Origin of the sequence: Actinoplanes sichuanensis, assembly GCF_033097365.1 — a bacterium.
GTDB classification, from domain to species: Bacteria; Actinomycetota; Actinomycetes; order Mycobacteriales; family Micromonosporaceae; genus Actinoplanes; species Actinoplanes sichuanensis.
This window is the reverse complement of record NZ_AP028461.1, coordinates 115343-230685: the sequence shown is the minus strand read 5'-3', so window position 1 is coordinate 230685 and position 115343 is coordinate 115343. Positions and strand designations below refer to the sequence as shown.

82 protein-coding genes and 3 pseudogenes (2 of these 85 running past the window's edge) are annotated in these 115343 nt (G+C 70.1%); 41 read left to right on the top strand and 44 right to left on the bottom strand.

All coding sequences use genetic code 11. The features are described from left to right. A protein-coding gene (locus tag Q0Z83_RS00920) for a TetR/AcrR family transcriptional regulator (RefSeq protein ID WP_317791831.1) crosses the window boundary here: on the bottom strand, window positions 1-360 show its 5' portion. Its footprint begins 276 nt before the window's first position; 360 of the gene's 636 nt are visible here — the first part of the coding sequence; its start codon is at window positions 358-360; its stop codon lies off the left edge, out of view. Window positions 361-455: 95 nt separating this feature from the next. On the opposite strand from Q0Z83_RS00920, the gene Q0Z83_RS00915 reads away from it, so the two are divergent. Then, window positions 456-1466, top strand: coding sequence for an arabinan endo-1,5-alpha-L-arabinosidase (locus Q0Z83_RS00915; RefSeq protein WP_317791830.1), 1011 nt, complete (start codon window positions 456-458; stop codon window positions 1464-1466). A gap of 13 nt (window positions 1467-1479) precedes the next feature. Here Q0Z83_RS00915 and Q0Z83_RS00910 read toward each other — a convergent pair whose 3' ends face one another. The 7 genes from Q0Z83_RS00910 to Q0Z83_RS00880 form a co-directional block, all read right to left on the bottom strand. Next, window positions 1480-1641, bottom strand: a complete 162-nt coding sequence (locus Q0Z83_RS00910; protein WP_317791829.1) for a hypothetical protein — start codon at window positions 1639-1641, stop codon at window positions 1480-1482. Window positions 1642-1687: 46 nt separating this feature from the next. Beyond that, entirely contained in the window at window positions 1688-2026 is a 339-nt protein-coding gene (locus tag Q0Z83_RS00905) for a hypothetical protein (RefSeq protein ID WP_317791828.1), read from the bottom strand. A 61-nt stretch (window positions 2027-2087) separates the two neighbouring features. Further along, the gene (locus Q0Z83_RS00900) at window positions 2088-3302 is read right to left on the bottom strand and encodes an alkaline phosphatase (RefSeq protein ID WP_317791827.1); all 1215 of its coding nucleotides are present in this window, start codon (window positions 3300-3302) and stop codon (window positions 2088-2090) included. Between the two features lie 137 nt (window positions 3303-3439). Beyond that, entirely contained in the window at window positions 3440-5299 is a 1860-nt protein-coding gene (locus tag Q0Z83_RS00895; protein WP_317791826.1) for a hypothetical protein, read from the bottom strand. A 357-nt stretch (window positions 5300-5656) separates the two neighbouring features. Next, a complete protein-coding gene (locus Q0Z83_RS00890; protein ID WP_317791825.1) occupies window positions 5657-6799 on the bottom strand; it encodes a hypothetical protein in 1143 nt (380 codons plus the stop codon). A 95-nt stretch (window positions 6800-6894) separates the two neighbouring features. Continuing rightward, a complete protein-coding gene (locus Q0Z83_RS00885) occupies window positions 6895-7422 on the bottom strand; it encodes a hypothetical protein (protein ID WP_317791824.1) in 528 nt (175 codons plus the stop codon). A gap of 35 nt (window positions 7423-7457) precedes the next feature. Then, the gene (locus Q0Z83_RS00880; RefSeq protein WP_317791823.1) at window positions 7458-9737 is read right to left on the bottom strand and encodes an ATP-binding protein; all 2280 of its coding nucleotides are present in this window, start codon (window positions 9735-9737) and stop codon (window positions 7458-7460) included. 196 nt (window positions 9738-9933) lie between these two features. Here Q0Z83_RS00880 and Q0Z83_RS00875 point away from each other — a divergent pair, with 196 nt between their 5' ends. From Q0Z83_RS00875 to Q0Z83_RS00865, 3 genes are read left to right on the top strand one after another with little or no spacing between them, the layout of a single operon-like run. Continuing rightward, window positions 9934-10338 carry an iron chaperone gene (locus tag Q0Z83_RS00875; RefSeq protein WP_317791822.1) on the top strand — a complete coding sequence of 135 codons (405 nt, stop codon included), beginning with the start codon at window positions 9934-9936 and terminating at the stop codon, window positions 10336-10338. A 21-nt stretch (window positions 10339-10359) separates the two neighbouring features. Further along, complete coding sequence (locus Q0Z83_RS00870) at window positions 10360-11694, top strand: DUF6880 family protein (protein ID WP_317791821.1); 1335 nt, start codon at window positions 10360-10362, stop codon at window positions 11692-11694. Window positions 11695-11735: 41 nt separating this feature from the next. After that, window positions 11736-12218: a hypothetical protein gene (locus Q0Z83_RS00865; protein WP_317791820.1), complete on the top strand. Its 483-nt coding sequence runs from the start codon at window positions 11736-11738 to the stop codon at window positions 12216-12218. Between the two features lie 27 nt (window positions 12219-12245). Here Q0Z83_RS00865 and Q0Z83_RS00860 read toward each other — a convergent pair whose 3' ends face one another. Further along, on the bottom strand, window positions 12246-13313 hold the full coding sequence (locus tag Q0Z83_RS00860) for an LCP family protein (protein ID WP_317791819.1): 1068 nt from the start codon (window positions 13311-13313) through the stop codon (window positions 12246-12248). Between the two features lie 389 nt (window positions 13314-13702). Continuing rightward, a complete protein-coding gene (eccCb, locus tag Q0Z83_RS00855) occupies window positions 13703-17140 on the bottom strand; it encodes a type VII secretion protein EccCb (RefSeq protein ID WP_317791818.1) in 3438 nt (1145 codons plus the stop codon). Window positions 17141-17363: 223 nt separating this feature from the next. Between eccCb and Q0Z83_RS00850 the strand changes: the two genes are divergently transcribed. Then, entirely contained in the window at window positions 17364-17741 is a 378-nt protein-coding gene (locus Q0Z83_RS00850) for a hypothetical protein (protein ID WP_317791817.1), read from the top strand. 2 nt (window positions 17742-17743) lie between these two features. Then, window positions 17744-18394 carry a nucleotidyl transferase AbiEii/AbiGii toxin family protein gene (locus tag Q0Z83_RS00845; protein WP_317791816.1) on the top strand — a complete coding sequence of 217 codons (651 nt, stop codon included), beginning with the start codon at window positions 17744-17746 and terminating at the stop codon, window positions 18392-18394. 44 nt (window positions 18395-18438) lie between these two features. On the opposite strand, the gene Q0Z83_RS00840 is transcribed toward Q0Z83_RS00845, so the two are convergent. From Q0Z83_RS00840 to Q0Z83_RS00810, 7 genes are all read right to left on the bottom strand, one after another. Continuing rightward, window positions 18439-19446 (bottom strand): serine hydrolase, encoded by a 1008-nt coding sequence (locus Q0Z83_RS00840; RefSeq protein WP_317791815.1) that lies wholly within the window; start codon window positions 19444-19446, stop codon window positions 18439-18441. 62 nt (window positions 19447-19508) lie between these two features. Continuing rightward, window positions 19509-20216 carry a cutinase family protein gene (locus Q0Z83_RS00835; RefSeq protein WP_317791814.1) on the bottom strand — a complete coding sequence of 236 codons (708 nt, stop codon included), beginning with the start codon at window positions 20214-20216 and terminating at the stop codon, window positions 19509-19511. Between the two features lie 138 nt (window positions 20217-20354). Then, window positions 20355-21131, bottom strand: a complete 777-nt coding sequence (locus Q0Z83_RS00830) for an amino acid ABC transporter ATP-binding protein (protein ID WP_317791813.1) — start codon at window positions 21129-21131, stop codon at window positions 20355-20357. Further along, a complete protein-coding gene (locus tag Q0Z83_RS00825; protein WP_317791812.1) occupies window positions 21131-21919 on the bottom strand; it encodes an amino acid ABC transporter permease in 789 nt (262 codons plus the stop codon). Before Q0Z83_RS00825 ends, Q0Z83_RS00830 begins: the two co-directional genes overlap by 1 nt. A gap of 2 nt (window positions 21920-21921) precedes the next feature. Beyond that, window positions 21922-22734: a transporter substrate-binding domain-containing protein gene (locus Q0Z83_RS00820; RefSeq protein ID WP_317791811.1), complete on the bottom strand. Its 813-nt coding sequence runs from the start codon at window positions 22732-22734 to the stop codon at window positions 21922-21924. Window positions 22735-22796: 62 nt separating this feature from the next. Beyond that, window positions 22797-23741 (bottom strand): NAD(P)-dependent alcohol dehydrogenase, encoded by a 945-nt coding sequence (locus Q0Z83_RS00815; RefSeq protein WP_317791810.1) that lies wholly within the window; start codon window positions 23739-23741, stop codon window positions 22797-22799. An 86-nt stretch (window positions 23742-23827) separates the two neighbouring features. Beyond that, window positions 23828-24934 carry a neprosin family prolyl endopeptidase gene (locus Q0Z83_RS00810; RefSeq protein ID WP_317791809.1) on the bottom strand — a complete coding sequence of 369 codons (1107 nt, stop codon included), beginning with the start codon at window positions 24932-24934 and terminating at the stop codon, window positions 23828-23830. Between the two features lie 336 nt (window positions 24935-25270). Between Q0Z83_RS00810 and Q0Z83_RS00805 the strand changes: the two genes are divergently transcribed. Continuing rightward, entirely contained in the window at window positions 25271-25483 is a 213-nt protein-coding gene (locus Q0Z83_RS00805) for a hypothetical protein (protein WP_317791808.1), read from the top strand. A gap of 71 nt (window positions 25484-25554) precedes the next feature. Beyond that, window positions 25555-26574, top strand: coding sequence for an SGNH/GDSL hydrolase family protein (locus Q0Z83_RS00800; RefSeq protein ID WP_317791807.1), 1020 nt, complete (start codon window positions 25555-25557; stop codon window positions 26572-26574). Between the two features lie 9 nt (window positions 26575-26583). Here Q0Z83_RS00800 and Q0Z83_RS00795 read toward each other — a convergent pair whose 3' ends face one another. The 4 genes from Q0Z83_RS00795 to Q0Z83_RS00780 form a co-directional block, all read right to left on the bottom strand. Further along, the gene (locus Q0Z83_RS00795) at window positions 26584-28143 is read right to left on the bottom strand and encodes a GGDEF domain-containing protein (protein WP_317791806.1); all 1560 of its coding nucleotides are present in this window, start codon (window positions 28141-28143) and stop codon (window positions 26584-26586) included. 63 nt (window positions 28144-28206) lie between these two features. Then, window positions 28207-29652, bottom strand: a complete 1446-nt coding sequence (locus Q0Z83_RS00790; RefSeq protein WP_317791805.1) for a serine/threonine-protein kinase — start codon at window positions 29650-29652, stop codon at window positions 28207-28209. Next, window positions 29649-32789 (bottom strand): protein kinase domain-containing protein, encoded by a 3141-nt coding sequence (locus Q0Z83_RS00785; protein ID WP_317791804.1) that lies wholly within the window; start codon window positions 32787-32789, stop codon window positions 29649-29651. The genes Q0Z83_RS00790 and Q0Z83_RS00785 overlap by 4 nt, the downstream gene beginning before the upstream one ends. Window positions 32790-32815: 26 nt before the next feature. Beyond that, complete coding sequence (locus tag Q0Z83_RS00780; RefSeq protein WP_317791803.1) at window positions 32816-34600, bottom strand: N-6 DNA methylase; 1785 nt, start codon at window positions 34598-34600, stop codon at window positions 32816-32818. A 262-nt stretch (window positions 34601-34862) separates the two neighbouring features. Here Q0Z83_RS00780 and Q0Z83_RS55690 point away from each other — a divergent pair. The 9 genes and pseudogenes from Q0Z83_RS55690 to Q0Z83_RS00745 all read left to right on the top strand — a co-directional run. Beyond that, window positions 34863-35246 (top strand): annotated as a pseudogene (locus Q0Z83_RS55690) (sacsin N-terminal ATP-binding-like domain-containing protein); the annotation flags it as partial. A 108-nt stretch (window positions 35247-35354) separates the two neighbouring features. After that, window positions 35355-38825, top strand: a pseudogene (locus tag Q0Z83_RS00775) (DEAD/DEAH box helicase family protein); the annotation flags it as partial. Between the two features lie 198 nt (window positions 38826-39023). Next, entirely contained in the window at window positions 39024-39524 is a 501-nt protein-coding gene (locus Q0Z83_RS55685; RefSeq protein ID WP_396349893.1) for a DEAD/DEAH box helicase, read from the top strand. Next, complete coding sequence (locus Q0Z83_RS00770) at window positions 39521-41329, top strand: UvrD-helicase domain-containing protein (protein ID WP_317791801.1); 1809 nt, start codon at window positions 39521-39523, stop codon at window positions 41327-41329. Before Q0Z83_RS55685 ends, Q0Z83_RS00770 begins: the two co-directional genes overlap by 4 nt. Then, window positions 41322-44504 (top strand): helicase-related protein, encoded by a 3183-nt coding sequence (locus Q0Z83_RS00765; protein ID WP_317791800.1) that lies wholly within the window; start codon window positions 41322-41324, stop codon window positions 44502-44504. Before Q0Z83_RS00770 ends, Q0Z83_RS00765 begins: the two co-directional genes overlap by 8 nt. Continuing rightward, on the top strand, window positions 44501-46297 hold the full coding sequence (locus tag Q0Z83_RS00760) for a DUF1998 domain-containing protein (protein ID WP_317791799.1): 1797 nt from the start codon (window positions 44501-44503) through the stop codon (window positions 46295-46297). Before Q0Z83_RS00765 ends, Q0Z83_RS00760 begins: the two co-directional genes overlap by 4 nt. 232 nt (window positions 46298-46529) lie before the next feature. Continuing rightward, window positions 46530-48467 carry a hypothetical protein gene (locus Q0Z83_RS00755; RefSeq protein WP_317791798.1) on the top strand — a complete coding sequence of 646 codons (1938 nt, stop codon included), beginning with the start codon at window positions 46530-46532 and terminating at the stop codon, window positions 48465-48467. Next, window positions 48467-49417 (top strand): hypothetical protein, encoded by a 951-nt coding sequence (locus Q0Z83_RS00750; protein WP_317791797.1) that lies wholly within the window; start codon window positions 48467-48469, stop codon window positions 49415-49417. The genes Q0Z83_RS00755 and Q0Z83_RS00750 overlap by 1 nt, the downstream gene beginning before the upstream one ends. Further along, window positions 49410-50246: a DUF6339 family protein gene (locus tag Q0Z83_RS00745; protein WP_317791796.1), complete on the top strand. Its 837-nt coding sequence runs from the start codon at window positions 49410-49412 to the stop codon at window positions 50244-50246. Before Q0Z83_RS00750 ends, Q0Z83_RS00745 begins: the two co-directional genes overlap by 8 nt. Before the next feature lie 6 nt (window positions 50247-50252). Here Q0Z83_RS00745 and Q0Z83_RS00740 read toward each other — a convergent pair whose 3' ends face one another. Further along, complete coding sequence (locus Q0Z83_RS00740; protein ID WP_317791795.1) at window positions 50253-50702, bottom strand: very short patch repair endonuclease; 450 nt, start codon at window positions 50700-50702, stop codon at window positions 50253-50255. Between the two features lie 53 nt (window positions 50703-50755). Here Q0Z83_RS00740 and Q0Z83_RS00735 point away from each other — a divergent pair, with 53 nt between their 5' ends. Together Q0Z83_RS00735 and Q0Z83_RS00730 are read left to right on the top strand one after the other, a co-directional pair. Then, complete coding sequence (locus Q0Z83_RS00735; RefSeq protein ID WP_317791794.1) at window positions 50756-51862, top strand: DNA cytosine methyltransferase; 1107 nt, start codon at window positions 50756-50758, stop codon at window positions 51860-51862. Between the two features lie 42 nt (window positions 51863-51904). Beyond that, window positions 51905-52990: a NaeI family type II restriction endonuclease gene (locus tag Q0Z83_RS00730; protein ID WP_317797399.1), complete on the top strand. Its 1086-nt coding sequence runs from the start codon at window positions 51905-51907 to the stop codon at window positions 52988-52990. A 10-nt stretch (window positions 52991-53000) separates the two neighbouring features. On the opposite strand, the gene Q0Z83_RS00725 is transcribed toward Q0Z83_RS00730, so the two are convergent. The 5 genes from Q0Z83_RS00725 to Q0Z83_RS00705 form a co-directional block, all read right to left on the bottom strand. Next, window positions 53001-57644 (bottom strand): DEAD/DEAH box helicase family protein, encoded by a 4644-nt coding sequence (locus tag Q0Z83_RS00725; RefSeq protein ID WP_317791793.1) that lies wholly within the window; start codon window positions 57642-57644, stop codon window positions 53001-53003. A 4-nt stretch (window positions 57645-57648) separates the two neighbouring features. Continuing rightward, the gene (locus Q0Z83_RS00720; protein WP_317791792.1) at window positions 57649-58290 is read right to left on the bottom strand and encodes a hypothetical protein; all 642 of its coding nucleotides are present in this window, start codon (window positions 58288-58290) and stop codon (window positions 57649-57651) included. A 94-nt stretch (window positions 58291-58384) separates the two neighbouring features. Continuing rightward, on the bottom strand, window positions 58385-59281 hold the full coding sequence (locus tag Q0Z83_RS00715) for a hypothetical protein (protein WP_317791791.1): 897 nt from the start codon (window positions 59279-59281) through the stop codon (window positions 58385-58387). Then, window positions 59281-59766, bottom strand: coding sequence for a DUF7144 family membrane protein (locus tag Q0Z83_RS00710; protein WP_317791790.1), 486 nt, complete (start codon window positions 59764-59766; stop codon window positions 59281-59283). Before Q0Z83_RS00710 ends, Q0Z83_RS00715 begins: the two co-directional genes overlap by 1 nt. Window positions 59767-59878: 112 nt before the next feature. Next, the gene (locus Q0Z83_RS00705; RefSeq protein ID WP_317791789.1) at window positions 59879-61171 is read right to left on the bottom strand and encodes a cellulose binding domain-containing protein; all 1293 of its coding nucleotides are present in this window, start codon (window positions 61169-61171) and stop codon (window positions 59879-59881) included. 286 nt (window positions 61172-61457) lie between these two features. On the opposite strand from Q0Z83_RS00705, the gene Q0Z83_RS00700 reads away from it, so the two are divergent. The 3 genes from Q0Z83_RS00700 to Q0Z83_RS00690 all read left to right on the top strand — a co-directional run bounded on the left by Q0Z83_RS00700 (window position 61458) and on the right by Q0Z83_RS00690 (window position 65929). Beyond that, window positions 61458-62933, top strand: coding sequence for an endo-1,4-beta-xylanase (locus Q0Z83_RS00700; protein WP_317791788.1), 1476 nt, complete (start codon window positions 61458-61460; stop codon window positions 62931-62933). 111 nt (window positions 62934-63044) lie between these two features. Next, the gene (locus tag Q0Z83_RS00695; protein WP_317791787.1) at window positions 63045-63848 is read left to right on the top strand and encodes an alpha/beta fold hydrolase; all 804 of its coding nucleotides are present in this window, start codon (window positions 63045-63047) and stop codon (window positions 63846-63848) included. Then, window positions 63845-65929 (top strand): BTAD domain-containing putative transcriptional regulator, encoded by a 2085-nt coding sequence (locus Q0Z83_RS00690; protein WP_317791786.1) that lies wholly within the window; start codon window positions 63845-63847, stop codon window positions 65927-65929. Before Q0Z83_RS00695 ends, Q0Z83_RS00690 begins: the two co-directional genes overlap by 4 nt. On the opposite strand, the gene Q0Z83_RS00685 is transcribed toward Q0Z83_RS00690, so the two are convergent. After that, a complete protein-coding gene (locus Q0Z83_RS00685; protein ID WP_317791785.1) occupies window positions 65860-67407 on the bottom strand; it encodes an alpha/beta fold hydrolase in 1548 nt (515 codons plus the stop codon). The genes Q0Z83_RS00690 and Q0Z83_RS00685 overlap by 70 nt on opposite strands. Window positions 67408-67556: 149 nt before the next feature. Between Q0Z83_RS00685 and Q0Z83_RS00680 the strand changes: the two genes are divergently transcribed. Together Q0Z83_RS00680 and Q0Z83_RS00675 are read left to right on the top strand one after the other, a co-directional pair. Next, the gene (locus tag Q0Z83_RS00680; protein WP_317791784.1) at window positions 67557-68390 is read left to right on the top strand and encodes an RNA polymerase sigma factor; all 834 of its coding nucleotides are present in this window, start codon (window positions 67557-67559) and stop codon (window positions 68388-68390) included. Between the two features lie 14 nt (window positions 68391-68404). After that, entirely contained in the window at window positions 68405-68977 is a 573-nt protein-coding gene (locus Q0Z83_RS00675; RefSeq protein ID WP_317791783.1) for a ferredoxin reductase domain-containing protein, read from the top strand. A 41-nt stretch (window positions 68978-69018) separates the two neighbouring features. Here Q0Z83_RS00675 and Q0Z83_RS00670 read toward each other — a convergent pair whose 3' ends face one another. Further along, window positions 69019-75327 carry a ricin-type beta-trefoil lectin domain protein gene (locus Q0Z83_RS00670; protein WP_317791782.1) on the bottom strand — a complete coding sequence of 2103 codons (6309 nt, stop codon included), beginning with the start codon at window positions 75325-75327 and terminating at the stop codon, window positions 69019-69021. 218 nt (window positions 75328-75545) lie between these two features. Between Q0Z83_RS00670 and Q0Z83_RS00665 the strand changes: the two genes are divergently transcribed. Genes Q0Z83_RS00665 through Q0Z83_RS00640 form a run of 6 tightly spaced genes read left to right on the top strand, consistent with a single transcriptional unit; the run spans window position 75546 to window position 84742 of the window. Beyond that, window positions 75546-77048 carry a TIGR02677 family protein gene (locus tag Q0Z83_RS00665; protein ID WP_317791781.1) on the top strand — a complete coding sequence of 501 codons (1503 nt, stop codon included), beginning with the start codon at window positions 75546-75548 and terminating at the stop codon, window positions 77046-77048. Window positions 77049-77101: 53 nt separating this feature from the next. Beyond that, window positions 77102-78328: a TIGR02678 family protein gene (locus Q0Z83_RS00660; RefSeq protein WP_317791780.1), complete on the top strand. Its 1227-nt coding sequence runs from the start codon at window positions 77102-77104 to the stop codon at window positions 78326-78328. Next, on the top strand, window positions 78328-82383 hold the full coding sequence (locus Q0Z83_RS00655; protein WP_317791779.1) for a TIGR02680 family protein: 4056 nt from the start codon (window positions 78328-78330) through the stop codon (window positions 82381-82383). Before Q0Z83_RS00660 ends, Q0Z83_RS00655 begins: the two co-directional genes overlap by 1 nt. Beyond that, window positions 82380-83636, top strand: a complete 1257-nt coding sequence (locus tag Q0Z83_RS00650) for a TIGR02679 family protein (protein WP_317791778.1) — start codon at window positions 82380-82382, stop codon at window positions 83634-83636. Before Q0Z83_RS00655 ends, Q0Z83_RS00650 begins: the two co-directional genes overlap by 4 nt. Window positions 83637-83696: 60 nt before the next feature. Next, window positions 83697-84203, top strand: a complete 507-nt coding sequence (locus tag Q0Z83_RS00645; RefSeq protein ID WP_317791777.1) for a helix-turn-helix domain-containing protein — start codon at window positions 83697-83699, stop codon at window positions 84201-84203. Further along, a complete protein-coding gene (locus tag Q0Z83_RS00640) occupies window positions 84200-84742 on the top strand; it encodes a DUF6036 family nucleotidyltransferase (protein ID WP_317791776.1) in 543 nt (180 codons plus the stop codon). The genes Q0Z83_RS00645 and Q0Z83_RS00640 overlap by 4 nt, the downstream gene beginning before the upstream one ends. A 54-nt stretch (window positions 84743-84796) precedes the next feature. Here the strand turns inward: Q0Z83_RS00640 and Q0Z83_RS00635 are convergent, their stop codons facing one another. Then, window positions 84797-85681 carry a replication-relaxation family protein gene (locus Q0Z83_RS00635; protein WP_317791775.1) on the bottom strand — a complete coding sequence of 295 codons (885 nt, stop codon included), beginning with the start codon at window positions 85679-85681 and terminating at the stop codon, window positions 84797-84799. A 246-nt stretch (window positions 85682-85927) separates the two neighbouring features. Next, window positions 85928-86824: a DUF2637 domain-containing protein gene (locus tag Q0Z83_RS00630; RefSeq protein ID WP_317797398.1), complete on the bottom strand. Its 897-nt coding sequence runs from the start codon at window positions 86822-86824 to the stop codon at window positions 85928-85930. A 321-nt stretch (window positions 86825-87145) separates the two neighbouring features. Here Q0Z83_RS00630 and Q0Z83_RS00625 point away from each other — a divergent pair, with 321 nt between their 5' ends. Continuing rightward, entirely contained in the window at window positions 87146-87928 is a 783-nt protein-coding gene (locus tag Q0Z83_RS00625) for an ECF-type sigma factor (protein ID WP_317791774.1), read from the top strand. Here Q0Z83_RS00625 and Q0Z83_RS00620 read toward each other — a convergent pair. The 3 genes from Q0Z83_RS00620 to Q0Z83_RS00610 form a co-directional block, all read right to left on the bottom strand. Then, entirely contained in the window at window positions 87925-88323 is a 399-nt protein-coding gene (locus tag Q0Z83_RS00620) for a hypothetical protein (protein WP_317791773.1), read from the bottom strand. The genes Q0Z83_RS00625 and Q0Z83_RS00620 overlap by 4 nt on opposite strands. A 201-nt stretch (window positions 88324-88524) precedes the next feature. Beyond that, window positions 88525-88953, bottom strand: a complete 429-nt coding sequence (locus Q0Z83_RS00615) for a hypothetical protein (RefSeq protein WP_317791772.1) — start codon at window positions 88951-88953, stop codon at window positions 88525-88527. Window positions 88954-89047: 94 nt separating this feature from the next. Next, window positions 89048-89245 (bottom strand): helix-turn-helix transcriptional regulator, encoded by a 198-nt coding sequence (locus Q0Z83_RS00610; RefSeq protein ID WP_317791771.1) that lies wholly within the window; start codon window positions 89243-89245, stop codon window positions 89048-89050. A gap of 161 nt (window positions 89246-89406) precedes the next feature. On the opposite strand from Q0Z83_RS00610, the gene Q0Z83_RS00605 reads away from it, so the two are divergent. The 3 genes from Q0Z83_RS00605 to Q0Z83_RS00595 all read left to right on the top strand — a co-directional run bounded on the left by Q0Z83_RS00605 (window position 89407) and on the right by Q0Z83_RS00595 (window position 91431). Further along, window positions 89407-89604 carry a hypothetical protein gene (locus Q0Z83_RS00605; protein ID WP_317791770.1) on the top strand — a complete coding sequence of 66 codons (198 nt, stop codon included), beginning with the start codon at window positions 89407-89409 and terminating at the stop codon, window positions 89602-89604. A 42-nt stretch (window positions 89605-89646) separates the two neighbouring features. Next, window positions 89647-89883, top strand: coding sequence for a hypothetical protein (locus tag Q0Z83_RS00600; RefSeq protein WP_317791769.1), 237 nt, complete (start codon window positions 89647-89649; stop codon window positions 89881-89883). A 408-nt stretch (window positions 89884-90291) separates the two neighbouring features. Further along, window positions 90292-91431 (top strand): NHL domain-containing protein, encoded by a 1140-nt coding sequence (locus Q0Z83_RS00595; RefSeq protein WP_449701854.1) that lies wholly within the window; start codon window positions 90292-90294, stop codon window positions 91429-91431. Here the strand turns inward: Q0Z83_RS00595 and Q0Z83_RS00590 are convergent. Both Q0Z83_RS00590 and Q0Z83_RS00585 read right to left on the bottom strand, forming a co-directional pair. Then, window positions 91407-92735 carry a helicase-associated domain-containing protein gene (locus Q0Z83_RS00590; RefSeq protein ID WP_317791767.1) on the bottom strand — a complete coding sequence of 443 codons (1329 nt, stop codon included), beginning with the start codon at window positions 92733-92735 and terminating at the stop codon, window positions 91407-91409. The two genes, Q0Z83_RS00595 and Q0Z83_RS00590, sit on opposite strands and share 25 nt — an antisense overlap. Before the next feature lie 74 nt (window positions 92736-92809). Then, complete coding sequence (locus Q0Z83_RS00585) at window positions 92810-95020, bottom strand: ricin-type beta-trefoil lectin domain protein (protein ID WP_317791766.1); 2211 nt, start codon at window positions 95018-95020, stop codon at window positions 92810-92812. 191 nt (window positions 95021-95211) lie between these two features. Between Q0Z83_RS00585 and Q0Z83_RS00580 the strand changes: the two genes are divergently transcribed. Together Q0Z83_RS00580 and Q0Z83_RS00575 are read left to right on the top strand one after the other, a co-directional pair. After that, window positions 95212-96219 (top strand): LacI family DNA-binding transcriptional regulator, encoded by a 1008-nt coding sequence (locus Q0Z83_RS00580; RefSeq protein WP_317791765.1) that lies wholly within the window; start codon window positions 95212-95214, stop codon window positions 96217-96219. Then, window positions 96149-97714 (top strand): AAA family ATPase, encoded by a 1566-nt coding sequence (locus Q0Z83_RS00575; RefSeq protein WP_317791764.1) that lies wholly within the window; start codon window positions 96149-96151, stop codon window positions 97712-97714. Before Q0Z83_RS00580 ends, Q0Z83_RS00575 begins: the two co-directional genes overlap by 71 nt. A 34-nt stretch (window positions 97715-97748) precedes the next feature. Here Q0Z83_RS00575 and Q0Z83_RS00570 read toward each other — a convergent pair whose 3' ends face one another. Continuing rightward, window positions 97749-98207, bottom strand: a complete 459-nt coding sequence (locus tag Q0Z83_RS00570) for a hypothetical protein (RefSeq protein WP_317791763.1) — start codon at window positions 98205-98207, stop codon at window positions 97749-97751. Between the two features lie 109 nt (window positions 98208-98316). Between Q0Z83_RS00570 and Q0Z83_RS00565 the strand changes: the two genes are divergently transcribed. The 3 genes and pseudogenes from Q0Z83_RS00565 to Q0Z83_RS00560 all read left to right on the top strand — a co-directional run bounded on the left by Q0Z83_RS00565 (window position 98317) and on the right by Q0Z83_RS00560 (window position 101479). After that, entirely contained in the window at window positions 98317-101157 is a 2841-nt protein-coding gene (locus Q0Z83_RS00565) for a DEAD/DEAH box helicase (RefSeq protein ID WP_317791762.1), read from the top strand. Next, a pseudogene (locus tag Q0Z83_RS55680) lies at window positions 101117-101251 on the top strand (helicase-related protein); the annotation flags it as partial. The gene Q0Z83_RS00565 and the pseudogene Q0Z83_RS55680, both read left to right, overlap by 41 nt. A gap of 72 nt (window positions 101252-101323) precedes the next feature. After that, window positions 101324-101479, top strand: a complete 156-nt coding sequence (locus Q0Z83_RS00560) for a hypothetical protein (RefSeq protein WP_317791761.1) — start codon at window positions 101324-101326, stop codon at window positions 101477-101479. A gap of 97 nt (window positions 101480-101576) precedes the next feature. On the opposite strand, the gene Q0Z83_RS00555 is transcribed toward Q0Z83_RS00560, so the two are convergent. From Q0Z83_RS00555 to Q0Z83_RS00540, 4 genes are all read right to left on the bottom strand, one after another. Further along, complete coding sequence (locus tag Q0Z83_RS00555; RefSeq protein ID WP_317791760.1) at window positions 101577-107684, bottom strand: S8 family serine peptidase; 6108 nt, start codon at window positions 107682-107684, stop codon at window positions 101577-101579. Window positions 107685-107698: 14 nt separating this feature from the next. Further along, entirely contained in the window at window positions 107699-107827 is a 129-nt protein-coding gene (locus tag Q0Z83_RS00550) for a hypothetical protein (RefSeq protein ID WP_317791759.1), read from the bottom strand. Between the two features lie 58 nt (window positions 107828-107885). Continuing rightward, on the bottom strand, window positions 107886-110798 hold the full coding sequence (locus tag Q0Z83_RS00545; RefSeq protein ID WP_317791758.1) for a helix-turn-helix transcriptional regulator: 2913 nt from the start codon (window positions 110796-110798) through the stop codon (window positions 107886-107888). Window positions 110799-110884: 86 nt separating this feature from the next. Then, window positions 110885-112309, bottom strand: a complete 1425-nt coding sequence (locus Q0Z83_RS00540) for an ATP-binding protein (protein ID WP_317791757.1) — start codon at window positions 112307-112309, stop codon at window positions 110885-110887. Between the two features lie 97 nt (window positions 112310-112406). On the opposite strand from Q0Z83_RS00540, the gene Q0Z83_RS00535 reads away from it, so the two are divergent. Together Q0Z83_RS00535 and Q0Z83_RS00530 are read left to right on the top strand one after the other, a co-directional pair. Beyond that, window positions 112407-112943: a hypothetical protein gene (locus tag Q0Z83_RS00535; protein ID WP_317791756.1), complete on the top strand. Its 537-nt coding sequence runs from the start codon at window positions 112407-112409 to the stop codon at window positions 112941-112943. 55 nt (window positions 112944-112998) lie between these two features. Then, window positions 112999-113547 carry a Uma2 family endonuclease gene (locus Q0Z83_RS00530; protein ID WP_317791755.1) on the top strand — a complete coding sequence of 183 codons (549 nt, stop codon included), beginning with the start codon at window positions 112999-113001 and terminating at the stop codon, window positions 113545-113547. A gap of 32 nt (window positions 113548-113579) precedes the next feature. On the opposite strand, the gene Q0Z83_RS00525 is transcribed toward Q0Z83_RS00530, so the two are convergent. The 3 genes in view from Q0Z83_RS00525 to Q0Z83_RS00515 are tightly spaced (at most 7 nt apart) and all read right to left on the bottom strand, a layout consistent with a single transcriptional unit that may run on beyond the window. Further along, the gene (locus Q0Z83_RS00525; protein ID WP_317791754.1) at window positions 113580-114728 is read right to left on the bottom strand and encodes an MFS transporter; all 1149 of its coding nucleotides are present in this window, start codon (window positions 114726-114728) and stop codon (window positions 113580-113582) included. A 7-nt stretch (window positions 114729-114735) separates the two neighbouring features. Continuing rightward, on the bottom strand, window positions 114736-115263 hold the full coding sequence (locus tag Q0Z83_RS00520) for a GNAT family N-acetyltransferase (protein ID WP_317791753.1): 528 nt from the start codon (window positions 115261-115263) through the stop codon (window positions 114736-114738). Beyond that, window positions 115256-115343 carry the final stretch of a DUF6271 family protein gene (locus Q0Z83_RS00515; protein ID WP_317791752.1) on the bottom strand. The gene runs 1139 nt beyond the window's last position, so only the last 88 of its 1227 coding nucleotides appear in the window; its start codon lies beyond the right edge, outside the window; its stop codon occupies window positions 115256-115258. Before Q0Z83_RS00515 ends, Q0Z83_RS00520 begins: the two co-directional genes overlap by 8 nt.

The window sequence follows — 115343 nt, the reverse complement described above, 5'->3', positions numbered from 1 at the left end:
GGCGTTGAACTCGAAGTGGGCGTTGGCGAAGAAGCAGCCGCCGGGCAGCACCCCGGCCTCGTAGAAGGCGAGCCGGCTGTCGTGCACGGCCCACAGCCGGCGCACCCCGGGCGGGGCGGTCATGGCCGGGCGGATGACCCGCTCGGTCCACTGGGCGCGGGCCTGGTCGACGACGGCGAGCTGCAGCGCCTCCTTGGACCGCCAGTGCGCGAAGAGGCCGGATTTGCTGACCCCGAGCGCGTCGGCGACCTGGCTGAGCGAGAGCCCGTCCAGCCCGGAGACGGTGGCGAGCAGCAGTGCCTGCTCGAGCACCGCGCTGCGGGTGCGTTCGCCCCGGACCAGCCGACCGTCCTGTGTCATGCCGCCACCATACAAAACGACCGACCGTTCGTAAATATTGAACCGGTCACAGCCGACGTCTTGACGTACTCGATGTGATCGTTAACATCTTGGCAATGTCCGTGACTTCGCGGCCCCGCCGCATCGCCCTGGTCGCCGCCCTGGTGGTCGCCGCCTCGGCAGCGGGCATCGTGGTGCTGCGGGCGCGCGACGGGGGTGCGCCCGCAGCCGGTTCCACGCCGATGACGGCGCCGAGCGCATACCCGGAACCGGCTTTCCTGCTCGGCGACGCCGGGGTGCACGACCCGACGATGGTCCGCCGACCGGACGGCGGCTACCTGCTCGCGCACACCGGCGACAACCTGCGGCTACGGACGTCGACCGACCTGAGCACCTTCACCGACGCGGGCGCGGTCTTCCCCGACGGCGCGGCGTGGACCACCCCCTACACCAAGGGCAGCACGGCGCTGTGGGCGCCGGACATCTCATTCCACGACGGCCGCTACCACCTGTACTACTCGGCCTCCACGTTCGGCTCCAACACGTCGGCGATCTTCCTGGCCACCAGCACCACCGGCGAGTCCGGAAGCTGGACGAACGACGGCCTGGTGATCGAGAGCGGCGCCGGCTCGGACTTCAACGCGATCGACCCGAACCTGTTCGTCGACGACACCGGCCACTGGTGGCTGACGTTCGGATCGTTCTGGACCGGCATCAAGCAGATCGCCCTGGACCCGGCGACCGGCCGCGCCTCGAACCCGGCCCCGACCGCCCTGGCCACCCGCGGCGACACCGCGATCGAGGCGCCCTACCTGGTCAAGCACGGCGACCACTACTACCTGTGGGTGTCGTTCGACGCGTGCTGCAAGGGCGCGGCCAGCACCTACCGCACCATGGTGGGCCGCTCGACCAGCCCGAACGGCCCGTTCACCGACCGTGCCGGCACACCGATGACCGCGGGCGGCGGCACCGAGATCCTCGCCGGCCACGGCGCCGTCCACGGCCCGGGCCACCCGGCGGTCCTCGACGACCTGCTGCTCTACCACTACTACGCGGACAGCGGCTCGTCCCACCTGGGCCTCAACCGGATCGGCTACGACTCCGACGGCTGGCCCTTCGCGTACTGACCGGCAACCGATCTCAGTCCGGTGCCTCGTCCTCGTCGGAGCCCGCGCTGTCCGGTTCGACCTGGTCGTCGGCGGGCACCTCGATGTCGGGGGCCTCGACCTGCGGGCCGGGCGGGTCGGGCCGCTCGGCGTTCAACGGCGGTCGCGGGGCGGTGTCGCTGCTGTCGGACGTCATGGCTCCCGGATTCCCGGTCCGCAGCGTTCCACGCCTGCGGCCCCGATCACCAGTCGGTGAAGCTCTGCGGGGCGACGATCCACTGGCAGGCCAACTGGCCCGCGATGACGACACCGATCGCGACCTGGATACCGCCGATGCGGGCCAGCTTGTCCCGCCGAACGGTGTCATCGGCGCGGCGGGCCCGGGTGGTGTTCCAGACGGCCTGACCGAACGCGATGGCCGGGATGATCAGATAGGCGCCGTTGGTCGGCGAGAGGGTCGCCCGGCCGGTCGCCACGGCGACGGCCAGGGCGACCGCACCCAGCAGATAGACGCCGAGCAGGGCCTGCGAGACGCGCAGCGCGATCTCCTGCCATAGGGGTACGGCCTCCGCCTGTTCCATCGACGTGTCCCTTCTCGTGGGGTTCCGGCATCGCGGTGTACCCCGGGCGGGACGGCCCGGTTCAGCGGGTCAGGATCGGGGCGAGGACCTCGTGGACGTACGTGTTCGGATGCTTGCCGGTGAACTTCTCGGCGAGCGGGCCGTAGGCGGAGACCGGCACGTCCTGTGCGGTGTGGCCCTTGGTGGTCCACTTCATCGCGAAGCTGAGTTTCGTACCCTTGACCGGGAACGAGGGGCTCACCCCGGCCCCGTCCACCAGCGCCAGTCCGCCGGTCTCGTGGTCGCCGGTGACGACGACCAGGGTGTCCGGGTGGGCGGCGGCGAAGGACTGCGCGACCGAGACCGTCCGGTCCAGCTGTCCCATCGCCTGGAGCACGCGGCGGGCGTTGTTGGCGTGCGCGAACTCGTCGACCGCCTCCTCCTCGACGAACAGGAAGAACCCGTCGGGGTCGGTGGACAGCGCGCCCAGTGCCTTCTGGGTCATGGTGGCCAGGTCGACCGGCGGGGCGTAGACGTCGCCGTCCTGCTGGAACATCTCCTCGTTGGCGAACAGGCCGAGCAGTGGGCCGGGGCCGGCCGCGGCCAGCTGGGCGGCGGTGGAGACGTACTGGTAGCCGTTCTTCCGGGCCTTGGCGATCAGATCGCCCTTGGTGCCGACGCTGAACTCGGTGGGATCGACGGCCGGCCGGTCCGGATGGGCGCCGACCTTGCCCTTCGGCAGCCACCAGTCCTCACCACCGCCGAGGATCACATCGGGTTTGGACACGTCGAGGAACTGGCGGGCGATGTCGTCCTGCGCCTTCCGGTCGACGGCGTTGGCGAAGAACGCGGCCGGACTCGCGTCGGTGACCTGTGCGGTGGTGACCAGGCCGGTCGCCTTGCCGGCCCGCTTGGCCAGCGTGCCGAGAGTGGGCACCGCTCGACCGCCGGTGTCGACGCTGATCGCGCCGTTGTAGGTCCGCCGCCCGATGGCCCAGGCGCTGGCCCCGGCGGCCGAGTCGGTGACGATCGACGCCGGGTCGGCCGGGCTGGTGCTGAGCTGCCCCGAATAGGGGAACCGATCCATGGTGAGGGCGCCACCGGGTCCGGCGAGAAACAGGCGACCGGCCTCGCGGTGGGCGGCCGCCATACCGTCGCCGTTGATGAAGATGACATTGCGGACGGCCGGGGCGTCCGCCCGGAACGCGACGTAGGCGTCGGCCGGCGTCCTCTTCAGCAGATACAGACCGCCGAGGGCCAGCAGACAAACGATCAGCGGTACGGCCAGTTTGCGCACGATAAGTACGGTACGCGCCGTCCCGGCACTGAGGGCCCGACCGCACCGCGCGTCGTGGCGGACTGGGGTCAAGCACCGCGCCTCGTGGAGGACTGCGGTCAAGCACCCCGCCGATGACCCCTCGACAGGCCGGCGCCTCACCGCGCCGTGTCGCCGAGGAGCGTGCCGAGCAGCGCGGTGCCCGCGGCCGGGCGTTGCGCGCGAAGGAACTCCGGCAGGACGGGGTCGTCCTCGTCGAGCAGGACCGCCAGGGCGGCGAAGACACGCAGGTCATCCAGGCCGACCGCGGTGATCGTGCCGCCGAGGTCGAGGAACTCGCGCCGAACCCGGTCGCCGACCGGGCCACCCGGCCACTCATCGTCGCGCAGCACGATGACCCGTCGCCTCCGCACCGCCGGGTCGAGGGCGGCGACCGAACGCAGCCGCGCCAACCGCGCCTGGACCGCCCGCGCGCCGGGGTGCGCGAGACCGCGGAGATACCAGTGGGCCTCGTCCCCGGTCGCCGGGTCCAGGCTCTCGCACAGCCACGCGTGCGCCGCCGGATGACCGGGTTCGACGGGCGGCACGGTGAACCGGCCACCGCCCCGCTCGATCACCCACGCCCGCAGTCCCGCCGCCAGCAGTCTCGGCATCACGGCGTCCTCGGTCGCCGGATCGAGCGCCGCCGTCACGTCGGCCTCGGCGGCGAGCCGGGTGAGACGTTCACCGAGGCGAGCGAGGCGTTCCACGTCGACCGGCGGCGCCTCACGGTCCCGGTGCGCGCCGAGATCCGCCGGCGAGAGGATCTCGTTGCGGGCCAGGCAGCGGCGGATGTGCCGGCCCGCGTGGTCGATCAACTGCCGCGGCGTGTGGCCGGGTGTCCCGTCGAAGGCCTCCGGCCGGATCGGCCAGGTGGGATACGGCGGTTTGAACTCGGCCGCCTCGAAGAACGGCGTGAACCGGGCCGCGATCAGCCGCTCCGCGACCGCCCTCGACGGCAGCGGCTCCAGACGAATCTCCGGCCGAAAATGATCACCGGGAGCGCCGTCGCGGATCAGCCGCCAGGAAGCCGGGCGGCAGGCGACCACGGTCACCGTCCGGAACAGCTTCTCCCGCAGGTCCGACAATCCCCGGGAAAGATCGACCACCATCGCGGCGGTACGGCCGGAGCCGCTCTGCCCGAGGCCGGCGGCAATGTGCTCGGAGCCGCCCGGTGCCGAGTCGGCAGCGGGCGAGGTAGCGGCGACGGTGTGGGCCGGGGCGCTCTGGGCCAGGATCACGTCGATTCGGTGGACGGCCAGCAGGCTCGGGCCGGTCAGGGCCAGCAGGCGGGAGATCTCGACGGCCACGTCCTGTTCGGATTTGCCGACCCGGGGCAGGCCCCACCGCTCGGCGTCGGCGGGGGCCGGCTCGGCCAGCGACAGCAGCCAGGACTCGCCCAGGTCGGCGACGTCGGGGTCGGTGGCGGCCAGCAGGACCAGGGCACGCAGGGTGAAACGGCAGTCCCGGCCGGCCTCCGGGTCGGCGGTCCGGACGCCGGTCACGAACGCGTCGAGGGCGGCCGGGGTGAGCGGTGCCTGCCCGCGGATCTGCCGGCGCAGCGTGCTGGGGATCTCGGCGCGTTCGCTGAGCCGCTCCAGGAACATCGCGAGTTGGCTGTGCCGATAGTGGCCGGAGCGCCGCAGCCCGCGCAGCAGGGTGTGCACGACCGCGGCCCAGAACGCGTGGCCGTCGGTGAGGCCCATCGCGAAGAAGTAGCCCTCGCGCTGTTGCACCCGCTCCCGGGCCCAACGCAGCAGGTGGGTGCGCCCGGAACCGGGGCCGCCTTCGACGACCACACCCGGTGGGCTTCCGGTGCGGCGGGCCTCGGCCTCCTCGAACGCCTGCAGCACCGCCGCCGCGGCCGCCTCGTTCAGGTCGTCGAGGTGCGTCTCCAGGTCGGTCCACACGTCGTCGGTGGCCGCCCGGTCCAGCCGGCGTAGGTCGGTCAGCACCAGGCGCTGGTCGGGCTCGATCATCCGGGGCCGATCGTGATCAGGTGCTCGGCCCCGGTGGGGTTCGCCGCGCCGTGGGCGGTGCTGAGGTGAGCGGCCATGAATGCGATCTCCGAATGATCATCTGATGCGCGTGCTTCGCTCTGCATCATTACCGGATTCGATGGAATCGCCATCATTCATCGGATGTCCGCTATCCGATTCATACGCTCGCCGGTAAGTCCATTGACACTCGGCGAACGATCGGGCGCCCCCGTCGATCGAGGGCGCCCGTGTCGTTTCCCACCGCATCAGCCCGGCGGTCGCGTTTCGATCTGGTGGATCGCCCGCGTCGCGGTGTGGCTCACGGTGCTTCTTCTGGCCGTACCGAATGAATGTTCGTCAGCACCAGGTGAGGGTGGAATTAGTCCGGGTGACGTTGCTGATGGTGTTGTTGCTGCCGGTGCAGGGGTTCCAGCGGATGTTGGTATTGCTGACCGTCAGGTTCTGGAAGCGGATGCCGGACGAGGGCGCGAATTCGGTGCGCGCCGCGATGCGAATCTCGCCGCCGCCGCTGACCGTGCCGGAGACACCGGCGACGATGACGTTGTAGCAGTTCTCGACCAGGATCGAATTGTTGCCGGTGTTGGCGATGTCGACGCGGTCGATGGTCGCGCCGCCGCTCTCCGAGACGCAGAAGATGCCACGGCCGCCGCCGCGCGCCTTGACCGTGCCGACCTTGATGTTGTTGGGGTAGGAACTGCCGACCCGGCCGTTGCGGTTGGCCATCCGGAACGCCGCGTAACCGGTGCCGGCACCCGCGTTGTCGGCGTCGACGGTGCCGACGGTCGCGTTGATCGTCTGGTTGAGCAGCAGACCGGATTCGCCGACGCTACGGGCGGTGACGGTGCCGATGGTGATGCCGTCGACGCCGTAGGTCTCCATCGCGTGGGAACTCGCGCCCTGCACGTAGACGTTGTCGACCCGGACGTTGCGGGTCCACTGGCTGGTGTCGCCACGGTTGTCGATGCGTACGCCGAGACCGGCGCTGAGGCGCATGTCGATCTGGCCGAGCCACACGTTCGTCACGTTGCGCATGAAGATGCCGTAGATCGGCGCGCCCGTCACGTTGAGGTACGGGACCTCGATGTTGCTGACACCGCGGGCGTAGATCGGTGCGTAGTCGCCGCTGCCGGAGCCGGTCACGTTGATCGTGCCGCACACCGACAGTGACGTGTAGCTGGCCAGCGAGATGCGGCTGCCGGCCGCCATGGTGCCGTTGCCGCGGACGACGACCCGCTGGATCGAGGTACGCCCGGCGGTCAGACTGCCGATGCCGGCCTGGACGGCGGCCCGGAAATCGGTGCCGGTGTAGACGGCCGAGCCCGCGGCGTTGCGGGCGGTCCAGGTGCTGCCGCTGACCGTGACCTGGGACTGGAAGGTGCCGTCGCCGCAGGCCGCGGCCGACGCTCGGGGGAGGCCGATAGCGGTGCCGGCCACGGTGAGGAACGCGACGAACGCGATCTTCAGGGAACGGGTTCTCATGGGGATTCCTTCGTTCACATCGGGGCATGTGAGCGCTAACTGGGGATCCCAGGAGTGTCCGCACCTTCCTTAAGGCTGTCAAGTTTGTCGATGTCTCAGGGCAGGTAGATCTGCTCCGCCTCGGTGATCCGACCGCCCTCGATCTCGAAGCGGAGCAGCATCCCGCCCTCCAGTCGACCGAGTTCGGCCTTCTTCAGTTCGCCCAGGTCGACCACCTTGATCTCGGCACCCGGGGCGAATTCCGCGGTCCGCAGCTTCGTGTTCTTGTTGCGGATGTAGTAGCCGACGCACCAGTCGTTCTCGCCCGGTTTCTCGCCGTCGTCGGCGCACGCCTGCACCGCCGCCTTGCCGACGAAATAGTCGACCAGGTCGTAGGTCAACTCCCGGGTGGCCGGTTTGATCTCCTTGATGAACGCGTACTGCGGACCGGAAACGGTCGGACTCGGCGCGGCGGTCGTCGCGGTCGCGGCCGGGGTCGAGGCGGTGGTGGGTTCGGCCAGTGTGCTCGGCGGTGCCGTGGCGGGTGCGGCCGGCCCGGTGGGCGTGGTGGTGGCCTTGTCACCCTGGCCGGTGCAGGCGGTCAGCAGGAGAAGGAACGGGACGAGGGCGAGGTGCCGGCGCATGCCGGTAAGGTAACGGACCGCGACCGTCCGGTACCTCACCCTTCCAGGCCACTCTCCCCGATCTTCGCCGCGGTCCGGGACGCCTCCGCCGCCAGCCGGGCCGTCTCGTCGTGGTCGCGGCGGCACTCGATCTCCAGTTGCGCCTCGGCGAGCGTCTCCAGCAACGCCAGCGCCCGCCGGTGATGATCAAGGGCGGCCGGGAAGTCGCCGGACTCCCGTGACGCGACGCCGATCTGGTTGTGGCACCAGGCCTGCTGATGGGGCAGCCGGTTCTCCTCGGCGAGCCGCAGCGCCTCCGCCAAGATGGCCGGAGAGGTTGTCGCACGTCCGAGAGTGATCAGTCCGGTGATCCGCGCCGGGCCTTCAGCGAGGTCGAGGGCCGCCCGCGCGAGATCGGCGGCTCCGTCGCGGTCGCCGCGCTGCAGGGTCACCCACCCGTCGAAGGCGAGCGCCTGCGACTCCCCGGCCCGGTTGCCGGTCCGCGCGAACTGTTCCCGCGCCCGCCGGAACCGCTCCCCCGCCTCGGCGAACCTGCCCAGATCCCGGAGCACGAACCCGGTCCGCAACGCGAGCGCCGCGGCAGGCTCCACGTCACCGTCTTCCGGGGCGGTGAGCGCGCCGGCCGCGTCGTATGCGGCGAGCGCGTCGGTCAGGCGGCCGGCGGCGGCGTGGGCGAAGCCCAGGTCGGCGAGCAGCGACGCCCGCTGCCGGTCCCGGCCGAGACGCCCGGCGGCGTCGGCGGCCTTCGCCAGCAGGCGTACGTGATCCGCGGTACCCCGATGCCGGAAGAACCAGACCCGCATGGCCGGCGGAAGATCGGCCACCACCTCGTCGTCCCCGAGGCGCACCGCGACGTCGAAGGCCGCGACCAGATTGGCGTATTCCCGATCGAACCACTCCGGCGACGCCTCCCCCGCCGCGACGAGACTGTGCCGCAGCACCCGCCGCAGCGCGGCCTCCGCCTCCGGTTCGTCCTCGGCGGCCAGGTCGGCGGCGTACTGCCGGATCAGATCGTGCATCCGGTACCGCCCCGGCGACGTCTCCTGCACCAGGTGCGCGTCGACCAGCTCGTCGACGATCTCCGCGCATCGCCCACCCGGCAGCCCGGTCAGAGCGGCCGCCGCCGGGGTGCCGAAGTCACCGCCCGGCAGCACTCCGAGCAGCCGGAACACCCGCCGCTGGGAATCGTCGAGCTGCCGCAGCGACATCCCGAACGCCGCGTCGAACCGGTTGGCTCCGTCCCGCAGCCGCTCGGCGAGCACCGCGACCGTCCAGCCGGGACGATGCCGCAGCCGCGCCCCGGCCATCCGCAGCGCGAGCGGCAGCCCACCGCACTGCGCGAGGACCTGCCGCACCCCGTCGTCACCGCTGGATCCGGCAGCGGAATCGGACCCGACACCGATCCCGGCGACGGAATCGGATCCGGCGCCGATCCCAGCGGCGGAAACGGATCCGGCGGCAATCCCGGCAGCGGAATCGGATCCGGCGGCGACTCCAGCGGCGATCCCGGCGGAGATCCCGGCGGCTCGGGCGAACAGGCGGGCCGCGTCGGCATCGGACAGCGGCGCGAGCGACACCGGCGGGACCGCGTCCAGGCTGATCAGGCGGTTTCGGCTGGTCAGCAGGACCGCGGAGCGACCGGCGCCGGGCAGCAACTGCCGCACCTGGTCGGCGTCCGCCGCGTTGTCGAGGACGACGAGCACGCGACGGCGGGACAGTTCGGATCGCCACCGGGCGGCCCGGTCGTCGGCGGCGGGCGGCAGGTGGGTGACGTCGAGGGCGCCGAGCAGCCGTTCCAACGCGACCGCGGGCGCCAGCGGCTCGTGACCCGGGGTGAAACCGTGCAGGTCGAGGTAGAGACCGCCGTCCGGATAGGCCCCGGCGACCCGATGCGCGACGTGCACGGCGAGGCTGGTCTTGCCCACCCCGGCCATCCCGTCGACGGCGGCCGCCCCGACCGTACGCAGCAACTCCTCGGCGTGGGCGACCTCGCTCTCCCGGCCGGTGAAGTCGAACAGGTCGGCCGGCAGGTCGTTGCGGCGCGGCGGCGGGGCGGCCCCGGTCTTGTCCGCTTCGGCCCAGATCGGGCGCAGCGGCCGCGGGTCACGGCCGACGGCCCGGCAGAGGGCGACGACGGCGTCCCACGGCGGGACGAGCCGGCCGGTCAGGTAACGCGACAGCGACGAACTGCTCAGGCCCGCCTTGGTGGCCAGGGCGCGCAGGCTGAGACCGCTCACGTCCTTGATCTGGGCGAGCTGGGACACCAGTCGCTCGTGCGGGCCGGCCACGAGCAACACCGTACCGTCCCGTCCCACGGTGCTCGTTCGCCCGTACATCCGTGCTGGTCAAGGGGATGATCTTTGTCCCACGGTGTCCCACGGGCGGCGCGGGACCGAACCGCCGGGTGCTCCGATGGGCGCAGCAAAGGGAGGGACGGCGGCTCTGCTCCCGACCGTCGCCGTTGCCGGCGCCCGGCACCGGCTCAGCATTCCGACCCGGAGGGAAAAGATCATGACCACGACGTACGAGGGGTTCACCGCAGCCGAGCGCGGCGCGATGAAGGAGCGCGCGAAGGAGCTGAAGAACGGTGCCAAGGAGTCCGAGGTCCTCGCGAAGATCGCCGAGATGACCGGGACCGATCGGGAAGTGGGCGAGCGGGTGCACACCCTGATCCGCGAGGCGGCGCCCGGGCTGACCGCCAAACTGTGGTACGGGATGCCCGCGTACGCCCGCGACGGAAAGGTGGTCTGTTTCTTCCAGCCCGCCGCCAAGTTCAAGTCCCGCTACGCGATGCTCGGCTTCAGCGACGAGGCCCGCCTCGACGACGGCGACATGTGGGCGACGTACTTCGCGATCACCGAACTCACCGACGAGGTGGCGTCGCGGATCAGCACCCTGGTCGCCCGGGCCGCCTGACCGGCCTGATCAGATAGGGGCATGGCCTCGTCGAAGAACGCCGACCTGCGCTCCTATCTGGAGTCCGTCGACCGGTCCGCGCTGGTGGATCTGGTGCTGGAGCTGTCCGCCGACGACCCCGCGCTGCATCGGCGGTTGTCGTTGCGTGCGGCCACGCACGGCAAACCGGATGTGAAGGAGCTGCGACGTCTGGTCGGCGGCCTGCGAGCCCGGGGGTTCCTGCCGTACGGACGCGGTTTCGAGTACGCACGCAAGGCCGCCGAGGTGCTCGACGGCCTGGATTCGGTGGTGGGTTCACATCCGGCCGAGATCGGCCCGCTGTTCCTGGCGGCGATCCAGAACATCACCCGGACCACCGAGCACGCCGACGACTCGTCCGGCAGCATCGGCGACGTGCTGCGCCGGGCGGTGTCCGGTTACGCGGCCGTCTGCCGGGCGGCGCCACCCGATCCGGTGAGATTGGCGACCTGGCTGATCGACTTCCAGGTCGCCGGGCCGGGCTGGCCGGATCTGCCGATCGGTGCCTTCGCCGACGCTCTCGGCGCGCGGGGGCTGGAGGCCTATCGCGACAGGCTGGCTCAGCTCACCGGCGAGGACGGCCGGACGGCCCGACACCTGCGCGAGGAGTACCTCAAGGAGATCGCGAAGGACCCCGACGCGCTGGTCGCCCTGTACGCGGAGGAACTGCCGCTGGCGTACCGGTATGTGCAGATCGGCGCGACGCTGCGGGCCGCCGGCCGGGCCGAGGAGGCGATCGTCTGGCTGCGGCGTGGGCTGGCCGAGGCCGACCGCCCGGACCGGCGCATCGACGAGTTGCTCGCCGACGTTCTCACCGAGACCGCGGAGTTCGGCGAGGCGGCCGACCTCCGGTGGAAGCTGTTCACCGGTTGGCCCCGGCCGGAGAGCCATCGGGCGTTGCTGGACGCCGCCGAGCGCGCCGGGACACTCGCCGAGACCTCCGACCGCGCCGACGTGTTCCTGCGCGAGCGGGCGAAGGCGGGCGGTCATGCGGCTGACCCGCTGGTGGAGATCCTTCACGCCGCCGGCGACGCGGACGGCGCGTGGGCTGCCGGGACCGGTCATCGGTGCAGCGCGGGCATCATGTGGCGGCTGGCGGTGGAGCGTGCGGAAACCCATCCGGCGGAGGCGATTCCGGTCTTCGAACGGCAGGTGGAAGCAGAGATCGACAACAAGACCAAAAAGGGGTACGCGGCCGCAGCGCGCCTGGCGACCGAGCTGAAGGTCCTGCACGACCGGGCGGGCAGCGCCGGCTTCCCCGACTACCTGGCCGAGTTGCGGCACACCCACCGCAACAAGCCGACCCTGATCGCGACGCTCAACAGCGCGAACCTGTGACCGGGCCGGTCCTGTTGCCCGGCGCGGCTACGGTTTTCGCCATGGCTTCTGTCTCCTACGGGCGCGCTGTGGCGCTCGCCGCCCTGCAAGCAGCGCTCAGCAGCACCTGGATCGCCGCGCGGGAACTGTCCCCGGCCAAGCGCCGCCTGGCCCGGCTCGGGACGGTCGCCGCCGTGGGCGCGGTCGGCTGGGTCGTCACACCGAAAGAGAAGGAGAAGGAGGACGAGTTCGAACTCGTCGTCGCGGATCGGCCGTTCCCGGTGTCCGAGCCGCAGCCGATCGCCGAGGACGAGCCGGCACCGTTCGACAAGCGGAAGGCGGCGCTCGGGCTGGCCATGCTGGGGTTGACCGTGGCGGCCGTGGTGGGGCGCCGCCAGCTGGAGAAACGCTGGCTGGCCCGACTCACCCGCAACGGCCATCCGCATCCGACCCGGGCGCTGGCGGTCCGGATCGGTGCGGTGGAGTTCGCCGGGCAGCTCGCCCTTCAGGTGGCCGACGCGCGCCGGACCGCCGCCCGCTCCTGATCTTTCTCTCTGCGGAGGGCCGCCGGCTCACTCGCCGGCGGCCCGCAGGATCCCCTCGACGTCATCGCTCTTGACCGCGCCGTACAGCTCCTGGCCGGTCTGCTCGTCGGGGAAGACGACGCTCTCGTTGCCGACCTTGCCGGTGCCGATCGTGGGGTCGGTCAGGAAGCTGAGGTCGCCGCTGCGCAGGCCGCTCATCTCGGTGGCCGTGTCGAAGATCGACAGGGTCTTGTCGACCGAGACGGCGTCGGCGGTGGCCTCCAGCAGGTCGGTGAGTTTCGCCGGGTTGGTGAGGGTGCCGGCGGTGACCGCCTTGTTCAGGACCGCCTTGATCACCTGCTGCTGGTGGCGGATGCGGGTGAAGTCACCGTCGGCGAACTGCTTACGCTGGCGGGCGTAGTCGAGGGCCATCGCGCCGTCCATGTGTCGCACACCCGGCAGGAACTTACGGTACGGCTCGTGGATCGAGGTGAACTCCTCCTGCACCACGATGTCGACACCGCCGACCGCGTCGACGATCTGCTCGAAACCGGCGAAGTCGATGATCGCCACGTTGTCGACGCGGACACCGGTGTACTTCTCCACGGTCTGCACGACGAGCGGGACGCCGCCCCACGCGTACGCCGCGTTGATCTTCGCTTCGGTGCCGCCGTGCTTGCCGTCCCTGCTCTTCGGCACGGTCACCCAGGTGTCCCGGGGGATCGAGATGAGCTGCGCGCTGGACCGGTCGGCGGGCAGGTGGGCGAGGATGATCGTGTCGCTGCGGGAGCCGCCGGTGTTCTCCGGGTCGCGGGAGTCACTGCCGAGCAGCAGGATGTTGCGGGCCTCGGTGACCGCCTTCTGCGGGCGCTCCTGCTCCGGGACGCCGTCGAAGGCGTCGACGCGCTCGATGCCCTTCTCCACCGACCGGAGGTAGAAGCCTCCGGCGACGGTGCCGCCAGCGCCGATCAGCACGAGCACCAGCAGGCCGATCAGCACATATCGGATGCGCTTGCTCGGCTTCTTGTGCTTGGCCGGGGCCTGCTCGGGCGCCTGCTCCGGCTCCGGTAGCTGGATCTTCTCGGTCTCCGCGTCGAAGGGCGGCGGGTTTGACATGGCGAGGACTATACGAGTGACCCTCACCTGCATCCAGCCGCTGATCCGGATACGGCCGGGCTTGGTGACGGTTTGTGACGAACAAGACCGGTAGGTGGCCGGAGAAACGGACGGCGGCACCGGTGAGCGAGGCGCTGCAGAAGATCCGGGACCGGGCGGTCGATCTTGACCCGGCGACCCGGACGACGCGTTGAGCCTGGAGCCGGCCGACACGCTGGGCGGCTACCGCCACGGCGGGGTGCGTTTCCCGTCGAAGCGGGTCGTGTCTCCGGGCAATGCGAAGGCCGGGCATCCACGGGGGAAGATGCCCGGCCTTTCACTGCAAATCGAACCACATGCATCGCGGTTTGCGCTACCGGAGCGCGCTTCTTTGATCGATTCCAGTCGCGCTATGCCATGACGTCCGGGTCGCTCCAGGCCGTCTGAACCAGGGTGACGTCGTCGCCACCGCGCACCAGATAGCCCCGGCCGGGTGGTTGCGGCCCGGGCCGTACGCTGCCGAAGAGCCTGCCCTCGTCGCGGTCGCCGGACATGATCAGCGCGGGTACGGCGAGCTCGCGGAGCCGGTGCAGCAGCGGCTCGTACATGGCCCGCCCGGCACCACCGGCCCGCCGCGCGATGATCAGATGCAGTCCGATGTCGTGCGCGTAAGGCAGCAGCTCGGCCAGCCGGCCCAGCGGGTTGACGCCACCGGCCGCGACCAGGTCGTAGTCGTCGACCAGGATGTACAGCTCGGGGCCACTCCACCAGCTGCGGTTGCGCAGTTGTTCGGCGGTGACGTCGGGGCCGGGCAGCCGCCGGGACATGGCGGCGTGGATCGACTCGATGTTGTCGGCCAGGTGCTGGCTGGTGGTGGCGTGCACGAGCAGGTGCTCGCCGTCGATGGCGCCGCGCAGGCCACGGCGGTAGTCGACGAGCACCAGCCGGGCCTCGGCCAGCGAGTGGGTGGCGACGACGGCGCGGGCGATCAGGCGCAGCAGGTTCGTCTTGCCGCACTCCCCGTCGCCGAAGATCACCAGGTGCCGGTCGGTGATCGGGTCGAGCGCGATCGGGGCCAGGTTCGCCTCGTTCAGGCCGATCGGCAGGCCCGGCACGCCGGCCAGGTCACCGGCCGGGATCAGGGCCGGCAGCAGCCGTACCGGGGGTGCCGGTTCGTCGGGCCAGGCGGCCTTGATCCGGCCGGTGAGGTCGGTGACGCCGTCGGTGATGTCGTCGACGTCAGCGGGTCCGTCGATACGCGGGAGCGCGGTGAGGAAGTGCTGCCGGTCGGGCGTCACACCGCGGCCGGGCGACCAGGGCGGGACCTCGGCGGCGGTACGCCGGTCGATCACCGATTCGCCCGCGTCGTCGAGGCGCAGCTCCAGCCGGGTACCGAACAGCGGTTGCATGGCCGGGTGCAACTCACTCCACCGGTTGGCGGCGACGACCACGTGCACGCCGACGCCGGGGCCGCGCAGGGCCACCTCGACGATGGTCTGTTCCAGCTCGTCGAACTCCCGGCGCAGCGTCGCCCAGCCGTCGACGATCAGGAACACGTCGCCGTACTCGTCGTCGGGGTCCGCCGCGGACCGTTCGTCGACCAGTGCCGTGACCTCGAGGACCACCCGGCGCACGGTGTCGCGGTCGGCGCGGGCGGCGACCCCGGACAGGTGCGGCAGCCCCTCGAAGGAGCGCAGTCCCCCGCCGCCGAAGTCGAGGCAGAAGAACCGCACCTCACGTGGGGTGTGGGTGAGCGCGAGCGCGCCGACCAGGGTGCGCAGCAGGGTGCTCTTGCCGGATTGCGGGCCACCGGCGACGGCCAGGTTGCCGACCTCCAGGACGAACGGGTCGCGGCGCTGCTCGAACGGCAGGTCGACGACGCCGAGCGGCACGGTCAGCCGGGGGCCGGCGGTCCAGTCGGTGGCGGCCAGGCCGTGGCCGTCGACGACCCGCAGGTCACCGAGCAGGTCGCCGAGGGCCGGCGGGTCGGTCAGCGGCGGCAGCCACACCTGGTGGGCCGGTTCGCCGTCACCGGCGAGCCGGTCGACGACCACGTCGACGACGAGCGGCAGCCGGTAGCCGTCGCTGTCCTCCTCGACGGCCGGGCCGGAGACGTAGGTGGCGCGGAACGGCGTCGGCGGGCCGTCACCGGCCTTCAGCAGGCCGGTTCCCGGCAGATTCGGCAGCTCGTAGGCGTCCGGGACGCCGAGCGCGATGCGGCTCTCGACGGCCGAGAAGGTGCGCAGGGCGATCCGGTACGACAGGTGGGCGTCGAGGCCGCGCAGGCTGCCCTCCTCCAGGCGCTGGGTGGCCAGCAGCAGATGTACGCCGAGCGCCGCCCCGGTCCGGCCGATCCGGGCGAACAGGTCGAGGATGTCGGGTTTGTGGGAGATCAGTTCGGTGAACTCGTCGCAGATCACCAGGAGCCGGGGCAGGGTCACACCGTCGTCCACGGCCCTCTGCCGGCGGGCCAGCTCACCGTCGAGGGCGTCACGCAGCCGGGCGACCGCGGACGGCTCCTCGTCGTCCCCCACCAGGGCGCCGACGTGCGGCAGCCGTTCGAAGGAGGTGAAGGCGGCACCGCCGCGGTAGTCGACCAGGACCAGGTTGACATCGTCCGGCCGGTGGGTGACGGCCAGGGTGGTGACGATGGTGCGCAGCAGTTCGGTCTTGCCGGAGCCGGTGGCGCCGACGATCAGGCCATGCGGGCCCATCGTGTCCAGGTCGAGTTCGACGATGTCGCCGTCCGGGCCGGCCCCGAACGGGATCCGGGTTCCGGAGTGGTTCTTCCGGGCCGCGGACGGGTCGAGGGTGGTCAGGTCGTCGAAGCCGAGGAGGTCGGACAGTTCGTTGCGGAGCACCCGGCGGGGTGGCGCGGGGATCGGCTCGACCGGTGGGTCGGGCACCGGGTCCGAAAGCGGGACCGGCTCCGGAAGCGGGACCGGCTCCGGGAGCGTGTCGCGCGGCGGATCGTCGAAGAACGTGGGCGGGTCGGCGCGGAAGGTCGGCGGCTCGTCGTCGGCGAGCAGGTCCGGGGCCGCCGGCGGCCGGTCGGCGGCCGACTCGGCGGACGGTGCCAGCCGGTTCAGGGCGATCTGCTGGGCCGTCTGCTCGGCCTGCATCGTGGTCAGGGTGTCCGGGCGGCCCAGCGCGGTGACCCAGAGACCGGTGTCGACAGTGAGCGACGACCGGGTCACGTCGAGTCGCAGCAGTGCGCGCGAGTCCTCGTACCACCTCGGATTCTGATCCTCCGTCGGCGGACCGGAGAGCTCGACCACCGTCATGGTCGCCGGGATCTCGGCGGGCCGTTCGGCGCCGTCGAGGACCACCACCAGGGGCGCGGCCTCGGCCGCGAGGGCCTGATCGAGTTCGGTCATGGTGTCGAAGACGAGACGTCCGCCGGCCGGACCGGTGTGGGTGTGCGGGAGCCACAGCACCCAGTCCCAGCCGGCCCGGCGCTCGGGCGCGGCGACCACCGCGATCCGCAGCTCGTCCGGAGCGTGCAGGGTGGCGAGCTGACCAAGCAGGGCGCGGGTCAGGCCGGTGACCGGTTCCCGATCGCCACGCAGCAGCACCCGGCGGAACTCCCGCAGCCGCACCGCGACCGGCAGTCCGGGCAGCGGCCCGGCGGCGACCGGCACACTCTGCGGAACGACCAGGCCGGCCGGCAGCCGATGCCCGTCGACGGCCACCCGGATCTCGGCGAAGTCGTCGTCGGTGGCCCGCCGCTCCCACATCCGGGGCGAGCCGGCCACCGACGCGAGCGCCTCCGGTTCCGGATGCCGCCACAGCAGAGCGGTCCGCTGCTGCGCCAGAAACCGCAGGTAATCCCGCGATTCGAGCAGCATCTCCGCACCCGGTGGCGGAGGCCCCGCCTGACGTGGCGGCCGTCGGAACACCTCAGCACTCACCCTTGCGCCTCCCGCGAATCGACGCCCATCGTAAGTGCTGCCCGGCTTCCCCGCGCCCGCTCAGAGCGCCGAATACCGGCCGCGAAGGCCCTCTGCCTGATCAGCGTCGGACACCACCTCACCCGCCGTTGTCGCCGCAGCTAAGCAGTACGCTGGGACCATGGCCGAGTCTTCCGAGCACGCGGATACGGGTACGGCCCGGCCGCCTGCGGGCTACCTTCCGTATGGTGATCGAAAGCCGTATGTCGTGGCGGACACGCTCGCCACGTTGAAAGGTCCGACCCGTGGCGTGATTGCCCTACCTGCCCATCTCGACTGGTCCGGCCGCGCCGACTACGACCTGAGCCGCCCCGCCCGCCTGGCCGGCATGTACAAGGTGGTGCTAAGCGAGGCCGCCACCATCGATGATCTGTGCACCTGGATCGATGGCGAATCACTGATTCGGATCTGGCCCACCCTCTGGTTGCCGCCACAACTCCGGCGCCGCTGGGAGGATCGATTCCCGGAACTCGCATCCGCCCACACGGTCGCCGCATAACATTGGACCCCTTTCACGAACGGCTCGCCCGGGTCGGGCTCGAAGCCGCAAGCCAGTACGGTTTCGCGCTTGCGGGCGGCTACGCGGTTCAGGCTGCCGGGCTTCTCGAACGGCCCAGCGAGGACGTCGACCTGTTCACCGCGTGGGACCGCCGCGACGATTTCGATACCGCGGTCTCGGCCGTTGTTCGGGCGTATCGCGATGACGGTGTCACGGTTGATGTTGAACGGCGCTACGAAACCTTTGCCCGGCTGATGGTGATCGAGGGCAGCCATACGGCGAAGGTCGAACTGGGAGTGGATTGGCGTGCCAACGATCCGATTCTGATGTCCGTCGGCCCGGTTCTGCATCCCGACGACGCGGTCGCAAGCAAGATGAGCGCTCTCTATGGTCGCGCGTTCGCCCGCGACTTCATCGACATCGACGCCACGCTGCGATCAGGCAGGTACTCCGGAGAGGAACTCTTGCGCCTTGCCGAACGGGCGGATACCGGCTTCGATCGCCAGATCTTCGCCGCCGCTCTCAGGCAGGCGGATCTACTGGATCCGGCGGACTTCGTTCAGTACGGGATCACCGGCCAAGAACTCGACGACGTGCGGAGCCGGTTCGCACGATGGCGTCGCGAACTGCTCGAAGGAAATTCATCGGATTGACGAAACGGGCGGTGGCGGCGAGGTCCACCGCCACCGCCCGTTGGTCAGCCGCCCTTGACCGGATGGAACGGCTTGGCGGGGGTGCGCGGGAGGGCCGAGCGGGCCGCGGCGGCGGGCGCCGGTGGGGTGGGGAGGTTGTCGAAGAGGGTTCGGCCGATCTTCGCGTGGGCCTGGACCGCCGGGTGGGTGGCGCCGTAGTTCTCCGGGTCGCCCAAGCCCTCGGCGAACATCGCGTAGGTCAGCAGCGGTGTTCCGTCGGCGCCGAACATGATGCCGACCTCGTGTCGGGACTCGCCCAGTTCGTTGAAGTCGGCGCCGTACTTGGTGGCGACCCGCTCCCGCTCGCGCGACGACATCACCCGGCGTACGCCGTCGTGGTAGCCGTTGAGCCAGCGGGTGATGCCGAGCAGGAAGTCGCACGACTCCGGCTTCAGCAGGGTCTTGGTGGCCAGCCGCCACAGCAGGTCGTGCATCTCGCGCGGGGTGGTGGTGCCGAGGAAGAACCGGTTCGGGTTGGCGACCGGCTCGACCCGGGTGTGCACGAAACCCTTGGCCGCCAGGATCTCGTTGATCTCCAGGGCCGGGACGACACGGCCGCACATGCGTACGGCCGTGTTGTCCGACACGAGCAGCATCGCGGTGAGGAAGTTGGCGACGGTGATGTCGTCGCCCCACACCCGGTGCAGGTGGTAGATGCCGGAGCCGCCGAGGATGATGTCGGCCTGCAGGTCCAGCTTGGTGCCGAGGGTCAGCAGCCCACGGTCGATCTTGTCCATGACCGCGGTGGCCACGGCGAGTTTCTGGACGCTGTATCCGTAGGTGACGTGGTCGGCGTCGTCCTCCACGATCGGCTGGAGGGTGCCGTCGGCGCCGGCCGCGGCGATGTGGGTGTGCCACATGCCGCCGGCCTGGCGCTTCTCCTTCTCGTACACCTTGCGGATGCGCGCCGGTCCGCTCGCCGCGGCCTGGGCCGGGCTGCTCACTCCGGCTCCGGCGGCCGCCGCGACCGCCCCGAGTCCCAGGGCTGATCGGCGGGACATGCTCGTTGACATCGCTCTCCCTCGATGCGAAAACGGTGAACCCGTGGCAAGGTACACCGAATGCGCAAAGGGGATCAGCCGATCTTTCCGGCCGCAAACTCGGCGGCCTGCTGGACCGTACCGTTGCGCGGGTAGGCCAGGTGGGCGGCGAAGTTGTTGCCGCCGCCGCAGACCGGGTCGCCGTTGTTGCAGAACTCCTTGGCCTTCGGGCCGAACTCGGCGCTGCTGCCGGCGATGGTGCGGCGCTGCAGGCCGAGCGGGTTGCCGAAGACGACCACCGCCGACACCCGGCCGGTGAGGTCGGCGTCGATCGCCTCACCCGCCGTGCCCGCCCCGCGGATGCCCATCGCGATGTCGGTGACGCTGGCGCCCTGCGAGTAGCCGCCGATCACGAACTGCGTGTCCGGGCAGGCCGCGGCGACCGAGGCGATGTGCCGGCTCATGTTGGTGGCGCCGGGTCCGGCGCTGCGCTGGTTGCTCGCGGCCGCGTAGACGACGGCGAACGAGCTGACGCTCCGGCCGGGCAGCTCACCGGCGAGCGCCTGGGCCAGCGGCCGGCCGACGATGCCGAGGCCCTGCGGTTCGCCGGTGCCGCGGGCGAAGACGAGCTCCACGTCGCTGCAGGCGCCGTTGCCGCCCGCGGCGGCCCCGCCGGTGCCGGTGCCGGCACCGGCACCGGCATTGTTACGGGAGCCGAAGAAGCCGAATCTCGTCGCCGCGAACGCCTGGGGCGTCACCACCGCTCCGGCTACCACGACCGCCGCGCTGATCCCGAACAGCATGATGCGACGAGACCGACTACGTTGTGTGACCATTTGCCTCACCCTTTCCGCCATGGGTATGCGGTGAGGGGTACGGCGGGAGCTGGGAAACCGGCTCAACGGCCGCCGCTGTGCGCGACGGCCGTCTCAGATTGGCCGTCACTCCTTGCGCTGGACGCCGATCTCGTTCTCACTGACCCGGGTCGGTTCGAGCACCCGGTGCAGGAACGCGCGGGTGCGCTCCTCACGGGGCGCGCCGAACACGTCGGCGGGCGGTCCCTGCTCGACGACGACACCACCGTCCATGAACACCACCCGGGACGCGACCTCCCGAGCGAACGCCATCTCGTGGGTGACGACGAGCATGGTCATGCCCTCGGCGGCGAGCCCGCGCATGACGGCGAGCACCTCGCCGACGAGTTCCGGGTCGAGCGCGCTGGTCGGCTCGTCGAAGAGCATCAGCTGCGGGTCCATCGCCAGGGCACGGGCGATGGCGACCCGCTGCTGCTGCCCGCCGGACAGCTGCGCCGGATAGGAGTCGGCCTTGTCGAGCAGCCCGACCCGGGACAGGTTGGCGGTGGCGATCCGGCCGGCCTCGGCGCGGCCGCGTTTGAGGACGCGTCGCTGGGCGATCGTCACGTTCTCCCGCACGGTCAGGTGGCCGAACAGGTTGAACTGCTGGAACACCATGCCGATGCCACGGCGTACCGCATCGATGTCGCAGTCCGGGTCGGTGACCTCGACGCCCGCCACCCGGATCGACCCGGAGGTCGGCTCTTCGAGCAGGTTGACGCAGCGCAGCAGCGTCGACTTGCCGGAGCCGGACGGCCCGATGACGCAGACCACCTCACCCGGCTCGACCGCCAGGTCGATGCCGCGCAGCACCTCCAGGGCGCCGAACGACTTGTGCAGACCGCTGATCTCGATGGTCGACATCACCTCTCCCTTCCGGCGCGGCGTTCCAGCCCACGGACCAGCTGCGACAGCGGCAGGGTGATCGCCAGGTAGAGCAGTCCGGCGACGACCAGCGGGGTGGGGTTGACCCGGGTGTTGAGGGTGTCGCCGGCGAACTTGGTCAGTTCGATCGTGGTCGACGTGACGCCCAGCACGTACACCAGGGAGGTGTCCTTGGTCAGCAGGATGATCTCGTTGGTCAGCGGCGGGATGACGATCCGGAACGCCTGCGGCAGGATGATCGAGATCATCGCGCGGGAGTGCGACATGCCGAGGGTGCGGGCGGCCTCCAGCTGTCCCTTCGGGACGGCCTGGATGCCGGCGCGGATGGTCTCGGCCATGTAGGCGGCGGCGGTCAGGCCGAGGCCGACCGCCACCGATCCGTAGACGCCGCCGGGAATCTCCCGATCCGGAAACGCCAGGGGTACGCCGTACCCGACCATGAACAGCACGAGCAGGGCGGGCAGTCCCCGGAACAGCTCGATGTAGGCGGTCGCGAACCAGCGGTACGGCAGGATCGACGACAGGCGCATCAGCGCGAGCAGCAGCCCGAGCGTCAGGCCGAACACGAACGCCAGCAAGGTGTAGACGATCGTGTTCCACAGGGCGACGGTGATCGCCTCGGGGAACATGCCGGCGGCGATGTCGAGGCGCAGGAACGCGTCGGACAGGCGGCCCCAGTCGGCGGCGGCGGCCACGGCGGCGATGACCGCGGTGAACAGGACGTAGCCGGCGACACGGAAGATCTGCCGCCGGCGTCGTGGACTCATGCTCATGCTTTGGGCTTGTCGCCGATCCAGGTGGTGTAGAGCTTGTCGTACGTACCATCCGACTTGGCCGAGGTGATGGCCTCGTTGACCGCCTTGAGCAGCGCCGCATTGCCCTTCTTGACGGCGAAGCCGTATTGCTCGCCGGTGTCGAACCCGGCGGCGACGGTGACCTTGCCGGGGTTGGCCTTGATGTACTCGTTCCAGACCGGCAGGTCGTTGACCGCGCCCTCGACCTGGTTGGTGGCGAGCGCCTGCTGGAGCGCGGCGAGGTCCTTGTAGGAGACCACCTCGACGTCGAGTTTCTTCTCGGCGACCTGGGTCTTGATGTAGTCCTCGCCGGTGGTGCCGCCCTGCACGCCGAGGCGCTTGCCGGCGAACTCCTCGAGCGTCTTGAGGGTGCCGCCGGTGACGACGGCGAGCGCCTGGGTGGCGTCGAAGTACGGCTCGGAGAAGTCGAGCACCTTCTTGCGCTCGTCGGTGATCGTCATGCCGGCCGCGGCGACGTCACATTTGCCGGAGTTGAGGTCGGCGCCGGACTTGATGCCCTCGAACGGCGTGTCGACGATCTCCTGGGTGACGCCGAGTTTCGTGGCGACCAGGTCGATCAGCGCGACGTCGAAGCCGACCACCTTGCCGCTCGCGTCCTTCGACTGGAACGGCGCGTACGGCAGATGGGTGCAGGTGGTCAGCGCCCCGGTCTTGATCAGCGGCACCCCGGTCGCGGTGGTGCCGCCGGTGTCCTCCTTGGCGCAGCCGGCGATGGCCAGCGTCACGGCGGCCGCGAGCAGCGCCGCCCTTCGAGTGCGTCCCAACATTGTTCGTCTCCCCGGCCATTCCCTATCGGACCAACCGAGAATAGTCCAATGTGGTCGACTTCTCAGGTTCCCGGGAGGATCACGACCTTGCCGAGGGCGCTGCCGGTGCCGACGTGGGCCAGCGCCTCGGGCACCTGGTCGAGGGTGAAGGTGCGGTCGATGTGCACGGCCAGGTCACCCGCCACGCAACGGTCGGCGACCGGGGTGAAGTGCTTCGGGCCGGTCCGGACCGCCAGCACCCGGATGCGGCGGCCGGTGAACGGGCCGGCGGTCAGGACGCGCAACAGCGTCCGCGTCGATCCGCCGACACAGCGGTAACGGCCGCCGCGGGCCAGGGCCCGACGGTAGGCGAGAACGGAGCGGTGGGCGACGAGATCGAGGATCAGATCGTACGGTCCGGTACGGGTGAAGTCGTCGACCCGGTAGTCGATGACGTGATCCGCCCCGACCGACCGCATGAAGGCGAGCTTGCCCGCGTTGTCGACCCCGGTCACCTCGGCCCCGGCCTGCTTGGCCAGCTGGATGGCGAACGCCCCGGAACCGCCGCCGGCTCCGTTGATCAGGACGCGCTGCCCGGGCCGGGCGCCCGCGACACCCTGCAGGGCGATCACACCCGCCTGCGGGATGGTCGACGCCGTGACGAAGTCGAGAGCGGCCGGTTTCGTCGCGAGCACGTGCTCGGGTGCGACGGCGTACTCGGCGAAGCCGCCCTTGAGGGCCAGGTTGTCGCCGTACACCTCGTCGCCGGGCCGGAACCGGGTGACGCCGGGCCCGACCGCCTCGACGTGCCCGGCGATGTCGGAGCCGAGGACCGGGCGGGCCGGGGTGCGCAGGCCGCCGATCCGGGAGTAGAAGGGGGTGCCGAGCAGGGTCTCCCAGTCGCTGAGGTTCACGCTGGTGGCGGCGACCCGGACGAGCACCTGCCCGGCGGCGGGCGCCGGGGTGGGGATCTCCTCGACGCGCAGGAGTTCGGGTGGTCCGTACCGGTGCTGGACGACGGCTCTCACCTGCTCGAAAGTAGCAAGGCCGCGCCTCGCCGACCGGCCCCGATGCCCGCTCCCGGGCCGGAGCGGGCATCGGTCCTCCGGCCGGGTCAGCAGGCGCCGTCTCCGCCGTAGCGGAAGGTTCGCCCACTCAGCTTGGCGACGTCGTAGTGCGCATTGGTGCTGCGGACGTACAGGTCGACGGGGGGGCCGTTGATGAAGCTGACGCTGCCGATCCGAGCCGACGAGCTGTCCGAGGCCCCGTTCAGGCCGTTGCCCATGTCGGTGCAGGACACGAGGCTGACGCCGGCCACCTCGCCGAAGGCCTGGATCATGCCGCTCTGGGTGAAGTTGTTGCTCCAGATCGAGCCGGGGAAGTAGCCGACCCACTCGGTGTCGTAGGCGATCCACCACGCGCCGTCGTAGTACTGGATGCCGAGCCGTTTGGTGGCGTTCTGCGGGAGCGTGTCGCCGGGGCTGATGTTCGCGCTGTACTGGACGAAGCCGCAGCCGTTGTAGCAGGTGGGCACGCCGTTGACCCAGTGGTAGACGAACAGGTGCGGGTCGGAGTCACCGTTGACCAGCCGGTCCACGGTCCAGCCGACCTCGACGACCTGGTTGCCGTTGCTGGACTGCACGGCCAGCTCGGCGAGGCTGTGGAAGTCGGTGAGGGCCAGGCTGGGCTTGCTGATGGTGAAGTTGGCATAGGCGCCGTCAGTAACCGCGGCCTGGGACCCGACGTTGTACATGAAGAGGACGGACGACGCGGGCAGGGCCTTGGCCTCGGGGGATGTGGCCGGCGGCTTCGGGGGGACGATCTCGGTCGAGTCGGAGGTCAGGACTCCGGTGCGGGTGGAGCTCCCTTTGGGCGCGTACTCCTCCCCGGCCGGTTCGCCGTCGGCGTCGGGGGCGGCCGCGTCCAGGCCGCCGGAGCTGAGCTGCTGGCTGCTGGCGCCGTCGGCTCCGGTGTCGATCTCGGTCGGCACCTGCCCCCAGGGCAGTGTCGGGGGTGGACTGAGTTCGGGTTCCTCCTGCGGGGCGTCCGATGTGGCCTCGGCCTCCGGTGTGGCGGTGGCGGTGGCGGTGGCGGATTCGGTGATCGGGGTCGGCTCCGGGACCTCTTCCGCCCCGGCGTTCATGGTGGAGGCGAGCCCGATGGAGCCGACCACTACGGCGACCAGGGCGGCAGCCAGCGGTCCTCGGCGTGAATTCGACACTTGTCAGTCCTTGGATTTCGTCGGAAGCCGGAATCATTGTCTCGGCGGCGCGGGTCACCGTATAGCGTCCGCGCGTTGCTCTGGAATAGCCCGGGAAGCCCTCTTCGATGGTTTATTCGAATGGGTTAGTCCGAACCGACGAGCAATCTCGTAGGAAGCTCAGCCTTAGCTTCACCTGCGGCGATGAGATTTATTCGGGTCTGCCGTGACATTGCCGGACTGGGGCGAGGGTCGGCTTTCGGGATGACCCCTGACGAGCGATTACTGAAAGAGCCAACACGGCTTACGGTTCTTTCCAGTCATTCCCCCGCTCTCATCGAGGAAGGTAGCCGTACCGTGAAGATCGCCTCAGTCGTCACCGCTGTTCTGCGCTGGATTCGCCGCCGGCGCGCGGCCACCCCGATTCCCACCCGACCGGATCCCCTGCCGGTACTCGAGGTCACCGCCTCGGTACGCGGACCGTCGAAGGCCGCCTACCGGGCCAACTCGGCCGCGCACCGCCTGTCCTCGACACGTCCGGCGGCTCGCCGGTCTCCCGCCATGCATTGATTGACTTCAATTGAATCGCAGGCGACGATACGACCACCTGACTGGGAGCGCTCCCGGCGAAAGGGGTCGTCATGCGAGGTCGTCTGCGCGGAGCCATGCTGATCGCCGCGGTCATCACCGGCGGCCTACTCGCCCCAGCCGCACCGGCCCGGGCCGCGGCCGGTGACGGCACGCCCGGCGACACCAACATCAGCTTCGTCGGACGCTGGAACACCACAAACGCCTCGGCCTACGTGCCGTACTGGGCCGGGGCGTACCTACGGGTCGGCTTCACCGGTAGGACGGTCAAGCTGAAACAGCGCAACACCATCGACCTGTGGGCCTCGATCGACGGCGGACCGTTCACCGCCTTCAAAGGCTCCGGAATGATCAACCTGACGCCGACCGCGCTGGCCGCCGGCAACCACACCCTGATCGTCAGCTACCGGCAGGTGGCCAGCTCGTACACCGGCGACGCCGTCTTCCAGGGGCTCACCCTCGACGCGGGGGCGACCACGTTCAAGGCGCCGACCCGTACCAAGCTCATCGAATTCGTCGGCGACTCGATCACCGCGGGCACCACCAGCAGTCGACTCGCGGTCACCGGATACGGCTTCCAGACCGGCGAGAAGCTCGGCCACAACCACACCCAGATCTCGATCGGCGGCATGTGCCTGTCCGAGACGACCGACGGGTGCTGGGCCCACGAGACCCGCTACTGGATGGCCAGCGGCGGGCAGGCCGGCACCACCGCCTGGGACTTCAGCCGCTACACGGCCGACGCCGTGGTGATCAACCTGGGCACCAACGACCGCAGCCACGGCGTGACCGGCGCCGACTTCCAGGCGAAGTACACCACGTTCCTCACCCGGATCCGCCAGAGGTTCCCGACCGCCAAGCTCTTCGCCCTGCGCACCTTCATCGGCCGGTACGCGGCCGAGACCCAGGCCGCGGTGCAGGCCCGCAACGCCGCCGGCGACGCCGCGGTGTTCTACGTGGACACCACGGGGTGGCTGCCGTCCGACGGCCTCAGCGACTCGGTGCACCCCAACGACAAGGGCCACCAGGCGATCACCGACCGCCTGGCCCCGGTGATCAGCGCCAAACTGTAGGCCGCTTCGCTAGGCCGCGGCGGCGGCGGCCAACTGGTCCCGGCCGGAACGTTTCGCCACGTAGAGGTGGGCGTCGGCACGGTCGTAGAGTTCCCGGCCCGCCTCGCCGGGGCGGCACGCGGCCAGCCCCATGCTGAGCGTGACCCGCAACCCCGGCATGATCGTGTTCCAGTCGCGGGCCTGGATCACCCGGCGGATCCGCTCGGCCACCGTGCGGGCCTCGGCCTCCCCGGTCGCCAGGAACAGCGCGAACTCGTCCCCACCGAACCGGATCGCCACCTCGTCCTGCCGGCAGTGCGACCGCAGGACCGCCGCGATCTCACCGAGCACCCGGTCACCGACGCCGTGCGAGTACCGGTCGTTGATGTCCTTGAAGTGGTCCACGTCGATGAGCAGCAGGGTGCCCCCGTCGACGACGGTGTTGATCCGGCGGTCGAACATCCGCCGGTTGCCGAGCCCGGTGAGAGCGTCCGAGGCGGCGGCGAGGTCGGCCGAGGTACGGGCCGCTTCGAGTTCGACCCGGCGATACGCCTGCCGCAACATGGTGCGCCGGTCGAGCCGCAGCTGCCACAGCGCCTCGACGTGGGTCCGCAGCGCCTCCAGCATCGCCTGGGTCGCCTCACCGGGTACCTCGAGTGCGGCGGTGACCGCCAGCTCGTACTGGAAGAGGAGCCGTTCGGCCTTGAGCGCGGCCAGTTCCAGGCCGGCCCGGAACTCGCGGTGCGCGGCCTTCCACTGCCCGGTGGCCCGCAGCGCCAGCCCGTGCGCGAGGTGCAGCAGACGCGACTCGTGGTGCTGCCCGGCGGCCCGCATCTTCGGTAGCAGGTCGGCGACGACCGCGTTCGCCTCGTCGATCCGGCCGGTCTTGGCCTGGCAGACGGCGAGCAGCGCCACCCCGAGCGGCGAGTCGATGCCCTCGTTGATCCAGAACTCCAGCAGCGGCACACACCTGTTGACCAGCCCGGCCGCCTCTTCGGTCCGGCCCACCTGCTCCAGCCGCAGCGCCCATTCCAGCCACAACTCGGCGTGGGTGAGTTCGGCACCCGACTTGTACAGCACGTCCGGCGAGTCGAACGAGTCCAGGCTGCGCCGCATCGCGTCGTCGGCCAGCTCGAACAGGTCGGCGCTGCGGGCCGCCTCGCCCAGCGACGACATCGCCGAGAAGTAGCGGGGCCCCTTGTTCGGGGCCACGTCGAGCAGGGTCATCGCCCGGGCCACGTGGTGCAGCCCGTCGTCGATCCGCCCGAGATGGATCAGCACCCTCGCGACGTCGGCCAGGATCTTGGCATCGGTCGCCCGCGGCCCGCCCAGCTCATCCTGGTCGGCGATCAGCTCCTCGCCGATCTGCAGAGCCTCGTCGAGGCGGCCCATCGCGTTCAACGCGTACATCCGCCCGAGCCGGCTGATCCGGTGGGTCCGCCGGTCACCCAGCGTCATCAGGATCGCCTCAGCCTCGTCGGCGGCGGTCAGCGTCTCCGCGTGGTGACCACGGATGGTCAGGTCATGCACGTGCAGCGCAAGCCCGGCGTAGGCGCCGTACGGCGACACCAGTACCGGCAGGCGGTTCATCGGCAGGCCCCTTTTCCCATGGCCCTACCGTCGGCTGCCGGGGCCGAGATGTGAGGTGTCCGGCTATCCGGAACGCGGGCCGCTCGACTCGCCGACCCGTGTGCGGTCCTCGTCTGCGGGCGCCGGTTTCGCGAGCAGGCGCAGGCGAGCCGTCATGTCGTGGGCGGCCGGGGCCTGCTCGGGCAGCGCGTCGAGGATCGCCAGCGCCGCGGCGGTGTCGCCGAGGACGGCGTACTGGACGGCGAGCTCCTCGTGGATCGCATACCGGTCCCCGTCTTCCGACGGCTCGTCGATCAGCCGTCGGTACAGGGTGATGGCCGTTCCGGTGTCGCCCATGCTCGCGTGTGCCCGAGCCTGTTCCCGTCGTAGGCGCAGGATCGCCGGATGGCCGGCGGGCAACCGGTCCTGTAGGGCGTCGAGGGCGACGGCGCAGGCGGAGACGGACCGGCTCGCCTCACCCGCGGCGATCAGGGCCATGGCCAGATCCCTCTGCAATTCGGCCGGGACGGGACGCTCGATGCCCACGGTCTGCGAGATGGCCTGTTCCAGGACCTCGACCGCTCGGTGGTGCTGTTCGTCTCGGCCGTAGCGTTCGGCGAGCGAGCGCACCCGGCGCACGTCGGGGGACGACGGTGGGGTGGCCGACCGGTCCTGCGCGGCGGCGACCGCGGTCGGACGGCGTTGGAGTTCGGTGTATCCGAGGATCGTCGCGGCCGCCGGTCGGGTCACGAACCCGACGAGAGGGGGTAGTGGTTCGAGAAGTGCGGTCAGGCGGTCGAACACCTCGGTGGCCGATCCGGGTCGGTGTTGTGGGTTGTCACTCGTCAGTTCCGCGGCCAGGACGGCGAGTTCGTCCGGCACCCGGTCGTGTCCGGAGAGCAGGTCCTGGAGCAGGCGCCCCAGTGCGTAGAGATCGGTGCGGGGGGTCGAGATCCCGAGGATCCGTTCCGGGGCCTGGTAACGCTCGCGACCGACCACCAGGCCGGGCGGGGTGAGTCTGGTCGACAGGGAGCCGTGCAGGATCGCGGCTCCGAAGTCCACGACCTTGACGGCGCCGTCGGGGCAGAGGATCACGTTGTCGGGGGCGAGATCACGGTGGATCAGGGAGGCGGCGTGGGTGTGCGCGAGAACGGCCGAGACCTGTGCGGCGAGGAACACCGTCCACGGCAGCGGCACGGGCTGTACCTCGTCGACGAGTTCTCGGAGCGTCGAGCCGTCCACCCATTCGGAGACGATGTAGGCCCGACGGCCGTCCTGACCCAGGTCGTGGATCACCGGGATGCCCGGGTGTCGGACGCGGGCGGCCAGCCGGGCCTCCCGACGGAATCGGCGTACGAACTCTTCGGCGCCGTCGTCTTCGAGAAGGTCTCGGTGGATCAGTTTGAGGGCCACGAAACGGTCCAGGCGGGTGTCGTAGGCCCGGTGGATCTCGCCCATTCCGCCGACGAGCGGCGCCTGGCTCAGCTCGTACCGGCCGGCGATCAGACCGTCGTGGGCGGGCCCGTTCACCGGAGCAGCCGGTGGGTGATGAACGGGCTGGGTGTGCCGTGCCAGAAGACCACGAGTTCGTCGCGGGCCCGGGTGGCCGCGACGAAGAGCAGGGATCGGGCCCGCTGCCGTTCCATCCGGAAGCGAGTGGGGTCCTCCTCCCGCCAGGCGTAGACGGCCTGGTTGGGTACGAGTCCGTCGCTGATGCCGGCGAGGATCATGCGCTGGTATTCGAGGCCCTTGAATCGGTGCATCGTGCCGACGTGGACGCCGTCGCTGCGGCCGGGGCCGTCCGGACCGATCTCGACCACGTCGATGCCCTCGGTGGTGAGGTGGTCGATGACCTCGGCGGCGAGGCCTCGTGTGGGTACGGCGATCGCGATTCCACCGGGCCGGTCCGGCCAGGCCCGGAGCTGGTCGACGATCATCGAGAGCTCCCGCTGCCAGGAGTCGGCGGCGTGGAAGGACGGTCGTCCACCCGCGAGCAGCGAGCGGTAACCGTCCAGGGTCTCCCGTCCGTCGTCGAGGTCGTCGTAGGACTCACCGCTGACGAGTTCCAGTGAGGCGGCCAGGATCTGTCGGGTCGTTCGATAGCTCAGAGTGAGCCGGTGGCTCCGGCCGCGCACGTCGATGCCGACGTTGGAGAGCGCGACCCGGTTCTCGTAGATGCGCTGATGGGTGTCACCGGCGATGAACAGGTCGTCGGGGCCGGCGGGGACGAGGGCGCGCAGCAGTCTCCAGTGGGCGATGCCGAGGTCTTGCGCCTCGTCGACGACGATGTGGCGGTATCGGGTGGCGGTGCCCTGTTCCGCCAGACGGGCGGCCTGCACGGCGACCTGGCGCAGGCTGCGTTCGCGCCGGGCGTGCAGCCAGGTCTCGAACTGTCGGGTGAGCGCCCACACGGCGTCGCGTGCCTCGCGACTCAATGGCCTTCCGCGGCCCAGTCTCCGCGCCTTGCGATAGTCGTCACGGGTGTCGAGCATCTGATCGAGGATCACGCCGTTCCACTCGTCGGCCAGGAACTGTGGGCTCCAACGGGTGTGGCCGATCTCGCCGAGGAACGTCCGCCAGCGATCGATGAGACGGTCGTCGGCGAGGAGGTCACCGGCGCCTCCGGGCGTTCCCGCCTGGGCGATCTGCAGGGCCAGACGGTCGATGTTCAGGACCTCGACCCGGTCGAGCAGCGGCCGGCCGCCGAGGGTGCGGAGCCGGGCGGCGAGATCTCCGGCCAGGTTGCGGTTGAAGGTCGTCAGCAGGATCGGTCGGTCGTCGCCGTCCGGCAGGCTCGCGGCGAGGTGTGCCACCCGATGCAGTGCCACGACGGTCTTGCCCGTTCCGGGCCCGCCGCTGACCCGGGTCGGGCCGGACGTCTTGCGCACCGCCAGTGCTCGTTGGGTCGGGTGTAGGAAGACCTGCCATTTGACGAAACTCTCGTCCAGCATGGCCAGCAGGGCCTCGTCGTCGGTGGTCACCGGTGTCGCCGGCCGGGCCACGGCGGTCGCGAGATCGTCCGGGTCGACGGTGTCGTCGATTCGCACCGGTTCGGTGATCTGCCGCTGCACCTGGGCGACCGTCTTTCCGTCGTGCAGGGCGAACAGGACGTCGACGGTGAGCTGCGGGGCGTGTTCGACCAGCTGGAGCAGTTGGTCCTCGTCGGTCAGGGTGCGGATGTGCGGCAGCAGCAGTTCGGTGACGCCGAGGCTCAGCAGGACCTCGTCGTCGAAGGCGTCGAACAGGGGTTTCGCCGCTTGCGGGAGGATTCGGTGGAGAATCTCGTTGTCGACGGGTTCGAGGTCGAGGATGTCGAGTCCACCGGTCACCCGGTTGACCCGGTAGGCGTACCGGCCGAGGTCGTCGTAGACCTCGCGACGGTGTTTGACGTCGATCAGCAGGTAGTCGGCCGCCGTGACATGCAGCAGAACGGCGCGCAGGTCGGCGTTGACGCGGGCGGACCACAGGTTGTCGTCGCCTTTGAGCGGTTTGAGACGAAGCCCTTGGGCGTGTGGGTTGGCCCGGAACTTGTGCTGGAACTCGAAGACCGCGCCGATGTCGGCGCGGGACAGTTTCAGGATCTCTTTCTCTGCGCTGACCAGCACCCCTAGGTGCGCTCCGGTGTTCATCGACCCCTCGATCATTCGGTCGGGACGGCGGTTGCCGGACGGACGCACCGGCGGTGGCGGTGACGCGCCTCCGACCAGTTCGGTGGGTCCGGTGTAGCAGTCGGTCGGGTCCGTGGGTGGTGCGGTCACCGGGGTCGTCGTGGTCTCCGGTGGCCGGGTGTAGGTCTGCCGGACGAGTTCGGCGCGCACGTCGGCGAACGTGGATCCGTCGGCGGTCGCGAGGACGGTGAATCCGGCGACGATCTCCTTGGCGGTGGGACGCCTGCGGCCGTCGAACGACAGCATGGCGCTGATCAGCGGCGTCAGGGTGGCCGGCAGCAGGGACAGGTCGGGTGTCCGGTCCGGGTCGGCGATCCACGCCGCCACCGCGGGTGCCGGGCCGCTCGGGTAGGGGTTGCGTCCGGTGGCGGCGAACAGCAGCGTCGCCCCCAGCGCATAGACGTCGGTGGCGGAGGTCGGCGGCGTGTCCCCGGTGGCCTGTTCCGGGGACATGTACGCGACGGTGCCCATCGTCTGACCGGTCTGGGTCAGGTGCTCGTGCCCTTCGGAGAGCACGGCTATGCCGAGGTCGATGATGCGCGGGCCGTCCGCGGCCAGCATGATGTTCGCCGGTTTCAGATCCCGGTGGATCAGTCCGGCGTCCTGGATCGTGATGAGCCCCTCGGCCAGCAGCGCACCCAGTGCGGCGACGAGTCTCGGTGCCAGCGGGCCCCGATCGTCGACGTGTTGGCGCAGTGTTCGCCCGGGCACGTATTCGACCGCCAGCCAGGGGTGGCGGGCGTCGATGTCGGCACCTCGGAAGCCGGCGACGCGCAGGCCCTGGGCCTGGCGGAGGTTGATCATCTCGGATGCGAATCGGCGGCGCATCCGCTCGTCGCCGAGCAGGTGCGGCAGGAGCACTTTGACGGCGACGTGTTCGGCCGTTCGGGACCGGGCCAGATACACCCGGCCCATCCCGCCGTTGCCGAGACACCCGATCACCTCGAAGCGGTGGTCGTCGCCGATCCACCTCGGGTCGTCCGATGTCAGTTCCCGCAACGCCTACCGCCCGCCGATCGACGTGGTCATCCGTCGGTGTCGAGTGTCCCCGCGAGCAGTCCGCCCACGGTCATCTCGACGAACTCCTCCCCCAGGGCCGTCGCCTGCTGTAGACCGGCGAGCATCTCTCGCAGTCGCCGGAAGTACTCACCGTAGAGGTGTTGCTCGGGCCGGGACAACGAGGGGATGCGCGCACGCCGGACCTCGATCCGGGGAATCGAGCCGGTGGAGACGACCCGCCGGAGGTTGGCCGCCGAGCCCAGGCATCCCACGAGGAACCACGGATCCCAATGATCGGGATTCGAGCGGAGGCAGATGTGCCGGCCGTCCAGGGTCCGCCCGTCGTCGGTGTCGTCGACCACCAGGAGTTCCGGGCGGGGGCCGGTGGAGGAGATCAGGACGTCTCCGACGTGCAGGGCCGCACCGGGTTCGGCGAGCACGACCAGCGTGCCCCTCTTGATCAGGTCGCCGACGGTCGTGTCGGCCACCGGGTCGCGTGAGGATCGGCGGGTGTGCACCGGCGGCAGCGTCTCGGGCAGGGCGGACATCATCGCCGCGAGCCTGGTCCGGGTCGCGGACACCTGGGTGAAGTCGTGGGCCGGGTGGGCCCCGGACACGTGTCGAGACGGGGTGAGGTCCACGTCTTCGCTGATCAGGCTGACCGGATCGAGGCGGACGGCGTGGGCCCCGACGGTGTCGGGTGGTGGGCTGTCGGCCCGGTGCGCCCGCATGGCGCTGCGGATGATCTCGGCGGCCTCCGGCCACGGTTGCTCGGCGTCGACCATCAGGACCGCCTGTGGTCCGTCGACGACCTCGGGTCGGCGCAACATCCACAGGTGGCGTCTCATGTTGTACGGCGCCGTCACCCCGGTGGGCAGGGCGATCACGGCGCGGAGGGCTCCTCGACGCAGCAGCTCGCGGCGTACGCGTCGACCGGCCGGCCGCTCGGCGACACCCGGCGGCAGGAGCATCCAGACGTGTCCGCCGGGATGCAGCCGCGCGAGGGCGTGTTGGATCCACGCGAGCTCCGGCTCGCTGCGCGGTGGCAGCGAATACTCCCATCGGAGGTCTCCGGCGAGTTCCTCGTAGGGCCAACCGCCCCCGTTGGGCGGGTCGCTGACGACGATGTCGACACGGGTGTCGCCGAAGGCGTCGTCGATTAGGTCACCTCGTCGCACCTCGACGCGTGCGACCCCGTCGACCGAGGCCAGGCGGGCACGGGCGATCGCGACCAGGTCGTCGTCGGCGTCCTGGGCGACGACACGCGCGGCGCGGCGCGTCAGTGCGGCGTGCAGCAACACTCCGGTCCGACAGGCGGGGTCCATGACCGTCGCCCCCTGCGGCTGGGCGAGCTCGGCGACCAGCGCCGCGACCTCGGTGCTGGTCGACCGGCCACCCGCTCCGCGCCGGTCACGGAGGTCGACGAAACGCGTGGCGAGCGCCTCCTGGACCGCGCCCAGGCCGATCTCGTCGGCGATGGCCAGGATCTCGGCGACGGCCTGTGCGGTCGGGCCCGTGCGGGCCTCGGCGTCGGAGAGACGGCGCACGATCGCGGCGATGGCGTCGTCGGTGTCCATCGACGCCCGTTGCAGCACCAGGTGAAGGCGGTCGACGGCGGTCCGGGTGGGCATGCGGCCGTTGGCCTCGAGCCACTGCTCGACCTCGTCGAGCGGGAAGGTCGGGCTCGACATGCTTCCGCCGACGGGCTTGGGGAAGTCCGGGTAGCGCTTGCGCCAGTTGCTCACCGCGGCTCGACTGACGTCGGCGAGGCGTGCGATGTCACCGGCGGTCACCTCGGCCCCACGGTTCATCACGCTCCACCTCCGGTCAGGAGAGTACCCGCGATGCCGTCGTTGACAAAATTCGTCGCCACAGAACGGCGTTGACATTGTTCACGAGGCCGGTTTAACGTCGTCGGCGAGACAGCCGAGGCGTCCGCCGGTCGGACCTCTCGGACCGTCCGGACGGCGGAGTCGCCCACGCCCCTTCCGCTGTCCACGTCCGGATAATGAGTGCGCGCAACACTCCCAGAGCTTTTCGCGCGACTGTTCCATCGGCTCGAGGCGGGATCTGATGAGCTCTTCCACCCCCATCACGTCGAAGTCAACCGTTCGTCAGGTCGTCGAGGACCTCTCCTCGGTCGCGTTGCGGCATTACGAGATCGATCCCGGCATGGTCCAGGAGCACGCCAACGGCGAACGCCGGATCACCCAGGGCGGATACGGCGATCGCCAGATCTACGAACTGGTCCAGAACGGCGCCGACGAGATGCGCGGCATCCGTGACGGTGAGATCAAGGTCGTCCTCACCGACGACTTCCTCTACTGCGCGAACAGCGGGAACCCGATGACCGCGGTCGGTGCCGACACCATCCTGCGGATGGGCGTCTCCCGCAAGCGCGGCGGCCAGATCGGGCGTTTCGGCGTCGGCGTGAAGTCCGTGCTGAGCGTCAGCGACGCTCCCCAGTTCTTCAGTACGACCGGATCCTTCGGCTTCGACCGCGAGTGGGCCGAGCGCACCATCCGCGCCGTGGCCCCCGACGCCGCCGAGATCCCGATCCTGCGGATGGGGCGGGTGCTGGACGCCGCGCACGAGGCCGCGTCCGATCCCGTCCTGGCCGAGCTGCTGAAGTGGGCCGCCACCGTGGTCCGTCTGCCGCTGCTGCCCGGCAAGGCCGACCGACTCAGTCGCGACCTGCACGACTTCCCCACCGAGTTCCAGCTCTTCTCGCCGCATGTGCGATCACTGCTGCTGGAGGACCGGTCGAAGGGTCGACGTACCACGTTGCGGGAGCTGTTCGTCCGCGACGACGGCGACCATTACACGCTGGAGGCGTCCACCGACGGCAGGCAGGCGACGGCCTCGTGGCGAGTCTTCACCCGCACCTTCCATCCCTCCACGGGAGCCCAGGAGGGGGCCGGTGAGCTGCACAACCGCCCGCAGATCGACGTCTCCTGGGCGGTGCCGGACAAGGGCCGCACCGAACGGGGCACGTTCTGGGCCTTCTTCCCCACCAACTACGCCACCACGCTGCGCGGCCTGCTCAACGCGCCGTGGAAGACCAGCGAAGACCGGCAGAACCTGTACGACAAGAACCCCTTCAACGACGAGCTCATCGTCCAGGCGGCCCACCTCGTCGTCGAGGCTCTGCCCGCCCTCGTCGACCCGGCCGACCCGGGTTCGTACCTGGCGCTGCTGCCCGGCCGTGGGCGCGAGGCCCAGCAGTGGGCCGACGAACGGCTGACCCGACAGGTGTGGAAGACCGCCGCTGGACTGCCCTCGCTGCCGGACCAGACCGGGGTCCTGCGCCGACCCGCCGAGCTGCGGCTGCCGCCGGAGAACATCCCCGACGCCTGGACGAAGCTCTGGGTCGAGTACGCGGGTCGCCCCCGGGAGTGGACACATCCCTCGGTCGAGCAGCGGGAGCGCCGCGCCCGGGCGCGTCTGATCTTCGAGACCGCCGGGCTCGCCGAGTCGTCGATCACCGACTGGCTCGAGGCTCTGGTCGAGGACGGCACCCCGGAGGCGTCGGCGCAGGCGATCCGCATCGCCGCCGGGCTGCGACGGGACGCCAACGTACACGCCGAGGCCGCCCGTAAGGCGCGGATCGTGCTGACCGAGAACCAGGGCATGGTCGCGGTCGACCGGGCCGACGTCTTCCAACGCAGCGGCCACGACGAGCTCAGCGACGACCTGATCTACGTCGACACGCGGGTCACCGACGTCATCGGACTGCGCAGCGCCCTCAACGATCTGGGCATCCGGGAGGCCACACCGCTCGGCAAGCTCGAAGCCGTCCTCGATCGAGGCTTCGACAGGTACGGCGACAAACAGTGGCAGGCCCTGTGGGGTCTCATCCGGCGGGTCAGCCCACGCGACGCCGGCGACGCCGTCCGTAAGGCGGTCGAGGAGCCGCTGCGCACCGTACGGGTGTGCACGGTGGCCGGTCGTTTCCGGCCGCTCGGCGAGGTGCTCCTGCCCGGCCGGGTCATCCCCGCGGACGGCAGCCGCGACAAGCACACGGTCGTCGACCTGCGGGTGCACGACGCCGACCGGCCCGCTCTGATCGAACTGGGCATGTCCGACGTCCCGACGATGGACCTCGACCCGCAGCAGGAGGCCTGGTTCGAGCAGTACCGCGAGTTCGCGTTGGAGCGTCTCAACGCCACGATCCAGCCCGGCTCGAAGCATCGCAAGCTGACCGCGTTGGAGGTCTTCGGGAGTAGGCCGCCCGGCCCGCTCAGCGTCCTGACCGAGCTCGGCGACGAGGGTAAGGCGCTGTTCGTCAAGCATCTGCCACCGGCGCGGATGGTGCGCGACTGGACCGCACGTGCCTGGAGCAACACTCATTCGGTGCCGTCTCCGCTGGTCTGGATGGTCCGTCGGCACGGGAAGGTGGACAGCAGCCAGGGGGTGCTGCCGGTCAAGTTGACGGTCAACCCCAGCCTGCAGGAGTACGCCGACATCTTCCCGGTGGCCCGCGTCGACCGTACCGTGGCCGACGTGCTGGGCCTGCCGGCCGGTATCGAGAAGATCCCTGAGCAGCTGTGGCGCCACGTCGTGCACACCGTGGAGTCGTCACAGAACGACGCCGTGCCGGGCAAGGCGTACGCGCTGTTCCTGCGCTCGGCGAAGGAGTGGCCGGGCGGCGCCACGCGCTGCCGCGTCGGTGGCACCTGGAGTACCCGGGACGACACCGACATCTGCGTCACGGCCGACCGCGACGAGTACGACATGCTGGTCATGGAGCAGGTCCCCGCGCTGCTGGCGCCGACCGCCGCCGACGCCGACGCGATGATCGAGCAGTGGGGGATGCTGCGGTACGCCGACGCCGTCAGCACCGAGGTCCGCACCGCGGAGGAGGCCGAGCCGGTCGACGTGGTGACGGAGTACCCGCACCTGCAGATGACGATGCACGGTCGACGGGCCGCCGGGTTCTCGTTCGTGATCTGCGGCGATCTCGAGGAGGTCAAGCGCACCCCCGCCGGCATGCGGATCCGACCACTCGACTCGGCCGTACGCGACCGCGTCGTCTTCGTCCGACACCCCGCCGACGAGCGGCGCGTCCTCGAGGTGATCTCCAAGGAACTCGATCTGCGCCTGCAGTCGACGGAGATCGACCGCATCCTGCTCAAGCGCGAGGAGGCGAAGAACCAGGACATCCTCAAGCGGGTGCGGGCGACGCGCGACAAGGTCGAGAAGATCCGCCTGCTGGTCGAACCCGAGCGTCTTCGCCGGGGTCTGCCGGAAGGTCTGCTGGCGTGGGAGGAGGCCCGTCGGGGTGGTCCCGTCGACGACCGGCGGGTGGCCGAGCTCGCGCTGCACGCCCACGGTGACGGCATCCTGCGCCACCACCGCGACGATCTCAAACGGATCGACGAGAGCCTCGGTCTGCCGTTCACCGGCGACGGCAAGTCCCGCCAGAAGGTGGCCGAACTCGAACTGCCGGACGCGTTCGCGGGCACCCGGGAGGAGCTGTTGACTCCGCTGGAGACGGCCATGGGGCCGACTCCGCACTTCCCCCTGCACGACTATCAGGAGATCATCGCGTCGCGCCTGATGCTGATGTTGTCGCAGCCGCAGCCGCACCGTGGGATGGTCAGTCTGCCGACCGGAGCGGGCAAGACCCGAGTCGCGGCCGAGGCCGTCATCCGCCATCTCAAGACGCTCGGCACGGAGCAGCAGACCGGACCGGTCCTGTGGATCGCCCAGTCCAACGAGTTGTGTGAGCAGGCCGTACAGAGCTGGAAGTACGTCTGGGAGAAGGCCGGCGTCGGCGGCGTACGACTCAACATCAGTCGGTTCTGGGGCTCCCGCTCCGCCACCCGGATCACCGGGTCGCCGCAGCTGGTGGTCGCCACCATCCAGCAGTTGCGCGAGCGTCTGGACAAACCGGATTACGCCTGGCTGCGGGACTCGATGGTGGTGATCATCGACGAGGCCCACACGTCGATCACGAAGAGTTACACCGAGGTGTTGGAGCAACTCGGCATCACCCACAACCGGCTGGCCCGTCCGCTGGTCGGGCTGACCGCCACGCCGTTCCGGGGCAAGGACAGTGACGAGACCCGGCGGCTGGTCAACCGTTACGACAACAACCGGCTCGACAAGGGTGTCCTGGGTGAGGACCCGTACGGCAGGCTGCAGGACCGCGGCATCCTGGCCCGTACCAAACACGAGACGCTGCGCGGCGGTGACCTGGTGCTGACCGACGACGAGCTGCGCCGGGTGGAGATGGTTCCCGGTCTTCTCCCCAAGGAGGCGGAACGGCGGCTGGCCGAGGACCACTCACGCAACGAGTCCCTGATCAAAGCGCTCATCCGGGTCGAACAGCTGGGACCGGTGCTGGTCTTCGCCACGTCCGTCAGCCACGCCCACTTCCTCGCCGCGGTCCTGAACGACCACGGCATCCCGTCGGCCTCGGTCGACGGCGAGACGCCGACGACCCGGCGGCAGCAGATCATCGATCAGTTCGGCAAGAACCGCAAGATCAAGGTGCTGACCAACTACGGCGTGCTGCACCAGGGCTTCGACGCCCCGGCCACCAGGGCCGTGGTCGTCGCCCGACCGACCTACAGCCCCAACGTCTACCAGCAGATGATCGGCCGAGGGCTGCGCGGTCCGCGGAACAACGGCACCGACGAGTGCCTGATCCTCAACGTGGAGGACAACGTCATCAACTACGAGCAGAAACTCGCGTTCACCGACTTCGAGCAGATGTGGCACACGGCATGAGCACGCCACCGGTCGCCGACGAACCGACCGACGAGCAGCTGAGTGTCATCCGCCAGCCCGTCGACTCCCGCACGCTGCTGATCGCTCCGGCCGGTACGGGCAAGACCTTCACCGTCGTACGCCGGATCGAGCACCTCCTCGAGGAGGGCCTCGCACCCGACGAGATCCTCACCCTCTCGTTCTCCCGCGCCGCGGTCGCCGAACTCGCGAAACGGACGCAGGGGCGGACCCGCCTCGTCGACGTCCGCACCTTCGACGCCTGGGCGCTGGACCTGCTGCGGAACACGTACTCCGACGAGGAGTGGGGCCACTGGACGTTCGACGAGCGGATCGCCGAAGCCACGACGGCCCTCGCGCAGGGCGACACCGAGCACTACACCCACCGGATCCGGCACGTCCTACTCGACGAGGTCCAGGACCTCGTCGGTGCCCGCCAGGACATGGTTCGTGCCCTACTGACCGCTCTGGACTGCGGTTTCACCGTGGTCGGGGATCCGGCCCAGGCCATCTACCGCTTTCAGCAGCGCGCCGGCACCGCCGAGGGTGACGTGTTCACCTGGCTGCGTGCGACCTACGCCGACGACCTCGAGGAGACGGCTCTCAGCCGTGACTTCCGGGCCCGCAAGCCCCGCGAACCGGCTCTGATCGCCTGCGGCGTCGAACTCCGGACGTCCGAGGTCGCCGAGCAGACCATCCGATCGATCCGGCACCGGTTCCTCGACCTGCTCTGCGTCGGAACGGTCGGTGAGATCGCCGGAGGTCTCGCCCACCAGGGGGGCACCTCGGCGGTCCTGTGCCGCGACAACGGTCAGGTCCTACAGGTCTCCGCCGAGTTGCACGAGGCCGGTGTGCCCCACCGAGTGCAGGGCCGGGCGGGGGAGGTCGGCTTCCCCGCCTGGGTCGCCGATCTGCTCCGCCACGACGGGCGCACGATCGACGAGGACACCTTCCGCGCCGGCACCGGGGCCACCGACTCCGCGCTCGCCTGGGCCGCGCTGCGTGGCGCGGCCGGTGCCGGGTCGAACCGCGTCGACCTCGATCGGCTGCGCACCGCGTTCGCCTCCGGACGGCATCGGCTGCTGCCCGACCCGGCCGCCGAGCCCGTCGTCTCGGTGTCGTCCATGCACCGTGCCAAGGGGCTGGAATACGACCACGTCTTCATCCTGGAGAACCCGGCCCGCGATCATCACGACGCCCTGGACGAGGCCCGACTGCTGTACATGGCGATGACCCGCAGCCGGGAGGATCTCTTCCGCCTGGAGGCGATCGCGTCGGGCGGCCCGCTACACGTCAAACGCTGCAAGGCGAACGGGCGGTGGGCCCGCTACCACTTCCGCAGGCATCGCGGCCGGTACGGGCTGGCCGTCGAGCCCGGCGATGTGAGTGCCGACCTGCCCGCCGGCACCGCCGTGTTCACCGACGACCCTGCTGAACTGCAGCTATACCTGGCCCGACGGGTACGGCCGGGCGATAGCGTGACTCTGGAACGCGCCGACACCGAGCCCGCGGACGAGCTACCGGCGCCGATGTACGTCGTCCGGCACGACGGTCGCCCCATCGGCGTGGTCTCCACGGCGTTCCGCGAGGCTCTGTCGGCGTACCTGTTCGACCGCGGCGAACCGCGTCCCGACGCGCGATGGCCGCACGCGATCACCCAGTGCCGGGTCGACGACGTCGAGACCGTCTTCGGCAGCACCGCCGCGGGCAAGCGCTTCGGCCTCGGCAACCACGGGGCGTGGCTCGCCCCCCGATTGACCGGACTGACCTGGTTCCAATGGGAGGACGGGGACACCGCAGATGAGTGACTTCACCGAGCATTTCGCATTCCGTGACACCCTCACCCGGCGACTCGTCGAGGATGTGCTCGGCCCAGCCGAGGAACACGAGATCCTCACCGACCCGCCCGCGACCACCTACCTCACCGGTGTCCTCTACCCGCAGCGTCGTCACGACGAGGCGGTCGAGGAGTCGGCGGAGAAGGACTTCGACCTCGGCGGCGCCGAGAGCGACGTCGACGAGCAGCCGGACAGCGGGGTCTCCCTGGCCAACGTCCAGAACCCGTCGTCGATGGGTCTGAGTTTCGCCGTCCACCCCCGGGCCACGACCGCGACGATCACCGTCACCGGGGCCACCTATCAGCCGATCGACGAGGCGGGCAACCCGGTCGAGGCCGAGATGGCGGAGGCCCGCTCCATCGAGGACTCGAAGGTCCGATGGCGCAGGCTGCCGGTCGAGACCGCCGTGGCGATCGATCTGCACCCCGGATCGGGCCGGACCTACGAGGTCGTGCCGGGTCTGGAGATCCGTGTCCGGGTCCGCCCGGTCGGTGGCGGCCGGGACGCCATCGCCGTCACCGTCACCCTCGTCAACAACCATCCGGGCGAGGGCCTGGTCCTGCGTGACCAGTGGTGTTTCTTCCAGTGCGGCCTGCGGGTGGACACCGATCCCCGGCAGCCGATGATCATCGAGCAGACCCGTCCGGCGGCCGATGACGACGACGAGACGCTGCTGGCCGCCATGCTTTACCACCACTCCCCCACGTTCGCCACCGGTCACGGCTGTGCCGTCGACTGGGATCCGCAGCATGTCGAGGCCGACGATCCGGGTGAGCCGCGGTCGGTCACCGCGGTCTGGTCCTCGTTCACACCGCGGTACGACGTGCTGCTGGCCGAGAGCAACCCGGAGATCGACACGACCGGTCTCCGCATGATCGATCTGGCGCGCGGTGACGACGCCACGGTGATCGCGACGTTGCGTGCCCTGGTCGCCGGATACCGGGCCTGGGTCGAGGATCGGGAGGCCGAGGCGAGGGGGATGGCGGGCACCCCGTTCGCCTCAGTGGCCGGCGAGCAGGCCGCCCAGTGCCGCGAAGCCCACGACCGGATGGACGCGGGTATCGATCTGCTGGCCGCGGACCCGCGGGTGATGCGGGCGTTCCGGCTGGCCAACCACGCGATGGCGATGCAGCGTGCCCGTACGGTCATGCTCAAGGACGGCGACCAGGACGAGAACCTCTCCCTCGGACGCTGGTACCCGTTCCAGCTGGGTTTCCTGCTGCTCTGCCTGCGCGGCATCGCCGACCCGGAGCATGACGACCGCGGCGTCGCGGACCTGCTCTGGTTCCCCACCGGCGGCGGGAAGACCGAGGCCTATCTGGGTCTGGTCGCGTTCACCGTCTTCCTCCGGCGGATCCGCAACGCCGAGCTCGGTGCCGGCGTCACGATCCTGATGCGGTACACCCTCCGGCTGCTCACCCTGCAGCAGTTCGAACGCGCGACGACCCTGATCTGCGCCATGGAGCGGCTGCGTCAGGAGCAGGACGACATGCCGGGCGACGAGATCTCCATCGGCATGTGGGTCGGCCGCAGCGCCACGCCGAACCACCTCGAGGACGCCGAGGCCGCCCTCAAGAAACTTCGGGCCGGCAACACCCTGGCCACCGAGAACCCGGTACAGCTGCGCCGATGCGCCTGGTGCGGTGTGGACATCGACGCGTTCAACTACCGCGTCGACCACGCCGCCCGGCGGATGATCGTCGCCTGCGGCAACACCGACTGCCACTTCCAGTCGGGGCTGCCGGTCCACCTCATCGACGCCGCCGTCTATCACCACCGGCCGACGCTGATCATCGCCACCGTGGACAAGTTCGCCCAGATGGCCTGGAAGGAGGAGCCCGCGGCGCTGTTCAACCGCAGCGATGGCACTCCGGCCGGTACGCCGCCGCCGGAGCTGATCATCCAGGACGAGCTGCACCTGATCTCGGGACCGCTCGGGACCCTGGTCGGCCTCTACGAGACCGTTCTCGACATCGCGGCGCAACGCCCGAAGGTGATCGCCTCCACCGCGACGATCCGTCGCGCGCAGGACCAGGGGCGGGCGCTGTTCGACCGTGCGGTGCACCAGTTCCCGCCCTCGGGTCTGGACTCCCGGGACTCCTGGTTCGCCGTGCAGGCACCACCGGAACGCAAGCCGTCACGTCGATACATCGGTCTGTTCGCCCCCGGAAGCAGCCAGGCGAGTCTGCTGATCCGGGCCTACGCCGCCCTGCTGCACCACGCCGCCACCGTCGAGGGCAAGGGCGATGTCCGTGACGCGTACTGGACGCTGCTGGGCTACTTCAACAGCCTGCGACTGTTGGCCTCCGCGGAGCTGCAGGTCAACGACGACGTCGTCAAACGTATCCAGCTGCTCACCGGCGACGAGGAGCCCTCGGAGCTCCTCCAGAGTGAATTGACCAGTCGGGTGGCGGCCTCGGAGATCCCGAAGCGGCTGCGTGACCTCGACACCAGATACCCGCACGAGGACGCACTGCGGGTCGTGCTGGCCACCAACATGATCTCGGTCGGCGTCGACGTCGACCGGTTGGGGCTGATGGCCGTGACCGGTCAGCCCCAGACGACCGCCGAGTACATCCAGTCGACCAGCCGGGTCGGCCGACGGTATCCGGGGCTGGTCGTCATGCTGTACAACGCCGCACGCTCGCGGGACCGGTCGCACTACGAACGGTTCCGTTCCTACCACTCCGCCCTGTACCGCCAGGTCGAGTCCACGAGCGTGACGCCGTTCTCGGCCCGCGCCCGAGATCGCGCCCTGCACGCGGTACTGGTCAGCGCGGCCCGCGTGATGCATCGGGAGGCCCGCCCCAACGCCGCCGCCAAGGACCTGCCGTACCTCGAGCCGAAGCTCCGCGAGTTGTCGGAGCGCATCCTCGCCCGGGTCGCCGCCGTCGCCCCGGACGAGCTCCAGGGGACCAGGGAGGACCTGGACTGGGTCCTGGTGCGCTGGCAGGAGCTGCTCGACCGCAACGACCGGCTGGTCTACGACCAGCGCAGAGCCAAGTTCGACACCAAACCCCGGTCGGAGTACGCGGCGCTGCTGTGCAATTTCGACGACGACGATCTGCCGCACTCGTTCCGGACGATGAACAGTCTCCGCGACGTGGACGTCGAGACGAACATGATCCCGCGGGAAGGACGATGACGATGCCTGGACGCTCACGGACGCCGCGCGCCGGCCGCAGTGCCGCCGGACCCGCCCCGAAACCGATCGGCAGCGCACGCCGGGCACAGATGATCACAACGTACGGCGTGGGTTCGATGATCGCCATCGACGACGCGTCGTGGATCGTCGCCGGCCTCGAGGACTGGCGACCCAACACCGAACAGCAGGTTCATGAACCCCGTATCCAGCGGGCACTGGGCGTCGACTACCTGTACCTGCCGCCCGCGGAGAGCGCCTATTTCACGGCGGGCCTGCGACGGTTCCCCGAGTTCTACTCCTGTCAGGGATCGGGCAACTGCAACCTGCTGCAGCCCTACTGGAAGTTCCGAGCGAGCGATTCGAAATGTCCGTGCGGCGAGGGCACTCTCATCCCGTCGCGTTTCGTCGTCGCCTGCGACGACGGCCACCTCAACGACTTCCCCTATCGGGCCTGGATCCACCGTGGCGCCAAGAGCGGGCCCTGTGACCAGGACATGCGGATGATCACCACCGGGCGGACCGCCTCGCTGCGGTCGATCCAGCTGGTCTGCGGTTGTGGTGCCAAGGGGTCGATGGAGGGCGCGTTCCGTCGCAGCGAGCTGCGACAGTTGGGTATCAAGTGCTACGGCGGCCGGCCGTGGCTGCGCGGCGCTGCGAAGGTCACCGGCTGCGAGCGGCTCCCGCGGACCCTGCAGCGTGGTTCCTCGGCGGCCTGGTTCGGCATCGTCCGATCCTCGCTGGCCATTCCACCCTGGTCCACGGGCCTGCAGCGGATCATCGAGTCGCGTTTCGAGATGTGGCGCGACGAGGACGACGCCACGATCGAACGGCAGGCGATCAAGGCCAAACTCGTCAAGGGGTCGGTGACCGTACAGCACATCATCGATGCGGTCCGCCGCCGGGAGGCCTTGGAGAAGGGCAACCCGGTGCCCGACCAGGACCTCGATCTCTCCCTCAAGCGTGAGGAGTACGAGCAGCTCTGCTCGCCGACGGTCGAGGAGCAGACCGACGAGAAGCCCGACTTCGAATGTCGGCCCGCCGAGGCGGTACCGGTCCCGCAGTTGGATCAGGTCATGCTCGTCACCCGGCTGCGCGAGGTGCGGGTGTTGCAGTCCTTCACCCGGGTGGAGCCGCCGGGTCCGGCGGACGCCGAGTCCCGGCGGGGCGAGCTGTCGGTCGGTGAGATGGACTGGCTGCCGGCGATGGAGGTGGTCGGCGAGGGGGTGTTCCTGCGGCTCTCGGAGCGCAGGCTCACCGAGTGGGAGGAGCGCCCGGAGGTTCGCAAGCGGGCCGCGGGCATCATCGGCAACCATCAGAGGCTGCTCGATCGTCGGGCCGAGGCGGCCGGCAAGACGGCTCCGGTCTCCCCGGTCACGGCTCGCTCCATCATGATCCACACGCTGGCGCACCTGCTGGTCAACGAGTGGAGCCTGGACTCCGGTTATCCGGCCTCGGCGATGCGGGAGCGGCTGTACACCTCTCCGGAGATGGCGGGCATCCTCATCTACACCGCCACCAGTGACTCCGCCGGCAGCCTCGGCGGCATCGTCCGGCAGGGCGAGCCGGAGCGGCTGAAACACACGCTGGCGGCCGCGTTGCGACGGGCGGAGTGGTGCTCGACCGACCCGCTGTGCATGGAGGCGGACGCCGCCGGTTCCGACAGCCTCAACCTGGCGGCCTGTCACGCCTGCAGTCTGTTACCGGAGACCAGCTGCGAGCACAACAACACGCTGCTGGACCGTGGGCTGGTGCTCGGTTGGCCCGCCGAACCCGAGCTCGGTTTCTTCTCCTGACGACACCACATCGGCGGACACCTCGATCGAGGTGTCCGCCGATGCACATCTCGTCCCCGATGACCGTGTTCCGGAGCCGTTGCGGTGCATACTCGTGTCTTCGACGACAGGGGCTCAACAGCGACCGGCTGCCGACCGATGGTTCCGGCACGACGTCCGTCCCCGGACGGCCGTGCCGTTCTCGAAGAGCGCCCGTCGTCATCCACCGGGTCGAGGAGTGTTGAGGAGTCCTGTGACGCAGTCTGCGGCATGGCAGTGGAATCGGCAGAGCCCCGCGTACGGCAACTTCGGCAACGCCAATCAGTGGACGGTCAACGCGGGTCTGGTGTCGTTGGCCCGGGAGAGCGCGCAGAACGCCAACGACGCACGCGCCGGAGCACAGCCCGCCGAACTCGTCTACAGCTTCATCCGCCTGACCGGTGCCGCGCGTGACGCGTTCCTGACGACGCTCGGCTGGTCCGATCTGCAGGCGCATCTGCAGGCGATGGGTGAGGCGGCGCGCGGCGCCGTGACGGCCGGTCAGATCCGGGCCGGGCTGGAGGCCTTCGAGCAGACGGATTCGCTGGTGCTGCTGCGCGTCGCCGACTACGGATGTCGTGGCCTGACCGGGCCCGAGTTCGCCGAGGACGGTCTGTCCTCCGACGACTTCGGCAACTTCATCAAGTTGTGCCGGCTCGACCTGTTCAGCGGCAAGGACAAGGCCGCGGGTGGCTCGTTCGGGCTGGGCAAGGCCGTCTACTGGCGGTTCTCCCGGTTGCAGACGGTGTTGTTCAACTCGGTGCTGGCCCCGTCCGACGCGGTCGGCGGCTTCACCCAGAACCGGGTGTTCGGGGTCAATCAGGGTGTGCTGCACAGCTACCGCGACATGGGTTACGAGGGTCGGGGCTACTTCGGTCGGGCCTATCCCAACGGTCACGTCGGCTCGGTCTGGAACGATTTCGAGTTGGTCGACGCGTTGCACTTGAACCGTGCCGACGCCCGGCCGGGGACGACCGCGCTGCTGTTGGGCTTCTACGACCCGGATCAGCCGCAGCGGGGGCTGAACGGGCTGGAGGAGCTGACCGAGATGGCCCACGATCTGCGCGAGGGTGTGGAGGAGAACTTCTGGCCGTTGCTGACCCGCGGTGGTCTGCGGGTACGCATCGAGGTGATCGACAACGACACGGTCGTCTCGGAGAAGGCCGTCGATCCGGAGGAGACGTACACCGAACTCGTCCGGGCCCTTCGTCGTTTCGACGCCGGGAAGATCGACGGTGAGCTCACCGGACCGGACACGGTGGTGGTGCGCGACGTGCCGGTGACGGTACCGCGGCGGCGCACCGGCGACCGGCACCAGTCGTTCGTGCACCAGGCGAAACTCGTGGTGACGTTGTCCGACGACCAGAAGGACACCCTCGAGAACCGGGTGTGCCTGCTGCGCCGGCCGGAGATGATCGTGCAGACCCTCGACCGGCCCTTCGACGGCCACACGTATCACGCGTTCCTGCTCGCCGGTGCGGCGATCCACCCGGGCGGGCCGACCGCCGAGGAACTGTGGGCCGATGACTTCCTGCGGTTCGCCGAGCCGCCCGCGCACGATCGTTGGCTGCCCGGTACCGGACGTCGTCAGGCCTCCCAGGCGAACCTGACGGCGCACTACATCGCACCGTGGGTGCCGAATCTGCAGGGCATCGAGAAGGGTGTCGCCGCGGCCCTGCACGGTCTGTTCGGTGCGCCGCCGCCGCGTACCGGTGCGCCTCCGGAGTCGCTCATGCGGCACCTGCGATTCCTGCGGTCCGAGAGCGGATCCGGCGGGGCCGGCGGCGCACCGCACAAGCCGGAGATCGACCTGACCGAATGGCGGGTCGAGGATGGACGGTGGAACGTGCGTTTCACCGTCCGCGCCAAGAACCGGCCGCAAGGTTGGAACCTACGACCGGTGCTGGCGTTCGTCGGCCTCGACGGCAGACGCGCGGTGGTCGACTGGGACTCCCTTCTGATCGAGGACGGTGCCGGTGCGCTGGTCGACGGCGGGCTGCGGATCGAGGCGACTCCGCGCGGCCGTTTCGCCAAGGTGACGCTGCACGGTCGATCGACTCGTGACCTGCCGATCCCGGCGGCGGAGGCAGCGGTCGAAGTGATCCTGCAGAAGCCCGGCCCGCTGCTCGCCCCGACCGACGAGGACGCCTGATGACCGTTCGTTACCCGTGGCCGACCTTCACGGCCCCGCTTCGATGCCGGTTGACCGACGTCCACCTCGACGGCCGGCCGCTGCCCGCGGATCTGATCGACGACAGTCACTACCGGGTGCGGCTGGACGGCATGTCGACGTGGGAGTCGTTCGAGTGCGAGGTCGTCCTCTCGACGGACGAGGCGATGCCGACCGGCGTCGACCGGCTGACCGGCTACGTCATGGTCTCCTCGTCGGCGACCAACACCCGGCTCCCGTTCCCGTTGACGGCCGCCGACGGTTCTCTGGTCGGACGGATCACCGTCGTGCGCGGTGCCGTGGCCGGTGGCTTCACCGTCGCGGCGGAGGTCGGCGGCGACGTGGCCGGACGTCGACGGGTCGTGGGCTCGAGCGATCCCTGGACCGTGGTCCTGGATCATCGGGAGGCGCCCGTCCCGCCCGGTGCCCCGCCGTTCGCGATGTCCTGGGCGGACTTCAACTCGTCGGCCGCGCCCGCGGCGGCTCGGCAGACCCCGGACGCCCTGGCCTTCATGGACGTCACCGGCGAGCCGCGGTTGTGGCTGAACGCGGGTGTGCCCGGTCTGCAGGCGCTGCTCGACAACAACCATGCCAAGCTGGAACGCCGTCGGCTGCGCGACATCCTCAGTACGACGATCGCCCGTAACGCCACCTCGGCGCTGTTCCGGGCCGCCGCCGCCGAGGTGGTCTCCTACGGTGACGAGCCGCCTCAACCTCCGGCCACCGCGTTGTACCGGCAGGTGTGCCAGGCCGTCGCGGATCAGATGATCGGCATCGCCGGCGTCGACGAGTTGTACGAGCAGTTGGTCGCCCAGCGCGACGATCCGCTGGGCAACGCCGACCTCTGGCGCCGCATCGACGCGGCCGTCGACACGCTGACCGGTTCCCTCGACGCCCTGACCACCGCGTCTCAGGAGGTGTCCCATGGCTGAGCCGATCCTGTGCCGGTTCAAGCATCGGATCCCGGCGGATCTGCGCGACCGGCTCGTCCGGCGGGTCGAGGAGCCGGATGAGCATCAGGAGCCGATCCGCCGTTCGGACGGGTCGACCATCGATCTCACCGTCATCGACGTGTTGATGAGGCGGTTCCGGGACCGGTTCGCCGACCTCGATCAACGCGGCGACCGGGCGGCCAGCGACAGCTGGTTGGCGCCCCGGCTGCACTACGCCCTGCGGCTGACCCGCGCCGAGGCCGGTGACCGCGATCTCTGGTCCTGGCTCGCGATCCGGTACAGCGATTACGTGGTGTGGCGGTGGGCCGGCGCCGGCGAGAAACCGACCGAGGACCGTTGGCACGGCCAGATCAACAAGCAGGCGCTGATGCGGCTGTGGTGGGGTGCCGAACTCTTCCGCAACGGCCCCGACTACTCGCCCGTCGAACGGGCCTTCTCCCGTCAGGACGTACCGCACAATCTGCTGCATCGCACGCTGGTCCGGTGCCGTTCGCTGGCGGTGGCCCTGATCGACGACCTGGTGCCGGCCGGTCAGGAGATCGTCGGCAGCTCTCGGGAGATCCGCGACCTCGCTCGGGTGTTGAACCTGGCGATGGCCGGGAGCCCACCGGAGCTGGAGACCGATCTCCAACAGGACGACCACCGCGCCTACGGTGCGTGGGTGCGGGAGTTCGTCCTCGTGCCGGCCGACTGGGAGGTGCCGTTGCGGGGCCCCGCGGCCGCCGACACGACCGCGTCGTCGTTGGCCGGTGGGCGGGCGATCACCGAACGCGGCCGGCAGTACGCCGCCATGGGTCGGGACACGTAGCCGGGTTCAGTCGGCGCGGTCCGGTGGTGACGGGACTCGACGCAGGTCGGCGACCGATTCGACGATCCGGTCGGCGGCCTGCTCGATCGCCTCGTGTTCCCAGATCCGCACGACGGTCCACCCCGCCTCGGTGAGCTTGGTGTTGGTCTCCAGGTCCCGGCGTCGGTTCGTGGCGACCTTGTCGGCCCAGAAGGCGGCGTTCGTCTTGGCGACGGTGTGATGAGTCGGACAGCCGTGCCAGAAGCAGCCGTCGAGGAAGACCGCCAGCCGGATGCGGGGGAACACCAGGTCGGCGGTACGACGGACGGCCTTGATCGGGCGTCGGTTGACGAAATATCGCAGGCCCCGGGAGTGCACCGCGCGACGCAGCGCGAGTTCCGGCTTGGTGTCACGGCCGGTATTGGCCTGCATCGACTTCCGGACACCGGCCGACGACGCCCACGAGCTTTCGGACATGCGTTCCATCTCACCCGTGTGGCAGCCTTGCTCAAAGACCAGGGGGGACTAACATGTCGCGGGTGAGTGACCGCCTGAGCATGATCGACCTGTTCGCCGGATGTGGCGGTATGACCGTCGGATTCCGCCGTGAGGACTTTCGCCCGGTGATGTCCGTGGAGTGGGATCTCGCGGCCGCCGCCACCTACGCGGCGAACTTCGGTGAGTCACACACCCATTGGGGCGACATCACACTCATCCCCGACGAGCAGATCCCGCAGGCGCAGGTGATCATCGGCGGTCCGCCGTGCCAGGGCTTCTCGAACCTGGGTAGCAAGGACGTCGACGACCCGCGCAACAAGCTGTGGAAGGAGTATCTGCGGTTCGTGGTGCACGCGCGTCCGCAGGTGTTCGTCATCGAGAACGTCGAGCGGTTCTCCCGGGCGTCGGAGTTCCAGCTGCTGCTGGAGGAGGCCGACCACGGGATGATCAAGGATTACCAGCTCTCGTACGGCGTACTGCTGGCCGCCGATTACGGTGTCGCGCAGCGTCGGCCGCGGACGATCGTGATCGGTTCCCGCATCGGCGAGATCCCCCTGCCGCAACCGACGCACGCCAAGGTTCCGACCGGTGACCTGCGGCCGTGGGAGACGGTGCGCAGCCGGATCTCCTGGATCGATCCGCACCCCACCACGACCGAGCTGCCGGACTCGATGACGGAGTATTTCGGGCAGCGGATCCGTGGCGAGTTCAAGGCGAACGACATCCACTTCGGCAGGCAGCCGACGGCGATGTCGTTGGAGCGGTATGACCACATCCCGCCCGGCGGGGGCCGTTTCAATCTGCCGGATCATCTGCTGTCGCGGTGCTGGCGGGAGAAGAAGACCGGTACGACCGACGTCATGGGTCGGATGCGGTGGGACGCACCGTCGTTGACCATCCGTACCGAGTTCTTCAAGCCGGAGAAGGGCCAGTATCTGCATCCGCAGTGGGACGCCGATCATCCCGATCGTCGGGTCAACCGGGTGATCACCCACTACGAGGCCTCGCTGCTGCAGGATTTCCCGAAGGACTACCTGTGGTGTGGTTCGAAGACGGAGATCGCCAAGCAGATCGGTAACGCCGTCCCGTCCGGTCTCGCGGCGGCCATCGCCAAGCACCTCAAGGGATATCTGAACTGACTCGACAGGGCTCACCCGCTCTGCCAAGCTGCCGACGTGTCGATGGTTCAGGGTGATCTGTTCGGCGACCACGGAGACTGGGCATGGGCGCCCCGAACGCTTCGCGAGCACCGGACCCGGGTGCTGCCGGCTCGCCCGTCGCAGACCGGCATGCCACGTTCGGCGACGGGTCCGTGGGATTCGCACACCGGCGCCGAACCGCCGACGCGTGAGGCGGACCCCGAGATCTGGGCGGTGCGCTCCGCGATCCTGGCGGAGGACCCGGCCGGTGTTCGGATGGGCTACGCGATTCGGGAGGCCCTCGACCAGATCTATGACGGTCAGCGCACCGGCCGGTGGGATTACACCCAGCTGTTGAAGACCGAGAAGACCCACGTCGGTACGCTCGTCGAGATCTGGCTGCAGCGGGAGTTCGGTTTCCAGGACGGCGAGGAACTCGACTACCGGATCGCCGGGGTCGACGTCGACTGCAAGTGGTCGCTGAACCTGTACGACTGGGAGATACCCCAGGAGATGTACAGCCGTGGCGACAAGATCGCGCTCGTCGTCTGGGCCAACGAGTACACCGCCCGTTGGGCCGCCGGACTGGTCCGGATCAGCGAGGCGGTGCTGCGGCCGCCGGGCCGGCAGCGGGACGGCAAGCGCCGGTTGAACGACAGCGGCCGTGATCGCATCCTCTGGATCCACCCCGGTGTCGACCTGGTCAAGAACACTCTCCTGCACATCGGGGATCCACGGAAACTCGAGCTCATCGCCTACGCCACGCACGGCCAGACGGCGGTGACCAACCTGTTCCGGGAGTTGACCGGTGAGCTGATCAACCGGGCCACCGTGCTCACCGCCGCCCAGCAGGTCGACAGCGCCAAACGGGTCCGCGACGCCCGACGGCGACTGCAGTCGGAGGGGATCGTGATCTTCGGTCACTACGCGCCGCATCCGCGGATGGCCGAGGAACTCGGGCTGCCCGCCCCGACGCTGGGTCGTTTCGTGAGTGTCCGTCTGAGCCCTTGGCTCCCGGCGGATCCCGAGCCGCACACCGAGATCGACGGAGGGCGGTGGCGACGCGCCCGTGCCGGCGATCCGGTGGTCGCCGCCCCGACCCTGCCCAGCCAGGGCAACAACGGGTGATCCGGGTCGTCTAGCGGCCGCCCGGCTTCCACAGGTATTCGAAGTCACGGAAGGCCGGCTCGGCTCCGAAGTGGGTGATGTTGTCGGCCACGTCGAGTACGAGGCACTCCGGTTTGCCACGGTTGCGGGGACCGCGTAGCCCTCGACCGATCATCTGCTGGTACACGTTCGCGCTGTAGGTGGGTCGGGCGACCACGATGGCGCGGGTGGCCGGTGCGTCGAATCCCTGGGTCAGGACGTTGTAGTTGGTCAGGACCCGGATCTCACCCTCCCGGAAGCGGCGGACGCTCTGTCGCCGCAGGCCGGGGTCGGTCGAGCCGGTGACCGTCGCCGACCGGACCCCACGCCTGTTCAGCAGCGCCGACAGCACGTAGGCGTGTTCGACGGACGTCGCGAAGACCAGGACGGGCCAGTCCTCGGGCAGGGCGGCGATCTCCTTGACCAGCATGGCGGTACGGTCGCGGTCGGCGGCCAGTCGCATCTCGGCGCTGTCCGGCAGGCGGCGATAGGTGCTGGCGTCGGCGTGTTCCTGCTCGGAGAGGTGCAGTGTCGCGCCGGGCAGCTCGCGATGTTCGACGCGGGCGAGGATGCCGTCGTTCTGCAGGGTCAGGTACGGGCGTTCGCCGAGGATCTCGACTCCCTCGGCGGTGAAGTCGAGCCGGTTCTTCTGGTACCTGTTGGTCAGGCGTTCGGTCTCGGCGGCGTTGGAGCCGATGAAGGGTGTGGCGGTCAGTCCGATCATCGGGCATCGGGTGCGGTGCGGGGTGATGCCCAGCGAGGCCAGGACCGCGGTGTACCGGCTGCTCAGCGAGGTGTGTGCCTCGTCGATGAGGACGCACTGGCTCTCTCGGATCCAGGCGTAGTCGTCATCGTCGACGACGGAGGCGAGTTTGGCGTCGGTCGCCACGACGAGATGGAAGCCGGTGGCGACCGGATCGGCCTCGTTGCGTGACCAGAGTCTGCTGATCGTCAGCGAGGCGTTGCCGCCGAGACTGCGCCAGGCCGACTGCCAGCTCTGTACCGCCTGTTCGCACAGTTCCTCGGACTGCGCGATCCACAGGATCGGGGTGGATCGGCGAAGTTCGCCGGCCCGCATGGATTCGATCAGCGCCTGCAGTGCGGTGCGGGTCTTTCCGGCGCCGGTCGGCAGGCACAGCATGCCTCGTCGTGGGGGTCGGGCGGTGACGACCGACCGGATCCGCTGGACCATCCGCTCCTGGTAGTCGTGTAGCGGCGGGAAGTGGGCGGGCCCGTCCACCACGACCGAGGCCTCGAGTGTGAGGTGTCGTTCCCCGGCGAACGTGGCGGGAAAGCCGAGGTCGGTGACGAACTGTCGCGCACGATGGCTGCCGGCCCAGTGCTCGGGCACGTCGAATCCGAGGCGCTGCAGTTCGCCGCGGTATTCCCGCAGGGCGGTGGTGCCGAAGACGTCGAGGGCGAGGCTGCCGATCGCGCGGTCGGTCAACGGTCCTTCGGAGCGGGCGACGGCGTCCAGGACGGGTTCCGGTAGCCGCGTGCGCAGCGTCGCCGCGCCGAGCAGGGCCACCAGCCGGTCGGTGTCGTCGGCCTGGTCCCGGACCCGGGACAGCCGGGAGTCTCGGCGCGCCTGTTCGCGGTGGGCGACGATCTGGCGGCACTGTTCGTCGGTGAGCTCGAGCCTGGCCTGTGCCCGGAGTCGCTGGAGCAGGGTGAGGTCGTCGAACGGGGCCCGGCTGTAGAGGACGTCACCGGCCCGCAGCGTCGTCGCGGGTTGGGCGCGGCGGCCGTTCGGGCCGCTGATCAGTTCCTCGAGCTCGCTGCAGACGACCAGATCGACGCCCTGCAGCGGCCGACCGGGCAGGAAGCGTAGGCGGGGGAACATCTCCTCCAGCGATTCCGGCTCCCCCACGGCGACGGCCCGCACCTCGGTGGTCAGCACGTCGTCGAGAGCGGACAGCCCCCATGCCGATCTCAGCTGCCGGGCCGCGTCCGCCGAGGCCGGCAGGGTGGGGATGCCCTGGTCGGCGAGGCGTCTCGATTGCGTGGCGCCGACCGCGACGGCAACCTCGCCCGGTGCCGTGAAGATCGTGGCGCCGTCGCGAAGGCACCGGATCCGGGCCGGCGCCGGCAGGTATGCGCTGGCGGCCGCGTACACCTCGGCGAGTGGTTCGATGTCCAGATCGTTCTCGGCGTGCCGGAGGATGCGCCGCCATCTGACGGCGCCGATCTCTCCCGCCTCGGTGGGCAGTTGCAGCGCCGTGGCCAGACCCGGATCGATCTCGGCCACCGGCAGCGTCGCGCGACCACCGGTGAACGTCGGGCTCAGACACTCGCCGACGGGTAACGGTCCCCACGCCGTCGGCAGGTAGCCGTACCGGCGGATCGCCCACACCAATGGTGAGCGGATCTGCACGCTCCGGTCGACGCGGGTGACGGCCCAGGCCCGCCAGGTCGTCACGACACCCTCGATCGGGAGGTGCCGCAGGAAGAGGGCCACCTGCTGTGGGGTGAGCTCGCCGAGGACGCCCAGTGGACCGGCGGGCGGCGGCCCGGTGACCTTGATGCCGCGCTCGTTGGGGCGACTCATCTGGACCGGGAGGGCGGCGTAGAAGTCGGTGACCATGTCGCGGCGGTACTGCGTGAACCAGGCGTCCCGGGTCGGATCGACCGCGGCCGTCGGTACGTCGGAGGCGCCGAGCAGACTCAACAACGCCACGTCGTCACGGTGGAAGTCGATGTCCACGGCGATCGGCGCATCGGCCGGAACCACCCGGCCGGGAAGCATGCAGTCGCGGACGGTGGTGAACCGGCCGGCGCCGGTACGCACGCGCACCTCGGCGGTGGCGTCCGCGGCGGTGAGGAGGTCACGCACCACGGTCGGGGCGATCCGGCGGGTGAGCGACCAGAACGACTGCCAACCGGCGTCGTCGAGCCGGTCGAGGCCGCTCTGCAGCAGGGACATCAGCCGACCGCCGGCGTCGGCCTCGTGCACGCCCAGGGCGGTTAGGATCTCCTCCAGCTCGGGGTCGTCGTCGAGTCGACGGTCGACGTAGACGAGGTCCTCGACCTCGGGCTCCCCCGGTGTGCGACGGAACACCTGATCGTCGAGGGCCGCCAGGCCGTTGCCGGCGGTGAGCACGATGCGCGCGGCACGTGCCTCGGCCAGGGCGGCGTGGCCGGCGGCGAGCATGCCGGCCACGATCCGCAACGCCGTCGCCGACCCCGCCACGGATCGGCCGGTGAGGGCGCTCTCCAGCCAGACCCGCGGTTTCGTGGCGCCGCGGGCCGCGCCGGCCAGGATGAGCTCGGCCCGCGAGCGTCGGGTGGTCTCCTCGACGCTGTGGTGACACCACTCGTCGGGCCGGTCCGGCACCGAGCGCCAGAGTTCCAGCCACGCCGGATCCATCCGGGGTGGGTGCAGCCGCACCTCGGCGGGCGGGCGCAGCCGGCCGGTCTGGTCGGGCAGGCTCGGTCGGGTCGCGGCGAGCCGGTACACCGCGGTGCTGAGTTCCTTGTCGGCCCAGTTGCGGGCCTCCCGCCCGCGGGCGGTGAGATACAGCAGGTGCCGGGCCGGGTCCTCCGCGGAACTGAGGTACGGGAGCGAGTCGACGATCAGCTCGGCCGCCGCGGCCATGATCTCGTCGTTGAACCTGTTGTCCTTGAGGAGGTTCTGCCGATCCTCATTGGTCTTCCACGGTGCGTTGAGCACGCCGCTGAGGGTCGTCTCGTAGGTGGTCGGGAAGAACGCCCAGAACGCGCCGCTGCCGTGCGCCCCGGAGATCGGCACCGCCCAGGACAGCGGGATCCGGTCGCGGTCGTGGAACTCGCCGGCGTCGCGGCGGGCCTCCCGGCTCGGGGTGTGGATCCGTTCGAAGACCTTCCACACGACGGTCCGCTGGACGTCGTCGTTCTGCTCGGTGACGGTGCGGTCCATGCCGTGGCCGCTGACGGTGACGATCCGCCGGTGACGTTCCGGGCCGCTGCGGTCGTCGAGTTCCAGCCGGCCGATGTGCGGCGAGAAGATCACGAAGTCGCTGGGGAAGGTGCGGATGTCCTGGGCGAGGCGTTCGACGTGTCCGTCGAGCAGCGGCAGTCGGATCACCGTGGTCGCCCAGGACATCAGATCGTCCAGTACGGCGTCGGCGGCGCGTTCGGCGTCGGCGTCGAGCAGCCGGGCGACCCGGAGCACCGGGGTGGGTGCCGTCGTCGCGGTGCGGGCCCGGATGGTCTGCTCGGCGTAGCGCCGGTCCCAGCCGAAGGAGCCGCTGCGACTGAACAGCGCGGGGCGGTCGGAGATCGACAGCACCGACTTGAAGCCGAGACCGAATCGACCGATCTCGGTGCCCCGTTTGCGGGACAGGTGCGAGGCGAGGATCGTCTCGGCGCCCTCCGCGGTGATCGGGGTGCCCCGGTTGGCGCAGTACAACGCGCTCGGCGTCAACACGACATGGATGCCGCCGCCCGGTTCGCGTTGTAGTTCGTCGGCGCCGTTCTGGATGAGTTCGTAGAGCTGGCGTCGTCCGTACCCGCCCTGGGTGATCGACCGCTCGATGTTGGCGTGTTCCTCGACCAGGCCGGGGTGTGCGACGTAGGCCCGCAGGCATTGTTCCGACAGCCCGGTGACCCGGCGGGCCACGGCACTGTCGGAGCCCAGCCAGTCGACGGGTGCCGACATCGGCTCAGTCCTCCAGTCGGGCGAGGCGGTAGAAGCCGGGCGGGATGTCCGAGTCGTCCTCGTGGGTCTGGATCAGCCAGCCCTCGTCGATCAGTTCCTGCAGGTCGGACCGCCACGAGGCGGTCCGCGCCACCCGTTCCAGCCGGACGGCGGCCACCGGCCAGGGCGCCACGTTGACGAGGAACTCGATGAGTCGGTCCTTCGGTTTGACGCCGGTGATCTGGGCGATCAGCTTGTCGTCGTCGACGACCGATTCGTCGAGCCGGTCGGCTCGCAACCGGTACGACCGGCCCGGCCCGTTGCCCAGAGCGTCGATCTCCCAGCCGACACCCCGCAACTCGCGCAGCCGGCGGGTCCATTCCTCGATACCGGAGACGCCCTCCAACTCGCCCGGTGTCACCGGCTGCCCGACCCGTTGGCGCAGGTAGCCGAGCACGGCGGTCCGGGCACCACCCAACAGTTCCTGCCGCACTCCGCTGAGAGCGTCGCGGCTCGCGGCGAGAAGGCTGCCGATCTCCGCCGAGGTCCCCATCCACCGGGTCGCGGTCTGCTCGGTCCGCTTGGCGTCCCGCACCAGATCGAGTGCCTGCTGCAATCGGCGTTCCAGCAGGTCCAGGTGCTCGTCGGTGTTCGTGTTCCTCGGCAAGGCGGTCCTTTCGGCACCGAGATCAGTCGGTACCGTAGTCGGCCGGCACCACTGCGTGGATGCTATCGCGGAACCGTCGCGATGATCGGGCCGGTCACGGCCGCCGACGCCGACGGCCTCGGAGCGCCGTCGAGGCCAGGATCAAGAGCACGAACAGGACCGGGGCGGCGATGGTACGGCCGGAGCGCGCGCAGTCGTCAGCCGGGTCGTCTCGGGTCAGGGCGCAGGTCATCGTCGCGGCGCGGCGTGGGCCGTACTCCCGCCGCAGTTGATCGCCGAAGGCCGCCCACTGGTGACGGGTCTCGATGACGGCTGCGGTGACGGCCTTCTGGAAGTTGTTCAGTACCCGGCCCCGCGGATTGGCCGGGCCGATCGGGCGGGTCGGATCCGGCTCGTCGGCCCACGAGCTGTGCGAATAGAAGTCCTGCACCCCGTGCAGCGCCCGGCCCAGGCTTTCCAGTGTGGTGCACATGGCGCGTTCCTCGCGGGTCGTGTCGAAGGCGCAGTCACCGTCCAGGTTCACTTCGGCGGCCACGATCCGGCCGTGCCCGTCGACGAGTTCGTCGGCGCGTTCGACCGCCTCCCGGAACCGGCCGCGCAGGTGCTCGACGCAGTCGGTGAGGTGGACCGTCGCGTCGTCGCGGGTCTGCGGGTAGTCGCCGGTGAGGTAGTCGGCGTCGTCGCAGTGCGCGGCCGGCACCGCCACCTCGGTACGGTCCGGGGCCCCGACCGCGCCGAAGCCGTTGCCGTGCCCGGCGAGCTGGTCGATCGAGCGCGGCCGCAGACAGTCGCCGGGGCTGTCGTCGGCGGTGCAGGCGAGCGCGGCCCGGGTGATCCGCTCGTGTTCGCGATGCTGCCCGCCGCCGTCGATCGTCCCGAACCCGGGGAAGCGAAGCTGCCCGCCGCCGTCGATCGTCCCGAATCCGGGGAACACGACGGCGCCGGACAGCAGTAGTGCGGCGAGCACCCCGGACCGGGCTCGCGCGCCCATCAGCTGATACGGGTCCCGTGCGACGGCGCCTCGTGCGGGAACTCGCCGTTGGTGAGCCCGGCCGGGCCGACCCGGTCGTTCTGGTAGCGCAGTTCCTCGGCGGCCGGCTCCCAGCGCGCGATCAGCCCGAAGAGCACCACCGTGTCCAGGGCGATCATCAGCAGCGTCCAGAACGGGTACGCGCCGATCGACACCACCTGGGCCACCGCGTGCAGGCTGATCACGACCACCGCGGCGTACCGGGCCCAGGACTGACCGATGAGCAGGAACCCGCCGACGATGAGCATCACGCCGCCGAAGATCACCAGCGCCCAACCCCAGGAGGTGATGTCCACCAGCACGAACCCATCGGGTGTGGCGAGCACCCGTTCGTCGTCGAGCAGCGCCACCATGCCCTGGAGAATGTTGATCAGACTGTTCACGATCATGATCACGGCGGCGAAGGCGATCCATCCCGCCCACGCCCTGCTTCGTTCCTCAGCCATTGCGGGTTTCCCGTCTCGTGCCGGACTCCCTCATCTGGCCTGCCATGCTCGCGCCGACGGACGGGCCGCGACACCATCCCTGACGGATGACTGCGCCGCGGCCCGGTCACCGTCAGCCGGTGGTGCAGGAGGTGCCGTTCAGCGCGTACGCCGTGGGCGCCCCGCTGTCGCCGGTGTGGGTCGCCTGGAACCCGATCTTGACCGAAGCCCCGGGGGCCACGACCGCGTTGTAGCCGGCGTCGGTCGCGGTGACCCGGCCCGAAGCGGGGGCGTAGGTGGCGTTCCACCCGCCGGTGATGGTCTGCCCGCCGGGCAGGGTGAAGGCCAGCTTCCAGCCGTTGATCGCGGTGCTGCCGGTGTTGGTGAGGGTGACCTCGGCGGTCAGCCCGTTGTTCCAGGCGTTGACGACGGCACCGGCCCGGCATCCCGTCCCGGGGACGGGCGGGCTGGACGAACTCGGGACCGGCCCCGGGCTGGACGAGCTCGGGACCGGCCCCGGGCTCGACGGCGAGGTACTGCCGAGGGAGGTGAAGAACTGCCACACCTCGGCGCCCACCCAGGAGGTGGAGGAGTTGCGGTCGGTCGGCAGCGGCACGTGGTCACCGTCGTGCGCGGCCCAGCGGACCGGGTAGCCGGCCCGGCATCCGGCGTAGTCGGTGGTGATGTGGGTGCCGCTGCCGGACGCCGGTTCCGGCGGGTTCTGCGCCGCGCAGCCGTTGGCCCGGACGAAGCTGTCGCGCAGGCTACGGCCGTTGGAGACGTTCAGGACGCTGTCCCGGGTGCCGTGGATGCCGAAGTAGGCGACCGGCTGGGACACTCCGGAGCATCCGCTGAGGTTGGCGCCGGCGATCGGGGCGACCGCCCGGAAGACGGTGGGTCGAGCGCAGGCCAGCGCGTAGCTCATCGCGCCGCCGTAGCTGAAGCCGAGCGCGAACCGCTGGCTCGTGTCGACGCACAGGTCGTTCTCGACGGCCCGCAGGATGTCGTCGACCAGGGTCACGTCACGTCCGCCGGTGTTGGCCCAGCCCGCGTCGAGGCCCTGCGGCGCCACGAAGATCGCGCTGTTGCCGGAACGCTGTTGCAGACCGTAGAACCCGTTGCCGACCACGTCGGCGGCGCTGCCGTTGAGCCAGTGCAGTCCGACGACGAGCCGGTAGGCCTGGCTGCTGGTGTATCCGGACGGCAGCCGCAGCATGTAGGTGCGGGCGCGGCCGCCACTCTGGATGGTGTAGGTCCCGTCGCGCAGTGTCGGGTTCTTCCCACAACCCGCGGTCGCCGCGAGAGTGCCGTTCGACTCGGCCGACGCGGTGCCGCTGAGCAGGACCGTCGTCCCGGCGCCGAGCAGCAGGGTCGCGGCGGCGACGATCACGCCGAGGAGGGTGCGGCTACGCGCTCTTCGCTTCATCTCCGAACTCCTATTCAAATCTCTCAATACAAGAACCGTAACGGGAGCGCTCCCACACCATAGTCGGAATCGTGCGATAAAACCTACAAAAATACTTGCTCAGTATGTGTTACGGAGGCACTTAATTCGAAGTCGCGCTCCTGAGCAGTGCAGACACCCCGCTATCGGGAAAACACAAAGTCCCTCTTGAATGTCCGGAAACATCCTGGCAACCTTCCGAATCAGGCTGTCGGCGCCCACATCCCCGGAATCTTTTCGGCACCCCATGCCGGGAGAGGAACCTGCCGTGACATCCCGATCCCCGAATCCCTCCACCGCTCCCCCACGACGCCGCTCCCTGGCGGCACGCGTCCTGCTCGCCGGTACGGTCGCCGCCGTCTCCGCGTTCGGTGCCGTGCTGGTGATGCCCGACGCCGACGCCGCGGCCACCACGCTCGGCGCCGCGGCCAATCAGTCGAACCGGTATTTCGGCACCGCGATCGCCGCCGGCCGGCTCGGCGACTCCACCTACACCACCATCGCGGGCCGCGAGTTCAACATGATCACCGCCGAGAACGAGATGAAGCCGGACGCCACCCAGCCGCAGCGCGGTCAGTTCAACTTCAGCTCAGGCGACCGGATCTACGACTGGGCGACCCAGCGCGGCCTCAAGGTCCGCGGGCACACCCTGGCCTGGCACGCCCAGCAGCCCGGCTGGATGCAGAGCCTCAGCGGCAGCAACCTGCGCCAGGCGATGATCGACCACATCAACGGCGTGATGGCCCACTACCGGGGCAAGCTCGCCGCCTGGGACGTCGTCAACGAGGCGTTCGCTGAGAACGGCAGCCGCCGATCGTCGAACCTGCAGTCCACCGGCAACGACTGGATCGAGGTGGCGTTCCGCACCGCGCGCACCGCCGACCCGTCGGCCAAGCTCTGCTACAACGACTACAACATCGAGAACTGGACGTACGCGAAGACGCAGGGCGTCTACAACATGATCCGCGACTTCAAGTCCCGTGGTGTGCCGATCGACTGTGTGGGCCTGCAGACCCACTTCACCGGCGGGAGTTCCCTGCCGGGCAACTTCCAGACCACCCTGTCCAGCTTCGCCGCCCTCGGTGTCGACGTGGCGCTGACCGAGGTCGACGTCACCAATGCGTCGACCTCGCAGTATGCCGGTCTGACCCAGGCCTGCCTCAATGTGCCGCGCTGTATCGGCATCACGGTGTGGGGTGTCCGGGACAGCGACTCGTGGCGGTCCGGCGAGAGTCCCCTGCTCTTCGACGGCGGCGGTAACAAGAAGGCCGCGTACACCTCGGTGCTCAACGCTCTCAACGCCGCCGGACCCGGCCCGTCCTCGCCGCCGCCGAGCGGCGGCTCCGGTTCCCCGTCAGTCCCGCCCGGCACGGCGAAACGCATCGTCGGCGCCCAGTCCGGCCGGTGTGTCGACGTGCCGAACGCGTCGCAGAACAACGGCACCCGGGTCCAGCTCTACGACTGCCACGGGCAGGCCAACCAGCAGTGGACGCTCACGGCGAACCGGCAGCTGACCGTCTACGGCGGCATGTGCCTGGACGCCGCGGGTTCCGGCAACGGCGCGGCCGTTCAGATCTACAGCTGCAACGGGCAGGCCCAGCAGCAGTGGAACGTCAACAGCAACGGCACGATCACCGGTGTGCAGTCCGGTCGCTGCCTGGACGCGTGGGGCACCGCCAACGGCCAGCAGGTCCAGCTCTACGACTGCAACGGGCAGGCCAACCAGCGGTTCAGCCTCGCCTGACGCGTCGCGAGCCGCCCGGCCCCGGAATCAAGTCCTCGTCAAGTCGTGTGCGGCATGATCGGGGACGGCGGGGACCGGGCGGTACTCGCGTGTCCCGAGGAGCCGTTGATCATGAGTTCGCGATCGGAGAGCCGCCGGGTGATCCGGGCCGGTGGCGTCTCGCTGGTCTGTCATGTGCGCGGGCGTGGCCCCCGCTGTGTGGCGCACCCGGCCGGTCCCGGTATGCACTGGGAGTACCTGCGGATGCCGCTGGCCGAACGCGACCACACGATGATCTACATGGAGCCGGCCGGCACCGGGGATTCCGACGAGTTGCCCGCCTACCACCTGGACACCTACGTCGAACATCTGGACGCGGTGGTACGGGCGTTCGCCGACGAGCCGGTCTTCGTGCTCGGGCACGGGCACGGCGGGTTCGTCACCCAGAGCTACCTGGCCGGGCGGCCCGCCGACGTGGCCGGGCTGGTCCTCTACTCGACCGGGCCGGTGGCCGACGGGCAGATGCTGGCCCAGGCCCGGTGGAACCTGCACCGCGACACCGTCGAGGACGTGCATGACGAGGCCTCGGCGACCCGGCGGCTGCGGGCGGTGCTGCCGTCGCACTTCGCCGACTACCAGCGGCGGGAGGCCGAGTTCGCGCCGGTGGTGGCCGCGGTCAGGTGCCGGCCGCGGCCGGCCGCCGACTTCGCGGCCGTCGACCTGCGGGGGCGGCTCGCGTCGATCGCGGTGCCGACGCTGATCCTGGCCGGGGCCCGGGACGTGGTGTTCGGGCCGGACGCGGCGGCCATGCTGCGGGTCGGGGTGCCCGACGCCCGGGTGGCGATCTTCGAGGACAGCGGACGGTTCGCGCATCTGGAGGAGACGCAGCGGTTCGCGCACCTGCTGAAGGAGTTCACGAGCCGGGTGGCCGGGTGACCGATCGGGACCTTCGCCTGCAGATCATGGGGCCGCTGCGGGTGTGGCGCGGTGCCACCGAGATCGACGATCTGGGGCCGCGCCAGCAACGCTGCCTGCTCGCGGTGCTGCTGGCGCGGGCCGGCCATCCGGTCAGCATGTCCGACCTGATGGCGTCGATCTGGGGCTTCGACGCTCCGGTCAGCGCGGTCAACGTCATCCACAAGTACGTCGGCGCGCTCCGGCGTCTGCTCGAACCGGATCTCGCGCTGCGTACCCCCGGCTCGTTTCTGTTGCGCGGGACCAGCGGATACCGCTTCGCCGCCGGTCCGGAGACGCTGGATCTCGCGGAGTTCCGCGACCTGGTCGCCGCCGGCCGGTCGGCCGCGGGTCGGGCCTCCGCGTCCCCCGGCGACGCCTCTCCCGGTTCCGGGCGCTGGGAGGAGGCGCTGGAGCATTACGCGGCGGCGTTGCGGCTCTGCCGCGGGCCGGCCGGGGACACGCTGGCCGACAGTGTCGGGGCGGCGGCCACGTTCGCCGCGATCGACGGCGAGTTCTTCGAGGCCGTGGTGGCGGCGGCCGACATCGCGATCCGGTTGCGGCGACCGGAGGCGGTGCTGGCGCAACTGCGGCTCGCGGCCGCGATGGGCCCGCTCAACGAGCTGGTGCACGCACGGCTGATCACCACGCTCGCGACGGCCGGCCACCCGGCCGAGGCCCTGGCCACCTACCGGGCGATCCGCGAGCGGCTCGCCGAAGACCTGGGCATCGACCCGGGCCGGACTCTCGACGACGCTCACCGGCAGGTGTTGGGCCGGGAGACGACCCCTGCGCCGGTACGCCCGGCGCAGCTCCCACCCGACCTGCCGACCTTCACCGGTCGCGGATCCGAGCTGGCCACTCTGGACGGTCTGGTCGACGGGATGAGCCGGGACGGCCGGACCGCTCCGCTGATCGTGGCCCTGGACGGGATGGGCGGCGTCGGCAAGTCGACGCTGGCCGTGCATGCCGCCCACCGGCACGCGGCCCGGTTCGACGACGGGCATCTCTACCTGGACCTGCGTGGCGACCAGGACGACGACCTGCTGGCCGGTGACGCGCTGGCCGCCCTGTTGTACGCCCTCGGCATGCCGGCGGCCCAGATGCCCGCCACGTTCGACGCCCGGCTGGGCGCCTACCGGAGCCTGACCGCCGGTCGCCGGTTCCTGGTGCTGCTGGACAACGTGCACGACCCGGCCCAGGTCCGCCCGCTGCTGCCGAACTCGGCCGCCGGTCTGGTCCTGCTGACCAGCCGTCGGCCGTTGCTCGGGCTGGCCGCGTTCGACGGCGCCCACCTGCTGCGCGTCGACGTCCCCGATCCGGCCTCGGCCCAGGAACTCCTGCGCCGTCGCCTGCCGGCGGCCACCGCGACCGGAAGACACGCGGTGGTCGACGAGATCATCGAGCTGTGTGGGCGGCTTCCGCTCGCGTTGGCGATCCTGGCCGCGCGGCTGAACGCACGTCCCACGTTGTCGCTGGAGTCGGTCGCCGCGGATCTGCGCGACAGTGCCCGCCGGTTGGAGGCGTTTCCGGCGGGCTCGGGCACACCCGATCCGCGAAGCGCGTTCGCCTGGTCGTATCGGCAGCTGGGCGAGGGCGCGGCCGGTCTGTTCCGCCTGCTGTCAGTTTCGCTGAGCACCGGGATCACCGAGGCCGCCTGCGCCGAACTGTCCGGCGGCGACCCGGCGCGGACCCGAGCCGAGCTCGCGGAACTGGCCCAGGCCGCGCTGATCGACGAACACCACGACGGGCGGGTGACCTGCCACGTGCTGGTCCGGGCGTACGCCGGGGAGCTCTGCCGGGAGATCGACGGCCCGGCCGAGCGCCGGGCCGCGACGATCCGTCTGTTGACGCACTACCAGCGGGCCGGCGACCGGCGGGAACTCGTCGAAGCGGTTCGGACGGCCGCCGACCTCGGGGAGCACGACCTGGCCCGGGCGCTGGCCGCAACGCTGCGGCAGGTCGACCCGACCGACGGGGCGGAGGCCGAACGCTACGTGCGTGGTTCGCTCCAGGTGCGGCCGAACACGGCCTCCGGTTCGAGTACCGCGCCGTCGGCGTAGGCGAACGCGAACCGCTCCTCGCCCAGGGCCGAGACGGCGGCGGTGCGGGCGCGACCGAGTTCGACGGCATCGTCCGGGTCCGGTACCTGACCCAGGGCGGCGAAGGCACTGTCGGTGAAACCGATCATCCGGGTCGCCCGGACCTGGTCGCCGTCGACCGAGGCCAGCGCGGCGGCGGCGATGCCCAGGTAGGGGACGAAGGTGCGGTAGCCGTACCGGAAGACGCGCTGTTGAACCTCGTCGAACAGTTCCCGGGCGAGTTCGAGGTCGCCGCGGTGCAACTCGGTGAAGGCCAGGTTGTAGAACTCCGAGTTGACCGTCTCGGGGCGGCCCAGCTCCTGGTTGAGTTCGATGCTCGCCAGATAGCGTTCGCGGGCCAGGTCGAGGTCGCCGGAGAGGCGGGCCACCGCGGCCAGCACGTGCCGGGGGCGTTCCTCCAGAGCCCGGTCACCGGCGCGCAGCGCGACGTCCAGGGCGGCGCTCGCCAGTTTCTCGGCGCGGGGCAGGTCGTCGGCGCGCAGGGCGAGACGCGACAGCGCGTAGCGTGCCTCGACCTCGCTCGCGGTCGACCCCGGACGGGCCAGCTCGGCCTCGGCGAGACGGGTCACCTCGGCCGTGTCGCCACGGCGGAACGCGCCGCGTACCTCCTCGGCGAAGATCAGCCGCCGGACCTCGGCGGCGAACGTCTCCGGTTCCTCGAGGTGACCGAAATGGCCGCTGTCCTCGAGGATCACCAGGCGGGATCCGGCGATGCCGGTGTGCAGCATCCTTGCCCATTCCGGCCCGCAGATGAAGTCGTGCCGGCCGGTGATCACCAGCGTCGGCGCGGTGATCTCCGGTAGTCGCGGCCGGTGGTCGATCGCGGTGGTCGCGAAGTCGACGAGCCGGGTGCGCAGGCCGTCGCGCAGCGGCTGGAACTCGGCGCGCCGCCCCCAGAAGTCGGCGAAGTACACCGGCAGGCCGGCGCTCAACCGCGCGGTCGCGGCGTCGTCGGTCTGCGCCGGCAACGGCGCCTCCAGCGCGATCGCCGCGGCGGCCGCCTCCGGGACGTCCGGGTGACGGTGCGGGTAGGCGGCCGCCTGTCTGCTTCCGGCGGCCCAGAAGTCGGCGTCGGTGACCGGGGTCGAGCTGTACAGGACGAGCCCGGCGACCCGGTCCGGGTGGTCCAGCGCGTATTGCTGGGCGACGACCCCGCCGTGCGAGTGACCGAAAAGGTACACCCGGGGGACGGCGAGGTGTTCGATCAGGCCGTGGAGCAGGTCGGCGTAGGTGCCGGCGTAGGTGGCGTGTTCCGGCAACGGGTCCGAGGCGCCGGTGCCGGCCGGTTCCGGATACACCATGGTGAAATGCTTCTCCAGCTGCGGAAACCGCAGATAGGAGTATTCGACGCCGGGTCCGCCCGGGTGGGCGATCATCATCGGGCCGTCGCCCGCGAGGTGGTACGCCAGCCGCGTGCCGTCGACGGTGCAGTAGGTCATCGCCGGTTCACCCGCCTCATCATGCCCGCGTCGTGGTCGTAGTGGATGTCCGGGGTGTTGTTCACGTTCACCAGACGACCGGGGTGGGCCGGAAGTTCGGTTCGGCGGGTCAACAAATCGTCCAGTGGCCGTCTCTAGGTTCGTCGGCCATGGAGACCGAACTGCTCGTCCGGGCCGCTCAGCGTGGGGACGCGGCCAGCCTCACCGTGCTGTTCCAGGCGCACTACGTCGGGATGCGGTCGGTGGCGCTGCAGATCCTGGGTTCCGGGCCGGATGTCGACGACGTCTGCCAGGAGGCGGCGATCACCGCGCTCACCCGGATCGGGCAGCTGCGGGATCCGTCGGCGGTGCGGTTCTGGCTGCACGCGATCGTGCGCAACCTCTGCCGGACACGACTGCGGGAGGCGCGTCCCGTACCGATGGATCTGACCGATCTTGATCTGCCTCTTGCGGTGGATGACCCGGTGCAGCGGTATGCCGACCGGGACTGGGTGCGGCATGCGCTGACGCGGCTGTCGCCGGTCCTGCGGCCGGTGACGATGCTGCGGTATTTCGCCGAGCGCAACTCCTACGAGCGGATCGCCGGGTTGTGCGTGATTCCGGTGGGCACGGTCCGCAGTCGGCTCAGCGAGGCCCGTCGGCAGCTTTCCCAGATCCTTCCGTCGGTACGCGACGAGCGCCACGATGAGTCTGCCGCGTTGACCACGCTGCGCCGGGCCGAGGCGGCGGCGATCCTGGGTGGTTCGCCGGGGGCGGTTCGCGGGCGATGGGCGCACGGTGCGGTGGTGTGCTGGCCGGACGGGCGCCGTACCACCGGATTGTCGTCGGTCTCGGAGGCACTGCGTCGTGACGTGCTCCCGCAGCGGCTGGTCGACGTGGTGGCCGCGCCCGATGTCACCGTGTGGGAGACCACGTCGGGCACCTGGCTGCTGCACGAGCGCGGTGGGCAGGTCCGCAACGTACGTCTCGCCGTCGATGTTTAGGGCATGATGCCCTGATGGATCAGAGCTACGTGGAACTGGCCCGCAAGCTGCGGGAACTGGGCTGGTGGCGGGACTTCTCGGCGGAGGACGCGGCCGCCGGGGAACGTGCGGTCGCGGAGGGCGCACATCCGCTCGGTGGCCTGGCGACCCTGGACGAGGAGCCCGGCGAGAGGTACTTCGACGTCGACGGGGAGACCATGGCCGAGGGTGGTGTCGCCCGCGTGCTGCGCCGGGAGCTGGGGCCGGCCCTGGCCGGGCACGGTGTGGAGCTGCGGTTCGAGGAGCTGAACTACCCGGACAGTGTGGAGACCGGCGACTACGTCATCGCGATCAACGGCCGGCGTTGCGTGGTGTGGACGCCGGCGGACTGGGCCGCGGGTAACCCGTGGTATGTGTCGACGGTCCGGCCGCTCGCCGTGATCAACGATCTGCTGGCCGAGGCCGGTGCGGTATCCCGGATCTACACGCTCTATCCCGGCAGCAACCAGGGTGAGGCCTGGCTGATCGATCCACGCATCGTCGACGTCATCGCCGACAGTGGCGTGATCAAGGCGGAGGCCATGCCCGTCCTTCCCGGCCGGCGCTGAGTCCGGCGCCGCCCCCACGGTTCAGGGGCGGCGCCGGCCGGTCAGCCGTCGATCGGGTGCAGGTAGAGCTGGATGTTCCTGGCCTTGGCGTACTCGACCAGTTCCAGCGCCTTCTCCATGAAGCCCGGCGGCGGGTTGGTCGGGTACGCGACGCGCAGCACCCAGTTGTCGACGTCGGCTCGTTTCTTGTCCTTCGAATTGCGCCAGCCGTCGTCGAACTGCCGGCCGTCGTTCAAGTCGTTGATCTTCGCTTTGATCTTGGACTTGAACCTGCCCGCCGTGTTGGCGCTCTCGTAGCGCCAGTCGACGGTCTTGATGCTGGTACCGGTCCGGGACGCCGCGTCATAGGCGTCGATGAACGGGTGGCCGGGGTAGAGGTTGCCGCCGAGCGCGTCCTCGATCTTCAGCCCGTCCGTGCCGGTGATGTGGTCCCACGACCCGGACCGCAGACCGAGGACCCGCTGCACCCCCTGGATCACCGGGCAGGTGTTGTGCACCAGCACACGCAACCCGCCGTCGACGACGAAGTACGTGTGCACGCCCTCGATCGACAGGTCGTAGGTGGTCATCGCGCCGGTGTGGTTGCGGACCGACACCACGGTGACCGGTTCGGCCCCGTCGGTGCGCAGCAGGTCGCCGGGCGTCAGGTGACCCGCGTCCACGAACGCCTGGCGGTTCAGGCTGTAGAACGGGTGGTTCTGGGTGCCGGTGAGGACCGCCCGGCGGCCGTCGGTGCCGGTCACCGTCAGTTCGGTGAACTCGGTGTCGGTCGCGGTGACGTGGACCTCGGTGACCCGGTGGGTCTGGACCGTACCGCCCGGCTCGGCGTTGCGGACCAGGTCGCCGGCCCGGACGTCCTCGATCGCCTGGACGCTGCCGTCGGCCATCAGCACGCCGGTGCCGGCCGCGAAACTGTGGCCGGTGAGGCAGGAGCCCCAGCCGTTGAAGATCGCCTTGGCCCGGGCCGCCATCGCGGCCTGCTTGAGTTTCAGGAACGTCCGCGCGTTGATCGAGGTGACCTTCAGCGCGCCGATCGCCGCGTCGATGCCGGCGACGTTGTACGCCACCATCGCGATCCGCAGTTCCTTGACCGCGAGCGCGATGCCCTTGAGCGCGAACGGCAGGACGATCTCGGCGACCACGAACCCGCAGTCGAGCCAGCTGCCACCGTCGTCGCCCGGGGTGAGCTTCTTGTAGCAGCCGATGAACTCGCCGAACAGGATGCCCGGCAGAGCGCGCAGCGTGGATTCGAGCATCTGCTGCTGGGTCACGTGGATCGTGGCCTCGGTGGAGACGTCGAACGGTTCGGTCATCAGCTCGTCGAGCTGGACCTGCGGCCCGCTGCCGGTGTTGACGCAGACGTTCGGGTCGGCGCTCGGCGTGACACAGCTGGCCAGCAGGTAGACGTAGTAGCCCTGGGACCGGTAGATCCCGGTCACGTCGCACCCACCGGTCCCGACGCAGTCGCTGGTCGGGTTGAAGCTGTAGCCGGTCTGGATCGGGACCATGTAGATGTTGTCGAGTGCCGTCGCGACCGCGTCGCCGCCGTTGGTGACCTGGCCGGTCTGCTGCGGATTACTCGCCAGCGCCTGTTCGATGGCGTTCAGCGACGCCTGCGCCGCGTCCGCCGACGCCTGGGCGTTGTCGGCGGCCTCCCGGGCCGACGCGGCCGAGATCTCCGCCTCGTTCGCGTACTGGTCGGCCAGTTCGGCGTCGGAGTCGGCGTCGTCGGCCGCCTCCCGGGCCGCGGCGGCATCCCGTTCGGCGTCGTCGGCCGACGCCTCCGCCGACGACGCGTCGGCGTCCGCGGCCGCCGCCGAATTCCGGGCCCGCTCCAGAGCGGCCTGTGCCTTGGCGTCCATCTCGTCGATCCGGGCCGACGCCTGCTGGGTCGCCTTGGCGTCGGCCGCGGCCTGCGCCGCCGACCTGGTCGCCGCCGCGGCCGACGCGGCCGCCTTCGACGCCGACACCGCCGCGTCCGCCGCCGCCTGCGCGGTCAGCTTCGCGTCCCCGGCGGCCCGGTTCGCGGCGTCCACCGCGGCCGCCGCCAGCGTCGACGCCGCAGCGGCCTGAGCTGCGGAGACGTTGGCCTGGGCCTCGGCGATCGTCTTGGCCGCCTGGGAGCTGAGCACCGCCAGGCCGGCCGCCGAGTCGGTGGTCGCCCACGGGTCGGCCAGGTCGATCGCCTCGTCGGCGGGTGCGGCCACCTTGAGCGCCGCCGCGGCGGCCTCCTGTGCGGCCTGGCCGGTCGCCACCGCCTGGCCGATCGCGACCGCGCTGTCGGCGAGCGCACCGGCCGCCTCCTGCTTGGCCTCGATCGCGGCCTGTCTGGCGTTGGCCGCCTCCTGCTTGGCGTCGGCGGCCGACTGCCGGGCCGCGGTGGCGAAGTTCGCCGACTCCCGGGCGTTCGCGATCGCGTCGGCGGCCAGGGCGTGGCCCTTCACCGACGCGGCCCGGGTCTGCTTGACCGCGGTCTCCGCCTTGCGGACGTCGGCCGCGGCCCGGTCGGCGGCGGCCCGGGCGACGGTCGCCGCGGTCCGGGCCCGTGCGGCCGCGCCCTCGGCGGCGCGGGCCGCCTGGTTGGCGTTGTCGGCGGCGACACCGGCGGCGTTGGCGGCCGACCGGGCGATCCGGGCCTCCGCCTCGGCGGCGTCGGCGCCCGCCGAACCCTGCGCGGCCGCCGCCTTCGCGTCGGCCACCGCCGCCTCGGCCATCTTCTGGTCGAGGGTCTTTCGGGCGGCGTACGCGCGGGATTCGGCCGCGGCGGCGTCGGCTTCGGCGCGCAGTGCGGTGGCCTCGTCGGCGTCCGCCCGTCCGGCCGCGGCCTGGGCCTCGTTCTTCTTCGACTCGGCGATCGCGGCCTGCTGCTGTGCGGTCGCGTTCGCGGCGGCCGCCTTCTGCCGTTCGGCTTCGGCGGTGGCCTTGGCCTTGGCGGCGATCTGCTGCTGCCGGGCCGCGTCGTCGGCGGCCGCCTCGGCCCGGGCCAGTGCCGCCTTGGCGTTGGCCTCGACGGTGGCGATCTTCGCCTTGTCGGCGGCGACCTTCGCGGCGGCGCTGGCCGCCGCGGTCGCCTGCTCCTGGGCCTGCGTCGCCAGCCGGGCCGCACGGGCGGCACTGTCCTGTGCGGACTGGCGCAGGAACAGGGCCCGGGCCGCGTGCGCCTGGGCACCGGCGTTCGCCAGCAGGGTCGCCGAGTTGGCCAGGGTGGCGTTGGTGGCCGCGACCACGGTCTGCATCGCGTTCGAGGTGGCCTGCGCCGACGCGGCAGCGGCCAGCGCGATCTGCGCCGACTGCTGTGCGTAGGTCAGGCCCCGGCCGACCGGGAACCCGGCGGCGACTGCGGTGGCGTAGGCCCGGTCCCGGGCGGCGACCGCCTTGTTCGCGGCGTCCTGCGCGACCGTGGCCGAGTTCTTCGCGGCCTCGGCCAGTCCGGCGACCTTCGCCTTGATCAGGTTCAGGTTCCTCGGGGCGGCCGTCATGTCGACGGTGGACCAGTCGGACGGGAACTTCGTCTTCTGGTCCTGCGCCCAGAGGATGCCGCGGGCGGTCCAGGCGTACCCCAGGCCGTCGTGCATCGTCTCGGCACTGGCCCGCAGCGTCTCCAGGGCCTGCATCTCGGCGGCGATGATGTCGGCGCGGGGCTGGGCCTGCGCGTTGAGCTCGGCCTGCCACTCGGCCCAGGCGGTCTCCTCGACGTCGATCAGCACTTCGTCGGGGTCGATCGGGTTGGTCGGGTCGCCCTGCGCCCAGCGTGTCTTGAGCGACTCGACCTCGACCCGGAACTCCGTGGTGCCCGGCTGCGGTGCCACGGTCGGCCAGCCGTCGTACTGGATGAACCGGCGCACCTCGTCGGCGGAGCCCTCGATGGCCTGCCGGGAGTACATGTTCCACTTCCACGCGTCGGCCGGGACGGCGGCGGCGTGGGCGGCGGCGATCTCGCGGACCTTGGCCTGGGCCGCGGCCTCGGCCTTCGGCATGGTCAGGTCGGCGTAGACGGCACTGGAGGTCATCCGGCGGGTGGCGTCGGCCGACATGAAGTCGGTGACGTCGGTGTCGTAGTCCGGCACCGATCCGTAGCCGGACATCAGGTAGCCGCTGAAGTTGTCCCGGCGGCCCGCCTCCCGCTGGGCGCGGGCCTGGTCGGCGGTCTTCGCGGCGGCGATGTCGGCGTTCAGCGGCACGCTGGTGCCGTTGTACCAGCCGTCCAGCCAGGTGCCGTCGACCCAGGAGTGCCAGGGCGTCTTCAGCGCGGTGTCCGGGCCGGCCAGTTGCTGCGCGGCGGCCTGGCGGACGTTGCTGCCGCCGGCGTGCAGGACCAGGGCCAGGTGGGCGCGGGTGTCCCGGGCCCACTCGGCCTCGTCCATGGCCCGCTGCCGCTCCCAGTCGGACGCGGTACCCGACGGAAGGACCGCCGGGGTCGCGGTGACCGGGCCGACGAAGGTACGCGTCGCGTGCGGCACGTTCCACACCTGGGCGCCGGTGTTGTTACAGGTGTAGATCCACAGTTGGGTGCCGTTGACCGTGGTCGAGTTCGGCACGTCCAGGCAGCGCCCCGAGTTCGGGTTGACCAGACGTGCCCGGCCGGCGGTGTCCCAGCCGACCACCCACTGCTGATCCAGGGTGCCCGCGCACTTGGCCACCACGGTGAGCGTCTTGTCGGCGACCGCCGTCTCGCCGCCGTTGAGCCCCAGGCACATGCCGCCGGCGGTCAGCGTGCCGTCGGTGTTGAGCAGCCACGGCAGCAGCGGGCCGGTGGAGTAGCCGACGTTGCAGGTGTAGAGCACGACCGCGGTGGCGGCGGCCGGAACCGCGGTGGTCGACGCCGGGATCGCGCACTTGCTCATCACCGTGTTGGTGATCGGCCCGCTCGGTGCCTGCGGCCGGGTCGGCGGGAGGAACCGCTGCGCGTCCGAGCCGTTGCACGTGTAGATCCACAGGGCCACGTTGTTGGCCGTCGACGAACTCGGGGTGTCCAGGCAGCGGTTGGCGGCCTGGTTGTTGAGCTGGATACCGCCGTTGCGGTGGTACTCGAAGATCCAGTGCTGGCTGTCCCAGTCGTGGCAGTCGTACATCTGGACCGGCCGGGCGCTGTCCTTCTCGCTCGCCAGGTCGGTCTCGGTGGTGAACGCGGTACCGAGCCCGGTCCGGGCCAGCACCAGGCCGGTGCCGCCGACCACGGCGTGCAGGCCACCGGCACCGGCCGACAGCGAGTCTCCGAAGCCCGGGGACGAGGGCGCCGACACCTCCTTGGTCCAGCCGCCCGCGGCCACGCCCTTCTTGGCGTAGACGAAACCGTCCGAACCGCGCATCACCTGGGTGCCGTCCGAACCGGCGGCGATGGCGGTGTCGAAGTTCGGGTCGGCGGCGGTGATGGTGGATTCCTTGATCCAGCCGCCCATGCCGATGCCGGTCTTGGCGTAGACGTAGCCGTCGCTGCCGATCAGCATCTGCACGCCGCCGTTGGTGGCGATCGCCTTCGCGCCCGGGGCGAGTTCCTTCACCCAGCCGCTCGCCGGGCCGATGCTGTTGCGGGCGTAGACGGCGCCGTCGCTGCCGATGATCATCTGGGTGCCGTCCGAGCCGACCGCGATGGCCTTCACCCCGGCGGCGCTCTCGGTCACCCAGCCGGAGGAGTCGCCGATGCCCTGCCGCGCGTAGACGATCTTGTCGGAGGAGGAGAGGTACATCTGGACGCCACCGTTGGTGGCGATGTCCTCGACCCAGCCGCCGCCCTCGTACACCCAGCCGTCGGCGCCGACGTTGCTGCGCGCGTAGATGCCGTTGTGGGCGATCATCTGGGTGCCGTCCGAGCCGGCGGCGATGTCGGAGACGTTGTAGTCGGTCTCCTTCGTCCAGCCGCCCAGGCCGACGGCGCCGGTCTTGGCGAAGACCTGACCGCCTTCGGTCAGCATCATCTGCAGGGTGCCGCCGATCGCGATCGACTGGGCGGCGCCGCCGTTGGTGCTGGTGACGGTCAGGCACTTGCTGGGCGCGGCGGCCGAGCGGATGGTGCCGTCGTCCCAGAGGTCGGTCTCGCGCTGGTAGGTCCAGTTCTGGGTGGCCGCGCCGGAACACGCGGTGGACACGATCGGAGCACCGTTGGCGGTGTTGCCGTTCATGTCGTCCAGGCACTTGCCGAGACCGTCGTTGCGGATCAGGCCGGTGGCCTGCGCGTTGAGGTCGGCGATCTGGGACGCCCCGGTGTTACCGAGGTTCCAGTCCGGTGCGGCGTGCGCCGGGAAGCCGTGAGCGAGCGAGGCCAGCACCGTGATGACGGTGCTGACGACCAGGGTTCGGATGGTGGTGCGGCGTTTGGACAGCCCGAAAGATCGCACGACGCGTGGCGCCATGACTCATACCCCCCGACAACGGCCCGCATCGATGACGGCCGTTGATGAAATGCAAGTCCCCGTGATCTTGCAGTCGGGAGAGTAGACCCGCGAATTCCACGCAGGCAATAGACGATTGCAAAACTGTCGATATGCGCGCCATGCCGCGGCATGGCCTCGAACGTGGAAGGCGGGTCGCCCGCTGACCGATCAGCCGGCCGTCGCCTATTCTCGGTCCCGTGGAGGAGCCGGAGTCGGATCTGGGCCGGCTTGAGGCCTACACCTACCTGACGGTTCCCGAGCGGGCCTCCTACCTGGCGATCATGCGCCTGTTCACCGCCTCGCTGATGACCGACCTGTCCGCACAGCAGGTAGTCGAGGAACTGGCCACCGAGAACCACGACATCACACTCGACGTCGCGGTGGCCCGGCTGAACCGGCTCGTCGGCTGGGGCAATCTGCTGCCGAGCTCGCACACCGTCCGGGTGAAGAGCATCGAGGAGTACCAGCGCACCCGGTCGCGCTATCAGCTGTCGGCGCTGGGTGAGCGGGTGCAAAGGCAGGCCGACGAGGTGCTGTCCAGCGCCGACGCCGCCCGGGAGATCAGCCGGGAACTGCTCGGCCTGATCAGTCAGGGCCTCGACGACCTGGCCGTCCGGCTCGAACAGCCCGGCGGCGCCGACGCGGGCACCGCCCGGGAGACCGTCGCGACGGTGTTCGCCCAGTTCTGGACGTTCCGTGATTCGGTGCGTGACTTCTACGCCTTCCTCGGCCAGGTGCTGGCCCGCTACGACCTGGACAGCGCCGAATACACCGGTTTCAAGGAACTGCTGCTGGACTACGTCGAGTCGATCACCGAAGAGATCGTGCTGCTGTCCCCGCGTATCGAACGGCACCTGGACCGGCTGTGGCCGCACCTGCCGGCGCTGGTGACGGTGCTGCGCGAGGGCGGACTCGCCGGGGCGGCCGCCGGGCTCGGTGTCACGGTGCAGCACAGCCGGGGCCACGACCTCGCCGACTGGGTCGGGTTGCGGGCGTGGTTCAGTGACGTCGACGGCCAGCGCAGTGAGGTCACCCAGCTGCGCGACGCCACCATGCGGGCCCTGCAGTCGCTGTTGGCGAACGCCAAACGGATGATCCGGTCCGGCGGTCAGGGCACGTCCCGGCGGCGGGAGCTGTTGCGGCTGGCCGCCTGGCTGGACGCGGCCGACGAGGACACCGCCGCCGATCTGTTCACCGCCGCGTACGGCCTGTATCCGGCCCGGCATCTCGGTCTCGCCGCCGACGCGCAGCTGGTGGTCCCGGCGACGACGAGCTGGTGGCCGGAACCCGCCGTCGAGGTGCCGGTCTCGTTGCGGGAACGGGGTGTCCGGGCGGCTCGCGGCCGGGTCTCCGGGGTCGCGGACCGCAGCGCCCAGCAGCGGGCACTTATCGAGCGGGCCGCGGCCGTGCAGGCGGCCCGGGCCGCGGCGGCAGCCGAACTGCTGTCCGCGGCGACCGACCTGAGTGCGGTGCGACTGTCCGAACCGGCGATCCAGCTGCTGCTGGAGTTGATGGCGCAGGCGCTCGGTTCCGGCGATCCGGCGCTCGGCACCGCGGTCACCTCGAACCTCGATCTCGGGGTGCGCTGCGAACTGATCGGCAAACCGGGCCGGGAGACGACGGTGCGTTCGGCGACCGGCGACTTCACCGCCCGCGACCTCGGCATCACGATCACCCGCCTGGAGCAAGCCGATGACTGACGGCTACAAAACGAGCCGGCCGATGGCTGACGGCTGCAAAAGCGAGCCGGCCGATGGCTGACGACCACGACATCGCGCTGGAGGCCGAACGGCGCCGGGCCATCCGGGCACTGCTGGCGGCCCCGCTGCTGCTGCCCGACGCCGACGAGTTCGCCCTGGTGAGGAGGCACGCCGAATGGCTGCGAACCTGGTTCGGCAACTTCCTCGGCTACCGCCTGGTGGTGGAGGCGGGCTTCGCGCGGCTGTTCAAACCGGGCCCCGGCCCGGGACGCGGACGGCCGCTGCAGCGCCCGTCCGGCCCGTTCACCCCACGGATGTACGCCTACCTGACCCTGACCACCGCGGTCCTGTTGACCGCCCCGGAACAGGTGCTGCTCTCCCAACTGGTCGCCGACATCCGGGCCGCCGCGGTCGAGGCCGGCATCGAACTCGGCGACGCCCAGCGCCCGGCCGAACGGCGTGCTCTCGGCGCGGCGCTACGGCAGATGGTGGCATGGTCCGGGCTGCGCGAGGAGCAGGGTTCGGTGGCCGGTTACGCCGACGACGATCAGGCCGAGGCGCTGCTGAACGTCGACCGGGACGTCGTGGCGCACCTGTTGGCCACCGCCCCGGGCCGGGCCGCGACGCCGGAGGATTTCGTGGTGCAGGCCGCCGACGCCGGGCCGGGCGGTTCCCGGCACCGGGTGCGGCGGCGACTGATCGAGGAGCCGGTGGTGTACGTGGACGAGCTGACCGCCGCCGACCGGGTGTGGTTGCGTCGGGAGCAGCGCCGTGACGAGCAGTCCTACCTGGACTATGCCGGTCTGCAGGCCGAGTTGCGGGCCGAGGGGGTGGCCCTGCTGGACCCGGACGAGACGCTCACCGACGTGACGTTCCCCGGCAGCGGCACGGTGGCGCAGGCCGCGCTGCTGACGATCGGTGAGCTGGTCGTCCGGCTGCGGCCGGAGCCCGGATCGCTGGTGGTGGGGGTGCCGGTGCCGACGGCGATGCTCGATGAGGTCGTCGCCGAACTCGCCGGGCGTCATGCCCGCCGGTGGGCCGCCCAGTACGTGCAGGACCCGGCCGTGCTGCAGGAGGCGGTCGTCGGGTTGCTGGTCAGCATGGGCCTGATGACCCGGTCGGCGGCGACGGTCGCCGACACCGAACCGGCACAGGACATCCCGGCGAGCGTGGCCGAGCGTGCCGTCGACGTCCGCGGCGCACGCGGCGACGCCCTGGACGGCACGTTGCTGCTGCTGGCCGCTGCGGCCCGCTACGCACCCGAGGAGCTGGTCCGCTGATGCACCCGTACCGCTATCGCCTGCACCGGGCCGGGATCTGCAACGTCTGGCAGTACGACGACCAGGTCTTCGACTTCGAGGACGGCCGGTTGCTGCTGCGCGGTAAGAACGGCGCCGGCAAGTCCAAGGCCCTGGAGCTGCTGCTGCCGTTCCTGCTCGACGGCGACACCAAACGCCTGGACGCGACCGGCGGTGGGCGCACCACGTTCCGCTGGCTGATGAGCGAGGGCGCCTCCGGCGTCAACCGGCAGGGTTTCCTCTGGCTGGAGCTGCGACGCGTCGACGAGCAGGGCGACGAGCATTTTCAGACCTTGGGGGCGATCGTACGGTGGTCGTCGTCGACCGCCGAGGCTCGTCTCACGTACTTCCTCACCCCGGCCCGGATCGGTGTCGACGTGCAGCTGGTCGAGGGCCGTCAGCCGGTGCCGGTCGACCGGCTCCGCGAGGTCCTCGGCGAGAACGCACTGATCACCGCGGCCCGCGACTACCGGGCGCGGGTGGGCCGGGAGGTGTTCGGCATCAACGACGCCGGCCGCTACCGCAACCTCGTGCACCTGCTCTACCGGCTGCGCCGCCCGACCATCGGCGACCGCATCGAAGCCGGCCAGCTCACCACCGAACTGGGCGAGGCGCTGCCCCCGATCGACGACGACGTTCTCGACTCGGTAGCCCACAACCTCGACGACCTGGAGACGGTCCGCGCCGACCTGGGCCGTCTCGAAGCCACCCACGGCGCCCTGTCCGACCTGATGACCGCCTACCGCGGCTATCTGCGCGGCGAGCTGCGGCGGCGGGTGCACGCCGTCGACGAGGCGCTGGCCCGGCTGCGGTCCCAGCGGCGGCAGGCCGGCCAGGCCGAACGGGAGGTCGCCGCCTCGCTGAACGCCGAGGAACAGGCCCTGGACGGGGTGCGGCACTGGGAACTTCAGTTGCGGCAGGCCGCCGCCGAGTTGCGGGCGCTGCGCGAGAGCGCCGGTTACCGGGCCGTGCAGGAGCTGGCGCAGCGGCGTCTGGCGGTGCAGGCCCTGCAGACCGCGGCCCGGTCCGCGCAGGCGGCGGCCGCCGCCGACCGCACGACCCTCGACCAGCTCGCCGAACGTGTGCGCGACGAGACCACCCGATTCGCCGTGGCCGTCGGTCAACTCCGTGACGGGCACCGCCACCTGCGGGAACTCGCCACCGAAGCGGGCCTGGACGTCGGCCATCTGGGCGCCGTCCCGGAGCTCCGGCATCGCGGTGCTCCGGACGACGCGTCGCTGGAGATCGTCCAGCACGAACTGGCCGGTGACGAGTTCGGGGCGCACCGGGCCCGGCTGGTCGCCGCCGAGGAGGCCGTCCGCAGCAGGCGGACCGCGGTCGCCGACGTCGAAAAACGACTCGTCGAGGCGGAGACGGCCGCGACCGCCGCCGTCCGCGCCGAGGACGAACGCGACCTGCTCGACGGCCAGCAGGGTGCCGCGCAGGACCGGCTCGGCCAGGTGACGGTCCACCTCGTGGCGGCTGGACGGGAGTTCGCTTCGGCCGTACAGCAATGGTCTGATCTGCTGGTCTGGGCCGACGCCGAACTGACCGCCGTGCGGGAGGCGCTGCTCACCGAGGATCCGCTGCCGGCGGAGACGCCGGACGACGTGCGTGCCGCGGCTGAGGCCGCGGCGGAGCCGCTGCGCGAGGCGGCCGAGACGCTCCGGGACACCTTGCGCGCCGCGCAACTCACAACCGATCAAGAGCTTGCGGCGGTACGGGCGGAGCACGCCGACTGGCTCTCCCGCACCGATCCCGAACCGCCCCGATCCCGGTTCCGTGCTTCCGGCACGGTCCCGCGTGCCGGCACCCCGCTGTACCGGTTGATCGACTTCGCCGGCCATCTCGGGACCGCCGATCGCGCCGGTCTGGAGGCCGCCCTGGAGTCGAGTGGCCTGCTCGACGCCCTGTTCACTCGTGACGGCACCGTGGTCGACCCGGTGAGCGGCGAGATCGTGCTGCGTCCCGGCACACCGGCACCCGGTCCCAGTCTGCGTGACGTGCTGGTGGCCGTCTCAGAGACCGAAGCGGTGAGTGCGGTGCTCGCCTCGATCGGGTGGGGTGCGGACAGTGCGGCCGGCAGCTGGGTTGCGGCCGACGGGCGGTGGCGTCTCGGGGTCGCCCACGGTGCGTGGACCAAATCGGAGGCCGAGTTCGTCGGGGCCGCCAATCGGGAGGCGCTGCGTCGCCGTACCATCGCTGATCTTGAATCTCGGATCAAGGTTTTGGCCGCCGAGTCGTCCGGGCTCGCCGAGCGGATCGCCGAGGTCGAGCAGCGGCGCCGTGACCTGGTGGCCGTGTTGCGGGCGCTGCCCGACGGCGCCGGACTGCGGGCCGCGTGGACCCGCCGGGACGAGGCGGAGGAGGCGGTGGGACGGCTGGCCCGGCAGGTCGCCGACGCCCGGCGCCGGGCCCGTGAGCTGCGCGGCGCCGCCGACGACCGCCGTGCCCACGCCGAGTCCGCAGCCGCCGCTCATCTGCTGCCCACCGACCGTTCACGGCTCGCCCTGATCGAGCAGCGGTTGCGGCAGCTCGCCGCCGACGTGCCCCGTCAGGCCCGTGACGTCGAACGGTTCACCGGTCAGCTGCGGCCCTACGAGGACCTGATCGCCCGGCACGGCACGGCTGTCGGGCAGGCCGCCCGGACCGCCGACGATGCGCAGGTCGCGGCTGACGAGCACCTGTCGGCTGAGCAGGAATTGGCCGTACTCGAACGGTCCCTGGGTGTGGAACCGGCCGAGATTCTGCGGCAGGAGAACACCGCCGAGCACCGGGTTCGCACCGCCGAGCAGGAGTTGCCGCCCGCACGCCGCGGCTATGCGGAGCGTCGCGACGACCGGGTCCGGGCGAGCGGGGCGCGTGATCTGGCTCGCGAGCGGCTGACCGAATTCGAGCAGGCCGCCCTGGAAGCCGGCACCGCGCTCCCCCGCGTGCTGACCCTGCCCGGGGTGCGGCCCGCGCTCGACCTGCCCGCCGAGTTGCCGTCCGAAGCGGCGACCGGCACCCCACCGGAACGGATCCGGCACCTCGACGGCCTGGCCGCGCAGCTGCGCGGCGCGCTCGGCAAACCGGCGCAGGATCTCGGTGAGAACGCGCTGCACCAGCGGTACACCGACGTCCGCAGTCGGCTGCCCGGCGGTTTCGACCTGATCTGGGAGGACCGTGACGGGGTGAAGGTCGTCGAGATCAGCGACGACATCGGCCGGCATCCGGTGGCCGCCGCGACCGCGCGGCTCGGCGCCGAACTGGAGCAGAAACGCGCCGCCGTCGCCGACCGGGAACGGCACGCCTTCGAACGGTTCCTGCTCGGTGAACTCGGCGACGCCCTGTCCCGGCAGATCCGCTCGGCGGAGGCCCTGGTCGCGGCCATGAACAGCACCCTCGCCGAGGTGCGCACGTCGCACGGTCTCGGTGCCCGGCTGGTGTGGGCGTTGCGCGACGACGCCGACGCCGACACCCGCGGTGCCGTCGGACTGTTGCGTACCCCGTTGGAGCTTCGGACCCGCGACAACAACGACAGGTTGCGGGAGGCGTTGGCCCGCCGGGTCGAGGACGCCCGCCGCTCCGACCCGTCCGCCGGGTACGCCGTTCACCTGCGGGCCGCCCTCGACTACCGGAGCTGGTTCGGGTTCGCGGTGAAGGTCACCGACCAGGCCCGGCCCGACCGGGAACGGACGCTGTCCGCCCGTACCGCCATGTCCCAGGGTGAACAGCGAGTGGTCTCCTACCTGGTGCTGTTCGCGGCGGCCGCCGCCCATTTCACGTCGGTCGGCGAGGTCTATCCGGCGGCGCCCCGGCTGATCCTGCTCGACGACGCGTTCGCGAAGGTCGACGAGCCGACCCACGGACGGTTGCTGGGCCTGCTCGTCGACTTGGACCTGGATGCGGTCCTGACCAGCGAACGGTTGTGGGGTTGTTTTCCGGAGGTGCCGTCGCTGGGCATCTACGAGTGCCTGCGCGACCCGACGCAGCCGGGCGTGGCGACGTTGCACTTCCGCTGGGACGGCCACCGCCGAACGGTCGAGGCCACATGATCCCGCCTGCCGTGCTCGGCTATCTCCGGTCGTCGGCTCTTCGGCCGTTGTGGGTCGCCGCGCATGCCCGGCTGGTCCGTAACGGGCGGGTCGTTCGCGGGCGACTCACCCTGACCGGCCTCGACCCGGACGAGCGTGATGCTCTCGGTCACCTGCTCGACCGGGTGGTCACCGCGAGTCAGACGGTCGATCTGACGCAGCTCGATCAGCGGCTGCGGGCGACCGCCGCGGGCACCGGCCTGCTGGACGTGGTGGAGGCGGTGATCGGCCCGGTCGCCGACCGCCGTGCTCTCGCCTCCGAAGCGCAGGAACAGCGGGCCGGCCTGCGGGACCACGCGCTCGCCGGTCTCGACGCGGCCGGGCTGTCCGGCCAGGAGTGGGCCCAACGGTGGCTGGACCAACTGTGGCGGCAGGGCCTGCCGGCACGAATGCCCGCCGATGAGGTCCGGCAGATCGTCGACCGGGCCGTCACCACGTTGGGTCTGACCGTCGGCGCGCAGGCCCGCACCTGGTCGCGGGGTGAACTCGCGCAGGCGGTCACGGGCAGCGCGCACGGCCTCGACGAAGACACCGCCCTGACCCGTCTGGTGCTGCGGGGCCTGGCCCTCGCGGTGAGTGGGTCCCCGGCCGTCCCGTCCGAGGCCGCTGAACGGCGGGCCCTGTGGGATGCCGCCGGAGTCGCCGGGGACACCGTCGCCACCACGGTCCTGACGTGTGGCCTGCGACCGGAAGGGGTCCCCTGGCTGCACGACCGCGCCGACCGGGGCGAGGAGACCCACTTCACGTTGCGCGAGGTCCGCCGCCTCGCGCCGCTGCGCCTGTCGTCCCGGACCGTCTACGTATGTGAGAACCCGCGCGTGCTGGAGGCCGCCCTGGACAACGGCGTCCCGGTGCCGATGGTGTGCACGATGGGCAACCCGACCACCGTGACGCTGGCCCTGCTCGACGCCATCACCGCAGGCGGCCCGGTGACCTTCGCCTACCACGGCGACTTCGACTGGCCGGGCCTGGCGATCGCGGCCCGCCTCATGCGCCGCTACCCGGCCGAGCCGTGGCAGTTCACAGCCCACCACTACCGCGAGGCGGTGACCGAGGCCGCCCGCCGCGGCACACCCCACCATCCGCTCACCGGTCCCCCGGTCGACAGCCCGTGGGACCCGTCTCTGGCCGAGCAGATGCTCGAATCCGGCGTCGCCGTCCATGAGGAGGCCCTGATCGACGTCCTGCTCACCGACCTCCGAGCCGACCGTTGACAACACGAGCCCGGCCTGCCATTTTGCGTTTTTGGCGTTTGCAAAATAGGCTTCCGATTCATGGTGACGAGTGACGGAGGATTACTGACCACCGGCGCGGTAGCCGAAATCCTCGGGACGTCGCGCCAACAGGTCGTGAACCTATGCGAGAGGGGCGACCTGCCGTTCGTCATGGTCGGCAAGCACCGGCGGATCACGCGGAGCGCCGTCGAGGAGTTGCTCCACCCCCGGCCGAAGCTGACGCGCGATCAACTCAAGTCGCTGTGGCTGCATCAAGCGGTTGCCGGCCTCCTCGTGACCGACCCGGATGCCGTCCTCAGCAAGGCCGCCGAAAACCTCGACCGGCTCATGGTCCAGCACCAGGGCACCATGACCGAGATCTGGCTGACGCGCTGGCGAGAAAAGTTGCGCCAGGGCCCCGGTGCGGTTCTTAAGACTCTGACATCGGAGGATCCCGAGGCTGTGGAACTCCGGCAGAATTCCCCCTTTGCCGGAGTCCTTCCGCAGGCTCAGCGTCAGCAGGCCCTCAAGGCCTTCACTCGCAGTGGCTGGGAGTCCGCGGCGTGAACCGTCAGCAACTCGAGCACATCCTGCGTGCCGCGAGCCAGATCGCCGAAGACCCTGACGTTGTCGTGATCGGCAGCCAATCGATCCTGGGCACCATCCCCGACGATCGACTCCCCTTGGAGGCGACCGCCTCCATGGAAGTCGACGTAGCGTTCTTCAACGACCCGGACAACCGAAAGTCCGACCAGGTCGACGGGGCGATCGGCGAACTGTCGCCGTTTCACGAGATGAATGGTTACTACGCCCAGGGCGTCAGCGTCTCGACTGCGACGCTGCCAGACGGGTGGCGCGACCGCCTGGTGTTGGTCGAATCGAGGAGCACCCAGCCCGGCCGCGGCTACGCACTCGAGCCGCACGACTGCGTGGTCTCCAAACTGGTGGCCGGCCGCGAGAAGGACCACGCCTTCGCCAACGCCCTGATCGAGGCCGGCCTGATCGACCCGACGATCGTCGCCACCCGCATCGAGACCCTCGAGCTCGATCCTCGAGTCATGGAACGCCTCCGTCGCTGGATCCGCATGTATACCTCGGCTGAGTAGGAGGCGAGGAAGCCGGCGTGTTTCTGGAAGCCGCCATCGCCAGGCCCTAGCCACTCAGCCAGACCCCTCTTGAGAGTCCAGGAACGGAAGCTCGGAAAGGTGCTGACGGGGCTGCTCCCGACCGTGGAGCCACCACACCGGGCCGGCGGGCGAGAGCCCAGAGGCGGCGACATGATCACTCGCGGCGGTCGCCACCCGATCGGATGCCGGCAGGTCCGCCAGGAGTCGCTGCAGGTTGATCTCCCGGCGGACCGAGGGCAGCCAGAACAGCACCGGCCACCACCAGCGGGCGTGATCGGCGACGCGGAGGTAGTTGGTGACCTTCGCGGTGAGCACCGGCAGCGACTCGGTGCCGCGATCCATCTCCAACAGGAACGGAACCCGGCGACCCCGGTCGACCCAGATCCCGTGACCGTCGGGGCGGGGAAACGTCCGCAACGAAAACATGTCGGCGCCGTCACCCGGACGATAGAACGCGGTGGCCCGGTGGAAATCAGCCGCCGGCCGCCAGGTGTCGAGGCGGCCGCCGGAATGGACGCGTTCGTGAGCGGCCAGGTCGATGAAGAACTGGTTGGTGGCCAACAGGTGCGGCAGGTTCGCCCGGGAGGTCAGGTGCTGGCGTCGTTGCCGGGCCTGGTCCCGGCGCGGTAGCGGGTCGCCGCGCTGGGCCGCGACGATCTCGGTGCCGAGCTGGGCCAGCAGGTAATGGTAGGGGTAGGAGCCGCCTTCCCAGCGCTGCGGCCGGAAGCGGGCCAGCACGCCGAGGTCGATGAGTCGCAACAGGCGGCGCTGGCAGAACGTCAAGGATCCGAACAGCGCGGCGTCGATCTGGTCGGTGGTCAGGACACCGTGGTCGTAGAGCCAGCCGAGCAGCCGCATATCGCGGTGGGTCAGGGAGGACTGCGCCTTCAGCAGGCGCTGTTCAACACTGGCGTTCATATACGTCACTCTCTCCATGGGGAGACCCTCTCCAGGGTCTGTCGGAGCACACTCCGGTCGCGGGGAGGTGCGGGTTGACCTGCGCTGTCAGGGATTCGGTGGGGTCGGTACGGGGGTCGGCCTCAAGACCGACCCCTAAACCGGCAGCCGGACGCACGCCCGAACCACTACCCGGGCGCGCCGGTCGCGGCGAAACGGCAGAAGACATGACATTCCTTTCCGGTACGGGACCCGCGTTCCGTCTCGTCACCTCGGTGACTGAGCGACCGTGGGCGAGCGGATCGCCGGGTCGTGGGCGACCGGTTGTTCGCGGATCAACCTGACAAGTGCTGACACTCGCGCGTTCGACATGGCGTGGCCCTGACCGCGCAGCACTTCGGCCAGCGCCTCCCGGGACAGCGGGCGTCCCTGGTCGGCGAGGCGGTCGGCGGCGTCTCGGGCGGCCGGGAGCATGGCCCGGACGTCCGGGTCGGTGTCCGTCCCGGCCGGCGTCGGCTTGTCCGGCCGTCCGGGACCGTCCCGGACGATTCCCGTTGCGCTCCGTCGTTCGTCCCGGACGGCCCTCGGTTCGTCCCGGCCGTCCCCTGGTCCGGCCCGGCCCGCCCATCTGTCTCCCATCCCGTCCCGGACGGCTTTGTCCCCGGTCCCTTCGTCCCGGACCGCAGTCCTGTTACCCGTCCGCTCGTCCCGGACCGCGGTCCTGTTTCCGGTCCCCTCGTCCCGGACCGCGGTCCCGTTTCCGGTCCCCTCGTCCCGGACGGTGCCGTTCTCGGCCGGGGTGTCCCGGGCGGTGGTGTTGCTCTGCGCTGGGCCGCTCTCGGTGCGGCCGAGCGCGATCTTGACCATGGCCAGGAAGCCTGCCGCCGGGAGGGCGGCCGCGATCCAGCCGATGATCGACGGTTCGGCTTCCACGACCTGCGCGCCCAGCGACAGCACCACCGCGACGACCAGCACCACCGCCGGGAACGACAGATGGGCGCCGATGCGTTTGCGGCGCCGTAGTTCGAGGCCGCCGGCTATCGACATGAGTTCGAGCACGACAGCGTCGGCCCAGGCCAGCCAGCCCGGTTGGCCGTGTGCGGCGGCGACGTCGTGCACGTGGGTGAATGATGCGGCGCCTGCGGCCGCGCCGATCGCCAGCATGATGACGATCTGAACGAAGCCCTCGACCCGGGCGGCGCTGCTGTCCGTACGGCGTGAGGTGTTGGTCAAAGGCGGCTCCTGTCAGGTGTTGTCAGTCGGCTTTCGCCTGCTGACAGGTGCTGGTGACAGGTGCGGCGGGTAGCCTGCACTCCCGAATCAGCACGACGGCGATCGATATTCATGGCAATCTCCCTAGCGTTGAGCCGTTCGGCCCTGACAGGACCTGACACCGCTGCCGGCTCGCTACCTGACGAAGGGGATGGCCCGGCGCCGGTCTGGACACGGCATCGCAGAAATTCTTGGAAATCACCGGAGGTGAGGTTGGCGGTCCAGGCGAACAGGGCTTCGGCAACCCCTGGCCTGATCACCTTTGAGGGGACTCCACTCGCCCTACTCGGAAGCGGAGACGGGCCGCTGTTCGACTGGTTCCTCGATCGGTACGCGCAGCTCGACTGGGCCATTCCGGCCGGCTCCCTCGGTCCGGGCCTGCCGCCCCGGCTGATGCGGCCCCGTCAACTGGAGCGGTTCCTACTGGAGGAGGCCGACTATCCGCAGCGGGATCAGATCTGGGCGGCGGTCATCACCGGCGCCCGCCGAACTGCCGGCGCCGAGCCGTACCGTGTGCTGGCTCTCGGTCTCGCCGCTCGCGGCCTTCGGGGTTTCCGTGATCGTCTCCCGGTGCGCCATCGCGGTGAACTCGCCGACGTCGATCAGGACCTGGCGTTCGGTTTCCTGCGCCGGCTGGAGTCGATCGACGTCGGCACCACCAACCTGGGCATGAAACTGATCGACAGCGGCATCACCCACGCCAGGAGCTGCCGACGCCGCATCCGGGTCCAGCCGCTCACAGTGGCAGTCGAGCCCTCATCGACCGCGTCGCAGCCGGCCGACGTCCACGTCTTGTTCCGCACCTTGATCGTCGAACTCGCGGATGCCGGCACACCGTTGACGGACCAGGACGTGACCCTCCTGGCGGTGACGGGCCTGGACGGGCTCAGCGTGAAGGAAGCCGCCAAACGCCTCGGCATCGGCGAGCAGGCCGCCTACAAACGGCGACAACGAGCCGAAGCCCGCATCCGCCGCCACCTCGCGACCAGGAGCTAACGATCCCGGTGCCACGGTAGCGGCGGCGGAGGCGGAAGCGTCGACTCGTCGAACGGTTCAGCGCCTTGCCCGACGGCGATCAGTTCGGAGATCAGCGCCGACAGCTCGGCCTGCCAACCCGGATCCCGGTCGATGCGCAGCACCCCACGGATCCGGTCCGACAGCGCCAGCACCGGCCCCCCGGACCTCCCCACGACGCTGAAGTCCGGCCCGGTCACGAGTACCACGGTCCCGGCGACTCCGCTGTGCACCGACACCTCCTCGGGGAACGGCCCCGACCGGGAGATGTCCCACAACACGACGACGAGGTCGGCGAGCTCGATCTCGTCCTCGACGAACGCGACGTAGGAGGTGGTCGCCCCACGAGAACGAACCGGCCACGCCGAGGCCGTCATGTTCCGCATCTCCGCGGCAAGCACCTCGGCCAGAGCACGACGATCCGCGGGAGACGGCATCGCCCTACCGGCCCGTCCGTCGCCCGTCCTGTCTGCCACATCGACCAGCGTGCCATTGTTCGTCACACGCCGACAGGCCGAGGGCCGCACACCGGATCTCTACGAACTCCCTGGTTCAGGCTGCCGCGATGGAAATTCGGTTCATCCGTCGCTGGACTGGCGCGCCGCAACCCGGGTGACGACCAGCCCCCCGCATGCGTCGCCGACGGCCAGCACCATGCCGAACACTCCCGCCGCGGCAACACCCACGACGAGCGCGAGGACCAACAGCGCGATGACGACCGCGCCCACCCGCAGCCAGGTCAATTCGCAGGTGGCACGAGCCAGACCACGACCGTGGCCGCCGCGTAACAGGGCAATCATCGCGAGCAGGCCGATGACAGCGCCGACAGCGCCGGATACCCCCATCACGATGAATGGCCCAGCCTCCGCAGCCGTAAAGGCACCGTCTTGGTACGCCTCCCACGCCAGCGCGCCGAGCGCAGCAAGCATCCCATCGGCTAGCGCCGCCACGATGCCCAAGACAGCGAGCAGCGTATTGCCACTGTGGTTGGTCGACGTCGCCGTCACGCTGGATGACATTACTGCCGCCCCAGCGTGCAGCCGATACACCCAAAGGTGGGTACTGATTGGGCGGCACCGGCGACGGAGCCACCGACCGGAGCTATTCCTTCTCGTCCTCGTGAACCCGATTGGGTCGGTTCGCTGCCCACAGCCGCACGTCGGACGTCCGCCAGATCCGTCCGACAGACAGATGAGCGAGAGGTGCGGGAAAGTCAGGGCGCTCAACGAGCACAGCGACGCGCTGGCGTGTCACGCCGAGATAGTCGGCGATCTCTGCGGCTGCCATGACCTCTTCCATGGACGCCGACCCTCTGACCGTAGATGTTGGCTACCTGACAACTGGGGGGTTGTCTACTAGACAACCATGTGGCATCGTCGATAGGCACTCAGGTGATTCCGTATCTGCCGGGCCCGGCACGACAGCGGGCTCGTGCGGGCAAACCCCGAGGGGAGCACGTGATGATCGCCCACACCGACGACCCGATCCGCGACGTGGCCGAGCAGGTCGCCGACAACCTTTCACACCGAGGTTATGCCTTCGTCGAGGACGACAAGGTCGAATCACTCGCCGCGACGCTGCGAGCCTTTCTGCAGGCAGCCGGGATCCCACTCAATGCCGCCGGAGAGACCGAACCCGTCGTGTCGGCGACACTCTGACCCACGACATACACCAGCGACGTCGTCGACCGCCAGCAACTGGTGCGTTTCCTGGCCGATATCGGCAAGGACGAGGTCGCACACGACATCGTCGCCCGGGCCGAAGCCACCTACGGCGTGGCCGCACACGACTACGTCCTCTCCGGCAGACAGAACCCGGACGCCGACCTGCACGCCAATCTGGACGCGATGAAGGTCATCTCGCACAACTACGGTGGTGTGATGGGTGCTCTCGACATGGGGCCACCGGGGCAAAGATCGAAACCAGCGCGCAACTGACGAGCAGGCCAACTCTAGCGTCAAGACCCGGTACAAGGTCGTCGGCCCTCTGGTCGAGGGCGCCGTGGGCGCGGTGACCTCGAAGGTTCCCGGAGCCGGTGATCTGCTCAACGGTTACGTCGGCCATGCTCTGGATGCTCTTGAGGAGTGGGGAAGACCGACAGCAGCGGCCAAACCCGTTACGAGGTCGGTGAGGTGCTGGGCGCTGGTCGCACCGCGGCGGGCTCGCAACAGCGGTGCAGAGCTTCTTCGAATCGGTCGGCATCCCGACGAACAGTGGTGGCGACATTCATCGGACTGCGTGACCATGCCTACGCAGCCGTCCCGAAAGCGGATGCACCCTACTCGACCGTCACTTTCGATGGACGCTGCTGAACCTGCCGGCCGTCGGAGTGGTAAAGCTCGGTCATGATGAGGAACCGCGTTGCCGCCCCGGCGGTTCTCGCCTTGTCGGTGCTCGTGACACCGGTGCCGGATCCCGCATGGGGTGCGGAAACCGCGCCGACGCTGGTCGCCGGTACGGGTCCGGCAGCGTTCAGCGGTGATGGCGGCCCGGCTGTTCAAGCGCGACTGAACAGGCCGCTGGGCGCCGCGGTCGCCACCGACGGGACGATTTACTTGGCGGACAGTCTCAACCGTCGGGTGCGGGCCGTGGCAACTGACGGCACCATCCATACGGTCGCGGGCAACGGAGAGAAGATCGCTGAGGCGGGGACGGTCCTCGCCGGCACGAAGGGAACTGACGTCGCCCTCGGAGCTCCTAATGCGGTGGCTGTCAGCCCGGACGGCACCGTGTTCATCGCCGACAGCCTGGCTTCCCGGGTGTACGCGCTGTCTGCCGACGGCACCATCGAGGTACGGGTGACCGCCGAGCTGCTCGGTGGGCCGATCGCCACGATCAACGCTTTGGCGGTGTCGCCCTCCGGCTCCCTTTTCCTTGCTGACCGGGAGAACAGCCGCATCGTCGAGATCCCCGCGGAGGCCGGTGCTCGTCCGGTATCGACGTCCGTGCCGCTACCGACCGGGCTGGCCGCCGACGCCGTCGGCGGCGTCTGGATCTCCAGCGCGACCTCCCAGCTGAGTCGCCTCCAGGCGGGAGGAGTGGCGACGATCGTCGGCTCATCCGACGGCGGTTGGACAGCAGACGACAGGCGTCCGACCGCGTCACCGTTCAACGCCACCGCGGTGAGCGCTGGCGGGAACGGCGTCTACATCGTCGACAACCTGCACCGGAGGGTCCTCCAGCTCGTCCCGGACGGGAGGGTGAGCACTGCGGCCGACCTACCCGTGGATCCTTTCGGCACCCACGACCCGGTGGGACTGGCCACGAGTGTCACCGCTGGAGGCCCGCTCTACCTGGTCGACACCGTGGGCAGCCGGATCTTCTCGATCCCCGCGGCAGCCGCGGGCGATATCGACCCGGCAGAGCCGGTCTGGCCCTGGATCGCGGGCGGCGCGGTGGCCGTACCCCTTGTCGTATTGTTCCTGGTTATCCACCGCCGACAGCGGACCGGAGGCCGTGGTCAGGTCGATGCCGGCAGTGCGTAACCGAGGGTTGCCAAGGCCCGGCGGAATGCCGGCTCCATGTCCAGCGGTACGGCGAGGTGCCGCTCGCCGATCAGCGTGCACAGGCTGCGCAGCCCTCGATCGTGGCTGATCAGTTTGGCCAGCGCGGCATCCGCGCACTCCACCAGGCGCACCTGCCCGAGGTCGGTGAGCCGCGACGCCCGTTCGACGACCTCGTCCAGCAGTGCGGTGAGGGTGCCGGGCAGTTCCGCCTGCGCGGCCCGGGCCCGCAGGAAGTCCCCGAAGTCCCCAGGCCGGCGGCCCGCGGCGGCGGCCTCCAGCAGGCTCTCCCGGCTCACCGTCCAGACGTGATCACCGGTACGGCGGGTGTAGCTCTCCAGCACCAGCAGGTCGGCCGGGCCGGGCCGGCCGACGGTGACGACGTCCAGGTTCGGTAGGACCTTCAAGGTCCGTTCCGGCGCCTCCGGCTCAGGCGGTACGTACGACCGGCTGATCCCGAGCACATAGGCACCGAGGTCGTTCAGCCGGATGGCCCGCAGCCCGTCATACCGGCTGAGCGCGCCCAGATAGTCGGCACCCCAGTTGCCGCGATAGTCGTCGCGAGCCCCGGTCGGCTCGTCGTAGGCGATGTCGATCAGCCCGAGCGTCGCCGCGTATTCGAACAGCAGCGCGAGCGTGTAACGCCCTTCGAGGATCTCCCACTCGCCGAACCCGGCATACCCGAGGCTGCCGTACTGCGGATCCTCCAGGTAGAGCTTCCACAGTGCCGACTCACTCCGCGCCACCCGCGGCGACCAGGCCGTCATCTTCATCTGTTGGAAGAGATCGTCGACGCCGATCCAACCGCCGACCGGCTGACCGGCGAGCGCCTCGGACACCTTCTGGTGCCGGGCCTTCGGCGCGGTCAGCACGTTGGCGGTGCGCTGGCCCTTGATGTTCTCGACCCGGCTGAACTCGTCGATCAGGCCCTTGGTCAGCCACGCCCGCCACAGCGCTCGCACCGCGCCGGCCGCCGGTTTACCGAGGGCGGCCCGGCCGTTGGCGGTCAGCCGCAGTCTCCCGCCGGAGATCTCGGCGAGGCCACCCGCCTGAACGAGCAGCGGCCACGCGAACGCGGCGATCGGCTCGTCACGGTAGAAGTCACCGGCCGCCAGCACCGCGGCGACCTCGACGACCGTCGCCGCCGCGGGCCGTCGCGTGGTCGAACTGCACTTCAGCCGCCCCGAGTCGCACAGCCGCAGCACGGCGTGCAGATCGGCGACCGCATACCGTTCGGTCCGGCGGACAGTTGAGGACTCGGGTGGTTGTTCCGCCGCGCCTGGCATCGCAACAGGTTAGTGGTCCATGAAGGAGAGCCGGGCCCCTGAGGGCCCGGCTCCACGATCGGGTCAGATTCGGATCAAGGGCCGGTGACCAGGTACGCGACCTGGCTGCCACTGTTCACCGTGGCGCCCGTGTTGTTGATGATGCGGTTGATCGTGCCGGTTCCACCCAGAGATACGGTGACCATGCTGTTGAAGCGAACACCGGCCTTGTTCGGCACCTCGAACGCCCGCTCGTTGACCACCGACGGGTTGACGTTGAAGTACGCGTACGAGCCGAGCCCGTAGGCCTGGTGGTTGTTGACCGCGTCGGCGACCTTGTAAGCCGCGTACCCGCGGGTCGAGCCGTTCATGTAGGCGGCCTGGTTCGGCGGGTCGTACGGCATCTCGTTCTGGTAGAAGTACGTGCGGCCGTTCTCGCCGTTCCAGATGGTCTGGTACTTCTGGTAGTGCTCGACGAACAGGCCGTAGAAGGTCATGTCGTCGCCGTTGACGATCAGGCCGGTGTCGGCGGTGTTGATGTTCCAGCCGACGGTTCCGTTGTTGCCGTGGTCGGCGCGCCAGATCCAGGTGTGGTCGCCGATCACGTCGTCGCTGTTGACCTGCAGGCTGACGGTGGCCTTACCGGCGATCGAGCCGCCGATTCGGAAGAACACGTCGTGCAGCGAGGTCGGGTTGGCCGAGTGGTCGGTGGACGAACCGGTCGGGCCGACCTCCATCAGCAGCGGCGAGTTGGTGGTACCGGCGTCGAACATGATGCCCGCGACCTTCACCCCGTCGACGTCGGCGACGCGCATCGGGACGATGCCGTTCTGCGGTACGAACGTGGCCAGCCCCAGACCCAGCACGACGGTGTCGGCGCGGGTGACGTTGATGGTCTGGTTGATGTTGTACGTGCCCGGCGTGACCAGCAGGTTGTTGCCGGCGGCGAGCGCGGCGTTGATGTTGGCGGCGGTGTCACCGGGCCGGACGATGTAGAACCGGCTCAGCGACATCGACTCACCGGCGGGGCTGCCACTGGCCCAGGTGATCCCGGACGTGTTACGCCGCAGCGCGGGCACGAAGACGCGGTATGCGCCGGCACTGTCAACATAGAGGTACGGCTTCTCCCGTACCACCGGAGCCTGTCCGATGTTGGTGTAGGGCGGATTGGGGAAGCTGGTGGCCGGAGCGCCCTGCACCCCGACGAACACCTGGTTCCAGTTGCGGCCGGTCCACGAACCGATCTGCGAGTTACGGGTGATCCACTGCTGCTGGGTGCCGGAGTCGATCTGCCCGTCGATCTTGGTGTCGGAGATCCAACCGCCCGACGACCAGCCGCCGTCGGAGAGCGCCAGATTCCCACGGACATGCATGCGGCGGTACGGGGCGGCCTGCGACACCGACCAGCGGTCCTGTCCACCCGTCGGATTGACGGCCAAACCCTCCGCCGAGCGCCAGAAGTTCTGCGTGGCGTTCTGGGAACCGTCCGGCCACCAGTCGGCCTCGACGTGCACCCGACCGTTGATGGTGGTCTGGCCGGGGACCAGTCCGAGGCCGGCGACCTGGGTGAAGAAGCCGACGTTGGCGTCGACGTTGTAGGTGCCGGGCTTGAACAGCAGCGCGTACCGCTGGGAGCCGAACTGGTTGGTGACCTGCTGGTTGAAGACCGTGTTCAGACGGTTCTGGATGGTCGACGCCGCCATCGACGGGTCGAAGACCGACACGTTCGGGCCCAGGTCGGGGTTGGTCACCGGGGTGTCGGTCGGCGGGTTCGTGGGCGGGGTGGTGGGCGGCGTGGTCGTACCTCCGGAAAGCGTCCAGCGCTGGTTGGCCGAGCCGGCGCACGCCCAGATCTGCAGGCGGGAGCCGTCGGCGGTGCCGTTGTTCTGCACGTCGAGGCACTTGCCGCTGGCCTGGTTGACGAGCGCGCCGGAGGAGTTGAGCGACCACTTCTGTGTGTTGACACTGTCGTAGCAGGTCCACAGATGCGTGAGCGAACCGTCGGCGGTGCCGTTGTCAGCGACATCAAGGCACTTGCCCTGGGCCTGGACCTGGCCGTTGTCGGCGAGCGTCCAGCGCTGGCTGGTGACCGTGCTGTAGCAGGTCCAGATGTGGATGGCGGCACCGTCGGCGGTGGAGCCGTTGGCGACGTCGAGGCACTTGCCGCTGCCGGCGCCGACGAGGGATCCGGCGCTGGCGGCCGACGCGCTGGTGATGCCGAGGATGCCGAGGCCGGTGACGACGGCGGCGGTGGTGGCGACGGTGAGGAGTCGTCGCCTGATTGACGGGATGCCGGTCAAGGGCATGGGGAACTCCCTGTGTGGACAACGGAACGCCGCGGACGTCCTGCCCAGCCGACGTAACGCAGATGGAACACTCGCGGCTTATACATGTCAATGCAGCTCTGTCATCGCCAGGACATATGCGCTGGTCGAAACCGGTTCCGGATCTGTTACATTGTTACATTCAGATATGGAACGCCGGACGGGGTCCTTCGTTGAAAAAGCGCGCGACGGTACGGCAGATCGCCGCCGAGACCAGCCTGTCCATCGCCACCGTGTCCCGGGTGCTCAACGGCCAGGACAACGTCGCAGCGCGTACGCGTGAGCTGGTCCTGCATGCCGCCCGGCGGCTGGGGCACGACGGGTTGCTCGTGTCGCGGGCGCCGGTCGGCGGGGTGTTCGTGCGGTGCCCGTACCTGCTGGACGACTACTTCGGGCCGATGGTGTCGTCGATCGTGGAGACCATCGAGCTGCACGGGATGGGTGCGGTGGTCAACGCGGGGACGGCCGCCCGACGTCCGGGCATGCTGACCGGGCTGCCCCGTACCGCTGGGATCGCCGGTGGGATCTTGATCTTGCCGCCGGAGTCGCCGGAGGAGCTGGCGCGGCTGCGTGATCAGGGATTTCGGTTCGTCGTCCTCGATCCGCGAACCAGTCCGCCGCGCGACATCGTCGCCGTGTCCAGTGCGCATGTGACCGGGGCTCGGTTGCTGATGGCGCACCTTGTCGAGCTCGGGCATCGGCAGGTCGGGATCATCGCCGGGCCCAAGGAGTGGCTGGTCACGACGTCGCGGATGGCGGGATATGTGGCGGCGCTCGCCGATGCGGGGGTGCTGCCGTCGCCGGAGCGGATCCGGTTCGTCAACGAGCCGAGCATGGCGAACGGGTATCGGGCCGCAGGTGAACTGCTCGATCGGCCGGAGCGGCCGACGGCGCTGGCCTGTTTCAACGACAAGACCGCGGTGGGTGCGTTGCGGGCGGCCCGGGAGCGGGGGCTGCGGGTGCCGGAGGATCTGTCGATCGGCGGTTTCGACGACGCCGACATCGGCCAGGCCACCGACCCGATGCTGACGACGGTGCACCAGCCTCTGGCCGAGATGGGCCGGATGGCGGTGACGATGCTGGTCCGTACGCTGAAGGGCCACGATCTGGATGCCCGCCACGTCGAGCTGGGCACCGATCTGGTGGTACGCGGCTCGACCGGCCGAGTTACAGAAGTATAGTTCCGGGAACTATACTTCTGTAACTATGGAGAAGCCGCCCAACATCTTCGGCCGTAACCGCGAATGGGATGGTCTCGTCTCCTTCGCCACAATGCCGCTCGCGGCAACCCAGAGCGCCGCGGCGCTGGGAGTGGTGAGCGGCCGGCGGCGCCAGGGCAAGAGCTTCCTGCTCCAGGCTATGACCGAGGCCGCCGGCGGCATGTACTTCGCGGCTACTGAAGCCACCGAGGCAGAATCACTGCGGCTGTTCTCCGAGGCACTCGCACGGCACACCCAAGAGTTCATCGCGACACCGTTCCAGGATTGGAACGAAGCCATAGCGCACATGTTCCGCAGCATCACCGGGCAGCCGAGGGCAGTCATCATCGACGAGTTCCCGTTCCTGTCCAAGGCGTCACCAGCACTGCCGTCGATCATTCAACGCGAACTCGGGCCCGGAGGCAGTGGCCGATCAAGCTCGGTAAGGCTCGTGTTGTGTGGTTCGGCGATGTCGGTCATGGGCGGCCTCCTGGCGGGCCAGGCACCGCTGCGTGGACGGGCTAGCCTCGAACTGGTCGTTCAGCCGTTCCAGCATCGGGAGGCGGCGGAGTTCTGGGGTATCACCGACCCTCGGCTGGCCGTTCTGGTGCACGCGGTCGTCGGTGGCACGCCGGCCTATCGCAAGGAGTTCACCCGGGGAAACGCTCCTGCCGCGATCGAGGACTTCGACGCCTGGGTCATCCGGACCGCGTTGAACCCGCAGACACCGTTGTTCCGGGAGGCGCGGTACCTGCTTGCCGAGGAGGCCGCGATCCGCGACCCGGCCCTGTATCACTCGGTGCTGGCGGCCATCGCGGCCGGCAACAACACCAACGGCGGGATCGCCAACTTCATCGGCCGTAAGTCCGACCAGATCACGCATCCCCTGAACGTCCTCGAGGACTGCGCGCTGATCACCCGCGAACCGGACATGTTCCGCCCGGCTCGTGCCCGCTACCGGATCGTCGAGCCGCTGATCACCTTCTACGAGGCGATAATGCGCAAGCGCTGGGCCGAGCTGGAGATCCACCGCGCCGAACAGGTCTGGACTTCAACCCGGCAGACCTTTCTCACCCAGGTCGTCGGCCCGCACTTCGAGGCCCTGTGCCGGGCGCTGGCGCTGGAGTCCGGCTATGAATTGTTTCCCGAGCAGCCGTCGGAGGTCGGATCGGGCACGGTCAACGACCCGGCGAACCGCACCCAGATCGAGATCGACGTGGTCGCACTGGCGGCCCAACACTCGAACGGCCCTCGCCGCGTCGTCTCCCTCGGCGAAGCCAAGTGGGGTGAGGTGATCGGCCAACGCCACCTCGAACGCCTGGCACGAGCCCGCGACCTGCTCCCACCGGCGGGCTACGACACCGAGGACACGGTGCTCACGCTCTACGGCGGTGCCGGCTTCACCGACGACCTGACAGCCGCCGCAGCAGCCGACGACCGAATCCTGCTCGTCGACCTCGACCGCCTGTATTCGTAGGCAGGTCCACGGTTCGAGCCGCCGGCGTCCCCGGTCAGAGGGCACCGGGAGTGTTCAACCGGTTCCGGTTCTCCGGGTGGCGCAGGTAGTGCTCGAGTGACCGCAGAACGGGCCGGGCATTGGCGCCCAGTGCGGGCACGCCGATGATGATCGAGGGCCGGAATGCTTCTTCGAACCGGTTCGGGCGGCGGGTGCGGGCTCGATGCCGGGCGTTCGGGGACGGGTGCGCCCTGATGACGATCAGTGGAAGTCGGCTGTTCACCCCCACGTCGTAGATGACGTCCCATGGCGTGTACGACTCGCTGGTCAGTGACCGGTGGTAGACCCCGGTAGGGGTCAGAACCACGCGGCCCGGCGCGCGTCGTAGCAGGGCGACGACAAACCAGAGAAGGAAGACCGCCGCGATTCCGATCAGTGTTGCCATGACCCGACCGGCGGAAGTGCCGTCGGCCGCGATCGCGATGGCCACCACGGCGAGGACGAGGGCCGTCAAGATCGCATCAGCGACTGCCGCGAGAACCAGCTGGGCTTCCCCCGGTCGAGTACGTCACGTGCGGCGCTCTTCTCCAGGTGCCTAGAGTCGACTCGGACGAAAGGTGACGATGGCGAAGCTGGTCCTATCCGCGGACGAGGCGGTTCTTTTCGAGTTGGTCGGGGCTCGCGTCTTTCTACGGGCGCGTGCGGCTCTCGCCGATGGAGAGATCACAAGCCCCACCGTCGGCCCCACCGGCCTGGCGGTCGGCAAAGTTCGGGACGGCGGGGTGGTGACCGGCGAGATAGTCCCCGGCCCTAAGCCCGCCCTGGACGGTTTCTGCACTTGTGTCGATGCGGAGTGCGTGCACCTGATCGCGTTGATGCTCGCCGTCCAGCAGGACGACCGGACGTCGAGTGCACCGGCACCGGCCCAGCGACGGCCGAGAGCCGGCCGATGGGAGTCCCAGCTGTCGGCGCGGTTGCGTGACCTGGCCGGGCCGCCGCCGCTTCCGCAGAACTCGGAGCCGGAGATCGGTCTGCAGTTCGAGCTCGTCGAGGCCTATCTACCGCGGGTCCGCCGGACAGGGCAACGTATCTCGATGCGCCCGGTTCGGCCAGGCCGGACGGGCTGGGTGCGGACCGGGGCCGGCTGGCACTCACTCGGCTATGCCGTGGGCCGCTCGCCGAGTGCGGAGAATCATCGCCGGCTGCTCACCGAGATCGTCACCTTGTCCGGCTCCCACAACTACTACGGCAGCGTCAGCGCGAACCTCTACTTGGACGATTTTCGTAGCCGCCGGATCTGGGACCTGCTGACGGAGGCTCAGGAGGTCGGTCTGCCGCTGGTGCAGTCGGGTAAGAACGCCTGGCCGGTGGTGGTGGCGAGCCGTCCGGCGCAAGTGTCGATGCAGGTCGACAGCATCGACGATCGGCTGTCGCTGCAACCCGTATTGCGGGACGAAGACGTGCCAGTCGACCTGGAGAGCACCCTTTTCGTCGGCGAGCCGGCACACGGCATCGCCACGTGGAGGACACGTGACACCACGGGACCGGCTGAGCGAGTCCTGCGGCTGGCTCCGCTGGCCAGCCCGTTGCCACGTCCGGCTCGTAAGGCTCTGGCGGCCCCGGGCATCGAGATTCCCGGAGCGCAGCGGGAGCGGTTCTTCGCCGAGTTCTACCCCGGTCTGGTCCGGCAGATGCGGGTCGTACCGGTCGGCCCGACGGTGAGCCTGCCGCAGGTGAGTGATCCGGTCCTGACCGTGACGTTGAACGCCGAGCGTGATCACCATCTGCGGCTGTGCTGGACGTGGGTGATCGAGGCGGGCGGTGGCCGGCACAGCGAGCCGCTCTGGTCACCGAAACTGCAGGACGAACAGGCTGATCTGGTACGGCGAGTGGCTGATCTCGCCGAACCCGGTTTGTTGGAATCCGCTCCGCAGGGCACCCGACTGGCCGCCGAGTCGGTGCTGGGCGGCGACGCGATGATCCATTTCCTGAGTACGGTCCGGCCCGAGTTGATCGCGCTCGGTGTGTCGGTGATCGAGCCGGACGATTGGGACCTGCAGGAGAGCCGAGCCGCGCCGGTGATCGCGTTCACCGACGCCGCACACACCGGCGAGCCGGACTGGTTCGACCTGGCGGTGCATGTCGAGGTCGGCGGCGAGCAGGTCGACTTCGAGTCGCTTTTCGTCGCGCTCGCTCGGGAGCAGGAGTTCCTGATCCTGCCATCCGGCGTCTACTTCGGGCTGGACCGGCCGGAGTTCCGGCAGTTGCGTGAGCTGATCGCCGAGTCCCGCGAACTCGCCGACAGCCCGCCGGGGGTGCTGCGGGTCGGCCGATTCCAGGCCGGCGTCTGGGACGAGCTCGGTGAGCTGGGGGAATTGGCCGGTCAGGCGGCGGACTGGCAGCGCACGGTGGCCACGCTCAGCCGGGCGGGCGTGTCTCTCGACCAGACGGTGCCGGCCGCGGTGCACGCTGAGCTGCGCCCCTACCAGCAGGAGGGTTTTCGCTGGCTGGCCGCTCTGCACGACAACGGACTCGGCGGCATCCTCGCCGACGACATGGGGCTCGGCAAGACCCTGCAGGCGCTCGCCCTGTTGTGTCACGCCCGTAAGCATGGCCGCTTCCTGGTGGTGGCACCGGCCAGCGTCGTGCACAACTGGGCGGCCGAGGCCGCCCGTTTCACCCCTGATCTAGAGGTCCGGGCGATCACCTCGACCGCGGCCCGGCGGGGTGCCGGACTGGCGGAGGCGATCGGGCAGGCCGAGCTCGTGGTCACGTCGTACACCCTGTTCCGTCTGGAGTACGACGCCTACGCGGAACTGGACTGGGCCGGGTTGGTGCTCGACGAGGCGCAGTTCGTGAAGAATCCGCAGTCGCAGGCGTACAAGTGCGCACGTCGCCTTCCAACACCCTTCAAGATCGCCATCACGGGTACGCCGATGGAGAACAACCTGGCCGAGCTCTGGGCCCTCTGCTCGATCGCGGCTCCGGGCCTGTTCCCCCGGCTCGATCGGTTCACCGAGTACTACCGCCATCCGATCGAACGCGAGCACGATCAGGACCGCCTTGCGCAGTTGCGTCGCCGGATCCGGCCCCTGGTGCTGCGCCGCCGCAAGAACGAGGTGGCCGCCGAGTTGCCGGCCAAGCAGGAACAGGTGGTCGAAGTCGACCTGTCACCCGGTCACCGCAAGATCTACCAGCGCTACCTGCAACGGGAGCGGCAGAAGGTGCTGGGCCTGCTGGGCGACATGGAGAAGAACCGATTCGAGATCTTCCGCTCGTTGACGTTGCTGCGGCAGGCCAGCCTGGACGTGGCGTTGGTCGACGAACAGCACCGCGCGATCGCCTCCACCAAGCTCGATCTGCTGGTGGAACAGCTCACCGACATCGCCGCCGAAGGACACCGCACCCTGGTGTTCAGCCTATCTGGACGGCACCACTCGCGACCGCAAACGGGTCGTCGATGAGTTCAAGACCGGCACCGCACCGGTCTTCCTGATCAGCCTCAAAGCCGGCGGGTTCGGCCTGAATCTGACCGAGGCGGACTACTGCATCCTGCTCGACCCGTGGTGGAATCCGGCCACCGAGGCACAGGCGGTCGACCGGGCACACCGCATCGGGCAGACCCGTAACGTGATGGTCTATCGCCTGGTAGCGAGGAACACGATCGAGGAGAAGGTGATGGCGTTGCAGGCCCGCAAGGCCGAGCTGTTCGCCGGGGTGATGGACGGCGGCGAGTTCGCCTCCGCCGGACTCACGGCCTCAGACATCCGCGAACTTCTCGGTTAGGCGTGGCTGTGCCGATCAGAGCAAACCCGGTCCGGTAGTCGACGCCGGAGCCTCCCCGGCGGCTCTGCCGGGGAGGCTCCGATCTTGGGGGGCCGGATCAGAGTCTCGGGTCCTCCTGGACCTTCAAGGCGTTGAGGATCGGGTCGGCCTCGCCCTTCTCGCGGGTGAACACGATGGTCAGGTCGCCGCCGGTGTGCTTGACGGTGACCGTGTTGGTGTTCGCGGTCAGGGTGCCCGCCTTCGCCTGCACGTCGTGGTCGTAGAGGAGCACCTTGCCGTCGGCCAGTACGTCGAAGGCACGCTGCCCGGGTCGGACCTTCTCCAGCTCGGCGAAGTCGAGGCCGATCCGGTACGTCCCGGCCGGGGCGTTCTTGAACACGTACTTGAACGTCTCGCCGGTCCGCTGGGTGCGGAACAGCGCGTCGTCCCTGGTCCCGGCGATGTCGGCCCGGGTGGTCGCCACCTTGCCGCCGACGTGGCCCCAGGTCCGCGAGCCGAGCGCCTGGTCCGGGGACCAGAAACCGCCACCACCGAGGTATCCCGGGCCGCCGGCGTCGACGGCCCTCCAGTAGGCCGAGGTGGCCAGGCGCACCGGTTTGAGCTGGGTGTCGCCCTTACCGGCGTTCGACGCCACGAGCAGATCCCCGAGGAGTACGCCGGGCTGGATCCCGGCGTTGTCGGCGGTCACCGTGACCGTGGTGGTGGCGCCGGCCGCGAGCGTGACCGTACCGGTCGCGGCCGCACCGGTGAGGGTCAGCCAGGGAAGGTCGGCGGCCTCACCGACGTGCACTTCGAGCGGAGCGGAGCCGCTGTTGGTGACGGTCACGCCGGCCGTCGCCCGCCGGTCCCGGTCGAGCAGCCAGTCGAGGGTTCCGGTCGTGACGGTGGCGACGCCGGTGGTCAGCGCGGTGTCCCGTACCTCCGCCTGGTCCTTCTTCGTGATGGTCACCGGGTGGCTCGCGGTGACGTAGTTCGGTGCCTCGACCCGCACGATGTTCTCGCCGACCAGCGCCTGGGCCTTCCACCGACCCTTCACGTCGGTCGTGATGACCCGGTCGCCGAGCGTGACGATCGCGCCCTCGATCGGCTTGCCGTCGTTGCGGTCGGTGACCGTGCCCTCGATCGTGCCCGCGGCCGGGAGGTGGTACTCCAGGCCCAGTCCGGCCTTCAGAACGGGCTGGTCGACGGAGTACTGGCCGGCGGGATTGCGGTTCAGGCTCTCCACCCCGACCGTCGCCGACGAGCCCCGGGTGAGCGGGTTGTCGCCGCCGACGCCGTCGCCGTACCCGATCTGGATCCGTCCGTCGGCGATCAGGGTGACCGAGAAGCTGACCCGAGCCGTCCGGTCGCTGTAGAAGGTGGCGTTGCGCCATTCGACGACCTGCGCGGCCACCCCGTCCACCTGGGTGGTGCCGAAGTAGATGCCCGCCTCGTCGTCGACGACGAGGTCGTCCCAGAACGGGTAGATCGCGTCGATCGGGTACGGCGACGGCAGCGCCCGGTTGCCACCGGACGTGTCGGCGCGGTCGAAGGTGAGCGTGCCGTTCGTCGTCACGCACACCCCGTCCCAGGCGGTGTCGTAGAACGGCTGGAGGTAGCCGGAACCGAACCACAGCACGCCACACAGGTCGTCACCGTGCCAGCCGGACTCCTCGGTCCCCTGCCGATAGAGCCCATCGACGACCTTCATGGTGTACGAACGACCGGCGGCCGCCACCGGCACGGGGCCGGGGTCCGGCTGCTCGGGCTGGGGTTCCGGCTCCGCCACGTCGGCGCGCGGGTCGAGCGTCACCCGCAGTGCGGCGATGCTCGGAGGTTGCAGGCCCTTCGAGCCCCGCAACTCCACGGTCAGCGGACCGCCCGCGTGCTGCACGACCGTCTTACGCCAGTCGGCGGTGTTCGGCCCGACGGCCGCGGCCGGATCGTAGGCGTAATCGGTCAGTGCTCCGTCCACGAGCACGTCGAACACCCGTTTGCCCCGGGCCGCCCGGTCGATCTCGGCGAACCCGAAGTCGACCGTGTAGGTGCCCTTCGGCGCGTCCGGGAAGCGGTAGAACAACTGCTTGTCGGCCGTGGTGCGCTGCGACTGGAACAGCGCGTCGTCGACCGTACCGGCGATCGGGGTCCTGGTGTCGATGGTCTTGGTCTTGCCCTCGTAGCCCCACGTCTTCTTGCTCGCGGCCTGATCGGCGGACCAGGTGAAGCCGGCGGCGTCGGTGAGTTTCGCGCCGCCGGAGTTGACCCCGACCTGGTATTTCGTGGTCGTGAGCGTCACCGGGACGTAGGTCTTGGGCTGTCGTCCGGAGTCGGAGCGGACCACGATGTTCGCGCCCTGGACGCCGGGCTCGACACCCTTGGCGGAGATCGAGACCTTGACGGTCGTCGACTGGCCTGGGGCGAGGGTGCCGCCGGTCGCGGAGAGCGACAGCCACGGCAGGTCGGTGATCAGGTCGTCCTCGACGTCGACGAGCACGACGTCGTCGGCGATCTGGTCGGCCGCCCACAGCGCGCCGGTGGCGTCGGTCTCCAGGCCACCGCCCAGACCGGGTTTCCGGCCGGGGAACCACCACGCGTTCACCAGCGAGCAGTCGGCCGGGTCGACCTGCAGCAGGCGGGTGGGCCGGTTCCCGGTGAGGTCGGTGTACCAGATGGTGTCGGACGCCTGGTTGTAGGCCAGGCCCATCACCTCGGGCAGTGGCGGGGCGCAGAAGGACAGCAGCGTGCCCGGCTTGTCGTGGGACGTACCGGCGACGGTCCCGATCATGCCGTTCGCGCGGCCGCCGACGTAGAAGACGTCCCGGTTCGGGTTGTACGCGAGACCGGTCAGCTGCAGCGTCGACCAGTCCCCCTTGATCTGCCGAGTCTCCTTCCCGGTCGCCCGGTCGAAGCAGTGGATGTAACTGGCCGGGCTGTCCTCCATCTGGCACATGTCCCCGGTCCGGGTGTCCAGGGCCATGTCGAACGCCCGGTACGCGGGGTTCCACGACGCGTCGAACACCTTGCCGGTCTTCTTTCCGGTCACCGTGTAGGCGGTGTTGGTCCGCGCGTTGTAGTCGTGGACCCAGACGTCGCCGTCGTACCCGATGCCGGAGGGCTCCTTCTCCGCGATCGTGCCGGGGATGGCGATCCGGGTGATGACGTCGCCGCCGGAGGTCGCGCCGACCTTGGCCGCGGCCTGCGCCTCCGACAGGGTCGACGTGGTGACCTTGCCGTCGACGTTCGACGGCTTCATGCCGCTCGCCCCGGCCTTCCACGCCGCGAGGTCGATCGAGCCGACCGCGCCCGTGCCGGTGCGCGCGGTGGCACCCGCGGCGTCGAGTTCGGGGTGCCGGGCGGCTTCACCCAGGTTGTACGTGAGAGGCGCCGATCCGTTGTTGGTCAGCGTCAGCGAACCCACGCCGTTCTGGTCGGTGCCCAGCAGCGCGTCCAGACCGTCGGTCTTCAGCCCGGCGGCACCCGTGGTCAGGCGCACGTCGATGGTCGCCTTCGCGTAGAGCTCCTTCAGCGCGAAGGGGTACGCCACGGTCGTGTAGTTCGGTGCCTCGACGGTCATGGTGTAGTCGCCGACCGGGAGCTGGCGATGCACGAGGCCGGTCCCGTTGGTGGTGACGGCCTCGACCAGCCCGTCGGCGTTGCTGACGGAGACCTTCGCCCCGGCGACCGGCAGCCCGTCGTTCTGGTCGACGACGGTCGCGTCGAGGTACCCGAAGTCGGGCATGTCGTAGGTGACGATCATGCCGTCGTGCAGTACCGGGGCGTGGTCGGAGAACCGGATGCCGTCGACACCGGCCCAGCCCTGGATACCGGTGACGGCGTGCAGGCCGGCGGTCACCGGGTCGTCGCCGCCGATGCCGTCGCCGTACCCGAAGATCACCGTGCCGGAGCGGGTGAGCGTGGCCGAGAAGTCGACCGGCTCGGTGTATTCCGCCCGGGTCGGCCAGGACCAGAGCTTGGCGTTGCGGTACTCGATGACGAACGCGTCCTCACCGTCGACCTTGGTGGCCGCCGTGAAGACACCGCCGCCCGGGGCGAACTCGACCGGGGTCTCGACGTAGAGCGGGAAGATGCCGGCACCACCGTAGCCGGGTCCGGTGCTGCCGTCCGGGGCGATGACCCCGCGCAGGCCGACGCCGAGGGTGTCGTGGCTGCCGTTGTAGAGCGCGATCGGGAACGGCAGTTTCACCGTGGCCCACACACCGCCGCTGAAGGTGACCTGGTCGGTGCCGCGCAGGTGTTCGCCCTCGGCGACGGCACAGCTGTAGCCGCCTCCGTCGACGATCAACCCGACCGGGATCTCGGACGGCTCGTTGCGCGCGCCGACGGTCAGCGGGACGGTCCGGGGTGAGAAGCAGGCGTTGGGTTCGACGGCCAGGGCGTACCCGCCCTCGGGGACGGCGGTGATGGTGAACCTGCCGTCGGCATCCGTGCGTACCGGCTTCAGTGGCGTGTCCTTGACGGTGACGTCGGCGTTCGGGACGGGCCGTTGCTTGTCGTCGACGACCCGGCCGCTGACGTCGTGCCGTGCGGCGGCGGTGAGCGGCAGGGTGACCGGGGTGTCCCGGCCGAGGGTGATCGTGACGTCGGCGGTCGCGGTCAGGTAGCCGAAGACCCTGGTGCTGAGCCGGTAGTCGCCGACCGGGAGGTTCGTGGTGAACCGGCCGTCGGCGTCGGTGCCGATCGACCGGCTGAACGGTCCGCTGATCGTCACGTCGGCGGCCGGCACCGGGGCGCCGTTCGCGGTGACGACACCGGTGAGGGTGCCGCCCTCGCGGGGTGCGAGCTCCAGCAGGCGGACCAGGTCGAGCCGGCCCTCGCCGTACTTGTTGTTGATCTCGGCGGTGCCGCCGCACTCGGTGTCGTCGACGTCGACGGCCGACTCGCCGAGCAGGCGGCGGGTCTCGTCGACCTGCCCGATCAGGGTCGGGTCGTAGCTCCAGAGCGCCGCGACGGCACCGGCGACGTGCGGTGCCGCCATCGACGTACCGGACATCTCGACGTAGCCGTTGTTCGGGTAGGACGAGCGGACGCCGTCGCCCGGTGCGGAGATCTCCGGCTTGATCCGGCCGCCGTCGCCCTCGCCCTTGCGGGAGAACGACGCGAGTGTGCCGCCCGGCGAGAGGGCACCGACGGAGTAGGCGCTCCCGGCGGCGCCGGGCGTGGAGACGGTGTCGCAGGCCGCGTACGGCGAGGTGTTGCCGGACGACCAGACGCTGAAGATGCCGGCGGCGGTCCAGGCCTCGTCGATGGCCTCGAAGAAGCCGTCGAAGTCGTGTTCGACGTTCTGACCCCACGAGTTGTTGATGACGTGCGGCCGCTGGGACGGGTCGGGGTTGTCGCCCTGGACGTCGGTCGGAGCGAGCAGCCACCAACCGGACCGCAGCAGCGACTCGACGCCGCTGCTCGTACAGCAGCCGTCGGTCGCGATCCACCGCGCGTCGGGTGCGACGCCGACGTGGTCGGCGCCGTCGACGCCGACCATGGTGCCCATGGTGTGCGTGCCGTGCCCGTTGTCGTCGCAGGGTGCGGCCGTGCACGAGCCGCGGGTGGCCATCCAGTTGTAGTTGTGATCGACGGTGCCGTCCGGCTTCGCGCCGCGGTACTGGCGGGCCAGGGCGGGGTGGTCGAACTGCACGCCCGAGTCGAGGTTGGACACGGTGATGCCGGCACCGGTGGCGCCCATCGCCCACGCCTGCGGGGCGTGGATGGCCTCCAGACCCCACGTGACGGTGTCCTCAGCGGCGGACCGCTCGACGGTGATCTTCTCGTCCACCGGGTCGACCAGCGCGACCTGCGGTGTCGCGTGGATCTCGGCGACCTGCACCCGGGCCGCCACGTCGAGGGCGAGTTTCTCGGTGCCGCCCTTGACCAGCACGGCGTTGGCGATCGGATAGGAGGTGTACTTGACACCGGCCCGGTCCAGTTCGGGGGCGACCGACGCCACGGAGTTCTTCGCCGCCGCGGTCAGCGCGTCGTAGACGAACCGGCCACGAGCGGTCCAGTCGGCGATCTTCGTGGCCGGTGCGAGGTCGGCGCCGGTCTCGAAGGTGATCCAGAAGTCGGCGGACGGCTGCGTACGGAACCGGTCGGTCAGGCTCGGCGCGATCTTGTCGGCGGCGTCCGGGTCCGCCGCGTACGCCGGCAGGGTCGGGAGCAGGCTCAGGCCGACCAGGGTGGCCAGCGTTGCGGCAATGGCTTTGAGTCTCATGGGGTCCCTTCCGCCTACACGGGTTGGTAGGGGTCGTGGCTCTCGTGGTCGGCGTCGGGGGTGTCGTCCCCCGACTCCGGTGACTCGGGGGTCGGCGGTTCCTCGACAGCGGAGTCGTCACGCGCGGCGGGCTGCTCAGACATGCATCGGCCAACGGCTATGGATCATGGAGCCATGCTCGGGCGGACCGGGTGCCCTTAGCTATCCGGCGGATACGTCAAAATTCACGAACACGCCGGCTTCCACGGCCTTGACCGCGAGCGCGGTGCGCGAGTTCACGTTCAGCTTGCGCATCGCCGCGCGCAATTGTTGATCCACGGTGGCCGGAGATTTGGACAGGATCCGGCTGATCTCGCGGTTCGTCTTGCCGGCGACGACCAGCTGGACCACGTCGAGCTCGCGAGGGGAGAGCTGGTCGCCGTACCCGCGTCGGCCGCCCCGCCACAGACGCGGCACGTCGGCGCCGTGCTCGCGCAGCCGCTGGGCGACCCGGTCCGCGTCGCCGCGCGCACCCAGCCGGAACAGCTCCTCGTACTGTGCCGCCAGCAGTTCCCGGCCCGGCTCGTCCCGGCCCTGCGCCAGCAGCGCCTCGGCCTGATGTTCGCGGGCGCGCAGAGCGTCGTAGGGGCGGGGCAACGCGCTCCAGGCACGCGCCGCCCGGTCGAAGGCCGTCGCCGCCCGGGCGTGGTCGCCGGCGGCGGCGAGCAGCAGGGCACGGCACACGGCGAGCGCGGCCCGAGGCGCGGGCGCGGTACGGCCACGCAGTCCCCGGGCGAACCGGTCGACCAGGCGGGTCGCGGCCGGCCGGTCACCGGCGGCGAGCAGCGCCTCGATCCGGGCCGGCACCAGGTCCGTCGCCCAGATCCAGATGCCCTTACGCCGTACCGTGTCCATCGGCTCGTCGGTGATCTGCACCGCCCGGCCGCTGTTCCCGTCGGTCAGCCACAGCCGGGCCAGAGCAGCGGCCGCCTCCATCGTGTCGTCGGCCGCGCCGAGACGGGCCGACTCCTCCAGGACCAGCCGGAACTGCTCCTCAGCGGCACGTCGCCGACCGGCCGCGGCCGCCAGCCGGGCCGCGAGGCGGATACTGCCGAGGTAGTGCGCCGGCCGGTCCCGGTCGGCGTCGGCGAGGGCCGCGCTCGTCTCCGCGAGACCGTCCCAGCGGCCGGTGTTCCACGCCAGGTTGGCCTGTTCGAGCCGGACGTTGTGCTGCAACCGGGACGCCTGTTCGGTCTCGGCGAGGCGCTCGGCCACGGCGAGGTGTTCCGCGGCGTCGGCGTACCGGCCCCAGATCAGCGCCCCGGTGCCGATGTTCACGTGGATGCGGGCCACATCGAGACGCTCGGCCGCCGTCCTGCCGTCGACGGGCAGCCCGGCGACGACCTCCCAGGCCTCCTCCTCACCCAGCATGAGCAGCGCGGCGGCCCGGTTCCCGGCCAGATTCAGCCGCTGCTCGGGCGAGTCGATCCGGGCGGTCAGTTCGGCGGCACGGTCCAGCCAGCGCCGATGGGTCGAGGCGGGCCACGGCCCCGCGTACGCCCAGCCGAGGTAGGTCATCGCCCGGGCCGCCTCGACCGGGTCGTGGTCGAGACCGGCCACCGCCTGCTCCAACTCGCTGAGCGCGGCCTGCGCCTCACCTCCGGTGATCAGCAGACGCCCCAGCGGGTTACGGATCTCGGCCTGCTGACGCGCCGAGAGGCCGGGGCTTTCCAACACCGAGCGCAGGGTACGGATCACCCGGTGATAAACCTCGTCGACCGGTTCCCGACGACCCAGCGCGGCGACTCCGGCGAGGCGCGCGACACGTGCCCGGTCCGTCGGCGGCAGGACGGTCCACGACAGCAGGTCGACCAGCAGATCGACGGCCTTGGTGTGGTCACCGGAGGCCATCGCCAGTTCGGCGCCCTGCTCGGCGTACCGTGCCCAGGATCTCGTCTCGCGGGCCTCGCGGAAGTGATGGGCCAGGCGGGCCACCGGCAGCGGCCGCAGGTGTTCCAGCGCCCGGCCGGCCCGCAGGTGCAAGTGCCTGCGGTCGGTCAGCGGGATCGCCTCGTAGACGGCGGTGGCGGCCAGCACGTGCCGGAACCGCCACCGGACCCGGTCGTCGCCGTCCAGCACACCGGCACCGGCCGCCTCCGCGATACCGTCCCGACACACGTCCGGTGACAGGCCGGCGGTCATCGCGATCGTCGCCGCCGAGGACGGCTCGGCCAGCGTGGCCGCCGCCCGCAACGCCTGCTGCGCGGTCGGCGACAGCCGGCTCACCCGCTCCCGGGTGGAGTCGCGCACCGTCGGCGGCACCTGCAACTCGCGCAGCTTCAACCGGACCCACTGGCCGTCCCGGAAGACCAGGTCGGCCCGGTCGTACATGAGCCGGACCGACTCCTCCAGGGCCAGCGGAACGCCGCCGGTCCGGTCGTGCAGGAACGTCGTGAACTCCTGCGAGATCGGGTTGCCGTCCAGCATCGAGGACACCAGTTGCGCCGTGTCGTCGGGCCGCATCGGCGCCAGGGCGATCCGCAGCTGGGTCACCCCGGCGGGCAGCCGGGACGTCAGCCGCAGCAGCAGCGACGCGTCGTCCACCTCCTCCGGCCGGTAGGAGATCACCAGGCTGGGCCCGTCGGAGTGCTGCCGGGAGATGACGAACAGCAGGAACTCCAGCGTCACCTCGTCGGCCCAGTGCGCGTCCTCCAGCACCAGGACGTCGACCCGCAGCGCCCGCAGCAACTCGTCGAGGGCCCGGAACAGCCGGTGTCGGGCCGCCTTCGCATCGTCCAGCGGCGGCAGCGCGGGCGGCAGATCCGCCGACCACTCCGGAAACAGCGGCCGCAACGCGCCCGCGAGTGCGGTGAGCCGCAGGCCCCGCACCGGACGCTCGATCCCGTGGAACGCGTCGACGATCGGTCCCAGCGTCAGCGACTCACGCAGCGGTGGACACACCGACACCAGGGTGGTGTGCCGGTCCGGCGCGGCCAGCCACTCCCGCAGCAGCCGGCTCTTGCCGATCCCCGCCTCCCCCTCCACCAGCACGATCGCCGGTGGACGGGCCAGGGCCTCCCGCAGCGCCGCCGCCTCCCGTTCACGACCGACGAAACGCGGCGCGGAAACGGGCATGCGTGATGATCTCGCCTCCCGGCACCCGGCCACAAGACCATCAGCCCCGACCGGCGCCGATGATGACCCCTCTCACACGGCGGCGCCTACCCCGCGTGCGACCAGAGTGTGTCCAGGGGAAGCACCGATGTGCCGTCGTCGAATCGGAACGCCAACGCTCCGGTGTACAACACCATGGCCGACGCGAGGCGATCACCGAGGCGGGCCCGGAGCGCTCGGATTCCGGCGAGGTCGGACTGGTCGACGCGAGTGCCGGCTTTGATCTCGAACGCGAAGACCATCCCGTCATCGCGCTCCAGCACCAGATCCACCTCATGGGCTTCGGCGGTGCGGAAGTGACCGACCGCGACCGGGGCGTCCGACCAGCTCACCTGCCGGAGGATCTCACCGACGGCGAACGTCTCCACCAGGTGGCCGTACACCGTCAAGGTCGCCGGATCGTTCGTGGCGATCTTCTCGGGCGTGAGGCCGAGAAGCCACGCCATGACGCCTGAGTCGACAAGATGGACCTTCGGCTGGCGGGCCACTCGAGAGCCGAGCGTCGTCCCCCATGCCGGCACCCGCGAAACCAGAAAGACAGCCTCGAGAAGCTTCACGTAGTTCTCTGCGCTGGACTTCTCCATCCCCACCGCCGAGGCGACGCCGGCGATGTTGAGGACCTGACCGGACCGGGCGGCGAGAACGCGCAGCAGCCGCGGGAGCATCTCCCGCTGACGTACCCGGCTCAACTCCAGCACGTCACGCTCGATGACGAGATCAAGGTAATTCGCGAACCAGCGCGACCGGGACCGACCCGGCGGGCGGCGCAACACGACAGGCATTCCACCGGAGGTGATCCGGCGGGCATACTCGTCCCGCGTCGTCGTGGACGGCATGGAGCCGAGCGACACGTCAGCGCCATCGAGCAGCCTGCTCACCAGGCAGGCCCCGGTTGCCCCGTCGATCTCCGCCTGAGTCAGAGGCAGCACCTCCAGAATGTCGACCCGACCGGTCAACGCCTGCCCTGCCTCCGGGAGGGTCACATACCGCGTCGATCCCGCCAGGACGAACCGTCCCGGACTGAGGTCCCGGTTCAGCTCGGCCTTGATCGCACCGAGCAGATCCGGGACATGCTGATACTCGTCGATCAGGATCGGGCCGGGGCCGCTGACGAAACGTCCAGGGTCGGCACGTACCGCAGCTCGGGTGGCGGGATCGTCGCAGTCGATGACGGCGCGTCCCAACCGGTCGGCGAGAGCATGCAGAAGGGTGCTTTTGCCGACGGTCCGGGGACCGTTGAGAACCAGGGCCGGTTCCTCGGTCAGGCGACGGGCCAGTACGGCCGTGAGCTGGCGCGGAGCTATGCCGGTGAGAGAGCCCTCCACGACCATGCAGCCTACCCTGTTCCGTATCTGCAGGGAAAATTTTCCGTATCTTGCGGCCTCTGGATTCCGCATCTGCGGATCGTCTACTCCGCAATCAGCAGGCCCTGATGGGGATGGTTGGCCGGAAGTACGGCCAAGGCGAGCCACTCACTCAAGACGATCAAGTTAGCCTCGGCAGACCCTTGCTCGCCCGGACGGCGGCACCCCGCTGATCCTCCAGCGCGACGGGACATCCTGGACGCGTGTGCAGTTGCCGCCGATCGACTGGCACGGCCGGTTCGGTCTCGTCGCCGCCGACTCGCCGTCGAACGTCTGGGTCGTCGGCACCACGTCCGCCGACAGTCCCGAGAAGCAGGCGACACACCTCCTGCACTACGACGGGACCGCCTGGCGCGAGGTGCCGTTCCCGCAGGCCGAAGGTAAGGGCTTCACCCTGATCACCGGGCTGAGCGTCGCGGGTGGACACACCTGGGTGGTCGGCAACCGCCAGAGCGACGTGATCGTCGAGGAGTGGGACGGCCGGTCCTGGCGGTCACACCGGGCACCCACCGAATGCCGCACCGGCGGCGACTCCTTCGGCGGCATGCCGAACTTCTGCACCTTCACCGCGATCAAGGCGTTCGGCCCGAACGACGTCTGGGCCGCCGGCCACGGCGCCTGGAACGGTTTCAACGGCCCGCTGCTCTTCCATGGGAACGGCACGGCTCCCCACCACCCCGCGCTACGTGCGGGCGGTCATCCTCGAGTACGCACCCGCCGCGGCGCCACCCCAAGCACCTGAGCCGGTCCGGGAACGCGGCAGAATCGGCGCGTCATCGGTCTGGGAGGTGTTGTCGATGGAACATCCGGGTCCCTGGAACGAGGAGCAGTACTTCGCTCTCGGCTGGACGCCGAACCGAATCGAGTTGATCGACGGCGGACTGTGGGTTGGCCCGGCACCGAACAAACCTCATCAGGACATCTCCTTCCTCCTGATGGCCGGAATCCGCCCAGCGGCTCGGGCCGTCGGCCTGCGGGCGTACGAAGCGGCCAACGTCCGGCTCGGCACCGACCGAATCGTCATTCCCGACCTGGTAGTGGCCGACACGGACCCCAAGGGTGGCGTGATCGAGGCGTCCGAGGTCGCCTTGATCTGCGAGATCGTCTCACCGAGCAACGCCGCGAACGACCGGCTGCTCAAGATGCAGTTCTACGCCACCGCCCAGATCGGCTGGTATCTGCTGGTCGAGCCGGACCTCACTGATTTCGAGTCGGTGGCCTTGCGGCTGTTCCGCCTCGAGGGCCGGCACTACGTCGAGCACGCCATGGTGCCGTTCGGCGCCACCCTCACTCTCGACGTCCCGTTCCGCTGTGAGATCGACACGAGAGCGCTTCTCGACTGGTAGCGCAGCCCCGCCGCCAAGGCCGCACACCGGGATCAGGCCGGCGTTCGCACCGGCTCTGGGCGTAGGGCCAGTATCAGTGGGACCGTGAGCCAGGCGGTGGCGACGACCGCGCCCAGACCCCAGGTCAGGCTGGTCGCGTCGGCCAGGAAACCGATCGCGGGCGGGCCGACCAGCAGCCCGGTCGTGCTCATCGCGGCGGCGGCCGTCAGCGCGGCCGGGCCGTAGCGGGCGGCCGCCACATAAAGGCACGGGCTGACCGCGGCCATGCCCAGCCCCACGCACGCGAACCCGGCCAGCGCCGGAATCGCCCCGCCGGTGAGCAGGGCGGTGAGCAGGCCCGCCCCGGCCAGGGTGCTACCGGCGACGACCACCGCCTGGTCGCCCCAGCGGTCGCGCCAGCCGTCGGCGAACAGCCGGGCCAGCAGCATCGTCCCGGACGTGACCGCGATCCCCAGCGGCAGCAGGTTGTCGGCGGCGCCGACCGACGCGAGATACAGCGCCGACCAGTCGGTGATCGCGCCTTCGGTGATGGTGGCCAGCAGCATCGCCAGGCCGAGGAAGACGACGACCGCGGACGGCCGCGACCAGCGACGACCAGCCGGTTCCGGTACGGAATCGGAGCCCGACCCGGAGTCGGTGAGCAGTCCCGGAGCAGCCACCACCACCGCCGCGAGCAGCACCGCCCCGGCCACCGCGAAGTGCACGGCCACCGCATCGGTCACCGAGGTGATCACCGACGCCAGCAGCGCCGCGCCGAAGATGCCCCCGCTGAACGTGGCGTGCAGTCTCGCCATCCTGGTGCGCCCCGACCGGCTCTCCAGCTCCGCACCCTGGGCGTTCATCGCGACGTTCAGGCAGCCCACCGCCACCCCGTCGAGCAGCAGCACCACCAGCAGCCACGGATAGCCGGGCGCGAACTCCAGCCCGGCCAGTGCGGCGGCCAGCACCGGCACCGCGACGAGAGCGAGCCGCCGCGACCCGAACGCGGCCATCAGTTTCGGCACCAGCGGCGCCGAGACGACCGCACCGACCCCGGCCGCCAGCAGCAGCACACCCACCTCGGCGGCGGACAGGTGCAGCCGCTCGGTGATCGCCGGAATGCGCGACGCCCACGTCGAATACTGGAATCCGAGGGCGAGGAACAACGCGGCGATCGACAACCGCGAACGACCGAACGACATGCGGCTCCTATCCGATCGCGCGGGACATGTAGACGGCGCCCGGCCCGTACGACACAGGAAGTTCGGTGTCCCGGTGCGGCTGGAATCCGCACGCCGTCCAGAAACCGGCGGTCCCGCCGACCGAGACCAGCGAGATCCGCTGGTACGCCCGGGTGCGGCCGATGCCGATCAGATGTCCCACCAGACGTCGGCCCCAGCCGCAACCGCGCAGGCGCGGATCGATGACGATGTCGTGCAGATGCAGATTGGCCGAGTGCTGCACCGGGCCTTCCGGCCGGTGCAGATCCGGAGAAGATCCTCGGGGGTACGGCAGCGCCAGCAGATATCCGCCGACCCGCCCGCCGGTGTCGAGGACGAAGGACGTGTCCGGGTACGCCCGGGACCGTAACGCCGACTGTCCCTCGGTCAGGCCGTGCGGGTCGTAGGCGGACGCCTCCAGCCGGGTGATCGCCGCCCAGTCGGGTTCCTCGATCGGCCGCAGGCGCGCACCACCGGTGGCGGCCGGCGCGGACTCCCGATGGCGCAGGTCAGACATGCGTCGCGCGCGCGGCCGCGACGAGGCCCGCCCACTCGTCGATGAGGTCCGCGTAGTCCTCGATGTCGCGGCGGGCCTCG

Excerpts from the sequence above, each read along its gene's own strand:
- Q0Z83_RS00915 (WP_317791830.1), top strand. The coding sequence starts at position 456 with ATGTCCGTGACTTCGCGGCCCCGCCGCATCGCCCTGGTCGCCGCCCTG.
- Q0Z83_RS00910 (WP_317791829.1), bottom strand. The coding sequence starts at position 1,641 with ATGACGTCCGACAGCAGCGACACCGCCCCGCGACCGCCGTTGAACGCC.
- Q0Z83_RS00905 (WP_317791828.1), bottom strand. The coding sequence starts at position 2,026 with ATGGAACAGGCGGAGGCCGTACCCCTATGGCAGGAGATCGCGCTGCGC.
- Q0Z83_RS00895 (WP_317791826.1), bottom strand. The coding sequence starts at position 5,299 with ATGATCGAGCCCGACCAGCGCCTGGTGCTGACCGACCTACGCCGGCTG.
- Q0Z83_RS00890 (WP_317791825.1), bottom strand. The coding sequence starts at position 6,799 with ATGAGAACCCGTTCCCTGAAGATCGCGTTCGTCGCGTTCCTCACCGTG.
- Q0Z83_RS00885 (WP_317791824.1), bottom strand. The coding sequence starts at position 7,422 with ATGCGCCGGCACCTCGCCCTCGTCCCGTTCCTTCTCCTGCTGACCGCC.
- Q0Z83_RS00875 (WP_317791822.1), top strand. The coding sequence starts at position 9,934 with ATGACCACGACGTACGAGGGGTTCACCGCAGCCGAGCGCGGCGCGATG.
- Q0Z83_RS00870 (WP_317791821.1), top strand. The coding sequence starts at position 10,360 with ATGGCCTCGTCGAAGAACGCCGACCTGCGCTCCTATCTGGAGTCCGTC.
- Q0Z83_RS00865 (WP_317791820.1), top strand. The coding sequence starts at position 11,736 with ATGGCTTCTGTCTCCTACGGGCGCGCTGTGGCGCTCGCCGCCCTGCAA.
- Q0Z83_RS00860 (WP_317791819.1), bottom strand. The coding sequence starts at position 13,313 with ATGTCAAACCCGCCGCCCTTCGACGCGGAGACCGAGAAGATCCAGCTA.
- eccCb (WP_317791818.1), bottom strand. The coding sequence starts at position 17,140 with ATGCTGCTCGAATCGCGGGATTACCTGCGGTTTCTGGCGCAGCAGCGG.
- Q0Z83_RS00850 (WP_317791817.1), top strand. The coding sequence starts at position 17,364 with ATGGCCGAGTCTTCCGAGCACGCGGATACGGGTACGGCCCGGCCGCCT.
- Q0Z83_RS00840 (WP_317791815.1), bottom strand. The coding sequence starts at position 19,446 with ATGTCAACGAGCATGTCCCGCCGATCAGCCCTGGGACTCGGGGCGGTC.
- Q0Z83_RS00835 (WP_317791814.1), bottom strand. The coding sequence starts at position 20,216 with ATGCTGTTCGGGATCAGCGCGGCGGTCGTGGTAGCCGGAGCGGTGGTG.
- Q0Z83_RS00830 (WP_317791813.1), bottom strand. The coding sequence starts at position 21,131 with ATGTCGACCATCGAGATCAGCGGTCTGCACAAGTCGTTCGGCGCCCTG.
- Q0Z83_RS00825 (WP_317791812.1), bottom strand. The coding sequence starts at position 21,919 with ATGAGTCCACGACGCCGGCGGCAGATCTTCCGTGTCGCCGGCTACGTC.
- Q0Z83_RS00820 (WP_317791811.1), bottom strand. The coding sequence starts at position 22,734 with ATGTTGGGACGCACTCGAAGGGCGGCGCTGCTCGCGGCCGCCGTGACG.
- Q0Z83_RS00800 (WP_317791807.1), top strand. The coding sequence starts at position 25,555 with ATGCGAGGTCGTCTGCGCGGAGCCATGCTGATCGCCGCGGTCATCACC.
- Q0Z83_RS00795 (WP_317791806.1), bottom strand. The coding sequence starts at position 28,143 with ATGAACCGCCTGCCGGTACTGGTGTCGCCGTACGGCGCCTACGCCGGG.
- Q0Z83_RS00780 (WP_317791803.1), bottom strand. The coding sequence starts at position 34,600 with ATGAACCGTGGGGCCGAGGTGACCGCCGGTGACATCGCACGCCTCGCC.
- Q0Z83_RS55685 (WP_396349893.1), top strand. The coding sequence starts at position 39,024 with ATGGTTCCCGGTCTTCTCCCCAAGGAGGCGGAACGGCGGCTGGCCGAG.
- Q0Z83_RS00770 (WP_317791801.1), top strand. The coding sequence starts at position 39,521 with ATGAGCACGCCACCGGTCGCCGACGAACCGACCGACGAGCAGCTGAGT.
- Q0Z83_RS00765 (WP_317791800.1), top strand. The coding sequence starts at position 41,322 with ATGAGTGACTTCACCGAGCATTTCGCATTCCGTGACACCCTCACCCGG.
- Q0Z83_RS00760 (WP_317791799.1), top strand. The coding sequence starts at position 44,501 with ATGACGATGCCTGGACGCTCACGGACGCCGCGCGCCGGCCGCAGTGCC.
- Q0Z83_RS00750 (WP_317791797.1), top strand. The coding sequence starts at position 48,467 with ATGACCGTTCGTTACCCGTGGCCGACCTTCACGGCCCCGCTTCGATGC.
- Q0Z83_RS00745 (WP_317791796.1), top strand. The coding sequence starts at position 49,410 with ATGGCTGAGCCGATCCTGTGCCGGTTCAAGCATCGGATCCCGGCGGAT.
- Q0Z83_RS00740 (WP_317791795.1), bottom strand. The coding sequence starts at position 50,702 with ATGTCCGAAAGCTCGTGGGCGTCGTCGGCCGGTGTCCGGAAGTCGATG.
- Q0Z83_RS00735 (WP_317791794.1), top strand. The coding sequence starts at position 50,756 with ATGTCGCGGGTGAGTGACCGCCTGAGCATGATCGACCTGTTCGCCGGA.
- Q0Z83_RS00730 (WP_317797399.1), top strand. The coding sequence starts at position 51,905 with ATGGTTCAGGGTGATCTGTTCGGCGACCACGGAGACTGGGCATGGGCG.
- Q0Z83_RS00725 (WP_317791793.1), bottom strand. The coding sequence starts at position 57,644 with ATGTCGGCACCCGTCGACTGGCTGGGCTCCGACAGTGCCGTGGCCCGC.
- Q0Z83_RS00715 (WP_317791791.1), bottom strand. The coding sequence starts at position 59,281 with ATGGGCGCGCGAGCCCGGTCCGGGGTGCTCGCCGCACTACTGCTGTCC.
- Q0Z83_RS00710 (WP_317791790.1), bottom strand. The coding sequence starts at position 59,766 with ATGGCTGAGGAACGAAGCAGGGCGTGGGCGGGATGGATCGCCTTCGCC.
- Q0Z83_RS00705 (WP_317791789.1), bottom strand. The coding sequence starts at position 61,171 with ATGAAGCGAAGAGCGCGTAGCCGCACCCTCCTCGGCGTGATCGTCGCC.
- Q0Z83_RS00695 (WP_317791787.1), top strand. The coding sequence starts at position 63,045 with ATGAGTTCGCGATCGGAGAGCCGCCGGGTGATCCGGGCCGGTGGCGTC.
- Q0Z83_RS00685 (WP_317791785.1), bottom strand. The coding sequence starts at position 67,407 with ATGACCTACTGCACCGTCGACGGCACGCGGCTGGCGTACCACCTCGCG.
- Q0Z83_RS00680 (WP_317791784.1), top strand. The coding sequence starts at position 67,557 with ATGGAGACCGAACTGCTCGTCCGGGCCGCTCAGCGTGGGGACGCGGCC.
- Q0Z83_RS00675 (WP_317791783.1), top strand. The coding sequence starts at position 68,405 with ATGGATCAGAGCTACGTGGAACTGGCCCGCAAGCTGCGGGAACTGGGC.
- Q0Z83_RS00670 (WP_317791782.1), bottom strand. The coding sequence starts at position 75,327 with ATGGCGCCACGCGTCGTGCGATCTTTCGGGCTGTCCAAACGCCGCACC.
- Q0Z83_RS00660 (WP_317791780.1), top strand. The coding sequence starts at position 77,102 with ATGGCTGACGACCACGACATCGCGCTGGAGGCCGAACGGCGCCGGGCC.
- Q0Z83_RS00655 (WP_317791779.1), top strand. The coding sequence starts at position 78,328 with ATGCACCCGTACCGCTATCGCCTGCACCGGGCCGGGATCTGCAACGTC.
- Q0Z83_RS00650 (WP_317791778.1), top strand. The coding sequence starts at position 82,380 with ATGATCCCGCCTGCCGTGCTCGGCTATCTCCGGTCGTCGGCTCTTCGG.
- Q0Z83_RS00645 (WP_317791777.1), top strand. The coding sequence starts at position 83,697 with ATGGTGACGAGTGACGGAGGATTACTGACCACCGGCGCGGTAGCCGAA.
- Q0Z83_RS00635 (WP_317791775.1), bottom strand. The coding sequence starts at position 85,681 with ATGAACGCCAGTGTTGAACAGCGCCTGCTGAAGGCGCAGTCCTCCCTG.
- Q0Z83_RS00630 (WP_317797398.1), bottom strand. The coding sequence starts at position 86,824 with ATGCTGGCGATCGGCGCGGCCGCAGGCGCCGCATCATTCACCCACGTG.
- Q0Z83_RS00620 (WP_317791773.1), bottom strand. The coding sequence starts at position 88,323 with ATGACGGCCTCGGCGTGGCCGGTTCGTTCTCGTGGGGCGACCACCTCC.
- Q0Z83_RS00610 (WP_317791771.1), bottom strand. The coding sequence starts at position 89,245 with ATGGAAGAGGTCATGGCAGCCGCAGAGATCGCCGACTATCTCGGCGTG.
- Q0Z83_RS00605 (WP_317791770.1), top strand. The coding sequence starts at position 89,407 with ATGATCGCCCACACCGACGACCCGATCCGCGACGTGGCCGAGCAGGTC.
- Q0Z83_RS00595 (WP_449701854.1), top strand. The coding sequence starts at position 90,292 with ATGATGAGGAACCGCGTTGCCGCCCCGGCGGTTCTCGCCTTGTCGGTG.
- Q0Z83_RS00590 (WP_317791767.1), bottom strand. The coding sequence starts at position 92,735 with ATGCCAGGCGCGGCGGAACAACCACCCGAGTCCTCAACTGTCCGCCGG.
- Q0Z83_RS00585 (WP_317791766.1), bottom strand. The coding sequence starts at position 95,020 with ATGCCCTTGACCGGCATCCCGTCAATCAGGCGACGACTCCTCACCGTC.
- Q0Z83_RS00575 (WP_317791764.1), top strand. The coding sequence starts at position 96,149 with ATGCCCGCCACGTCGAGCTGGGCACCGATCTGGTGGTACGCGGCTCGA.
- Q0Z83_RS00565 (WP_317791762.1), top strand. The coding sequence starts at position 98,317 with ATGGCGAAGCTGGTCCTATCCGCGGACGAGGCGGTTCTTTTCGAGTTG.
- Q0Z83_RS00555 (WP_317791760.1), bottom strand. The coding sequence starts at position 107,684 with ATGAGACTCAAAGCCATTGCCGCAACGCTGGCCACCCTGGTCGGCCTG.
- Q0Z83_RS00550 (WP_317791759.1), bottom strand. The coding sequence starts at position 107,827 with ATGTCTGAGCAGCCCGCCGCGCGTGACGACTCCGCTGTCGAGGAACCG.
- Q0Z83_RS00545 (WP_317791758.1), bottom strand. The coding sequence starts at position 110,798 with ATGCCCGTTTCCGCGCCGCGTTTCGTCGGTCGTGAACGGGAGGCGGCG.
- Q0Z83_RS00530 (WP_317791755.1), top strand. The coding sequence starts at position 112,999 with ATGGAACATCCGGGTCCCTGGAACGAGGAGCAGTACTTCGCTCTCGGC.
- Q0Z83_RS00525 (WP_317791754.1), bottom strand. The coding sequence starts at position 114,728 with ATGTCGTTCGGTCGTTCGCGGTTGTCGATCGCCGCGTTGTTCCTCGCC.
- Q0Z83_RS00520 (WP_317791753.1), bottom strand. The coding sequence starts at position 115,263 with ATGTCTGACCTGCGCCATCGGGAGTCCGCGCCGGCCGCCACCGGTGGT.